We start from the raw sequence: 115,343 nt of genomic DNA, 5'->3' as shown, positions 1-115,343 counted from the left end.
CGGCCCGGGCGGCCAGTTCGGCGAGGGTGCCGGGGCGCATCGACCCGGTCAGGTGCAGGTGCAGGTTCGCCTTCGGCAAGGTGCTGAGATCGCGCACCCGTCGATCCTAAGAATTAGGGCACTCACCTCGCTGTCCCCGGTGATCGGCAGGACCGGCCCTAAGCCGGAATCAGGGCGTCCGCCACCTGATTGCGGCCGGCGCCCTTTGCCGCGTAGAGAGCCTGGTCGGCGGCCAGGACCAGCTCGTCGGTGTCGGCGCTGCCGGACACGTCGGCGCGGCCTGACGCGGCCAGGCCGACCGAGATCGTGACCTGGTGGAGACGGTCGTCACCGATGGCGATGGGGGCAATGGCGATGCCGCGGCGGACGCGTTCGGCGACTTCACGTGCGGCCGCCGGGGTGGCGCCCGGGAGGAGCACGGCGAATTCCTCGCCGCCGTAGCGGGCCACCAGGTCGCCGGGGCGGACCAGCCCGCCGAGGCGGTGGGCGATCTCCACGAGGACGCGGTCCCCGGCCTGGTGGCCGTAGGTGTCGTTGACCGACTTGAAATGGTCGATGTCCAGAAGCAGCATGCTCAGTTCGGTGCCGGCCCGGGCGGCACGCGCCGATTCGGCGTGCAGGGCCTGCTCGAAGAAGCGGCGGCTGCGCAGCCCGGTGAGGTCGTCGGTGATCGCGGCGTGCCGCTGGGCGCTGACGAGTCCGGCCATCCGGCCGAGGACGAGCAGGAAGAGCAGGTTGCAGACCAGGCCCGCGACCAGCACGTGCGGGTCGACGCCGCGCAGGTACTGCGCGACCATCACGGTCGGGGCGAGCACGGCGGCGATGGCCAGGACGGCCAGCCGGCTAGGCGAGGCGTCCGGGGTGGCCACCGGCGAGGGTGTGACCAGCTGCCGCGCGTCCGGGTGCAGCACCGCGGCCGCCATCACGAACGAAGCCGCCATCCAGACGCCGTCGACCAGGTTCCCGCCGGCGTACGAACCGTTGATCACGGTGATGCTGTAAAAGATGTCGGCGAACAGCTTGAGAGCGAGATGGACGCCGATCATGCGCAGCGGTGCGCTGCGGGCTCCGGCGCCGAGCATGAGCCGGGCGCCGACGACGGTCAGCATGATGTCGCCGACCGGGTACGACACGGACACGAGCCGGGCCAGGTTGCTGCCGTTCACCTGCATGGTCGGCGCGATCACGAAGGCGAAGATGATGTAGCTGGCGCTGACCGCCACGATCGCCGCGTCGATCGCGCTGGCCGCGTCCCAGCCCGGGGTGCGGCGTCGCACCATCAGCAGGAGAGCCGTCGCCGCCAGCGGATACACCGCGACATAGGCGATGTCGGCGATGCTGGGGTATGCCACCTCACCGTCGACCAGCGCCATGAAATAGAAGACGACGTCGGCGAACAGCAGCGAGGCGCCGGACGCGGCGAGCACGAGCATCATCGGCCGCAGCGAAGGGTGCCGCCGTGCCGTGACCAGGCAGGCCGCCACCATCGTGCCGCTCGCCGACCAGATCAGGACGGCACCGGCCGCGGGGCCGACCCGGACGACCCAGAAGTACGAGGCGACGATGACGGCGGCCGCGATCAGGACGACATGCCACGCTCGTATGCGACGGGTGGGTTCAGTGGTCACCCGGCAACGATCGCCCCTCGCGGGTGCGGGAACGGGCGGGCTCGGGTGCGATCCGGTTGCAGACCGGCCTGGTTAATCACCGCTTGCGGGGGAACGCCGCGCCCCGCTCGTCCGCGGTCAGCGCCCGCGCCCGGAACGTCGTCGTCCCGGACCCCTGCAGCTCACCGCTCGCGTCCCGCAGTGCCCCGTACGCGGCCCAGGCGAGCGCACCGCCGGTGGAGACCCGGCGCACGCCGAGCTTCGCCAGCTCCGGGACGGGCGGCGCGCCCGGCACGGCGAGCACGTTCACCGGGGCTCCCAAGGACACGACGCGCGCGATGTCGTCCGGCGCGGTCAGGCCGGGCGCGTACACCACCTCGGCGCCGGCCTCCCGGTAGGCGCGTAATCGCGCAACGGTGTCGTCCAGGTCGTCGTGGTCGTAGATGTGGTTCTCGGCGCGGGCCGTGAGCACGATCCCGTGCCGGGCGCAGGCCTCGGCCGCGGCGGCGACCCGCTCGGCGCCCACCGAGATCGGCTCGATCGCGCCGCTCGCCGGGTCGTAGTCCTCGATCGAGATGCCCGCCGCGCCCGCGTCGGCCAGCAGGTCCACCGTCTCGCCGATGCCGCCGGCGGTGTCCGCGAAGCAGCGCTCGGCGTCGACGTTCAGCGGGATCCCGACCGCCGCGGTGATCGCCGCGACGTGCGCCACGAGCTCGTCGCGGGTGACGTGCTGGTCGGCCTTGCCGATGCTCGCGGCGAAGCCGGACGACGTGGTGGCGAGGGCTGGGAACCCGAGCGTCTCGAGCACCCGTGCCGAGCCGACGTCCCAGGGGTTGGGCAACAGGAAAGTGCCATCTTCGTGTAGCGCGCGGAAGCTGTCGCGTAAGGCCGTAGACATAGACGAACGCTATCGGACTTCTCGCTTACGGAAGCACCACTCGTCCGGCGCGGGCCTCGTCGGCGGCCACCAGGGAGCCGCGCCGGACCGCCCGGTACAGCAGCACCATCCCGACGATCTGCGCCAGGTGATAGGCCGACGTGGGGTCAAGCCCGACATATCCGATGATGTCGGCCGGAAGCGCCTTCATGATCGCCGCGCCACCGCTGGCCAGCACGGCGATCAGCACGGCCCGGGCCAGCGGGTGGTCCTGCAGCAGCGCTCGCCCCCACAGGCCCAGGATGCAGAGCATGGTGATGCTCTCGCACAGCAGCAGCGAGGTCACGCCGGCGTGGCCGCTGACCGCCGCGCCCAGGTAGGCGACCAGCCCGATCGAGCGCAGCAGCCAGAACACCCGCCCCCGGCCCGGGCCCAGCACTTCCCGCACGGTCGCGGCGAGAAGGTACGACACGGCGACCACGACGAGCACGCTGATGATGGCCCAGCTGATCTCGGCCGGGCGAGGCCACCGCACGAACACGGCGTGATGGACGGCACCCGCGGCCGCCGCGATCCCGGCCCACCAGAACGGCGCCAGCCAGTAACGCGGGACCGCCGGCGAACGCCGCAACTGCCAGGCCAGGGTGAGCACCACGAGGCCCAGCGCGAGGTCGGTGAGTGATTGAGCCGGTTGCGCAAGCACCATCGCACCGTACGCCTCCGAACAGTCCCGCTCCCACCGACTAGCTGAGCCTGACCGGGGTGGGCAAGCGCTATCGGCGGCTGCGGCTGGCCCGTTACGAGGAGCCCTTGTGAGCCATCCCGCCGAACTCGTCGACCTCGTCGCTGTCCAGGTCGACGGCGCCGGGACGCCAGCGAGAGCAGGAAACCACGCCGGGTTCGAGCAGCTCCCAGCCGTCGAAGAACCGGATGATCTCGGCCGGCGGGCGCAGCGTGATCGTCGGCTTGCCGAACTGGTTGTAGTGCGCCACGGCCTCGTCGCTGGCGGCGCCGAGAACCGCGTTGGTGGCGTGGTTGATCACCAGATAACTGCCCGGCGCCAGGCGATCCTTCAACCGATCGACGATCTCGTACGCCGCCGCGGTGTCCGGCACGTGGTGCAGCACGCCCATCAGCACCAGCGCGACCGGCTGCCGGAAGTCCAGCGTGCGGGCGGCGTCGCGCAGGATGGTGTCCGGGTCGGCCAGGTCGGCGTGCAGGTAGTCGGTGACGCCGGCCGGGTCGCTGGTCAGTAGCGCCTGCGCCTGCTCGAGCACCAGCGGGTCGTTGTCGACGTAGACGATCCGCGACTCGGGAGCGACCCGCTGGGCGACCTGATGGGTGTTGTCCGCGGTCGGCAGGCCGGTGCCGACGTCGAGGAACTGGCGGACACCGAGGTCGCCGGCCAGGTGTGCGACAGCGCGGCCGAGAAAGGCCCGGTCGGCCCGCGCCTGGTCGACGATGTTCGGCAGCATGCGCATCACCTGGTCGCCGACCTGGCGATCGACGGCGAAGTTGTCGGTGCCGCCTAAGAAGTAGTTCCACACCCGGGCCGAGTGCGGGGTCGTCTCGTCCAGCTTGGACAAATGTGCTTCCATGCCGTCTAGTGTGGAGCAACTAGCGCCTCGGAGAGGTCCCACAGCCGGCGTGCGTTGCCGGGGTCGAGGGCGTAATCGGCGACGCCCCGGCGGACGCCCGGGGTGAACGGCTCGGCCTCCTGGCAGTCCTCGAAATACTTTCCGGTGACGCCCTCCATCAGCGGTGACGCGGCCAGCAGGATCGAGGTCGCGGAGCCCTGAGCGATGTTCTTCTCGGACACCCCGGTCACCCCGGACGGATCGAACGACTGCGGCGGCGCCTCGACGTACCGGCTCAAGTTGGTGCCCCAGATCCGGCCCGGGTTCAGCGCGTTCACCGCGATGCCGTCGGCCGCCCACCGCCGCGCGGCCTCCACGGCGAACAGGATGGTCGCGGTCTTCGACTGCGAATACGCCAGCCAGGGGTCGTACGGGTCGCGGGTGAAGTCGGGGTCGTCGAAGCGGACCGGACCGTTGACGTGCCCGACCGAGCTGAGCACCACGACACGGGCGTCCCCGGCGGCCTTCAGCGCGTCGTGCAGCCCGGTCGCGAGGGCGAAATGGCCCAGGTGGTTGGTGGCGAACTGCAGCTCGCGGCCCTCGGGTGTGCGCTGTTCCGGGGTGGCCATCACGCCGGCGTTGTTGACCAGGATGTGCAGCGGTCCCACCCAGTTCTTCACGAAGTCGGCGACCGAGCCTAAGTCGGCGAGATCGAGCCGGGCGGCGTGCACGCTGCTGCCGGCGATCTCCCTGGCTGTGGCGCGTGCCGCGTCCAGCCCGCGGGCCGCGACGGTGACGTCGGCCCCCGCCGAGGCCAGCACGCGTGCGGTCTCCCGCCCGAGCCCGGCCGCCCCGCCGGTGACGATCGCGCGCCGGCCGGTCAGGTCGACGCCCGCGATCACGTCGTCGCCGGTCGAGCGCGCGTCGAAGGGTGTGGTGATGCGCTTGGTCATGATCGTTCCTCTCGGCAGAATCGGAGCCGCGTCCGGTTACGCGTCAACGGTAACCGGAGTCGGGTCCGCTTGCCCAGAGTGTGGCGCGGCACACCGCGCCCGCCGCGCTCTCCCGCTCCTAGGTTGGTCACGTCGGCCTAAATCTCATTAAGGGGGGATCCGCTCATGCCGGACGTTCCGATTTCCATCCTCGATCTGGCGTGGCACCCGCCGGAGACCTCCGCCGAGGAGAGCTTGCGGGACACCGTCGAAATGGCGCGGGCCGCCGAGCGCAGCGGCTACCACCGGGTCTGGTACGCCGAGCACCACAACGTGGCGACCGTGGCGTCGTCGGCCACCAGCGTGGTGATCGGGCACGTCGCCGCGAACACGTCGACTATCCGGGTCGGGTCGGGCGGGATCCTGCTCCCGAACCACGCGCCCCTGGTGATCGCGGAGCAGTTCGGCACGCTGGCCGCGCTGTATCCCGGCCGCATCGACCTCGGCATCGGCCGCGCGGTAGGCGGCAACGACGCCACCCGGGCGGCGTTGCGGCGCACCGAGGCGGCCGGCGAGTCCTTTCCGCGTGACATCGAGGAACTCCGCGGCTACCTGACCGGCCACAGCCTGGTGCCCGGCGTCCAGGCGGTGCCGCGCGCCGCGCAGCCACCGTCGATCTACCTTCTCGGTTCCTCACTCTTCGGTGCTCAGCTCGCGGCTCGTCTCGGTTTGCCGTACGCCTTCGCGGCGCACTTCGCCCCGGCACCGATGCACGACGCCCTGACCACGTACCGGGAAGGCTTCCGTCCGTCCGATCAACTTGCCGAGCCGTACGCGATCGTGAGCGTCAACGTCTTCGCGGCCGACGACACCGGCGCCGCGCAGGGCCAGCGGACCGTCGGCTACCGCGCCCGTGCCCGCGACCTGCTGGCGCTGGACGGTCGCGGACCCTTCACCGACGCCGAGATCGACGCGCTGCTGACCGCACCGGAAGGCGCCGCGCTGGCCGGGATGAACCACTACACCGCCGTCGGCACCGCGGCCGAGGTGCGCGACTATCTGCGCGATTTCGCCGCCACCACCCGGGCCGACGAGCTCATGCTGCTGCACTCCGCGCTGGACGCCGCCGATCGGTTGCGCTCGGTGCGGCTGACCGGCGCGGAAATGGTCGTGCGTTCATCGCCGTGAATTAAATCTCTATATCTGAATCAATTGAATCGATCGGCGCCGTCCCCGTCGCTCCTCAGTAGACCGCGGCAGCCAGTGCCCGAGCTGCCGCCCGGTCCGAGAGAGGAACCAACCAGTATGGACAGCAACGTGCAGCGACGCAGCGTGCTCGCCGCCATGGCCGGCGGCGCGGCCGGCATCGTGGCCGGCGCGGCCCCCGCGACCGCGGCGCCCGCCGATACCGCCCCCACCACCAAGGAACGACTCAAGGGTTACACCGTGCCGCTCAGCCCGCGTGGCGTGGCCAACCTGGCCGGCAAGCCGCCGTGGAACTACGTCGGCGACGCGGTCGGTGCCGAGTTCTGGACCAGCGCCGACGCGGCCGCCGCGTCCCTGCCCACCGGGCTCGACCCGGACCCGACGAGCAACGGGCACGGCTACGCGGTCTTCATCGACTGGCAGTTCGCCGCGACCCCGGACGACTACCTGGACCCGCCGTTCAGCTTGTACTCCGAGTTCCTCATCCTGATGGACGCGCAGTGGCAGGGCACCCCGGTGGCGTGGTGCCCGTTCATCTGGGTGGACAACGACGCATCCCTGGCCCGCGGCTGGGTGCAGGGCTTCCCCAAGAAGATCGGCTCGATCCGCCAGACGCGTGCCTACAACATCGACAGCCTCGCCGCGCCGGTCCTCGGCAAGGGCGGCAAGTTCGCCGCGATGATGTCGGCGGGCGGCCGTCGTCTCGCCGAGACCTCGGTGACGCTGGACCACACGGCCGACCGGTTACCGGCGCTCACCCGGCCGATCGTCAACCTGCGCCACTTCCCGCAGCTGGCCGCCGACAAGCAGGACACGCCAGCGGTGCACGAGCTGACCATGTCGGTGCTGGACAACCTGAAGTTCGCCAACACCTGGGTCGGCACCGGTGACCTGCGGTTCCTGCCCGCGCCGCGGGAGGAGCTGGCGGACCTGCAGCCGCGCAAGGTCGGCGTCGGCTTCCGCGGCACCCTCTCCTACAGCGTGCACGACCTCCGGACTCTCTGACCCCCACGGTGCCGGGGCCCGCTTGCGGGCCCCGGTTTCCCCCTTTGAGGAGCCCAGCCTGTAGGGCATGCTGAGCCGATGGCGTTATCGCACGAGGTTACGGTCGCCCAGCGGCGTCCCGAACTCGACGCGATCCGGCTTTTTGTGGTGCTGGGACTGGTGTTCTTCCACGCCGCCCTGGTCTTCGACACGCGCGACGACTACTACGTCAAGAACCCGCACACCACCGAGGCGGTCACCTACCTCGCCGGGCTTGGCGTGGTGTGGGCGATGCCCGCGCTGTTCCTGATCGCCGGCCTCGGAACGTGGCATTCGACGCGCCGGCGCGGGGTCCGCGGCTTCCTCGGCGAACGCCTGCTGCGGCTCGGTGTCCCGCTGGTGTTCGCGACGCTGACCATCATCCCGGTGCCGCAGTGGTTGCAGTTGAAGGCGGCCGACCCGGCGTACGACGACTCGTATCCGCGTTTCCTGCTGCACTTCTTCGACGTGCACCTCAGCGTTTCCGACTTTCCGTTCATCGTGCAGGGGGATCTCTTCGAGACCGGGCACCTGTGGTTCGTGGTGCTGCTGCTGGCGTTTTCGGTGATGCTCGCGCCGCTGGTGGCCTGGTTACCCGGCGAGCGTGCGGCGCGGGTCCGCGACGCGGCCGCCCGGGCGGTGCGGCGGCGCGGTGTCCTCCTGGTCCTGCCGGCGGTCCCGCTCGCCGTGGTCGGCGCGCTCCTGGGCATGGAGGAGGATTACGCCGGTTGGAGCCGATGGGCGTACCTGCTGTTCTTCCTCTACGGGTTCGTGCTCGCCGCCGATGACCGCTTCCGCGCGGCGATGCGCCGGGATGCCAAGGTGGCGGCCGTCATCGGCGTCCTGCTGTTCGGCGCCGCCGGGATCGGGCTGGGCACCGCCGGCGGGGATCCGTTCACCGACATGACCGCGCACGCGGTGCTTACCCGCGCCATTTTCGGGGCGGCCGGCTGGTTCTGGTTGGTGGCGATCCTAGGACTGCTCGACCGTCCATCCGGGGAATCGGCATCGCGGGGCAACGGAGGTTATTTGGCCGCCGCCGCGCTCCCGATTTACATCCTGCACCAGCCGATCCTGGTCACGGTTGCCTATTTCGTGGTGCGGTGGCATCTGCCGATGCTGGTCGGATATCTCACCATCGTGGTCTTCTCGTTCGTGATCATCTTCGCCGTCTACGACCTTTGCGTCCGGCGTACCCGGGTGACGCGATTCCTCTTCGGCATGCGCCGACCGTAGTTCTCGCTGCTTATACCCCGTCCGACCGCCGCCGTCCGGTGGCGTTGTAGACACGTATGCGTACGCATGGACTCACTCGCTGTCGGGTAGCAAGCCTTTCCGCAAGAGGAAAAGTCCATAGCTTGGAGGTGTGTGGTGACGAGTGCAACAACGTCGTCGCACGGGAATGTGTTGGCCGTTCTGGATGCCCGGGCGCCGACGTCCTTTTACTGGTCGTTAACGCTGCTGGCCACCATCGGTGGTTTCCTTTTCGGTTTCGACACCTCCAATATCGGCTCCGCACTCGACTTCGTGCCCTATCACCTGAGTGGCTTCGCGCTCGGTTATCTGGTGGCGGGCGCATCGCTGGGAGCGGCCGCCGGAGCCCTGCTCGCCGGCCCGCTGACCGACCGGTTCGGGCGCAAGTCCCTGATGATCGCGGACGCCGCGATCTACGCCATCGGCGCGATCCTTTCGGCGGTCACGCCGGACGCCACCGTCCTGCTGATCTCCCGCACGCTGATCGGCCTGGCCATCGGCGCGGACTCGGCGATTGCGACCGCCTACATCGCCGAGTACGCACCTCGGCAGCGGCGCGGCGCACTGGCCATGCTGCAGCAGTGGATGATCACCGTCGGCATTCTGCTGGCGTACGTCATCGCCATCATCATTCTCAAGCTGATGCCGGGGCACACCGGTGAGCTGGACTGGCGGCTCATCCTCGGAATCGGCGCGCTGCCCGCCCTGATCGGCGTGGTGCTGCGGGCCCGGATGCCGGAATCGCCGCGCTGGCTGCTGCGCAAGAACCGCTACGAGGACGTCCGGACCGCGATGGGCAAGCTCGGCATCGAGGTCAGCATGGACGACGTCCAGCGCACCGCCCACGCACTGCACGAGGCCGACGCCAACGCGAGCCGCAGCGGACGACGGGTATGGACCGCCGGTGTCCGGCGGGCTTTGTTCGTGGTCTGCGTATTCTTCGCGTTCCAGCAGCTCACCGGCATCAACGTGCCGCTCTACTACGGACCGCACCTGCTCGGCCCGCTGTTCCAGGGCGGTGACACCTCACAGGTCGCCGCGACCACCGCGGGCGTCGAGGTGACCGCCATCATGACGGTGGTCAACGTCGCCGCGACGTACGTGGCCTTCCGCTACATCGACCGCATCGGCCGGCGCCCGCTGGCGATCGGCGGGTACCTCGGCATGATGGTGTTCGCGTTGGTGGCCGCCGCCGGGCTGACGTTCTTCACCGGCAACGCCCGCATCGTCGTCATCATGATCGGCCTGTGCGCGTTCATCGGCAGCTTCGCCATCGGTGTGGGTGGCACCGGCTGGCTCATCCAGGGCGAGGCGTTCCCGACCCAGGTCCGCGGGCAGGCGGCCTCCATCGGCGCCACCGTCGACTGGCTGGCGAACTTCCTGGTCATCGAGCTCTTCCCGGTGGCGCAGTCGGGGGTCGGCCTCGGCTGGGTCCTGGTCGGGTTCGCGGTACTGGCCGTGTTCGCGCTGGCCTTCGTGGTGAAGTTCCTGCCCGAGACCAAGGGCCATTCGGTCGAGGAGATCACCGAGATCTTCGAACGGCAAGCCCAGCGGATACCGGTGGGCGCCACCACCTGACCGTCCTTCTCAAACGCCCGACCTGCGCGAACGTGGGTCGGGCGTTTGCGTGTCCAAGCCGCTGACCAGCAACGCGATGCCGAAGTCGAACGCCCGCGGGCCGAGCGGGTCCTGCCGGTCCAGAGTGTGCTTGTCGGCGACGGCGCCGAGGGTGTCCGCCTGCAGGCGCTGCTGCCAGTGAAAGGCGTGGCCGACGATGAAATGCACCAGGGTCTCGGCGGCGAGGCCGGTGGTCTCCGGCTCGAACCCGCCGACCGCGATCGCGCCGGCCAGCCGATGCTGCAACTCTTCCGCGCCGAGGCCGAGCGCCAGCGTGCTGGAGACCACCTCGGCGCCGTCCTTGTAGGCCAGCAGCGCGTCGTGCAGCGCCGCCGCCTCGGCCCGCACCCGGTCGCGCCAATCCCCGGCCGTGGTGACCGGGCGCGCGCCCGCGATGATCCGGTCGGACACCGCCGCCAGCAATGACTGTTTGTTCGGGAAGTGCCAGTAGAGCGCACTGGGCTGAACGTCGAGTGTGGTGGCCAGGTGACGCATGGTGAGGTCGGGCAGGCCCTGCTGATCCAGGATCCGCAGGGCCGCGCTGACGACATCCTCGCGGCTGTTGCGTACGTAACCGGCGCTTTCCGATCTAGGCACGCCGTAACTATAGTGAACGCCGTTCAGGAGAACAGCGTTCAGGTGAACGCCGTTCAGGAGCCTCGAGGGGGCACTGGGTGGACCGACCTCGCAGTTTCGAGATGCGGGATGTCACGCGGATCGTGGTGTTCGCCGCGATCCTGGCCGTGCTCGGGATTCCGGGCGCGATATCGGTGTTCGGTGGTGCCGTGCCGATCACGGCGCAGACGCTCGGTGTGATGCTGGCCGGCGCGGTCCTGGGCGCCTGGCGCGGCGCGTCCGCCATCGTCATCTTTCTCATCCTCACGCTGGCCGGCCTGCCGTTACTCTCCGGCGGCCGGGGCGGCGCGGGCGTGTTCGCCGGCCCGTCCGCGGGCTTCCTGATCGGATGGATTTTCGGCGCCTTTGTGGTGGGTGCGATCGCCCGCTTCGGCAACCGGCCGCCGACCTGGTGGCGGACCGCAGTCGGCGGGGTGGTCGGCGGCATGCTCGTGGTCTACGCCATCGGCATCCCGGTGCAGGCGCTGGTCACCCACAACTCGCTCGGCAAGACCGCGCTCTCCAGCGCCGTGTTCCTGCCCGGCGACCTGGTCAAGGTGGTCATCACGGCGATCATCACGATGACCCTGTGGCGGGCCTACCCCCGAGCCTTCGGTACGCCGACCCGACTCACCCGCCGGCCGCCAGCCGAGGTGTCCCCGGACTCGGTTGCTTCGTGACCGCGCTCCTCATCTGCGGCGACACCGTGCTGGACCTGACCGACGGCGTCGCGGCCGACATCGACCTGCCCGGCCGGGTGGTCCCGATCCGCGAGCCGAACCGAGTGGACGCGCTTACCAAAGCCCTTTCGGTACGCCTGGCCGGCGGCGTTCCGGTGATCGGAGACGACCGCTGGGACGCCACCTACTGGGACGGCCTGCGCCGCCGCGTCGAGTCGGCAGACCCGGTGCCCGGGATGGCCTGGGGCACGTTCACCTCGGGCAGCACCGGCGCGCCCCGCATGATCGTGCGCACCGAGTCGTCGTGGTCCGCGTCGTTTCCCGCCGTCGCGAAGCTGACCGACCTCACCGCCGAGGACGTGCTCTACCTGCCGTCCCCGCTGGTCTCGTCGGTGACGATGTTCTCGATCGCGCACGCCCGCTCGATCGGCGCGACCGTCCTGCTGCCGCGCACGCACAGCGTCTCGGACGCCGACCTGGACCGCGCAACGGTGCTGCACGGCACCCCGTACGCCCTACGGGACTTCGTCGAGCGCGCCGAGGCGGGCGTGCCGCACCGGTTGCGGGTGGCACTCGTCGGCGGCGCCCGGCTCGACCCCGAGCTGCGGAGCCGGGCCGAGGCCGAAGGAATCCGGGTGATCGGCTACTACGGCGCCGCCGAGCTGTCGTTCGTCGCGGTGGACCCGGACGGGCAGGGCCTGCGCCCGTTCGAGGGTGTGGAGCTGCGCGTCGACGACGGTGTCCTCTGGGTCCGGTCGGAATACTTCGCCGGCGGATACCTCGGCGAGGGGCCGTTCGAGCGGGACGCCGACGGCTGGGGCACGGTCGGTGACCTGGTCGATGGCGACGGTCGCGGCCCGCTGCGACTGCGCGGCCGCCGCGACGGCGCCATCCTGACCGCCGCGGCCACCGTCGTCCCCGAGGATGTCGAGGCGGCGTTGCAGCGCATCGACGGGATCGCCGACGCCGTGGTGTTCGCGCTGCCGCATCCGCGTGCCGGGTCGCTGGTCGCCGCGGTCATCGAACCCGAGCCCGGCCACCGGCCGCCCGGCTCCCGCGAGCTGCGGGTGCGGGCGAACGCGCTGCTCACCGGCACGCACCGGCCGCGGCGCTGGTTCTGGACCGAACGCCTGCCGCGCACGACGACCGGTAAGCCGGCCCGGGAGCAGATCACCCGGGACGCGATCGAGGGCCGGGTGGCACGCATTGTCTGAGATACCCGTCGTGGTCGCGGCGCGGCGCACCCCGATCACGGTGAAAGGTGGCGCACTGGCCCGGCTCGGTGCCGCGGACCTCGCCGCCCCGGTCATCCAGGCCTGTGTGGACGACGCGGCGCGCGCGACCGGATCCACCGGCCCGGTGGGCGACGTCGTGCTCGGCAACTGCATGGGACCGGGTGGCAACATCGCCCGGGTGTCCGCGCTGGCCGCCGGGCTGGACGTCGCGGTGCCCGGCATGACGGTCGACCGGCAGTGCGGCAGTGGCTTGGCGGCCATCATGACGGCGGCCGAGGCGATCCGCGCGGGCGACGGCCGGCTGCGCGTGGCCGGGGGCGTGGAGAGCACGTCGACGGCGCCGACGCGTACGGCAAACGGGGTCTCCTATGCCCGGGCACCGTTCGCCCCGCCCGGACACCCCGACCCCGACATGGTTCGCGCCGCGCAGGACCTCGCCGTGCACGACCGCATCACCCGCGCACGTCAGGACGCGTATGCCGCGCGCAGCCATCGGCTCGCGGTGCGGACGCGGGCGATGGGCGGTTTCGCCGACGAGCTCGTACGCCTCGACGGCGCCCCGGCCGACGACGGCCCCCGCGAGCGCATCCCGAAGATGCTGAACCGCTTCCCGGCGCTGTTCCCGGACGCGGCCGACGGCGGCACCGTGACCGCGGGCAACTCCTGCCGCGACAGCGACGGCGCCGCGGCCGTGGCGATCGTCCCTGCCGGAGCGCGCGGCGACGCCCCCGGACTCGCCATCCTGGCCACCACGACCGTCGGCTGCGATCCGGCACTGCCCGGCCTCGGCGCGGTCGCCGCGGTGGAGAGCCTCGGCCTCGACCTCGCCGACGTCGCCGCCATCGAGATCGTGGAGGCCTTCGCCGCGCAGACCCTGGCCGGCCTCACCAGACTGGGCCTCGCCGGCGGCGCGGACGTCGACCCCCGGGTCTGCGCCGACGGCGGGGCCCTGGCCCTCGGTCACCCGTGGGCCGCGAGCGCCGCGGTCAGCGTGGTCCGGCTCTTCTCGCGGCTGGTGCGGTCCGGCGCTCCGGCCGGCACGCTCGGGCTGGCCACCGCGGCCGTCGGTGGCGGGCTGGGCGTGGCGGCGCTGTTCCAGGTCGTCCGATGAGCGAGCTGGTCTTCACCGACGTCACGGTCGAGTACCCCGGACGGGTAGCGCTACGGGACCTGTCGGTGCGTCTGGACGAGCGGCGCATCGCCGTCATCGGGTCCAACGGATCCGGCAAGTCGACCTTCGCCCGGACACTCAACGGCCTGGTCACGCCGACCACGGGCAGCATCCGGGTGCACGGCGTCGACCCGGTCCGGCAGGCCAAGGAGCTGCGGCGCCGCGTCGGGTTCGTGTTCAGCAACCCGGACGCGCAGATCATCATGCCGACGGTCGCCGAGGACGCCGCGTTCACGCTGCGCCGCCGCGGCCTGTCCCGCGACGAGATCCGGCAGCGGGTCACCGCGGTGCTCGACCGGATGGGCCTCGCCGACTACGCCGACTCGCCCGCGCACACGCTTTCCGGCGGGCAGAAGCAGCTGCTCGCGCTGTCCGCGGTGCTGATCGGGGAGCCCAGCCTGATCGTGGCCGACGAACCGACGGCGTACCTGGACGGGGTCAACAGCAGGCGGATCGCCGGCTTCCTCCTCGACCGGATGCCGCAGCAGCTGGTGCTGGTCACCCACGATCTGCGGCTCGCCGCCCGCTGCGATGTCGCGCTGCGTTTCGACGCGGGCCGCCTCGTCGACCAGGGCGAACCGAAAGCGGTGATCGACCGTTACGAGGCCGACGCATGATCTCCCTTTATCGGCCGGGGCGCAGCTGGCTGCACCGGCTGCCTGCGGGGCCGAAACTCCTCGTCGTCATGGTGCTCGCGCTCGCCATCTCACTGGCGCCGGCCAACCCGTGGGTGCTCGCCTCCGCCGTCGTGGTGGTCGCCGGGTGTTATTTGTCGGCCGGTATGGGCGTACGGGAAATCGGTCTTCAGGTTTATCGCCTGCGCTGGCTGATGCTCTTCATCCTGGCGGCGCAGATCTTCTTCCTGCCCGGGCTGACCGTGGCGGCCAACATCGTCCGGGTGGTCACCGTGATCCTGCTGGCCAACCTGGTCACCCTGACGACCCGCACCGAGGCGATCATCGACGCCATCGAGCGCACCCTGACACCGTTGCGGCGGATCGGCGTCAACCCGGGACGCGTCGCCCTGATGCTCTCCCTGACCATCACCACGATCCCGGTGATCGCCGGATTCGCCGCGCAGATCCGGGAGGCGCAACGGGCCCGAGGCGTACCGGTGGCGCCTCTGACCTTTGTGGTGCCGCTGCTCATCATGGCGCTCAAGCACGCCGACGACCTGGCCGACGCCCTGACGGCGCGCGGCATCGACTGACCCGAGAGAGCCATGCAGATCTACGGAAAGACCGTCGACGACCAGACCCGGTGCGTGCACTACGCGACGCCGGTGGACGTGATCGCCATCAAGTTCGCGTGCTGCGACCGCTATTACCCGTGCCACCTCTGCCACGCCGAGACGGCCGACCACCCGGCTTCACAGTGGCCGCTGGATCAGCGCGGCGAGAAGGCGATTCTGTGCGGCGTCTGCCAGAGCGAGCTGACCATCGACAATTACTTGGCGGTCGACAACTGCCCGCATTGCGGGGCGCTGTTCAACGAGCGCTGCCGCCTGCACAAGCACCTGTACTTCGAGGTTTGAACACGTGAGCGGTGACCGGCTTCTGCCGGCCACCGCTCGTTCGGTTCAGTCGATCAGGACGCCAGGCGCGCCGTTACCGGTCGCGAGCCCGCGCGCAGCAGGATCGTCGCCGCGGCGACGCCGAGCAGCAGGATCACTGCTCCGGTGATGATGTTGTTGAGGTTGATGCTGGTCGTGCTGCCGGACTGCTGAATGACCCATTGCGAGACGATCACCCAGGCGCCGACTACGGCGGTCGCCCAGCTGAGGCGGGCCATACGTAGTGGCATCAGGGTCAGGCCCAGTGCCACTACGGCGACCGCGATGCCCAGGATCAGGTTGCTGATCGTGACGTCCGGCGCGGACCCGTTGAAGTGGATCGTCCACGGAGAGATGGCAAGCCACAGCCCGGCCAGCAGGACGAGGCCGTCGGTGATGACGGCGGGACCGCTGGCGGAGGCACGCTCGTACCGTGCCTGCATCTCGACAAGGTCGGGATGGTCGGCCATGGTGGCGCCGTACCGTGACGTTTCGGCCATTACTCTCACCTCCAGTGAGAAGTGGTATGCGCTAAGTGTTTCTCCGTTCCTGGACGTTTCCTGCGTGTCAGGACATGTGACCCGTGTCCTATGCAAGCCGTCACACATCGGCCACGTTCAGCGAGGTCAGTCGTGGCAGGTAGAGGCGGGCGCCGGCCGTCGACGCCGCGGCGATAGCGGCGCGAATCACAGTTGGTGCGTCTGTGTCGTCACATGCCACGGCCAACTCGGCGGCCGCCCAGCGAGCCTCGTGACGGCCCAGTGCCGGGCCCGTCGACAGCGCATGTTCGACCAGTTCAGCGGCCTCGTCGAGGCGCTTCAGGCCGATGCAGGCGAGTGCCGCGCGGGCCGCCGCCCAGCAGGAGAAGAGATCGAGGTTGGCGCTGTGCTCGAGCGAGTGCCGGAACGCGGCCAGCGCGGCGGGCAGGTCGCCGCGGCATTGATGCGCGATGCCGACGGCCCGCCAGGCGGTGGCCGTCCAGCCCCGGTGGTTGATCCGCTGCGCGATCGCCAGGGCGCTGCGTCCGTCGGCCAGCGCCTCGTCCGAGCGGCCGAGCGCGGACCGGGCCTCCGAGCGATGCCACAGCGCGTACGTCTCGCCTTCCGGGTGGCCGAGCGTGCGGGCGACGTCCAGCGCGCGTTCGGTGTCGGCGAGCCCGGCGGCGGCCCGGCCGAGCAGGACGCGTCCGTGGCCGCAGGTCGATCGGGGGGTGACCGTGCGCATCAGGTCGCCCGAGCTCTCGAACAGATGCGCCGCACGATCGAGCTCGGCCACCCCGTCCTCGATGCTGCCGTGCAGGAACGCCGCCATCGCGCGCGCGTCCAGGATCCGGGCCGCGCCGCGGGAGTCGCCGGTTCGCGTGTAGATCGCCAGCGCCTCGGCGGCCCGGGCCTCGGCGCGAGCCGCGCGGTCCAGGTTCATGTCGATGACCGACGCGACCTCCAGTGCCGCGGCGCGCGCGTCGTCGTCCGCGCCCGCTTCGACCAGCGCAAGCTCGGCGATCTCGGCCGCCCGTCGCAGGTCGTCGGCGCCGGAGTCGAGGACCGCCAGCTCGGCCAGCACCCGGGCGCGGGCCGGCCCGGCCGGGAACCCGGTGAGTGCGGCCCGGAGATCGTCGCGGGCTGCCGGGATGTCGCCGCGCCGCCGACGGGCCTGCGCCCTCGTTTCAAACAGACCGGCCTGTACGCCTCCGGAAGCCCCGCCGGTGGCCAGCCCGGCCGCGGCCAGGTGCTCGGCTTCCGCGTCGGCCACCTGGTCGAGGGCGTGCGCCGCCGCTCGGGCGTACGCCTCGGCGGCCCGCACCGCTTCGCCCGCGCCGAGCCAGTGCCGAGCCTGCTCGGTGAGATCCCCGCGCTCTTCGCCGAGGACCGTTGCCAGCCGGGCATGCAGCCGCGCCCGCGTGCCGTCGCTCAGCTCGGCGACCACGACCTCGGCGACCATGTCGTGCACGGTTCGCCAGCCGCGGTCACCCAGGCGCACCAGGCCGGCCGCGGCGAGTTCGTCCAGCACCCCCAGCGTGTCCGGTAACGACAGATCCGCCGCCGCGGCCAGCGTCGGGACGGCGGCCTCGCGGCCCAGCAACGCCAACAGCCGCAGCACCGGACCGTCGTGCGTGGCCGCCCGGTTCGCGATGGCCCGGCGCTGCCCGGCCCGCCCGATCGCCCGCGCCCGCTCGGCAGCACGGTCCCCGGTCGCGTGCCAGCGCCCGCCGCGATCCGGCGACATGAGCCCCTCGGCGTGCAGCACGCGAAGAGCCTCGGCCACCGCCATCGGCGTACGGTCGGTCTCGCCGGCGACGGCCGCGACGGTGGCGGCGTCGTCGATGAGCTCGGCCAGCGCGGATTCGCCGAGCCCACCCAGCGTGATCGCGGGTTGCCCGGGCAGCCGCCGCAGCATCTCCGCGGTCACCGCCACCGACACCTCGTCGGGCCGGTAGGCGAGGATCACCCGCGGCCCGTCCACGCGGCAGGCGACCCCGCGCAACAACCGCACGCTGCTCGCATCGGCCCACTGCAGGTCGTCGACGATGACCACCCGTTTCGGCCCGGACGCCAGCAGCCGCCGGGCCGCCTCCAGAACCAGGGCGTTGCGCGTCTCCGGATCGAACGAATTGCTCGGCTGATCGAACTCGGGCAACAACTGGGCCACCGCGGCCCGCAGCCGTTCCGGAAGCGTCACCTGGTCCGCGTCGGCGAGCACCGCGCGCAACAGTGTCCGGCCCAGCGACCAGGGCTCGTCGCGATCCGCCCAATGCGCCGCCACGACGAGAGCCGGCACCGCCTCGGCGACCGCCTCGATCAGCCGCGACTTTCCGGTGCCGGACCGGCCCGCGATCTGCACCGCGCCGGCCGGCAGCCGGGCGATCACCTGCCGAACCACCTCGTCCCGCCCGACAAACCGGAGCATTTGGAACTCCGCCTCGACGGGCCTGCCGAGATTCCGCCGATCCGGAACGTCGGATCGCAACACGAATCGGTGCAGCTCCGCGGCCTGCGGCGACGGATCGATGCCCAGTTCCTCGGCGATCGCCCGGCGGTACCGGTCGAACTCGGCCAGCGCCGCCGCCCGATCACCCGCCGCGGCCAGCGCACGCACCAACGCCAGCGCCGCGGCCTCCCGCAGTGGTTCGGCGCCGGCCGCGGTGCTCGCGTATTCGACAGCCTCGACCAGATCACCGAGATCAACCGCCAGCGCCGCCGCCCGTTCCCAGGCGATCTGCCGGCTCTGCAAGACCCTTTCCCGGTACGCCCGTGCCCAGTCGGCATACGTGTCCTCGGCCAACGGCTCCGCCACCGTCGCCAGCGCGTCCCGATAGGCCGTGAACGCGGGCGCCCCTTGCGCTCGGCCGGCCCGGTCCACCGCGGCCAGGAACAGTTCCGTGTCGACCGTGCAGTCCGGCGGCCCGGCCAGGGCGTACCCGCCGGGTCCGGTGCGGATCAGCTCGGCCCGCCCCACCGCCCGGCGCGCCCGATTGACCAGGACCTGCAGGTTCGCGGACGGGTTCGCGGGCGGCCGCTCCGGCCACAACGCGGCGGCGAGCACGTCGTTGGGCACGAACTGGCATTGCCGCGTGGCGAGGACGCGGAGCAGTTGGCGCGCCTTGCGGCCGTGAAACGCCGATTCGTCGATCTCCACACCGTCGCGAAGGACCGCGAACCGGCCCATAAGCCGGATTTCGACGCGCGCCGCTAGATTCCCGCCAGATGCCTGCAAGGGCGCGCTCCTAGCGTCGGGTCCACGGAATCATCAACGACCGGGAGGGCATGATGTCCGAACAGACCACCCAGCATCTTACGTTCGAAAAGCCCGACGAGACCCGTACGTTCACCCACGGGAGACTCGAATTGGTGCGCGTCGGAACGTCGGACATCGGCCGGCTTGTCCTCGAGCCGGGGTGGCGTTGGTCCGACGACGTGAAGCCGATCGCCGGCACCGACCTCTGCGAGGCCCCGCACTTCCAGTACCACGTCTCCGGGGTCCTACGGATCTCGATGGCCGACGGGGACACGTTCGACGCCGGTCCGGGCGACGTGACGTCGCTGCCGTCCGGGCACGACGCGTGGGTCGTGGGCGACGAGCCGGTCGTGGTCGTGGACTGGTTCGGCGCGAGCGAATACGCCAAGGGCGCACCCCGATGACACCCCGGGAGCAGTACGCCAAGGCCGTCGCGATCTTCGACGCCGCCGTCCGCGCGATGCCGCCCGATCGCTACACCGCCGCGACGCCGTGCGCCGACTGGGACGCGCACGCGCTGGTCAACCATGTGGTCGGCGAGAACCGGTGGGCCGCCGAACTGACCGCCGGCCGGACCATCGCCGACGTCGGCGGCGCCCTCGACGGCGACCTGCTCGGCGCGGATCCGGTTGCCGCCTGGTCCGCCGCGCGCTCGGCCGCCGCCCGCGCGATCGACAACGCCCGTGACGACGACCTGGTGGCGTTGTCGGCCGGGCCCACGCCGCTCGACGAGTATCTGCGCCAGCTCGCCGCCGACCATCTCGTACACGCGTGGGATCTGGCCACCGCGGCGGGCACGAATCTGCGCCTGGATGACGACCTGGTGACGGCGGTCGCCACGTGGTTCGCCGGAATGGAGGAGATCTATCGGGCGTACGGGGTGGTGGGTCCGCGGCCGGTGATGAGTGACGCCGCCGAACCGCAGGCGCGGCTGCTGGCGATGTTCGGCCGATCCGAGACCCTGGCCGCGGTGGACCGGTTCGACACCGCGCTGGCCGGCAAGGATCCCGACGCGATCATGGCGAGCATGACCGCCGACTGCGTCTTCGAGTCGACCATGCCGCCGGACGGGGAACGGCACGTGGGCACCGACGCGGTCCGGGCGGCTTGGAATCTTTTCCTGGCCGCGCCCGGCGATCATCGCTTTACCACCGAGTCGCGCTTCGCGGCCGACGACCGGGTGATCGTGCAGTGGCGTTACGACTGGCCGGACGGTCACGTACGAGGTGTGGACCTGTTCCGCGTCCACGGTGGCCTGATCGCCGAGAAGCTTTCGTACGTCAAGGGGTAGCCGCGACGGGGTGGCCCGTCAGCGCAGGTGGCGGGGCACCTCGTGATGGGTCACCGTGGTCTCGCGGTCGTTTTCGGCGCCCGCTTCAGCGGCCGCGGGCGCTGTGGCGTGCCACCCGTGCCCGGTTGCCGCACGCCGGGCTGCACCACTGCTGGGTCTTGCGTAACGCCGAGAAGAAGAGCACGCAACTGGGCGCCGGGCAGCGCCGCAGCAGCTCGCGGCGCGGCGAGGTGAGTAAGCGGACCGCCGACGCGCAGACCTGGGACAGCACCTTGTCGATCGTGGGGGTGTCGTCGGGCCAGACGAGGTGCGGCCCGGCGGCCGGCCACGCGACCGTCGTGTCGTCGAGCCGGCCGGCCAGCTTGGTGACCAGGTCGAGCGAACCGGGCGGCGGTGACGTCTGGTCGACCAACGCGTCCAGCAGGTCGCGCACGGCCGCACGGACGCGCAGCGCGACGTCGACATCCTCATCGCCGATGCTGATCTGCTCGCCGGAGGACATGCCGAGCCGGAACCGGTACGCGTCGACCCAGTCCGCCAACCCCTCCTGCGTCTCGATCTCGTCGAGCAGGACGCCGGATTCGAAGTGCCATGAACTTGTGAATTCCACCGCCAACGGTTCATTGGGGCGTATTTCTAGAGTGTTCCGGTCGTGTGTGGTGATTTGCATTGCTGACTTCCCAGCCTGGCTGGTGCCGAACATCACCAGGAGTTTACGCGTTGGACACGCCGCGAGCGGTGTGCGCAAGCCCACCCGGCCCACCCGACCTGCGCAAAAGCGGTCTGCCGCGGTGCGAGCGGCCCGGCGCGACACGTCCTAATGGTAAAACCGTTAGCCATGACCCAAAGCGTGATCGGCCGCCACCGGTGGGCCACCCAGGCCCCGCCGCGGCCGAAGCCGTCGACCGTGCTGATCGCGACGGCGACCAGCGTCGCCGCCCTGGTGGTGCTGGTGGCGGTCGGCAAGGCCACCGGCGAGACGCTGCTGATCCCACCACTGGCGGCGAGCATGGCACTCGTCGTCGGCGCCAGTGGCCTGCCGCTGGGGCAGCCCCGCAACGTGATCGGCGGCCAGCTCGTCTCGGCCGCGACCGGCTTCGTGGTGCTGGCCGTGCTGGGGCAGAACGACTGGTCCGCGGCGATCGCCGGCGGGCTCGCGCTGGGCGCCATGTTGCTGCTGCGGGTGCCGCACTCGCCCGCCGCCGCGACCGCGGTGATCGTCGCCGCCACCTCGCCGAAGGTCGTGTCGTTCCTGCTCCTGCTCGCGGCGGCGACGGTGATCCTGGTGCTCGTCGGCCTGGTCGGCAACCGGATCAACAACCAGCGGTACCCGATCTACTGGTGGTGATCAAGGGCATTTTCTAGATTGTTTCCGGTCGACGGCAACCCGTGAGCCGTGGATCGCATGTACCCGGATGTCAGCGAGACACTCATCATCCGGGGGAACTTGAAATGTCCGCACGTCACCGCCGTCTGTTACCCGTCGTCGCCGTCCTGTTCGGACTCGCCGCCTGCACGTCCGCGCCGTCCGCCGCTCCGACCGCTTTGCCTGCCGTGTCCGCTTCGTCCGCCGCGTCCCCATCGCCGGCAACTGTTCCGCCCTCGTCGACTCCGACGGCGAGCGCCACGAAAGACCGCGCTCCGGCCACTAAGGACGTTGCGGCAACGACCTCGGCCGGAAAATGCCCCTCGGCCAAGGCTCTGGAGAAATTGTCGAACCTGCCGAAGGGCTGGCACTACGTCCCGTCGAGCGTGGAGTGCTGGAAGGGCTGGGCGACCGCCGACCCGGAGGGCCCGACCGTCGGCGACGGCTTCGATCTGTTCCGGTACCAGGCCGGCAAGGGCTGGCGCTACCACAGCCAGGGCAGCGGGTACCACTGCAAGGATCTCGGCATCGACGAGCCCGCACCCTTCTGCTCGTGATGGTCGATATCGATTACGGTGTGCGGCATAGTCGGCCAACGCGAGGAATTTCGGCGCACGGGGAGCGCGAGCGGGACATGCCGGACTCCATAGACGACCTTTTCTGCGAGTTTGTTCGAACCCGGTCGGCCGCGTTGCTGCGGACCGCGTTCCTGCTGACCGGCGACCGGTACCTCGCCGAGGACCTGGTGCAGGACGCGCTGGCCCGCACCCATCGAGGCCGGCATCGGCTGGACGATCCGGGACACTTCGAGGCGTACACCAGGACGGCCATGTATCACCAGCATGTGAGCTGGTGGCGCCGCCGCCGGGTGGTCGAGTCGATGCCGGGCGAACTGTCCGACGTGCCGCAGCCCGGCAGCGACCACGCCCGCCGTACCGAACTCAAGCTCGCCCTGCACGAGGCGTTGGCCAAGCTCACCCGCCGGCAACGCGCCGTGCTGGTGTTGCGGTTCTTCGAGGATCGCAGCGAGGCCGAGGCCGCCGAGCTGCTGCAATGCTCGGTCGGCACGATCAAGAGCCAGACCAGCAAGGCGCTGGCGCGCATGCGGGAGCTGGCGCCTGGCCTGCTCTCCGGCGTGATGGAGGAAGCCTGATGAACGACAACCTCGATCCGCTGCGTCAGGCCATGTCCGATCTGGCCGAGCACGGCGGCAGCACCGACATGTACGAGCGGTCCCTGAACAAGTCACGGCAGACGCAACGACGCGCCCGCCTGGCCACGGGCGCCGCGGCCGCGGCGGTGGTGTTCGCCATCGGCGGCGTGGCGGCCGTCGCCGGCGCCAACCGCCCGCACCCGTCAACCGCGGTGGCGACGCAACCGCCGGCACCGAGCGTCGCCGTGACGTCGCCGGCCCCCAGCGTCGCCCCGACCTCGCCGACACCGAGCACGAAACCGCCGTCGTCGGCGCCACCCTCGTCCACCAAGGCCACCGGCCGATATCCCGACTGCCCGTCGGCGAAGACCTTGGAAAAGCTCGCCGACCTGCCGGACGGCTGGAGTTTCCCCTCGTCAAGCATCGAGTGCTGGCGAACCTGGGCCACTGCCGCTCCGATGCGCCCAGGCGTCGGCGACGGCATCTACCTGTTCCACTACAAGGCCAGCACCGGCTGGCAATACCACAGCCAGGGCAGTGCCTACGACTGCAAAGACCTGGGCATCACCACCGGCAACCCACCGTTCTGCTCCATGGAAAAGTAACGGCGGAACAGCACCGCGGCCCGACGTCGGACACGCCGGGTCGCGGTGCTGAGGCGGAATGCTCTAGAAAACGTTGACGAACTTGACCGAGGATGTCGCCGCGGCGGTGGTCTTGTCACCGGCGAAACGCCAGCGCCAGCGCCCGTCCTTGTTCGCCGCTACGGTGGCCGAAAGCTTGCCACCCGCTGCCTTCACCGTGGTGACCGTGGTGAATGCGTTGGTGCCTTCCTTGCTGAACTGAAGCTGAGCCGACGCTCCGTCGTATCCCTTGAACAGGCTGGTGCCCAAATCGGCCCGCTTGCGCGTCCCGGTGAAGGTGACATTGTTGCCTTTGCGCACCTACGTCTTGGAAGCGTCGGCCGTCGTCCGCGCCGCGCGCAGCACATTCACCGTGGCAAACCGGTGATCCTCGGTGGGACGGGCACTGCCGCGTGTCACCGACCGGGGCGCGGCAAGCCGGCGCCCGCCGCCCTACGGGTGCCACAGTGTGGGATCTGTGTCCGTTGTACGGGACTGGCTCCCACATCGTGGCAGCGGGTCCGCAATGTGAGATTCGCGTCCACAGTAGAGTGAGTTTTCTCCGCTTTCGCACCCTTTTTTCGGCCGCCTTCCTCGAGGTTTCGTAGACCTTGGAGAGTTCGGGCTCGCATATGGGCGTAACTCTCCAAGGTCTCGAGAACGCCCAGTATGTGGCCGGGATCGCCGCATTGTGAGATGGACGGACGAGGCACGCGTTAACCTGGCCCCAGGCCGGCGAGTTGCCCGCCACCGGCGACTTCTTCAGCTTCGTAGGCATGTGCGGCTCGTTGGTCACCTCGAGGGGTAGGTCAGGCCGACCAAAGTGACCGATCCCCGCCGCCGCGATTCCGGTGCGCGGCTACCAGGTCCGTGCCCAGTCGGGCGGGGGCTGCACGATGAGGTCAGGCGCGCCAGCGATGGGCTCCAAGGCGTGGCGAACGGTCAGCCCGTCGGCGTCGGCATCGGTTTCGACACGGCCGTAGCTGCCGTCCTCAGCGACCAGGAACCAATAGTCCGGAGCCGGGCTTCCGTCGTCGACCAAGGCTCGGCATCCCGCGACGCGGCACAGGGATCGGGCGAGTTCCAGCTCGTTCTGCCCGGTCAACTCGGCGAGGCGGTCACCGGCGCTGAGCTCGTGTCCGAACTGCCCGCCCGCGGGGACGACGAGCGCGACCGGATCGGGGCCGGGGTGGCCGGCAAGGTTCTCGTACGGCCCTACGTAAACCAACGACGGCGCGATGCCGTAGACGGTCTGTAGCGCCTCGCGAACGGCGTCGGCCGAGGTGGCGCTGTCGAAGTAGATCCCGTAGTTCATGCCTCACCCCTGTACGTCCGATGGTGCGCGAAGACCGCGAGGGCCGCCGCCCAATGCGACTCGCTCACGCTCGGGTCTCGGAGCAGCGTTTCGCGCGCGGCGGCGACGTCGCCCGAAGAGCCGATCAACTGCTGCAGAACCTTGTATTCGGGCCGCGACATCTGCACGAAGCCGGGCCCGGAGATCGGGAAGACGGTGCCGTTTCCCTCCACCCCGTACGACCTGCCGTTGACCTCGTAAAAGTTGCGCTCCGGCTGCCACGTTGCCCGGCCGGCGGCGATATCGTCCAGATCCTTGGCCACATCCGTTCCGGGGAGCACGACGGTGTTCTTCTGCTTCGGCGGGTTGCTGGGCCGGATGCTGTTCAGATTGTGCCGCGTGTTGGGTGGCCGGAGCGGGATCTTCGCGGCCGGGCCCACCGGCTGCGGTGTGACCGAGGAGCGCGCGGCTTGGGACTGGCGTCCCCCGGACGCCGCGTCCGCGATTTTTTCCTGCCACTGAGCGATGGTCTCCGGGCCGCGGGAGTCATCACCGCCCGGTCTCGGATGCGGTGCGCTAGGCGGGGGCGGATCTTCGGGTGGCTTCCTTCGTCTGGGCATGCTGATACGCAGGGTATCGGCATCCGTCAATGGAAATGGCACGGTCGAGTTGGCGTGCCTCGCCGGGCGGGCGCACAATCGCCAGCGCGGCGCCGGCGGCGATGAACGCCCCGCGCATGACCAACGCCGCCACGATGCCGGCTGGCCTTCATCGTCCGCTGAACCCCGCATTGGTCGCGTAGGAGAAGTCGTCGGCCCTAACCGGGCGGTTGCTTTGGCCGTGCGGGATCTCTTCCGCCCGGCGGCTGCGTATGGCCTTGGCGGGACGCCTGGCCGGGGTGCGGCCGCCGGGGCGGTCTTGGTGTGGTTGGGGGCGGGGGCGCGGCGTACCTCTTATTCGGGCGCTCGATGAAGTCCTGGCTGGACCGCCCCGTTCAGCGGGGTTCGGGACTCCTCGTGCCGGCCGTGTTCCTCGAGCGCGGCATGGCGGCCCGTTTCCTCCGCCAAGGCGGCGATTGTCGCCTGTGACGGGACCTGGACCGGCTGAGGCGGGACCTCCGCCGGGGGAGTCGCCGCGGCTGCGTCGTCTGCTGCGCGGGCCGACAAGCCGGACTGCGTGCGCAGCGGGACCTGGGGCAGGAACAGGAAGATGATGAAGGCCAGGACCATCAGGGCGCCGGCGACCAGGAAGATCATGTCCATCGAGTCGGAGAAGCCGACCTTGAACGGGCGGGCCAGGACCGCGGTGACGTGGCTGAGGAACGACGTGTCGTTCAGGGCGCTGGAGTTCAAGCTGCCGCCGCCGCGGATCGCGTTGACGATGGGGGCGTTGGCGGGGTCGCGGGCGATCGTGGGGTCGGCCAAGGCGCGCTGGAAGCCCGGTCCGGCGTTCTCGAACGCGTCGCGGATCTTGCCGCCGACCGTGGAGAACAGCAGCGACAGGAATAACGCGGTGCCGGCGGTGGCGCCCATCTGGCGGAAGAAGGTGGCCGACGCGGTGGCGACGCCGATCTCGCGGGGCGACATCGCGTTCTGCACGGCCAGGGTGATCGGCTGCAGGACGAAACCGATGCCGAGGCCCACCACCGCCATGTAGATGCCGGTGACCCAGAACGCCGTGTCCACACCCACGTAGTGCAGCAGGAACAGGCCGACGGCCATGAGCAGTGCCCCGAGGACCGGATAGACCTTGTACCGGCCGGTGCGGCTGATCAGCTGGCCGGAGATCACCGAGCCGACCATCAGGCCGCCGGTCAGCGGCAGCAGCAGCAGGCCGGATTCGGTGGGCGAGGCGCCGCGCACGATCTGCAGGTAGAGCGGCAGCACCGCGAGCCCGCCGAACATGCCCATGCCGACGATGAAGCCGCCGATCGCGGTGAGGCTGAACGTGCCGTTGCGGAAGAACCGCAGCGGGATCAACGCGTCCTCACGCATCAGCCACTCGACCACGATGAACAGGATCAGGCCGACGACGCCGATCGCGATGCAGATCAGCGAGCGGGTGGAGGCCCAGCCCCAGACACGTCCCTGCTCGGCCACGGTCAGCAACGGCACCAGCGTGACGCAGACGGCGACGGCACCCCACCAGTCGATGCGGTGTTTGCGCGGCTTCTGGTCGATCCGCAGCACCTTCGCGACGACGATCAGTGCCACGATGCCGATCGGCACGTTGACCAGGAAGACCCAGCGCCAGCCGGTGATGCCGAGGATGCTGTCGGCGCCGGCGAAGAAGCCGCCGATCACCGGGCCCAGTACGCTCGCGGTGCCGAACACGGCGAGGAAGTAGCCCTGGTAGCGGGCTCGTTCGCGGGGCGGCACGATGTCCCCGATGATGGCGAGCGCCAGCGAGAACAGGCCGCCCGCGCCGAGGCCCTGGAAGGCGCGGAAGCCGGCCAGCTCGTACATCGAGGTCGCGAACGAGGACGCCGCCGACCCGATGACGAACAAAGTGATCGCGAGCAGGAAGAACTTCTTCCGGCCGTAGATGTCGGAAAGCTTGCCGTAGAGCGGCGTCGCGATCGTCGACGTGATCAGGTACGCGGTGGTGACCCACGCCTGGGCGCTGAGCCCGTGCAGGTCGTCACCGATGGTGCGGATGGCGGACGCGACGATCGTCTGGTCCAGCGCCGCGAGGAACAGGCCGAGCAGCAAAGCGCCGAGAACCTGAAGGATCTGGCGATGGCTGAGTTGGACGCCCGACCCGGACGCGGTGGTAGTGGTCATGCAAACCCCCTGATCCAGGACCGGCACTACTTATCCAGCATTGCCGCGCCCAAGCCGATCCGGGAGGCAGCCCACCTGCGAGAACAATCACTTCCCAACGGGAAAAAAGCGGCTGAGTGGTGTCGATCACTACCGGAGACGGAGGCCCCGTCCGACCGCTACAGTCTCACGGTCTAATTAGGTAAGGCTAAGCTGAGGTTGCGCGTGGGACGGCGATTCGTGCTGGTGGGTGGGGTCGCCCTGCTCTTGCTTCTCGTCCTGACCAGCCTCGCGGTCGGCAGCAACCCGATCAGCCCGCTCAAGGTCGGGCACGCTCTCCTATCACCGGACGGCGGCGAGACGGCCTCCATCGTCTGGGATCTCCGAGTTCCCCGTACGCTGCTGGGCCTCACCGTGGGTGCCGCATTGGCCACCGCGGGTGTTCTGCTGCAGGCACTCACCCGCAATCCGCTCGCCGAACCGCGGATCCTCGGCATCAGCGCCGGCGCGTCCCTGGGCGTGGTCATCGCGATCACCCTGTTCAGCATCGGCAGCCTGGCCGGCTACGTCTGGTTCGGCATCGCCGGCGCGCTCGTCGCGGGCCTGCTCGTCACCGGGATCGCGGCCCGCACCGCCCAGGGGTCATCGCCGGTGACGCTGGCGCTGGTCGGGGCGGCGCTGGACGCCAGCTTCGGCGCGATCACCGCCGGGATCCTCAGCACGAACACCCGCACGTTCGACGAGTTCCGCTTCTGGGTGGTCGGCGGCCTCAACGGACGGGACGCGAGCGTCGCCGCCCAGGTCCTTCCGTTCCTGGTGGGCGGCCTGTTGCTCGCCGCGGTGGTGGCCCGGGGCCTGGACGCGCTGGCGCTGGGCGACGACGTGGCCCGCGGCCTGGGCACCCGGGTCGGCCTGGTCCGCATCGGAGCGGGCGCCGCCGCGGTCCTGCTCACCGGCGCGGGGGTGGCCGCGGCCGGCCCGATCGCGTTCGTCGGCCTGGCCGTTCCGCACCTGGCCCGCGCCCTGGTCGGCACCGATCAACGCTGGATCCTCGCCGTCTCGGCCCTGCTCGGCCCGGTCCTGCTGCTCGCCGCCGACGTGATCGGCCGGGTGGTGGCGCTGCCCGGCGAGGTCTCGGCCGGCATCATCACCGCCCTGGTCGGGGCGCCGGTGCTGGCATTGCTGGTCACTCGAGCCAAGGTGGTCGCCGCATGACGGTTCTCGCGCTGGGCCGGGCCTCTTTCGTGGTACGCCGCCGGTCGCTCGCCGTCTCGGTGAGCATCCTGCTGGTCCTGGCCGTCGTGTTCGTCTTCGCGCTCTGCCTCGGCAAGCCCTATGTGGCCCCCGGCGACGTGCTCCGCTCGTTGCTGGGACAGAGCACGCCGTACGACGTGGTGGTCCAACGCCTGCGCCTGCCGCGCGTCGTGCTGGCCGTGGTGGTGGGTGCCTGCTTCGGCATCGCCGGCGCGCTGATCCAGAGCGTCGCCCGCAACCCGCTGGCCAGCCCGGACGTCGTCGGCATCACGCAGGGTGCCGGACTCGCCGCCACGATCGCGCTGACCAGCGGCGCGGCGGCCGTCGTGATCGCACCAGCGGCCCTGGCCGGCGGTCTGGCGGCGGCCGCCCTGGTGCTGCTCCTCGGAGCCCGGCACGGCCTCGCGGCGCAACGCTTCGTGCTCGCCGGCGTCGCGGTCGCGATCGCCCTGCGGTCCCTCACCGAGATCGTGCAGCTCACCGCCGAGGCGATCGACGCGCAGCGAGCACAGATCTGGCTGGTCGGCACGCTGGCCGGCCGGGGCTGGACCGAGACGATCTGGATCCTGGTCACGCTGGTGGTGCTGCTTCCCGTACTGGTGTGGGCGGGATGGGCGTTGCACACCAGTTCGTTCGACGACGACACCGCGCGGGGCCTCGGCGTACGGCCGGTGGCCCGTCGTGCCGGACTCGCTCTCGTCGGCGTGCTGCTGGCCGCGATGGTGACCGCCCAGGTCGGCGCCGTGGACTTCGTCGCCCTGGTCGCCCCGCAGGTGGCGCGTCGCCTGGTCCGCGCCGACCGCCCGCCGCTGGTGGCCGCCGCGCTCACCGGTTCGCTGCTGGTGGTGCTCGCCGACCTCGCCGGACGCCTGCTGTTCGCGCCGACCCAGCTGCCGGCCGGCGTGATCACCGCCGCGATCGGCGGTCCCTACCTGCTGTTCCTGCTGCTGGTCCGGAGGAAGTCGTGAAGCTGACCGCGCAAGACCTGGCCGCCGGCTACGGCACCCGGTCGGTCTTCGAATCCCTCGGTGTGGAACTGCCGTCCGGCGCGTTCACGGTCATCGTCGGCCCGAACGCCTGCGGAAAATCCACCCTCTTGCGTACGCTTGCGCGCCTGCTCCCGGCCCGCCACGGCACCGTGCTGCTGGACGGCACGGACATCCACGCACTGCCCACCCGGGAGGTGGCCCGCCGCCTCGGGGTGTTGCCGCAGAGCCCGCTCGTGCCCGAGGGCGTCACCGTGCGCGACCTGGTCGGGCGTGGCCGCCAGCCGCATCAGAGCTGGTGGCGGCAGTGGTCGCCGGAGGACGCGGTCGCGGTCGGCGAGGCGATGTCGCAGGCCGGCGTCGCGGACCTGGCCGACCGCGCGGTCGATCAGCTCTCCGGCGGCCAGCGGCAGCGGGTCTGGATCGCGATGACCCTGGCCCAGCAGACCGAGGCGCTGCTGCTCGACGAACCCACCACCTTCCTCGACCTGGCCCACCAGGTCGAGGTGCTCAATCTGCTGCACAAGATGCGCACCGACGGGCGGACCGTCGTCGCCGTGCTGCACGACCTGAACCAGGCCGCCCGCTACGCCGACCACCTGGTCGCCATGCGCGACGGCGAGGTGGTGGCCGCGGGAGCACCCCGCGAGATCGTCACCGCCGACCTGGTTCGTGACGTGTTCGGGCTCGACTGCGTCGTCGTGCCCTGTCCCGTCAGCGGTGCCCCGCTCGTGGTGCCCGCGTAATGGAAAGGATCCACCCCTTGCGCCGTGCCGCAGTTCTTCTCGCAAGTCTTCTGGCGGGGGCCACGCTGGCCGCCTGTTCCAGTGACCCGGTCGCCTCGACGTCCACCGGCGAGACCCAGCAGATCACCCACGCGATGGGCACCACGACGGTGCCGCTGCACCCCAAGCGCGTCGTCGTCCTGGACAGCGACAAGATCGACACCGCGGTGAGCCTCGGCATCACGCCGATCGGGGCGACGCAGCCGCCGGACATCACCGACTGGCCCTCCTACCTGGGCGCCGACCTGTCCGGCATGAAGAGCGTCGGCCAGATCGCCGAGCCGGACCTGGAGGCGATCGCCGCGCTCAAGCCGGACCTGATCCTGGGCAGCAAGTTCCGCCAGGAGAAGTTCTACGACGAGCTGTCGGCCATCGCGCCCACCGTCTTCACCGAGAAGGTCGGCATCACCTGGAAGGAGAACTTCCTCCTCGACGGCAAGGCGCTCGGCCAGGAGCAGAAGGCCAAGGACCTGCTGGCTTCGTACGAGACGCGGGCCAAGGACCTGGGCACCAAGATCCCGGACGCGGCGAACGTGAAGGTCTCGATCGTCCGGTTCATGCCGACCGGGGACATTCGCGTGTACGGGCCGGACGGCTTCTCCGGCATCGTCATCGGCGACGTCGGGCTGGGCCGTCCCGATCGGCAGAAGCTCGCGGACAAGTCGGACAAGCGGTTCGACAAGGTGAGCCCGGAACGGATCGCCGACCTGGACGGCGACATCATGTTCGTGACCGCGCTGGGGCCGACGTCGCTGAACCAGCAGAAGAAGGTCACCGACGGCGCACTGTGGAAGGACCTGTCCGCGGTGAAGGCCGGCAAGGCGTACGACGTGCCGGCCGAGGTGTGGATGACGGGCATCGGTGTGACCGCCGCCAACAAGATCCTGGACGACGTCCAGAAGTACCTGCTGACGGCCTGAGCCGGCGGGCCCCGCGGCGTCCCCCTCGGACCGCCGCGGGGCCCTGTCTTGTTTAGAGACCGAGCAGGTCTGCCAGAAGTTTCGCGAGGGCGTAGGCGGCGCCGATGACGGCCAGTACGACCAGCGTCTTGACGATGTAGGCGAACAGTTTGATCGCGATGCGGATGCCGACGATCAGGGCGAGCGCGCTGCCGAGCGAGTACACCATCAGCTGGATCTGCGAGCTGTTCTCCGGAAGGGCCATCTAGTGCCTCCTGCTGCAAACTTCAGGAAACTTCGATGAATGACTTCAGGTTAGCTACAGTCACAGTGAAGTTTTGATTCAGTCACGTTCACGTGCATCATCTGCCCTGTTGCGGAAACGCGCTGGCCCGCGCGGATGGCATGTCTTAAACTTCATCGGCACTCGCATGAAGTTCAGTGAAGGATGCCGCCATGCAGCCGTTCGACGATGTCCGCCTCGCGCGGCGTCTACGCGCGCTGCGTCTCCAACAGTGGCCGGGGGTGAAGGTCACCCAGCAGCAGATCGCCGAGGCGCTGGGCGGCGACAGCCCGCTGAGCCTGTCGCTGATCTCGTCGTGGGAGTCCACGCGCCGGCCGGTCCCGCCGCCCGCCAGCCGCCTCTCCGGCTATGCGACGTTCTTCGCCACCCCGCGATCGGTCGAGTCCACCCCGGCGCGACTGCTGGGCGAGCGCGAGCTCACCGAGGAGGAGCAGGGACTTCGCGAGGCCCTGTACGCCGAGCTGCTGAGTCTCCGCTTCCCCGACGAACCGCAGTATGTGGACGATCCGGTGGTCGCGCCCCGCCCGGTGACCATCGCCGGTCCGGTCGACACGATCGGCGGCGGCACGTGGTTCTTCGCCGACCAGCGCCCGATCATCATCGTGGCCGGTCTGCTGCCGAGGCGCCTGCGTCAGCAGATGCCGTTCACCGATCCGCGCGACCCCGACTACGTGAAGTCATACACGCTGGCCGACCTCGACGCGCTGCTCGAGCTGCACGGTCACATCCGCGCGGTGAACCCGGCGGCCGACGTCCGGATCAGTCAGCCCAACGAGATGGGCGAGGACGACTTCACCTCCCATCTCGTGCTGATCGGCGGCGTCGACTTCAATCCGGTCAACCAGGACATATCACGGCGTCTCAAGCTTCCCGTACGCCAACAGATGCGCCCGAGCGACGAAGATGCCGGATTCTTCTCGACTGAGGACGGCCAGCGCTTCGAGCCCGTGCGTGAGCTGGACGGCAGTCTCGTGGAGGACGTCGCGCACTTCTTTCGGGGGAGAAACCCCTACAATGCTCGGCGCACCGTGACACTCTGTAATGGGATGTACGGCCGCGGAACCTACGGCGCCGTTCGCGCGTTGACCGACGCAAAGTTTCGTGACCGCAACGAAGACTACGTCAAGCAGCGCTTCCGGGAGCGTCAGTCGTTCAGTCTCCTGATGCGCGTGCTGATCAACCCGAACGGAGCCGTGTTGACCCCCGACTGGACGCAGGCCGACCAGCGTCTGCACGAGTGGCCGGTAAACGGTGACTGAGGCGTGAGCCAGGCCTTGCACCGTTCCTCCCACCGACGTCTGATCGAGCCGTCAACCGCGGGTGCCGACCGCGCATCCGTGGACGCCATCATCGTGCCCAGCGCGCGCCGGGCCGCGTCGCTCAAGGAAGCCGGCCGACTGGCCGAAGAGCTGGATGCCGTGCTGCTCGTGTTGTGCAGCCGGCACTCGGACGCGGCGTCGGTCGTGCGGGCCCTGTCGGAACGCCCGAAACTGCGGTTCACCGCGGTGGACTTCCCGGCGGCCGGGGTGCCGCGGCTGCCGGTGCTGGACACGTCGACGGTGCTCGGCGAGTCCCGCCTGAAACGCCGCACCGACACCAGCGCCAAACGTAACCTCGGGCTGGTGCTGGCCCGGGTGGCCGGCTGGAAACGCGTGGTCTTCCTGGACGACGACATCACCGTGCCGGAGGCGACCGACCTGGAACGCGCGGCCGCGTTGCTCGGCACCCGCGACGGCGTCGGCCTGCACATCGGCGGCTTCCCGGACAACTCGGTGGTCTGCCACGCCAACCGGGAGACCGGCGCGAAGCAGGACACGTTCATCGGCGGCGGGGCGCTGGCGGTCCCGGCCGACCGGATCGACTCGTTCTTCCCGGAGATCTACAACGAGGACTGGTTCTTCCTGCTTGGCGAGACCATGCTGCGGCCGGTCGGCCAGGTGGGCGTGGCGCGCCAGCGCGAGTACGACCCGTTCGCCAGCCCCGACCGGGCCCGCAGCGAGGAGTTCGGCGACGTGCTGGCCGAGGGTTTGTTCGCCCTCTTCGACGACGGCGGCAAAATCGGCGACGCGGACTGGGCGTACTGGAAGAAGTTCTTGGAGGCGCGGCGCGCGTTCATCGACGAGATCCAGTCCCGCATCGAGAACCGCGAAGACTCGATCTCGTTGCGGGACAAGCACATCCTGGAGTCGCTGAACGCGTCGAAGGGCCGGTTGGGCTACATCCAGCCGGTCCACTGTGTCCGGTACATCGAGGCGTGGCAGCGCGATCGGGTGCGCTGGCGGGCCTTCATGAACGGCATCCGGCCGATGCGCCCGGGCGCCCCGGGGGAGACCCCGATCGACGTGGCGGCGCGGCGCTTCGGGCTGGTCCCGCTGGGGCGGCCACTCGAACTAGCGCCGGCCTGAGCGGAAATGCACCCCGCAAACACGGAACCCCGGACCTGCAGGATGCGGAATCTAAGGCTGCAAGATACGGAATCTAAGCCTGCAGAATACGGAAAATTTTACCTGCAGATGCGGAACACGATAGCCTGACGGTCGTGGACGGATCTCTTACCGGCATAGCTCCACGGCAGCTCACGGCGGTGTTGGAACGCCGACTGGCCGAGGAGCCGGCGGTCGTTCTCAACGGTCCTCGTACCGTGGGCAAAAGCACTCTTCTCCATGCCCTCGCCGACCGGCTCGGACGCCCCGTCATCGACTGCGACGATCCCGCCACCCGAGCCGCAGTTCGTGCGGATCCGGGGCGATTCGTCAGTGGATCCGGCCCGGTCCTGATCGACGAGTATCAGCATGTGCCGGATCTGCTCAGCGCGATCAAGGCCGAGCTGAACCGAGACCTCAGCCCAGGACGGTTCGTCCTGGCCGGATCGACGCAGTACCGGACTCTTCCCGAGGCAGGGCAGGCGTTGACCGGCCGGGTCGACATCCTGGACGTATTGCCTTTGACGCAGGCGGAGATCGACGGGGCAACCGGTGACTTCTTGGTCGGCAGGCTGCTCGACGGCGCCGATGTGTCACTCAGCACCGGGCCGTCCACGACGACGCGTGCGGAGTACGCCCGACGGATTACTTCCGGTGGGATGCCTGTCGTGCTGCGACGGCCTCCCGGGCGCTCTCGATCACGTTGGTTCGCAAACTACCTTGATCTTGTTATTGAGCGTGACGTGCTGGAGCTGAGCCGGGTGCGTCAGCGAGAGATGCTGCCGCGGCTCCTCCGCGTTCTCGCTGCTCGATCCGGCCAGATACTGAATATCGCAAGCACGGCCTCGGCTGTGGGGATGGAGAAGACCAGCACCGAGAACTACTTGAAGCTCCTCGAGGCGGTCTTCCTCGTTCTGCGAGTGCCCGCCTGGGGAACGACACTGGGCTCCCGGGTCGCCCGTCAGCCGAAGGTCCATGTAGTCGACTCAGGCGTGATGGCGTGGCTTCTCGGCCTCACGCCGGAGAAGATCGCGACGAATGATCCGGCAGCGTTGACAGAGTACGGCCATCTGGTGGAGACGTTCGCCGTCGGCGAGATTCTCCGGCAGGTGACATGGTCGGACGCGCCGATCGCGGTCGGCCACTTCCGCACGTCGGACGCCCAGGAGGTCGATCTGGTGCTGGAACGCGACGACGGGATGGTCCATGCCTTCGAGATCAAAGCCGGCACCCGCGTTGACCAGTCCGACCTCGCGGGCATCAGAGCGCTCCGTGCCCGCCTCGGTGACCGTCTCGCCACGGCAATTGTGTTCTACACCGGCACTTTGACGTTCCGATTCGACGACGGCACGTTGGTGCTTCCCTTGGACACGCTCTGGTCGGAGACGTGGTAGGCAGTGCGGTAGGAGGGATTCGAACCCCCTCAGCGCTTGCACCTGCTTTACAGGCAGGTCCGACTCTCCAAACGTCGGCGCTACCGCTTGGTACGTCTTGCGACGCGTGCCCGGCGAGGGATTCGAACCCCCAACCCTCCGACCCTGGATCGGATGCCTCTGCCAATTGGGCTAGCCGGGCTTGCGTACCCTCGGCGGGATTCGAACCCGCACCGGCGACGTCCTCAACGTCGTGCCTCTGCCGTTGGGCCACGAGGGTGCGAAGGCAACCCCGATGGCGGGCGGCGCGCTAAGCGCGATGACCGCCAAGCAGCGGAAGCTGGACCGTGCGTAGATAGGCATACATCTGGGGTTCAGCTCCTCTCGGCTGCCGACGTTGAAACACATGCTGCCCGATCAACGGGCGTGCTCGCGACCGAATTAACAACCGGGTCTGTCCACACCGGAGCGTGCGGGCCCGGCGAGGCCCCGGCGGGCGTGTGGAAAGCTGGGTGGGTGCAGATCAGCATGCTGGGGCCACTCGAGGTTCGCATCGACGACAGCCAGTCCGTCGACGTGCCGGGTGCCCGGCTGCGCGGGTTGCTGGTCGCGCTCGCGCTGGAAGCCGGCCGGGTCGTGCCGAAGTCGGTCCTGGTGGACTGGCTCTGGGGTGAGTCGCCGCCGGCCGACGCCGCGAACGCGCTGCAACGCCTGGTCTCCCGGCTGCGCAAGACCCTGCCGGAGGGATCGATCGACGGGCAGGCCGGCGGCTATCGATTAGCGATCGACCCGGACGCGGTCGACGCCGTGCGGTTCGAACGCCTCGTCGACCGGGCCCGCGGCGACGAAGGCCAGGTCAAGCCGCTGCGCGAGGCGCTGGCGCTGTGGCGCGGCGCCGCCATGCAGGACGTCGGGCTGCAGGAAGGCGCGGCCTTCGACGCCGCCGTCGCCCGGCTCGAGGGTCTGCGGCTCGCCGCGATGGAGGACCGGTTCGACGCCGAGGCCGGTGCCGAGCTGGTCGGCGAGCTGACCGACGCGGTCGCCGCGAATCCGGTGCGGGAACGCCTCGCCGGAGCCCTGATGCGTGCCCTCGTCGCGGCCGGCCGCGGCTCCGAGGCGCTGCTGGTCTATCAACGCACGCGCGAGGCGTTGGCCGACGAGCTGGGGGTGGACCCGTCGCCGGAGCTCGCCGCGTTGCACGTCGCGCTGCTGAAGGGCGAGCTGGCGCCGCCGCGCGAGGAGAACCGGAAGACCAACCTGCGGGCCGAGTTGACCAGCTTCATCGGCCGGGATGCCGACGTCGCCGCGGTCGGTGAGCTCGTCGGCGAGCACCGGCTTGTCACGCTGGTCGGGCCGGGCGGCTCGGGAAAGACCAGACTGGCCACCGAAACCGCCCGTACGCTGCTGGGCGACCTCCCGGACGGCGCCTGGCTGGTGGAGCTCGCCGCGATCGGGGCCGACGGTGACGTGGCGCAGTCGACGCTCGCCGGGCTGGGGCTGCGGGAGGCGTTGTTGGGCGGGGCACCGAACGCGGATCCGACCGACCGGCTCATCGCCGCGATCCGCGAGCGCGAGGCACTGCTGATCCTGGACAACTGTGAACACGTGATCGAGTCGGCGGCGGCGTTCGCGCAGCGGGTGCTCGGCGAGTGCCGGCGGCTGCGGATCCTGGCGACCAGCCGCGAACCGCTGGGCATCACCGGCGAGGCGTTGTGGCTGGTCGAGCCGCTGGCCTTGCCGGAGGCGCCGGCCGAGATCGAGTCCTCGCCGGCCGTGCAGCTGCTGCGCGATCGGGCGAGTGCCGTCCGCAAGGATCTCGGGGCCGACGCGCTGCCCACGATGGCGCGGGTCTGCCGGGTGCTGGACGGCATGCCGCTGGCGATCGAGCTGGCCGCGGCCCGGTTGCGCACCATGTCGCTGGAGCAGCTCGCCGATCGGCTCGACGACCGGTTCCGCCTGCTGACCAGCGGCAGCCGTACGGTGTTGCCGCGGCACCGGACGCTGCGCGCGGTCGTCGACTGGAGCTGGGAGCTGCTCACCGACGCCGAGCGGGCGGTGCTGCGCCGGCTCGCGGTGTTCGCCGGCGGCGTGAGCCTGGAAGCGGCCGAGCGGGTCTGCGCCGGCGACACGGTCCACCCGGAGGGTGGCACGGTCCCGGATGGCGACACGGTCCAGGATGGTGGCACGGTCCACCCGGATGAGGTGCTGGAGCTGCTCACCTCGCTGACCGAGAAGTCGCTGCTGCTCACCGGCGGCGACGGCGACCTGCGGTACCGGATGATCGGGACGATCAAGGAGTACGCCGCGTACCGGCTCGCCGAGGCCGGGGAAGCGGACGTGTGCCGCCGGGCGCATCTCGCCTGGTTCACCGAGCTCGCCGAGGCCGCGGAACAGCATCTTCGGCGCGCCGAGCAGCTGGACTGGCTCGCCCGGCTCGGGGTCGAGCACGACAACATCACCGCCGCGATGCGCGGCGCACTGGCGGCCGGTGCGGCGCAGGAGGCGATGCGGCTCGCCGCGGGTGCCGGCTGGTATTGGTGGCTCAGCGGGCATCGTGGCGAGGGCGTCGAGCTGCTGATGGCGGCGGCGGATCTTCCCGGTGACGTCACCGATGACATCAAGGCCGCGGTCTACACGCTGATCGTGCACTTCCTGACCTCCGGGCGCGGGGACGAGCGTACGGCCGCGGAATGGATTCATGAGGCCTATCGGGTGAGCCTGCGCAGCGAGAGCCGGCACCCGACGCTGGCCTTCGCGGCGCCGCTGGAACGGCTGCTGCAAGCCCCCGAGGAGGCCCTGACCGCGTTCGAGCCGCTGCTGGAGCACGAGGACCCGTGGGTTCGCGCCCTGGCCGGGCTGCAGACCGGCAAGATGCGGGTGGTGACCGGCCACGGCGGGCCGGAGGTGGACGCGTACCTGGAGAAGGCGCTGGCCGAGTTCCGGGTTCTCGGTGAGCGGTTCGGGATGTGGTTCGCGCTGATCGAGCTGGCCGACCGCTTGACCGTGCGCGGGGAGTTCGCCGCGGCCTGCGAGCATCTCGAACGGGCCGTCGTCGCCGTCATCGAACTGGGCACCGTCGAGGAAGTCATCAGCATCCGGGCCCGGCAGGCGCAGCTGTACCGGCTGCTCGGCGACAAAGAGGCCGGCGCCGCGGCCATCGCCGACGCGCAACGGTGGGCCGAGCGGGTCACGTGGCCGGGTGCGCTCGCCGAGCTGGCGCTGGCGAAGGCGGAGCTCGCGCGGTCCGGCGACGACCCCGCCGAGGCGCGCCGGCAGCTCGACGTCGCTCTCGGCCTGCTCGGCGAGGACGCGGAGCAGGCGAGCATTCGGGCAACGGCGCACGACCTGCTCGGATACCTTGCCGACGATCTCGGGGAGTCGCGTGCGCACCGCAAGGCGGCTTATCAGGCCGCGACCGAATCGGGATACCCGCTGATGATCGCGCGGATCCTCGTCGGGGTCGCCGACCTGGCCCTGCGCGGCGGTCAGGACGAGCAGGCCGTACGTCTGCTCGCCGCGGGCGACGCCCTGCGCGGGCTGCCGGACCTGGCGAACCCGGACGCGGCCCGGATCGAACGGACCGTCCGGCAGCACCTGGGCGACGCCCGGTATGCCGCTCTCGCGCAGGAGGGCGCCGGATCGGACTGGTCGGAGCTGGTGGCGTCAGTGGCGTGACAGGGGCGTGTCAGCCCCGTCGCCGATGCTGATCGGCATGAACGAGATCTTCGCGACGCCGCAGCCCATCGCCGCCACCGTGAGCGTCGCCGGCGCCCGGTTGCGCGTCATCGCCAGCGACCGCACCGACACCGCGGTGCTGGCCGAGCCCATCGAAAGCGCCGAGCCGATCGGAAGCGCCGAGCCGATCAAGGTCGCCTTCTCCCGGGGTCACCTGACGGTCAAGGCGACGCGCTCCGGCGAGAAGATCACGATCTACGTGCCCGCCGGTTCCAGTCTCGTCGCGTACGCCTCGCATTCGGACGTGCAGGCCGCCGGCCCGCTCGGCGACTGCGAACTGCACAGCGCCTCGAGCCGGGTGCGGCTCGATCGCGTCGACTCGCTGCAGGCGAACACCGCGGGCGGGGAGATCGAGGTCGGGCACGTCGCGGGGCGGGCCAGCGTCCGGGGCGGCGGCAGGATCGTGATTCTGGAAATTTAGTTAACTATTCCTTGTATTGGGATACATCAATGCCTCAGGATGGGGACCAGCGGCGCCGCCCCCCCAACACACCGCTCAACATCCCCGAGGTATGGCATGAGACTGCTCAGACGTGCCCTGGTCGCGGCCGCCGTCCTGCTCGCCGGCGTCACCGGGACGGCGATCCCGGCGCGGGCGGCGACCCCGTTCAAGGTGCTCGCGTTCTACAACGGAACGTGGGACGCCGCGCACATCGACTTCGACAAAGAGGCGCGGGACTGGTTCCCCAAGGCCGGCGCCCAATACGGCTTCACCTGGGAGGCGACCACGGACTGGAGCCGCCTCAGCGCCGCCGGCCTGGCCGGTTACCAGGTCATCATGTTCCTGGACGACGCGCCGCCGGCCGACCGCCGGGCCGCCTTCCAGCAGTACATGCAGAACGGCGGCGCCTGGATGGGCTTCCACGTCAGCGCCTTCACCACCGACGCCAACTCCTGGAGCTGGTACTACAACTCGTTCCTCGGCTCCGGGAACTTCGTCACCAACACGTGGGGGCCAACCGCCGAGACGCTGCGGATCGAGGACCGCACCCATCCCAGCGCGGCCGGGCTCCCCGCGACGATCCAGTCCTCGGTCAGCGAGTGGTACTCGTGGAGCCGGGACCTGCGCCAGAACCCGGACATCGACATCCTGGCCTCGATCGACGCGTCCAGCTTCCCGGTCGGCACCGATCCGAACCAGCAGTGGCGCAGCGGCTTCTACCCGCTGATGTGGACGAACAAGAACTACAAGATGCTGTACGCCAACTTTGGGCACAACGGCATGAACTACGACACGAACACGCGTACGTCGTCGACCTTCGCCAGCGCGCAGCAGAATCAGTGGCTGATCAACGGCCTGCTCTGGCTCGGCGGCGCGGGGACGTCAACGCCGCCGCAGACGCCGACGATCGACCCGGCCGCCTGGTATTCGATCGTCAACAAGAACAGCGGAAAGTGCGTGGACGCGAAGGCCGCCGGCACCACGAACGGCACCGCCATTCAGCAGTACACGTGCAACGGCAGTAACGCGCAGCAGTTCCAGTTCGCCACCACGACCGGCGACTTCCGGCGGGTCAACAACCGCGGCAACAGCGCGCAGGCGCTCGACGTCACCAATGTGTCCACAGCCGACAACGCGCCGATCCAAACGTGGAACTACAGCGGCGGCCTCAACCAGCAGTGGCAACCCGTCGCCGAGGCGGACGGCTCGTACCACTTCGTCAACCGCAACAGCGGCAAGTGCCTCGACGTGCCGGGGGCGTCCATCGTGGATGGTATTCAGCTGGTGCAGTACGCATGCAACGGCACCGCCGCACAAAGCTTCCAGCTGCGCTAGCTAGAGCTCAACTAGCTTTTCCGAGCTCGGCCCGCGGGTGTAAAGCCCGCGGGTCCAAGCCGCTCAACTCGGCCGCCGGGATCAGCTCCAGCGCCACCGCCGCCGCCTGCGTCGCCTGAATACGGCGCTGATAGTGCCGGCTGGCCACGGCCACCGTCCCGGGCCCGGCCTCGATCCGCCAGCTCCAGCTGGACGGACCCGTCCGGATCAACACCGCCGCCAACTCCGCGGCTCCGCGTTGCAACTCCCGCACGGCTTCCCAACAGGCCTGCTTGCTGGGGTACGCCTCGGAGCCGCGCCCCAGATCGCGATTGTTCGTTGCCAGCAACCGCCAGGTGACCGTGCCACCGGATAGCTGCAGGAGCCGAAAACGCGCTGTTGCCACCTTGTCCACCTTTTCCCGCGAAACCACACGATCGCGGACCGGCGTACACAGCGGACACACAGCGGGTTAACAAGGGTCGACGATGATGTTCAGCCTTTAGTCTACTTTTGGGTGACCGGTGGGATGGTTCTCGTGCGAGTTCGGACGATCTTGTGCGGACCAGGTGGGTGACGAGTCGGTCGCGGTGAGGGGCTGCGGCTGCGAGACGGTGACCTGACTCGGCTGCCGGGTCGCCGGGATGACCGCCTCGGCCGGGTCCGGCAGCGGCTGCGGTTCCATCGGGTCCATCGACACCCGCGGCAGCGTCACGATCGCCGGGTCCACCTCGACGGCCTGCACCACCGAGCCCCGCCCCTGGCCCTTGACGAGGATCATCGCGTACTCGGGAAGGTCTTGCAGAACGCGCGGCTCGACGGCGTACTCGTAGACCCGTGCGGCGGCCGACGCGTCGCTCCAGTTCGTGCCCTGGGCCACCGACTCGGTCTGGCTCCAGTTGCGGGTGCGGCTCCAGTTCGTGCCGCGCCGCCGGCTGATGTGCCGCCCGGTCCGGATCGTCTCGTTGGACCCGCCCCGCGTCTCCGACTCGCCGTACGTGTCCGCCAGCGTGTGCGTGTCCTCGCCGCCCAGCGTGCGGGTGATGCCGCTGAGCACGAACTTGTGCCCCCGCCCGATGAACTCCGCGGCCTGCGTCGCCTCCTGGTGGTTGCCCAGCCGCATCAGCGCGACCTCACCCCCGCCGATCGTGCGCAGCGACTCCTCCCGCAGGTGCTCGAAGAACAGCACCAGCCGGATGCCGCGCCGCTCGCACAGGTTGCTGAGCCGCTCGATCGCCCGGTGGTGCACGTCGTCGGCGCCCAGGACCAGCAGCGATCCGGCCGACGCCTCGGTGTGCCGAACCTGATGGGCGAGCCACTGCATGGTCAGGTCCTTGACCAGCTCGCGCTGCGCGACCCCGCCCTCGCCGCTGGCCACCAGGCAGGTGAGGTCGGCCGCGGCCGGCGCGACCGCGTCCGTGTCGGACAGGGGATGCAGGAACGCCTCGATACGCCGTACGCGCCGGGCCTCGTCCTGGTGCAGCCGGATCAGGCGCTCGCACTCCGCGTCGGAGAGCGCGGGCTGGTCGGTGTCGCCGGTGAGCACCCGCAGCGCCGCGATCAGGCGCGCGATCGACAGATCCGGCGCGATGACCGCGCTGATGTCGCGCAGCAGCATCGCGTCCTGGGAGCGTTCCGCGCGGGTCGCCTCCGGCGCGTCCCCGTGCATCGCCTCGACCAGCGCGTCCACCAGCTCGTCCGGTTCCAGGCCGGCGACCAGGTCGAACCGGCCGAGGTCCAGCTCGCTCACGCTGCGGCCGGTGGTGGACGCCAGCTCGATCAGCTCGTCGCCGAGGCCCTCGCCGGTGAAGTCGACAAGCGTCATCGGCCCGCGGCTGGCCAGCAACGATCCACCGAAGACGGTCAGCACCGCCTCCCAGCCGTACGAGGTGCCGCCGATGATGTCCACCCGGCGCGTCCCCGGCGACGGGCTGGCCGCCGCCCACTCGGCCATCGCGTCGACGGCTTGCTGTTGGGCCTGGTCGTGCCATTCGCGGCGGGCGTCCCAGGCGGCGTGGTCGCGCTCGTAGTCCTGCCGGGCCCGGGCCTGCGCCTCCGCGAGTGCCTTGCGCGCCTGACCGGGCAGCCAGGCCGCATAGACGGCGGAGCCGATCCCGGCCAGCAGCGCGACCACCGCGAGGAACGCGACCAGGCCGTACGGCGGGCCATCCGGGGCGTCACTAAGCCAAGCAGTGAGGATGCCCCCGCAACACCCGATCAACGCCGCCAGCCCGACCCCGATGCCGAGCGAGAGCGCGACGCGCCGCCCGCGCTGGCTCCGCGCCTTGTCCAGCCGTTCGACCAACTCCTTCGGAACCATGTCCGGCTGCGGCGGCGGATCCATGAACTTGCGCCGGTACAGGTTGCGGTCGTTGAAGATCCAGCCGAGCCGCTCGCCGGGCGTGGCCAGCCGCGGCAGCGGATTCGGGTCAGGCTGGCGGAGGATAGGACGCATGACGTGGATTGTGCTCGCTCTGCTGCTTCTGGTCGCGCTTGGCGCGTGCACAGTGGTGGTTCGCGTCCTGCGCGCGCGAGACTTCGGCGGCGGAAGCGGCGGAAGCGGCAGCACGCTGGTCCGCTGCCTGCGGTGCCGCGGCTCCGGCTGGCTGGGGGGCGAACCGGAGCGCACCCTCAACTTCACCCAGGGCGGATTCGAGAACAGGCACACCCCGGCGACGCAGTGCCCGGCGTGCGGCGGAACCGGATCCGTCACGCGCTGAGCGTGGTCCGTTTTGTCCCAGACGAACGTTGTGACCTCGGTAATCACAGTCACATGACGTAGGCAGCAACGCAGTGCGACGGATAGCTTTCGCCGCGTGGCATCGGACAGGGTTGCCGTGCCGTCGCGGACCGAGTCGCCGGGCTGGGTCGAGGTCGTGCTACGCGTCCTCGGCACCGGCCTGCTCGGGCTGTGGTGGAGCCGCCCGTCCGCGATGCGCTACCGGCGCCGCCGCCGCAGCGAGTGCGCGGGCTGCGCACACCGCTACCACCGGGTGATGCGGGTACTGATCGTCCTGGTCTGGCTGCAGATGGTGGGCATCGTCGCCCTTCTCGCCTACGGAGCGCGGCCGCCGACCTGCCAGCCGCCGAGCCTGTCGTCGTACAACGGCGCGACCCGGTACGTGACGCCGACACATGACTGGGTGATCCCGGTTCGCCAGGTGATCACCGCGGGGAACTCGGGGCTCGCGTTGGCGTACGGGAAGGCTCTGGGGGGTCAGTTCTGTGACTACGTGCCGAACGGCACACTGCTCGGCCGGATGAAGGACGGGTTCGCCCGGGGCGGCACCACGTACGGGCATACCTACCTCACCAGCCTGGAACCACAGCTCGTCTACTCGGACATGGCGCCGGTGATGCGGCACGAGTCCCGGCACACCGACCAGTGGGCGCTGTTCACGCTGCTCGGCGGCCCGGTGGCGTTCCCACTCGCCTACGGGGTGGACGACGTGTTCGCGCCCGGGCCGTACAACAATTTCGAGCGGGACGCGGGTCTCGCCGACGGCGGCTATGTGTTGCCGGACACACCGTCACCGACCACCACGCGTCTCATCGTGGCCGGCGCCCTCTTCGCGATCTTCTTCTTCGAACGCCATCGCGTACGCCGTCAGGTCCGTCTCGCAAAGCTGCTGGTCCATCGCCTGCGGATTGCCGAGCCGCCGTGGTGGTACGCGCACACCGAGCCGGTCACCCCGGGGCCGGCGATCGGTGTGGTCCGCCGCGTGTCCCCGGCCGTGGCCGACGCCATGACCGAGCATCGACGCCTGCAACAGCTCGGCTGCCCGGATTGCGGCGCCATCGGTTACTAGGCTTTGTCTCGACGACATTTCAGGAGGCAAGCACATGCGCATCGCCGTCACCGGCGGCACCGGCAAACTCGGCCGGGCCGTGGTCGCCGATCTCAGGAAAACCGACGAGGTCATCAACCTGGACATGGCGGCCACCCGGCCGGACCTGCGGGTCGACCTCACCGACTACGGGCAGACGCTGGAAGCCCTCACCTCGATCGACGACCGGTACTCCTCGATCGACGCGGTGGTGCACCTGGCGGCCATCCCGGCCCCGGGCATCCTGCCGAACGCGGCCACCTTCGAGAACAACATCCTGACCACCTACAACGTGTTCGCGGCGGCGAAGGCGGCCGGCATCGAGAACGTGGTCTGGGCGTCCAGCGAGACCGTGCTCGGCCTCCCGTTCGACACCCCGCCGCCGTACATTCCGGTCGACGAGGAATACCCGGCCCGCCCCGAGTCGCGGTACTCGCTGGTCAAGCACCTCGAGGAGACCATGGCGGCGCAGTTCTGCCGGTGGAACCCGCGGCTCAAGATGATCGGCCTGCGTTTCTCCAACGTGATGGACCCCGAGGACTACGCCGAGTTCCCGTCCTTCGACGCGGACCCGATGAGGCGCAAGTGGAACCTCTGGAGCTACATCGACGGGCGCGACGGCGCGCAGGCGGTCCGCAAGGCGCTCGACCACCAGGCGACCGGCATGGACATCTTCATCATCGCGAACGCCGACACGGTGATGAGCCGCTCCTCGGCGAGCCTGGCCGCCGAGGTCTTCCCGGACGTCAAGGTCACCAAGGAACTGGGCGAGCACGAGACCCTGCTGTCGATCGACAAGGCCCGGCGGGTGCTCGGCTACGAGCCCCGGTTCAGCTGGCGAGGTTAAGAAAGCCAGACCACGATTCCGGTGACGTTGCTCAGCACGGCCGCGACTCCCGCACGGGTCGCGGCCGCACACCTTTCCGCGGTGAACGACGCCGGGTCGTACGGCGAGGACATGTCCACCCCGTCGCCGCGGAACGACGCCCCGGACCAGTCGACCGCCGTGACGTTGTGGGTGGGTTCGGCCAGTTCCGCGCCGACCACCAGGAACTGCTGCTGCAGGTTGCTCGCGGTGACCACGGTGAGCGGGTCGATCAGAGCGTTGCCGGCGCTGACGATCAGGTCCGGCTTCATGTCGATTGCCTTGGTGATGCTGGGAATCGCGTCCTTGTCGTCCTTCGGCACGATCGTCCGCAGGTCCACGTCGTCGGCCTTCGCCCAGCTTTTGACGGCGGCGACCAGGGTCTTGGCCGGCGCGTCGTCGCCCCCGATCAGCAGCACCACGCGATAGCCGGCGGGCGCGTGCACGGCGTCCCACGAGCCGGGCTTCGGGGTGATGGTCGCGCCGGGGCTGGGCGTCGAGGTCGGATCGACGAAGCCGGGCGCGATCGACCCGTGCGGCGTGGGAGTGGGGTGCGGCGATGCCCAGGCATCGGTGGATTCGCATCCGGCCAGGGCGAGCAACAAGGCGGCCGCGCCGGCGGCGGCCCGTAACGAGCGGTGCACGGTGACCTTCCTATCCTCCGCGCACCCGGCCTGTCATCGCCGGTAACAGTTTGTCGCCAGTGATTCGCCGCCGGTCCTGATCTTGTTAACCCGTGGCGTGCACCGTGCTCGCTCATGTCACGTCGCACCATCGCTGTCGTCGTCGCCGGCTTCGCGGCCGCGGTGATCAGCCTTCTCTTAGCCCAACCGGCACAGGCGCACGGTTTCTCGTCGACCGTCTACGTCAAGGTGACCGGCGATCCGGACGGGCGGGTGCACACCGCGCTGGAGCTCGAGTACGACCTCTACGTCGTGTCCGCCGCGGACGCCGAGAAGAACGACGCGCTCTTCCAGGAGGGGCAGGCCGCGTTCGACGACCGGGACACCGCGGCCCAGGCGGCCGCCCTCAATAAATATGCAGATTCGACGATAAAGTACGTCACCGACCGGTTTACCGTCACCCCTTGTACGGCTCACCAGGCCGGCGACTTCACGATGGGCGAGCGCGAGGGCGTCCCGTACGCGGACATCACGCTCGATTGGGACTGCCGCGGCGGTGTGGATGCCCACGAGGTGCGCACCGCCCTGTTCGGCGACGACGAGGGTTACGTCAAGGGCGTCAAGACGATCGTCACGTACCAGATCGACGGGCACTCGGGCAGCGCCGCGCTCGACTCGCAACAGCCGTCCTTCTCCACCGCGCAGACCTGGTACCAGCGGTTCTGGGAGTTCTTCCGGCTCGGCACCGAGCACCTGCTCACCGGCATCGACCACATCCTGTTCCTGCTCGCGCTGATCGCCGGGTCGCGCCGGCTACGCGAGATCGTGCTCGCCGCGACCAGCTTCACGCTCGCCCACTCGATCACCTTCCTGCTCGCCGCGCTGGGCCTGGTCGACGTCCCGGCCCGCGTCGTCGAGCCGACCATCGCGCTGTCCATCGCCGTGGTCGCCGCCTGGCACCTGTTCCGGCTCTGGCGGCGCGGCGACCACGCCACCGACCTGGAGACACCCGGCGAAGGTCACTTCGCGCTGGACCGGGCCGGCTGGACGCGCCTGGCGGTCGTGTTCTGCTTCGGGCTCGTGCACGGCCTCGGCTTCGCCGGCGCGCTCGGCATCAACGAGGCGTGGTCGTGGACGCTGCTGTGGTCGCTGCTCGTGTTCAATGTGGGCATCGAAGTGGTGCAGCTATCGATTATCGCGATCGTCTTCCCGCTGCTGATCGTGTTGCGCCGGCGCTCGCCGCGAGTGGGACGGTGGACCACCGGGTTGGTCGCGGGGGGCGTAACTGTGATGGGTCTCATCTGGTTTTTCCAGCGAATATTTGTGGCGTGAGCCAAGTTCTCGTTTTCCGAGAAGATCCATCAATCCGCTTGGTCTTATTCATAACCGGTTCATCGGCTCCGGAGAGCTTGATCACGCTTCAACAGCACCTCACTCTCATCCGGAGCAAAGGATCGGAACACACCGATGAGATCAAACACGCCGCGGGCCCTCGGGCCGGTGCGGCACCGCGTGGTCGCCGGGGCCACGGCTGCATTCCTCGGAATGGCCGTGGCCTTCGGCAGCGGTCTGGGCAGTCCCGCCAGCGCCGCTGACCCGGCCACGCTCTCGGCCATCATCCTCGGTGTCGGCGCCAACGAGTCCCAGCGCATCGTGACCTGGTACTCGTCCGCCGACGCCGCCCAGCAGGTCCAGCTCGCCCCGACGGCGCAGATCGCCAACGGGGAGTTCCCGGCCGACGCGGTCACCTTCGCCGCGACCGGCTCGGCGAACATCGCCACCAGCGGCGGGTTCAACCGGCACGCCACGCTGACCGGCCTCCAGGAGAACACCGCGTACTCCTACCGGGTCGGCACCGCGGGCAACTGGTCCCCGACGTACGCGTTCAAGACGCAGGACTTCGAAGGCGACTACGACTTCCTGTTCTACGGTGACCCGCAGATCGGCGCGTCCGGCGACCTCACCGAGGACGGCGTCGGCTGGGCGGACACGCTGAACGTCTCGCTGGCCGCCAACCCGAACGCCGAGCTTCTGGTGTCCGGTGGCGACCAGGTCGACTCCGCCAACAACGAGGCGCAGTGGAACTCGTTCCTCGGATCGGGCTCGGACAAGCTGCGTCAGTACCCGTGGGCCGCCACCATCGGTAACCACGACGTCGGTGGCAAGGCGTACGAGCAGCACCTGTTCACGCCGAACACGGACCGCTCGGCGCTGTACTACCAGAACGGGACGCAGACCGCGACCACGTCCGGTGGCGACTACTACTACATCTACAAGGACGTGCTGTTCATCGACCTGAACAGCAACAGCTACGTCGCCGCCAACGGCAGCGGTGGCGACGAGGCGCACCTCGGCTTCGTCTCGGACGTCATCAAGAACCACGGCTCCGAGGCCAAGTACACCGTGCTGGTCTACCACCACGCGATCTACTCGCCGGCCGACCACGCGAAGGACGGCGACAACAAGGTCCGCCGCGTGGACTTCCCGACCGCGTTCTCGAACCTGGGCGTGGACCTGGTCCTGCAGGGTCACGACCACAGCTACTCGCGTAGCTACCTGATCAAGAACGGCGCGAAGGCGGACCCGTCGGAGCAGCCCGGCCAGCCGGACGTCTACCCGGGCCCGGGTGGCGTGCTGTACGTGACCGCGAACTCGGCCTCGGGTTCGAAGTACTACGACATCACGAAGCCGGACAGCAGCGGCACCAGCGGCGCCGGTAACGGTGCCGACCCGCTGAACCCGAGCAACTACTGGTACAACTCGGTCGAGAACCAGGAGCACGTCCGCTCCTACGTCAAGGTCGAGGTTCGTAGCGACAAGCTGGTGGTCGAGGACGTCCGGAGTGGCACGTGCGCCGCGCCGAACGCGGCCGTGGAGCGGGGCAACTCGCCGTGCGCCAACACCCCCGAGGGCCAGCCGGTCGGCTCCATCGTCGACCACGTGGCCGTGCACCCGTACGTGGCGGACGGCCAGCAGATCCAGGTCAACGTTCCGACGGCGGCTCCCGGCGAGTTCGGCTGGACCATCGACGGCTACAACGGCCTGGTCGACCTGGGCACCGCCGCGGAGCAGCAGGGCGGCGACTACTTCGAGGCGACCGGAAAGATCAACCCGATCGCGGTCTCGGACACCCGTCGCACCCTCGCCCCGTGGTCGATCTCGGCCAGCGTCGGTGACTTCAAGGACGCCGACAAGACGTTCTCCGGAAAGTACCTCGGCTGGACGCCGAAGGTGATGACGGCGGGCGCCGGCGCGGACGCGGGCGACACCGTGGTCTCGGGTTACGACAAGGGCGACGGTCTGTCGGTCTCTCGCGGTCTCGCCGCGGGCGCCCAGGGCCACGCTCGTGGTACCGCCAAGCTCGGCGCCGACCTGGATCTGAAGATCCCGACCGACGTCGCGAAGGGCAGCTACCGCGGCACCCTCACGATCACTGCGCTCAGCAGCTGACGTCTCTATCCGGCGGGGCGGGCTTTTGCCTGCCCCGCCGGGCTCCTTTTCCCGGTACCCCTTTCCGGGTACGCCTTTTTCGGTACGCCTTGAGGATCCTCGCGATGCGCTTTTCCACCCGTACGGCCGCCGCCGCTCTGCTCGCCGCCTCGTTGGCCGCGGGGGCCGGCGCCGCACCCGCCCTGGCCGCCGACGGCGACGTCACCTGGACGGTCCGGACAGCCGCCAACAGCTTCGGCTCCGACCGATCCAGCTACACCTACGCGGTGAACCCCGGCGGCCAGACCAAGGACGCCATGGTCGTGACCAACCGTGGCAAGACCGCCCTCAACCTGGGCGTCTACACCGCGGACGGCTTCACCACCGACACCGGCCAGCTCGACCTGGGCGCGAAAGACGCCAAGCCGCGCGGCATCGGCGCCTGGGTGCACGCCACGCCGGGCACCGTCGCGGTGGCCCCCGGCAAGTCGGTCGAGGTGCCGTTCACCGTGTCCGTCCCGAAGAACGCGACGCCCGGCGACTACGTGGGTGGCATCGTCACCTCGCTGACCCAGCCCGACCAGCAACAGGGCATCAACGTGGAACGCCGCCTCGGCATCCGGATCAAGCTGCGGGTCGGCGGCGCCCTGACCCCGCGGGTCGCGGTCGAGGACTTCCACATCGGCTACCACGGCACGCTCAACCCGTTCGCCAAGGGCGACGCCACCGTCTCGTACACGATCCACAACACCGGCAACACGATCCAGACCGCGCAGCAGGCGGTGTCCGTGGCCGGGCCGTTCGGGCTGCTGCGGGTCAAGGCTGCCGAGCCGGCCACGCCGCCGGAGCTGCTGCCCGGCGAGTCGTGGAAGGTGAGCGTCCCGGTCTCCGGGGTGGCTCCCGCGTTCTGGGTGACCGCCACCGCGACCCTGACCCCGCTGCTGGTCGACGCGTCCGGATCGACGACGTCGCTCAAGCCGGTCGAGGCGACCGCGCATAGCTTCGCGATGCCGTGGACTCTGCTGGTCGTGGTGCTCCTGCTGGCCGCGGTCGTGGCCGGCGCGATTGTCGGCAGCCGGCGTAACCGGATCAAGCGCAAGGCGCGCGAGGACGCCCGGGTGCGCGACGCGGTGGCCGAGGCCCTCGACAAGGAGAAAGCCGCCACGAGCTGACTTGCTTGGCGGTTCCGGCACGTAGCCTTATCGAGAACCTTCCATATCTTCGCAGGGAGGAACTCTTGGCTCGCATCGGAACCGCGTTCGTGGCACTCGCCGTTCTCGTGGCGCCCACCCCGGTACAAGCTCACGACCACGTCAAACGGGAGGCGCACGTCTGGCTGACGACGCCGGACCGCGCCTTCCTCATGGCCGACCGCGGCACTGTCGCGTTCGGTGCCGACACCGGCGATGTGCCCACCATCGTCGTCGACCCGAACCGTCGCTTCCAGACCATGACCGGTTACGGCGCGTCGATCACCGACTCGTCCGCGGCCGTCCTGTACCGCCTCCCGCCGCGGGCCCGCACCGACGTGATGGTGTCGCTCTTCCGCGACGACGGGCTCAACTTCCTGCGCCAGCCGATCGGCGCCAGCGACTTCACCGACGAGCCCGCCTACACCTACGACGACGTGCCGGGTGACTTCTCGTTACGGCATTTCAGCGTCGCGCACGATCGGGCGCAGATCCTCCCGCTGCTGCGCCAGGCCGCCGCACTCAACCCGAGCCTCAAGATCATGGGTACGCCGTGGAGCCCGCCCGCGTGGATGAAGACCACCAACAGCCTGATCGGCGGCCGGTTGATCGACAGTCCGGCGGTGTATCAGGCGTACGCGGGATATCTGGTGAAATTTGTGCAGGCGTACCGGGCGGAAGGTGTGCGCGTCGACTACCTGAGCGTGCAGAACGAGCCGCAGAACCGGAACCCGTCCGGCTACCCCGGCATGGACCTGCCGTCCTGGCAGGCCGCGAAGGTGATCTCGCTACTCGGCCCGATGCTGCGCGACGCCGGCCTGCCCACGAAGATCCTCGGCTACGACCACAACTGGAACGAGCATCCGAACGATGCCGCGAACACTCCGCCGGACGAGGTCGCGGACATCGACCACTACCCCCAGGAGTTGCTCTCGGCGGCGGCGTCACGCTGGGTTTCCGGTACGGCGTACCACTGCTATTTCGGTGACCCCAGCGCGATGACGGCCCTGCACAACGAGTTCCCGCGCAAGGACATCTACTTCACCGAGTGCTCCGGCAGCCAGTCGAGCGACCCGGCCAACACGTTCTCCGACACGCTCAAGTGGCACGCCCGGAACCTGATCATCGGCAACACCCGGAACTGGGCGAAGTCGGTGGTGAACTGGAACCTGGCACTGGACGAGACGAACGGCCCGCACACCGGCGGCTGCGGCACGTGCACCGGCGTGGTGACGGTGGCCGCGGACGGGACCGTGACGCGGAACGCCGAGTTCTACACGCTCGGTCATCTGGCCCGTTTCGTACGCCCCGGCGCGGTGCGGGTGGCCAGCACGTCGTTCGGCACGACCGGGTGGAACGGGCAGGTCATGGACGTGGCGTTCGTGAACCCGGACGGCAGCACGGTGCTGGTCGCGCACAACGAGAACGACAATCCGCAGGCGGTTGGGGTGCGCTTCGGGGATTCGTCGTTCCGGTATACGTTGCCGGGTGGGGCGTTGGCGACGTTCGTCTGGAAAGGACGCTCGGATGATCGGCCGGTGACGCCGGTCGGGTGGACGGCGACCGGGTCCGGGGAGGGGCCGGCGTATGCGGTGGACGATGACGCTACGACCCGTTTCAGTACCGGTGTCGCCCAGTCGCCCGGGCAGTTCCTGCAGGTCGATTTCGGTTCGGTCGTTCGGGCTGATCGGGTCGTCTTCGATGCGGGGGCGTCGGTGGGTGACTATCCGCGCGGTTTCGTCGCCACCGTGTCGGCCGACGGCAAGCATTGGTCCCCGGCCAAGACGATCGAGACGGGCCAGTTGACGACGCTCCGGCTAAGACACGAAAAATCCCGATTTGTCCGGCTGGAGTTGACGGCGGCGGCAGATAGTTGGTGGTCCGTGGCCGACGTGCGCGCCTACCAGAACTGAACGCGCCGCGGGCCCGGCCCGCCGCGTCAGCCGGCGTCGCGTCGTTTCGGGTGCGGGCGGCCGGCAGCACTGGACGGCAAGGCCGCCGGGCGTGGCGGTCGGGCTCGCCGGTCGGGCTTGCAGGCCGGGCTTGCAGGCCGGGCTTGCCGGGCTGGGCTTGCCGGGCTGGGCTTGCCGGGCTGGGCTTGCCGGGCTGGGCTTGCCGGGCTGGGCTTGCCGGCCGGGCTTGCGGGCTGAGCGTGGCAGCGGGCTCGCGGCCGGGCTTGCGGGCCGGGCGTGGCGTGCCTGGTGGTCGGCCGGTGGGGCTGCGAGCGTGCGGCCGGCCTGTGGCGGCCGTTCTTTCGGCGGGGGTTTGGCGGCTGGGCCGGGAGGAGCCTCGACCCACCCCCACCCGTTCTGGGTGGGGCACAGTTGAACAGCAGGGTCTGACAGTTTCTGAGCGTTGTCCACAATGTGGCGGCGACGTTGTGGACGGCCAGACGAACTCGACCGGGCCGTTCGCTGCCGTGCGAGCCGATGCTGGGTGACCGGCGCTAAAACGCCGGTTCGTTCGCGGCAGGCCGGACTTGACTCGCGCCAGGCGCCGCGAGTTTGGGACTCGTCTCACTATTCGGACAGGAATCCCAACATCCTGGATCCTCGTCCGAATAGGACGGTGGTTTTGTCCCGCATGGCAGCTTTTGTGAGTGCCGTTTCGTGTCCTATTTCGAGACCTTGGAGAGTTACGCCCACATACCAGCCACAACTCTCCAAGGTCTCGAGAATTCGGCTGCGGACGTCCACCGGCGGTAGTCTAAAAACGGATATAAGCTGATAATTCGCCGCTGCCGCTGCCGCTGCCGCTGCCGCTGCCGCTGCCGCTGCCGCTGCCGCTGCCGCTGCCGCTGCCGCTGCCGCTGCCGCTGCCGCTGCCGGGGCCGCTGGCCGGGCCCGCTGGCCGAGCCCGACACGGTTGTGCTGCTGGCCGAGGATGGCGGGACCGGGCCGACCCGGATGACGGCCAGCGCGCGGCGACGAAACTCGGCGCCCATCCGACCGGCCGCCACCTACGGCTTCAGGCGCGCGATCGCTGTCGAAACGTCGGAAACACGGTCGGCCAGCAGGCCCACGGCGCCCACCGCCCGCGCGACCGGGTCCTCGGCCGAGCCGCCGAGCGCGCGCGACCGTACGTAAGCCTCCTTCACCGAGGCCCACCGCGCCTCCTGCGCCGGGGTCAGCTGGCCGCGCAGTGACGCGAGCTTCAGCAAGTTCGCCTCGGCGCCCGACGCGAGCGTCTGCGCCTCGCCCGCGTAATGGTCGTCGATCAGGTTCTCCAGCTCCTCGTCGTTCATCGCGGGCACGATGCGTTCGGCCAGCTTGTTCATGTTGCGGTAGGAGCCCTGCAGCTGGAACGGCGGCTCGGTCCGGGAGTCGTCCGACTGTGCGGCCGAGGCGATGTACGCGCGGTTGGTCCGCAGCACGACTTCCTGGACGCGCCGCATCTTCCGAAGGACGGACAGGATCTGCGAAAGCTCGGCCGCCGAATACGCGTAGGAAAGCTTGTCCGGCGTCCCGGTGCCCGCGGCCAGCCGGACCAGCAACGGCAGGTCGGCCCGGTCCCGGGCGGCCAGGGGTGCCAGCACCGCGTTCGAGGTGAGCGCGTTCTCCAGATAGGACAATTCGAAGACGTCGGTACGGCCGGACAGTACGTCGCCGAGGTTCCATACGTCGGCCCGGTTGGCGAGCATGTCGGGGATGCGGAAGCGCTGCCCGCTCTCGGTGTACGGGTTGCCGGCCATGCACACCGCGAAGCGCTTGCCCCGCAGGTCGTAGGTGCGGGTGCCGCCGTCCCAGACGCCCTCCATCCGGCGTTGGGCGTCGCACAGCGAGATGAACTTCTGCAGCAGCTCGGGCGACGTGTGCTGAATGTCGTCGAGGTAGAGCAGCACGTTGTTGCCCATCTCCAGCGCAAAGTTGATCTTCTCGACTTCCTGGCGGGCGGTCGCGTTCGGGGCGAAAGCCGGGTCGAGTGAGGTCACGCCGTGCCCGAGTGCCGGGCCGTTCACCTTGACGAAGATCAGGCCGAGGCGGTCGGCGACGTACTCCATGAGCGTCGTCTTGCCGTAGCCGGGCGGCGAGATCAGCAGCAGCAGGCCGGACTGGTCGGTGCGTTTCGCGTCGCCGGCCGCGCCGAGCTGCCGGGCCAGGTTGTCGCCGATCAGCGGCAGATACACCTGGTCGAGCAGCTGGTTGCGGACGAACGCGGTCATCACCGCCGGCCGGTATTCGGAAAGGCGCAGGCGGGTGCGTTCGGCGTCGGCCAGGGCGGTCCGTTTTTTCTGGTACGCCCGGAAGGCCGGCACCCGGACATCTCGGAAATGACGGGTTCGTGCCAGAAAGCGGTCCAGCCGCAGTGGCAGCGCACCTCCGGTGATTTTCGGATGTACGCCTAGAAGGCCGTCAACAGTGGCGTCGAGTGCAGCCGCCGAGTCGTAGCGGTTCAACGAACTGCCGGTCAGCTCGATCGCGACCGCTTCGACCAGGTCGTCCTCGGTCCCGCTGTCGGGCTGCGCGGCCCGGAAGGCGGACAACCACGCGGTGATCAGCTGCCGCCGCGCCGCGACCGAGGGCAGCCCGCGCAGGTCGTCGGCGTACCCGCGGCCGGTGCGGTGGAACCGGTCCAGGAAGGTGCGCGCCGACGCGGTGGTGACGAACCCGGGCGTGCCGGCCGCGAGCTCCTCGATCAGGTAGGCGCCGACCTCCAGCTGGCAGCTCGCGCCCGCGATCGCCGCCGAGCTCGATGCCGCCGCCGAGCTCGATGCCGCCGCCAAGCTCGATGCCATCGCCGCCTGGGCGGCGTCGTCGAGCTCCGCCGCCAAATCCGCCAGACCCGGCGCCACCCCGAACGCCGCCCGCGCCCGGACCAGCGACGACGCCCGCACAGTCCACGCCGTACGCTGCTCAGGCGAAGTCTCAAACGCCCAGAACAACTGCGCCGCAACCCGCGTACCCGGCGTAAACCGTAGCAATCCGGCCGCCGAATACAGCCGGATCACCGCGGACAGGATCACGGTGGCGTCGGCGTCGTGCACACCCCGCTCGTACCCCTCCTCCAGGCGGGCATCGGCCTCCCGGCGTACGAGAGCGCGGAGCGACCCATCGGCCAGCGCGGCCGCCGCACCCGCCGGATCCGCGGCGAAGATCGCGCCGGCCAGATGCTCGGCCCGGTACGTCGTGGGGTCCTCGGAGATCAGCGGCTGCTCCCAGAAGGGCCGGGTCGCCTCGACGAACGCGGTGTCCCGGATCGGCGCCCGATAATCGGTGCCGGTGATCGCGAACGTCCCGTCCGGCACCACGGTCAGCTCGATCGCCTGGGTGTTCACCGCGAACGTGTGCCGGCCCAGCCGGATCGTCGTGCCGTCCGCGCCGTAGAGGTCCAGCCGGTCCCGCAGCGCCCGCCCGGCCTCCTGCCGCGCGGCCTTGACCCGGCCGTCCAGTTCCTCGGCGCGTACGGTCTCGCCGAGCTCGCGCAGATCGTCGGCCACCGACCGCACCTTGGCGACCATCGGATCGGTCGCGAAGTACGTATTGACCTCGTCCAGCGTGGACAGTGTCGCAATCCGCCGCTGGATCGTGTCGAGCGTGCGTGACGCGGACGCCGTGAGCCGTGCGGCCCGCCGGGTCCGTTCGTCGAGCAAGCTCTGCCGGCGACCCGCGAACGCCTCATAAACCTCGGCGCGCTTGGCCGCGAGCCGCGAAGCGAAGTCGTCGAACTCGCCGAACCGCGACTCCAGCGCCTCGACCTGCAGCATCAGCTTGCCGAGCTGCTCGTCGCAGCTTTCCGGGGTCCCGGCGGCCGCGAGCGCGGTGGTGACCGACTGCCCGAGCAGCGCGAACTCGGCGGCGAACTCGGCGCGCCCCTCGACGAACGCCAGCTCCCGCCGCCGGCCGTCCAGCGTGGCGCGGGCCCGGTTCACGCCGCCCAGCACCTCGCCGATGCGTTCCAGGATGGCGACCCGCACGGTGGCGTCGGCGATCTCCAGCCCGCCGACCACCTCGGTGACGACGCGGAGGCCGTCGGCCTGCTCGGTGAGGCGCTCGGCAACCGGGTCACCCGACGCCACCGTCGGGATCGCCGCCGCGTCGGTGACCAGCTGCTCGACGGACTGCTGGTAGCCCTCGAACGCGTCGGACCGGCTCAGGAACTCGACCGCGCGCCGGGCGGTGGCGTCGATCGCGGCGGACAGCGCGGCCTCGATCTCGTCCAGCGCGTCCAGGTCCGCGTACCGCATGTCGCGCAGCGTCACCGCGTGCCCCTGCGCCTGGCGGAGCGCGGCGAGCTGCCGGATCCAGCCGTCGGTCGTGGTCGGCGCCTCGGCCTGGCCGCGCCGGATCAACGCGTCCGCGTCGGTGCGGCATTTCTCGACCGCGGTGGCGGCCTCGAGAGTCAGCGCCTGCACCGACTCGAACTCGTCGAGCACCTGCTCGGCGGTCGCCCGGACGTCGGTGATCGGGGCGCCGAGATTCTCCAGGTCGGCCTCGGCGAGCCAGTGATAGTGGTCGAACAGCCGGGTGCAGGCCGCGATGATCGCCTCGAAGACCGGCCCGGACGGGGTCATTTCGTCGACCATCCGGGTCACCGAGAGCGCGTCGGCGATGCCGCGGACCAGATCCGCGTTGCCGATCCGGTCGAGCGGCCCGGTGCCGACCGGTTGTGCGGCCGCGAACGTGTCGGAGACGTACGGGGTCTGCCAGATCTGCATGGGGTGGACGCGGCTCGGTTCGTCGGTGTCGTGCCGGAACGCGATCAGCGTGCCGTCGTCGAACAGCGAGTACCCGTTGCAGGGGATCGGGGTGGCGACCTCTTTGCGGATCACGTTGTACGGCAGCAGCAGGTAGCGGCCGTCCGCGCGGGCGTGGAAGACGTAGAGCACGTCCTCGCCGTTGACCGAGCGCACCACCCGCTCGTACTCGAGGTCGCTGGTGTCCGCGTCGAACGTCTTCGCGACGCCGGTGGCCAGGTAGTACCCGCCGGGGAAGATGATCCCCTGGTCCTCGGGCAGCCGCCGGCAGGCCTGACCGATCCCGTCGAGCCGCCGCACGTCCCGGGTGCGGGTGTTGTAGACCAGATACCGGTGTGTGGTCTCGCGATACGGCAGGATCCGGATCAAGAGCAACGGCCCGACCCTTGCGTACGCGATGTCGGCGTCGGCCAAACTCTGCAGCGGCTCGTCGACGGGCTCGTGATAGATGCCCTGCCCGTCCTCGGTGTTGTTCTCCACCTTGACGGTGAGGTCGCCGCCGACCGTCTCGACGAAGACCTCGTCCTCGATCGACACGTGCGGATGGCGGCCCAGGATGTGCTGCTCGCGGGTGGTCGGCGTCCACTCGAAGTCGTGCGCGGGCGGGAAGACGTGGTCGCGCTCGCCTCGGTTATCCAAATAGGATATTTCCGAATTTGTTACTCGCCAGCGCAACACCTTCAAGTCGTCCGGCCGCGCCCCGGTCTGGAACACGGCCAGCAACAGGCCCTCCAGGCGGCGTAGCTGCAGCAGCCGGGTGTCGCGGTAATACCGGTACAGCTCGGCGAAATCGCGCTGAAACCCCGGGTCGTCGAGGAGCCCGGGCTTGTCCACCCGGGTGAAGGCGCTCGAATGCACGGAGAACACATCGGTCACCGCGGTCTCGGCCTTGAGCCCGATGAAGACGTTGTAGCCGAACAGCATCGCGCCGCCGACCTCGGCGATGTCGCGCGGCACGCAGTTGTTCTCGGTGCGGATCCGCTCGGTGCCGAGCAGCCGCGTCTGCCGCCCGCCGAACGTCTCGATCCGGCGGGCGTTCAGCGCGTCGGCCCGCGATGCCAGCTCCTTGGCCTGCGCGCCCAGCCGGGCGCGCAGGATCTCGTAGGTGCCGGCGTCGAGGGCCGTCACCGCGCCGCCGGGGCGTCCGCGATGCCCATCCGCTCGGCCGCGGCCAGCAGCTCACGCAGTTTCTCGCTGTCCTTGCCACCCGCCTTGATCTGCTGGCTGAGGAACGCCGCGACGCTGAGGTTGGCGACGTCCGCGCTGGACACCGAGCTGAGCACCCGGCCCAGGTCCTGCACGAAGTCGGCCGAGCCGTTCAGGTAGCGGGCGCCCATGCTCTGCGCGACCGTCGAGTGCTCGACGAACCCGTCCACGGTCTTGCCGAGGGTGATCGAGCCGAGCAGCTTGTCGAAGAAGACGGTGTCGCCGCCGACGATGTCGATGTCGGCCTTCTCCAGGCCGGTGGCCAGCACCTTGGCCTGCGACTCGGCGACCTGCCGCTGCACGTCGAGGCCGGCCAGGCGTACGTCCTTCTCCATCTCCAGCCGCAGGCGGAATTCCTCGTGCGCGCGGGTGACCTCGTCCAGCGACGCCATCGCGCCGGCCTTCTGTTCGAGGCCCACCGCCTCGCCCAGCAGCTTCTCCTTGATGGCTTCGGCGGCGACCAGCGCCTTCTCCCGCTCGACCGCGGCCTCGGCCCGGCCGGTCTTCTCGATCACCTCGGCGTTGCGCTCGGCCACCTGCACGTCGGCCAGCCCGAACGCGGCCGCGTCCGCCTGCTTGCTCTCGGCCAGCCGGATCTTGGCGCGGGCGTCCAGCTCGGCCGCCTGCTGCCGGGACTCGGCGAGCAGCAACTCCTCGCGGGCCTTGAACTTGGCCGCCGCCTCCGACGCCTCGGCCGCCTTGATGCCCTTGACCAGGGCCTCCTGCGCCTCCGCCTCGGCCGCGATGATGACCGCCTGCCGGGTGCGCTCGGCCTCCTCGAGCACCCGCAGCTTCTTGATGCTCTCCTCCTGCTCGGCGACCGTCCGCTCGACCGCGATCCGCTCCCGGATCACCTCGGCGATCGAGCGCCTCTCGCCCTCGACCTCCTTGTTCTTGGAGATGGTGGAGAGCTCGGTCTCGCGCTGCCGGCCGATGACCTCGAGCATGCGGTCCTTCTCGATGCGCTCGCTCTCGATCGCGATGACCCGCTCGCGGTTCTTCTCGGCCACCGCGATCTCGCGCGCCTTGTTCTCGCTTTGCACGCCGAGCTGCTGCTCGGTCTTGAGCACGGCGGTCTCCGCCCGCAGGTGTTCCTCGGCCTGCGCCAGGGCGATGTCCGCCTCCTCGCGGGCGCGCATGGTCTCGATCTCGCGGCGCTGCTTGATCTCCGCCTCGGCCTGCCGGCGCTCCAGCTCGAGGATCGCCTCGCGGGCGTCCACGTTCTGCCGGGTGATCTCCTTGGCCTCGTTCTGGCGGTAGTCGTTGGTGCGCACCGACTCCACCGCGGTCAGCTCGGTGATCTTCCGGATGCCCTGGGCGTCCAGGATGTTCTTCGGGTCGAGCGAGTGCATCGGCGTCTGCTCGAGGAAGTCGATCGCCGCGTCCTCCAGGCTGTAGCCGTTGAGGTCGGTGCCGATCACCTCGATGATCTGGTCCCGGAACTGGTGCCGCTTGGTGTAGAGGTCCACGAAGTCGAGCTGCTTGCCGACCGTCTTGAGCGCCTCGGAGAACTTCGCGCTGAACAACTCCTGCAACGTCGTCTCGTTGCTGGCCCGCGCGGTGCCGATCGCCTGCGCCACCTTGATGACGTCCTCGGTGGTCTTGTTCACGCGGACGAAGAAGGTGATCCGGATGTCGGCCCGGATGTTGTCGCGGCAGATGAGGCCCTCCCGGCCGGTCCGCGCGATCTCGATCGTCTTCACCGAAATGTCCATCACCTCGGACCGGTGCAGCACCGGCAGCACGACCGCGCCGGTAAAGGTGACGTCGACGCGACGCACCTTGGACACGATGAGCGCTTTACCCTGTTCGACCTTGCGGAACATGCGGCTGAAGAAGAACAGCACACCGATGGCGATGAGCAGGACGACGGCGAGCACTATGCCGAAGCCGGTGGAGACAATGTCCATTCATTGACCCTTCGTAGCGATGTCGGCGGGGATGACCCAGAAGAAATCCCCGTCCGGGTCGACGTCGTAGATGAGGGCGGTGGTGCCCGCGCCCATTTCGTCCGGTCCGGTCTGGCGGACTTGGACAATCGCGGACGAGCCGTCGCGGGCATGCACCTCGGCCTGCCCGAAGGTGTCGGTGACCCGGCTGGTGCGGATCACGCAGGGCAGCCCGACGAAGTCTGCGCGGGACGGTTCCGCGCCCTTCGGCAGCAGCCGTCTGATCAGGACGGTCAGGGAAACGGTCAGCAGTAGGGCGAGCAGGACAGCGCCCGGCAACACCCACCAGCCCGGGACGAACTCGTTGCCGGCCAGGCAGCCGAACCAGGCGAACAGGACGAACAAGGATGCGGGGACGAGGATGGGTAAGCCGAAAGGGTCGGTTTCCGCGCCACCGAACGCGACGACGCACCAGTATCCGATGACGACAATGAGCAGCGGGGTGAAGAGAACGGTGGGAAAGTTCAGGATCGCGTCGACGAATCCACCCAAAACTCAGCCCCCCTTTATTGTTCTGTGACCCGCGCTTGATAGTGACAGCCCTCGTCAATGGGTGGCCGGATTCTTATCACAGTTCTCCGTCCCGCACCGCCCCTTCGGAGAAACTCCACTGAACGCGTGCTTTCGGGTCGAATCCGCACTTCGTCCGGTTTAGAGGCATTAACGTGATCTTCGATGACGGAGACGAAATCAGATATCCGCCCGGCGGCCGAGACCCACCCGGCCGCCGGGCAGACGACGAGATTCCGTCCGGACATCGAAGGCCTGCGCGCGATCGCCGTCCTGCTGATCGTTCTCGCGCACGCGGGCGTGCCCGGCATCGCCGGTGGAGCGCTCGGCGTCGACGTCCTGTTCGTACTCTCCGGCTTCCTGATCACCGCGTCGGTGCTGCGCGAGGTCGACCGGACCGGCCGGCTCGCGCTGCCCGCCTTCCTCGGCCGGCGCACGCGCCGGATCTTGCCCGCCGCGTCGCTCGTCGTGATCGTCGTCGTCATCGCCGGATACCACTGGCTGGGGCCGCAAGGTGGGGACGAAATCGCGCAGGCTTTGCTGGGCCTTCACTTCTCCGCACCCCTGCAGCACTTCGCGGCGCTCGCCGTCGTGGTGCAGTTCTCGCTTGCCGGGCCGGTCGCGCTGCTCGTGCTGATCTGGCTCGGCTTCCGGTGGGCGCTGCCCTACTGGGTTGGTGCGGTTGTCGGCGGTGCTTTCGCGTACGCGGTCTGGCAGTTCTCGTGGTCGGCGACCTGCGTGTGGGAGCTCGGCGCCGGGTGCCTGCTGGCGCTGGTCGCCGGTCGCCTCGAACGCGTCCCGTATCGGCTCGGTGCGGTGCTGTCCGCGGTCGGGCTGGCGTTGATCGTGATCGCGGCGCTGACCTTCACAATCCTTCCCCCGTACGCCACCGCCCTGCCCGTCGTCGCGACCATGCTCGTGCTGGCGGGTCGCGGCGATTCGCTCCTGGGCGTGCGTCCGCTCCAGTGGCTGAGCCGTCTCGCCTACCCGTTCTACCTGTGGCACTGGCCGGTCCTGGTGATCGCCGCGGCGGCGTACGGTGCGCCACTGCCGGCTCTCGTGCGGGCCCTGCTCGTTCTCGGCAGCCTGGGACTGGCCGCGGTCACGTACGTCTGCGTGGAGAACCCGATCCGCCGGATGAGCGGTCCGCTCTCGCTCACCGTGACCGTGGCGTTCGTGCTGGTCGCCGCGCCGGTGGCGGTGTCGCTGGTGCGGTTATCGACCCCTTGAACCGGGCGTTACCGGCGGTCGTGCTGGCGTTGCTCGCGGGCTGTGCGGAGGGCCCGCCGCACGTGGTGCCGGTCGAGACGCCGTTGTCGTCCGCGCAGGTGGTTGCCGCGGTGCGCCGGGCGTCGGCGATTCGGGTGCTGCCGCCGGGCCTGACGCCGCCGTTGTCGACCGCGGCTTCGGATGTCGGATTCGACAGCGACCGGTGCGAGGCCGGGCCCGCCGACTCGCGGATCGAGCCGTGCGTCTTCGGGGATCGGGCGAGCGCGGTGCAGGTGGTGCTCTACGGCGACTCGTACGCGGGGATGTGGCTGCCCGCGATGCGCGCGATCGCCGAGCGGCGGCACTGGCGGTTGCGCTTCTACGGCAAGCCGGGCTGTCCCGCCGTCGGGCTGCCCGTGCGGCCCTCCCGTGCGTGTGACGCGTTCCGGGCGTACGTGATCGGCCAGATCCGGGCCTCGCGCCCTCGGTTGGTGGTGATCGCGAACGGCACGCCCGTTCGTCGGCTCGCGGACACGCTGTCCAGGGTCGTGGTGCTCGGCGGCGTTCCCGTACTCCGCGAGAGCGCCCCGGAGTGCCTGGCCCGGCACGCGGACAACGTGCCGGCGTGCGCGACGAGCCCACGTGCGGCGACCGATCATTCCGGCCCCGGCTACATCTCGGCGCTACCGTGGCTGTGCGACACGGTCTGCCCGCCGGTGATCGACAACGTGACCGTCTATCGCAACCGGTTCTCTCTCACCGCGACCTACGCCCGCCGGCTCAGCGGAGCACTCGACGCCGCACTATCCGCCGACTTCGCTGACCTGGGCTAACGGACGGTCGTCCCACCACGTCGCGTGAATGATGAAGCTGTGGTTGGTCTGGTTGAAGTAGACCGCCAGGTTGCCGGGGGAGTCCTGCACCTTCTGCACCGCATAGCCGTCCGCCGGGGTCGCGGTGACCAGCGAGACCACGCCGCGCGACGTCATCTTGATGACCGCCTGACCCCCGTCAACCCGGAAATAGCGCACGTACGTCCGTACGCCGTCACCCGCCGTCGTGACCGTCCAGCCGTCCTCGGTGGTCGTCGCACCTCCCGTGGTCCCATTGCCGGGGGTTCTCGTGGTCCCGCCGCTCCGAGATGGACCTCCTGCTCCGGCGGGACCGGTCGTGCCGGCGCGATCTTCCGTGGTCCCGTCGAAACCGCCGTCCGATGCCCCAGCGGAGCGATCACCTGCGGACGGCGAGCCAACGCCGCCGCCATCCGCCGGATTTTTCGTGTTTTCATCGTCTTTTTCGCTCGGCGTGGGCAGTGGCGCGGGAAAGCTTCCACTCCCGACCGCCGGCAACGCCTGATCCTCGGGCGACGCCGTCCGCAGCACCGGCATCAACGCGACCGAACCGAGCACGATGCTGGTCGCCGTGGCCGCGCACCAGCCCGCGACGGGCGCCCACCGCAGAGATCGCACGAGACCGATAATCTCATGTCCTTCTATGGTGTACGCCATGGCGCTGATCCTGCTGGTCGAGGACGACCGCAACATCACGGCCGCTCTCACCCGCGCGTTGTCCGAGGCCGGCCACACCGTACGGCCGGTCGACCGGGCCGCCACCGCCGTCCGGATCGTCACCGACCAGCGCCCCGATCTGGTCATCCTCGACCTCGGACTGCCCGACATCGACGGCACCGACGCGCTGAAGATGATGCGATCCGTCTCCGACGTGCCGGTGATCGTGGCGACCGCCCGGCGCTCCGAAGCGGACATCATCGAACTGCTCAGCGCCGGCGCCGACGACTACGTGACCAAGCCGTTCTCCGGCGGGCACATCCTGGCCCGGATCAACGCGGTGCTCCGCCGGGTCCGCGCGACAACCGAGCAGCAGCTCAGAGACATCACGGTGGGCGAACTGGTGATCCATCCGCGGCAGCGTCGAGCGTCGCTGGCGGGACAGCCACTTCAGCTGACGCGGCGCGAGTTCGACGTCCTGGCGTACCTGGCGCAACGCGTCGGCCAGGTGATCAGCCGGCGGGAACTGATGAGCGAGGTGTGGAACCAGGCCCACATCGGCGAGGAGCAGACCATCGACGTGCACATCTCCTGGCTGCGGCGCAAGCTCGGCGAGACCGCCCGGCAGCCGCGGTTCCTGCACACCGTACGCGGCGTGGGTGTGATGATGGTCGATCCGCGGTGAGGTGGGCGCTCAACCGCTTGGCGCTTGCGATCACGTCGATGGTGGCGCTGGCCTTCCTCGTGCCGCTCGCGGTGGCGACCCGGCAGATCGCCCACGACCGCGCGGTCAGCGAGGCCCGGCAGCAAGCGACTTCGCTGGTGACGGTGCTTGGCGTGGACGCCGATCCGACCTCGTTGACGAATGCGGTCGCGAGCACCACGGCCGGTGCCGAAGGCCGCCTCGCCGTACACCTGCCGTCGCTCGCCCCGATCGGCGCCTCGCACCTCACCGACGCGCAGGTGTTCGCTTTCGCCCGCGACCGTCGGCCGGTTCTCGCGAGCGTGGCGGGCGGGGTGGCGTACGTGCAACCGACCGTCCTTACCGACGGCCGTACGGTGATCGTCGAGGTCTTTGTGCCGTCGGCCGCCCTGCGCGAGGGCGTGTGGCCGGCCTGGCTGGCGCTCGGCGGCCTGGCGGTCGTGCTGGTCGCGGGCTCGACGCTGATGGCCGACCGGCTCGGGGCGCGGCTGGTGCGCGCGACCCGATCGCTGGCCGCCTCGGCGCGTCGGCTGGGCGGCGGCTCGCTTTCCGAGCGCGTCGCCCCGGACGGCCCCCGCGAGCTGCGCGAGGCGGCGCAGGCCTTCAACACCATGGCCGACGACCTGCGCCGGCTGATGGACCGCGAACGCGAGCTTTCCGCAGATCTCTCCCACCGATTGCGTACGCCCTTGACGGCGCTGCGCCTGGACGCCGAGGCGATGCCACCCGGACCGATCGGGGAGCGGATGCGCCAGGCGTGCGACCTGCTCGATTCGGAGTTGGACGCGATCATCCGAGGGTCGCAGGGCGGTTCCTCGCGCGGTGATTTCTCGCGTTCGCGCCGGGGCGCTGAGGGCGCCGACCTGGTCGACGTGCTCGCCGACCGCCTGGCCTTCTGGTCGGTGCTGGCCGAGGACCAGGAGCGGCCGTGGGAAGTGGTCGGCGGTGACGAGCCGGTGCTGGTGTCGCTGTCACGTGGCGAGCTGATCCTGGTGGTGGACGCGATGCTGGGCAACGTCTTCGCGCATACGCCGGAGGGGGTGGCGTTCCGGGTGACCGTGTCGGCGTCCGAGCTGCTGGTCGACGACGCCGGACCGGGCATTCCGGATCCGGCCGCAGCGGTGCGGCGCGGGGTCAGCGGCGCCGGGTCGACCGGCTTGGGCCTGGACATCGTGCGCAAAGCCGCGGACGCCGTCGACGGCCGGTTGGTCATCGCCCGGGGCCCGCTGGGCGGCGCCCGAGTGGGGATCTTCTTCTGATCCGGCGACCTCGCAGCTCCCAAGATGTTTACCTTATGTCATGAAAAAGGCTGTCTTGGCGGTTGTCGCACTGCTCGCGGTGTTCGTGGGCGTGCCCGCATCGGCTGCCACGCCGGGCTGGGACCATCCGGGCTACGACGCCGAGGACAGCTACTACAACCCGCACGAGTCTTCGATCAACGCCGCCACCGTGGGTTCGCTGACCAGGCGGTGGTCGGTGCCGCTGCGGCGCTTCGACGAGACGTGCGGCGGGCCGGGTGCGCTGCTCCTCGCCGCCGGCCGGGTGGTTGCCAGCGACGGCCGGGGGATCTCGGCGTACGGGATGATCGATGGAAAGCCTGCCTGGCACTTCGACTGGGATGACCCGATGGACGCGCCGACGCCGGTGTTGGGGGTTTCCGGCGGCACTTTGATCGCCGGCCACGGCGAGTGCAACTCGCAGAGCGACCCCAATGGGCACCTGGTGGCCCTGGACCTGGCCACGGGGAAGGTGCGCTGGCGGGTCGACAACGGGGTTCCGGTGGTCTCGTTCACCGTCGACAAGGGCATGGTCGTGATGTCGGGCGAGTCGCCGTCGGACGAGTTGGGCACGTTCGCGTATCGGGTGTCCGATGGGCGCCTGGCCTGGCAAAAGCCGGGTTACGCCGCGTCCTCCCCGTCGGCAGACGGCCGCATCCTGATGACGAAGGCCCACACGGTCTCCGCGGTCGACGTGGTGACCGGCGCGGTGGCCTGGACAAAACGGACCGTTTGGGTTGCCGAGGCCGCGACCCCGTCGGCGGACCGTTTCGTGGTGTCCGACGGCACCGCCTTGTCCGTAATTAGCGCGAAAAATGGTGCTCTGTTGTGGACAGCCAAAGGCAAGCAGACCACTTTCGTGGCAACCGACGGCCGGCGCGTGTACCGGAGCGCGGGTTTCGTAGTGGAGGCGCTGAACATCCGCAACGGCAAGCACTTGTGGCAGCGCCGCCTGGGGACGGAGTCCATCCAGCCGATCCGGGCGGGCGGCCTGGTCTACACCGGCGGCCCCATCCTGAACGCCGCCAACGGCGACATCGTCTCGCTGGGCGCGGCCATCGCCGACGCCAAAATCCTGGTCGCAGCTGGGCGTGTGTTCATGGTAAACGACCGAATGCTGTCGATCGTTGCATCGTAGGGCACGTTGCCGCTAATCGGCGCAGCCGTTTGTGGCAGTTCCGCCTGGGCACGGTTTCCGGCCGCTGAGCGGTAATGGCTCCTCCTATCATTATCTGAGCCTTGGTCAGTCTTCGCTGGGGCGCCCATTACCATTTACCTCAACGAATCAGACAGTCCAGGCGAATATGAGCCACGCGGCTTCGAGCATCACGGCACTGGGTAACCGTTGAGTCAACTATGGCGAGTGCGATGGTGGCCAACGTCCTTCAGCCGAGCAAGCCGCGAAGCTGTAGGCATCGTTTTGGCTCCCGTAGCTTGTTCATGGCTTTGCTCTCGATCTGACGGATGCGCTCGCGCGTCACCCCGTACTTCTCGCCGATCCGATCTAGCGTCCATTCGTCGCCGTCGACCAAGCCGTGGCGGAGACGGATCACGTCTGCTTCGCGGGCACTGAGGGTCAGCAGAACGGCGTGTACCGCCTCGCGAAGAAAGTTGGAGTCCACCGCGTCGAGCCCACCGTCGTTATGGGGTTGGTAGGCCTTGAAGTCACGCAACGTCGTGCCGTCACCGACGGGCAGGTCGAGGGAGATGACGCCACGTAGGTACTCGAAATGCCGGCCGATCTCGTCCTCGGAGAATCCCGTCTCGGCAGCCAACCGGGCTCGTGTCGGTCGTATTCCCCGTGCCTCCAACTTCGCGTGCGCGTTCTTGGTGCGTTGCACCCTCTCGTGCAGATGGACAGGAAGGCGTATCAAGCGGCTGTCATCGGCGATCGCACGGGTGATGCTCTGTCGGATCCACCATGTCGCGTAGGTGGAGAACTTGTTGCCTTTGCTAGCGTCGAACTTCCGCACTGCACGGATCAAACCGAGGACCCCGTAGTGAACGACGTCCTGTTCGGTGAAGGCGGGCGGACCGAAGTAGCTCTTGGCGATGGACCACACTAGACGGAGGTTGTGCACGAGGAGTGCGTCGAAGGCTTGCCCGGCCTCGGAGTCCTCAGACAGCGTCGTCCGATAGGTTTCGGGTAGATCCGTCGACACTGGTATCCCGGGTCGCATGAGCAAAGCGAGACCCACCTCGAGCTCAGCCGTTAGCAGGGTGGATGACGGATGGCGAAGTGTTCTGCGGTCGAGGAGGAAGCGACGCGCCGCGACACAGGCCTGCTGCGGATCGACGGTCGCTGCATCGGCGGCCGTCAGTACGCCGTCCGCGTCGTCGCCACCAATGAGCTTCGGGCCGCTTTCGGCGGTTCGTGCGACATCGGGCCCAGGAGGCTCGATCTCGCGGCGGTGGCTGAGTTGCGCTCCGGTGCGCTCGATAGGCTCGCCCGCGTGGGCCCTCGGATCTGCCGACGTGGGGAGGACACCGGTCGAAGGATCCGCGCCGGCCGAATCGTCGACCAGCACTATGCCAGCTGGCCGCAGCGCGGACACCAACCGCGCCTCGAGCGTTGCCCGTAGCTGCATGTCCTGGGTGATTCTAGCCAGCACACGGTCGAGTCGGGTCCGCGCCAGGCGGTTCTTCTTGACGTACGGGTGGATGCGCCCGATGAGTCGGGTCAGCAGTTCATTGTCGGCGGCGTCTGTCGTAATCATGTCACCTAACCGCGGTCGGGGAGTCCGCTAGGATCTTCGTCCTGGGCCCGCCCAACATAAGCGGAGGGTACGACAAATTTGCGAATGATCCCGCGTGAGCTGCCGTCGGATCTAGGGACCACCGCCGAGTTGAGGGTCCATGCTGCGCTCGCTGCGCTGGACGTCCCTGGCGTGGGTCTGCACTCACTGCTGCTGCCGGAGCACGACTACAAGCTGACGGCTGAGATCGACTTTTTGTTGATCTTAGAGGCGGTCGTCCTCGTCGTCGAAGTCAAAGGCGCTCGTGTCGCACGCCGGTACGGGGTTTGGACGTACTCCGACCGCGGCGGCCACTACCGCGAGTCCCGCGAGGGGCCCTTCGGGCAGGCGAGCAGTGCGATGTACGCACTGCGTGGCAGGCTCGAGGATCGCCTGCCGCCGCACCTCTTGGCGGACGTGCCGTTCGGATTCGTCGTCATCACGCCTGACGTCGACCTTCCGGTCAGTGCCGAGTGGGCGGACGAGACGTATATCGGGCGGGGCCCGTTCTCCCGTGTCAACGGGCTGCGTGATGCCTTGCGACGGGCGGCGCGGTACTGGACTGGAAAGCACCACGGAGCCGCCCCGATCCGCAAGGACGTCAGAGAACAGCTGCTGAGCGTGCTTCGTCCTGATTTCGACCGTAGTCCAGGCCTGGCCGTACGCGCCTCACTGCTCGACGCGTCCTTTGACCGGCTCACGGCCGAGCAGTTCGCCCGTCTCGACCTGATCATCGACAACCCGCGGGTCTTGTGCGCCGGCGGCGCCGGAACCGGTAAGACCTTTCTTGCCGCCGAGGTCACACGACGGTACCGCCGCGTCGGCGAGGACGTCATGATCATCTGTCGCAGTCCGGTTTTGGCTGCGTACCTGCACGGTCGTCTGGCCGGCAGCGGTGTGCAGGTCGTCTGCTACGACGACCTGCCAGGCTTCCGCGGCAAGGTCGACTACCTCGTCGTCGACGAGGCGCAGGATCTGATGTCGTTCGAACAACTCGACGCGCTCGACCGCGTGGTCGACGGTGGGCTCGAACACGGCCGTTGGGTGATGTTCCTGGACCCGAACGGTCAGGCACACGTGTACGACGAGTACGACGACGACGCTTTGGCGATGTTGCGCGGCACCGGCGCCGTGCTCGCGACACTTCGTCACAATTGTCGCAATACTCCCCAGATCGCCTTCCAGACCCGGGCACTGACAGGCGCGGATATCGGGGTGTCGGTGGCGGGTTCAGGCCCCGAGGTCGAGTTCTGCAGGTGCGCCGACCCGGCTGAAGAGACCGCCCTCCTGGAGAAGCATTTGCGCCTACTCTACGAACAGGAGGTTCCGGGGCAGGACATCACGTTGTTGTCGCTGCGCGGTGACTGGGAGACCAGCAGCGCCCGCGGACTGCGGGATGCTCGTCGTGGCAGGATTCGCGTGCTGGACGCCGACTGGGCTGCTGGCTGGCCAGGCAATGACCTGACCTGGGCCTCCGTAAAAGACATCAAGGGGCTGGAGAACCGCTTCATCTGCGTCATCGATGCGGACGGTCTCACCGGCGAACACCTCGACGACCTGTACGTCGCGCTGAGCCGGGCCCGCGCCGGACTCTGGGTCGCCGTCGACCAGGCTGCTTCCGGCCGGGTCCGTGACCTGTTCGCCGAGCACTCACTCGCCGCCGTGGAAGCTTTCGGAAAGGCTGCTCGATGACCGAGACATATACCAAGGCCCGCGACCAGTTCCTGCAATACGTGCGTGATCAGCTCGTTGGGCCGTTCGGCGACGGCGATGAGCTGATCACCGACCCGCCGAACCGGCGCTATCTCATGGGGGTCCTGTTCCCGAGAAGCGTCGCCGCGGAGACCTACATCGAGGAGGAGGGCGAACAGCGGGAGCTGTCCACCGGCGTCTCCAGCGGTGAGGAGAGCTTGTTCAGCGACAGTTCGGTGGTCGCCGCCAACGACTTCCTACCGGCGAGCCAGGGCCTGTCGTTCTTCAGCTCCGCCCGCCGGCTGCGGGTCCGCGTCGACGCCGCCCGGTACGAGACCCTGCAAGGCGCGGCGGCCGATGCGGCCGAGGAGGCATCGGGCGCAGCACTGCCCGACCCGACCGAGCGGCCCGAACAAGATCCTCGACGCCCGAAGCGCAGGGTGTGGCGGCGTCATCCGCTGCCCACCGCCGATGAGGTGATTACCGGAAGCGTGGAGGGTGCCGAGATCCTCGACGGGCGGGCCCAGCTGCACGTCCGTTGGCGGCCAGTCGCCAACGGCGCACTGATTACGGCCACGGTGGTAAACGCCGAGACGGCACCCGACGACAGCCGGATCGACCGGCTCTGGGACCAGATGCTGCTGCAGGTCGCCATCCAGGTAGAGGTCGACGGTGACGGCGAGATCCTCGAATACCCCTCGGTGTCCATGCTCAGCCACGACCTCGAGGAGGACGAGCTTCGGCTGCAGCATCGCGATGCCCGGACCTACGCCATCGGGCACGGGTGCGCCCCGACCTGGCCCGACCAGACCCCGCTCAGACACATCAGCTCCGAGGTCATGCCGGCTCACGAGGTCGCAAAGGTCAGCGCCAAGCCAAAGGCCGAACCGGACGGGACCATTCGGCCGCGCAGAGCCCTGGACATCGCCTGGCTCGCCGACCGCAGTGTCACGAAACAGGACCTCCACACCGAGCTGAACTCCTTCATCAACGAATACCGGCATTGGGCCGGGGAAGGGAATTCCGCGGCGGAGAAGCTGTCCCACCCACGCCAGCGCAGCGCAGCCCAACGCATCATGGAACGCATCGACACCGCGATCCAGCGAATGACCCGCGGCGCCGACTTGCTGGTCCGCGACGACCACGCCTTGCTCGCCTTCCGGCTCGCCAACGAGGCGATGCTGCGACAGATGCGCCACTCCAACCGCGACCTGGCTGGATCGCGCCGCAGCCGCGCGGCCGCGACCGAGCTGCCTGACTCCTATGCACCCGGTGCACAATGGCGGCCCTTCCAGCTCGGGTTCGCCCTGCTGACGCTGACAGGGTTGGCCGACGAGCAGGACCCGGACAACGAACGCGACATCGTCGACCTGATCTGGTTCCCCACCGGCGGCGGCAAGACCGAGGCCTACTTGCTGATGGCCGCGTTCGAAATCTTCCAACGTCGGTTACGACACGGCCGCCGTGGAGTAGGCACCACCGTCATCAGCCGCTACACCCTGACCCTGCTCAGCACTCAGCAGTTCCAACGAGCCGCCACCACGATCTGCGCATGTGAGCGGATCCGCGCGGAAAACCCTGATCTGCTCGGCGACACCCCTGTCTCGATCGGCCTGTGGGTCGGCGGAGACATGACGCCCAACCACTACCAGCATGCCCGCGAGGCCGTCGAGGAACTCAAGGAACTCGAACGGCCCGACGACCGGCTCGTGCTGGAACGGTGCCCGTGGTGTGGTACCGAGATCCTGCCCCGGAGTAGAAGCGAGGACCTCGGCGACTATGGCGTTGAGGCCACCGACACCAGCTTCCGGTTCTGGTGCACCAACGCGGCCTGCGACTTCCGCATTGGGCTGCCGGTGCACGTCGTCGACGACGACCTGTACGAGCATCCACCCACCTTCGTGCTCGGTACGGTGGACAAATTCGCTGCGCTCGCCTGGGAGCCGCGATCCGGCGCGCTGTTCGGCCGATCCAACGGCACCCTGCCACCGAGCCTGATCATCCAGGACGAGCTCCACCTGCTAACCGGCCCGCTGGGCACCACGGTCGGGTTGTACGAGTCGGCGATCGAGCTGCTCTGCGAACGCGACGGCCGGCTACCGAAGGTCATCTCGAGCACAGCGACCATCCGACGGGCGTCCGACCAGGTCAAGGGCCTGTTCAGCAGACACGTCGAGTTGTTTCCGCCTTCCGGGCTGTCGGCCGACGACTCGCACTTCGCGCGGGCCGACACCACCGAGCCCGGCCGGCTGTACGTCGGTCTCATGGCACAGGGACACACGTCCGACACCGCCACCGTGCATACGGTCGCGGCACTGATGCAGGCGCCCGTGGACCTGGACCTGCCCGAGCAGGTTCGAGACGCCTACTGGACGCTGATCGCCTACCACAGCTCGCTACGGGAACTCGGCCGAACCGTGACGATGGCACGCGACGACGTCCCCTCACGTCTGACCGCGCTGGTCAAAGGCCGCCCGGTACGCCAGTTCGGGGTAGAGGAGATCACCTCCAACGTCGACGCCACACAGCGGCCAGATCTGCTGGAGCGGCTCAACCGCAGCTTCCATGAACGCAATCACCTGGAATTCGTGGCCAGCACCAACATGCTCAGTGTCGGTGTAGACGTACCCCGCCTGGGACTGATGATGGTCAACGGCCAGCCGAAGGCTACGGCCGAATACATCCAGGCCACCAGCCGGGTCGGGCGCGACAAGCACCCCGGTCTCGTGTTCAGCCTGTTCCGCTCGACCCGTCCCAGGGACCGATCACACTACGAGAACTTCGTGCCATACCACTCCGCCCTGTACCGGTTCGTGGAACCAACCAGCGTTACCCCCTGGTCCCCGCCGTCGCGGGAACGGGCGCTGCATGCCCTGCTGGTCATCCTCGTGCGCCACCACCTCGGGCTGGCCGGCGACGGCAAGGCCGGCGAGATCGTCGATCACCGCGACGCCGTCGACAACTACATCGAACAGATCGTCGCCGTGGCACAGCGAGTCGAACCCCGGGAGGCCGCCAAGGCCCGGACCGAGCTGCAACGCTTCCGCGACGACTGGCTCAGGCGCGCCGCGGAGGCAGCCCGCGAGAATAAGCTGCTCTACTACTCCGACAACGGCAAGGGACAATTCAACCTGATCTGCGACTTCCACCAGAACAGCGGCTGGAAGACCCCACGCTCGATGCGCAACGTCGACCGGGAGTCCTCGATCGACGTCCTCAAGGCTGGCACCAGCACCACCAAGCCGAGGAGGCCCTGATGCGCAAGATCCGTCAGTCGCAGACGCTGGTTCCTTTCGGTGTCGGCGCCATCTTCGACTTCCGCGGTGAGTCCTTCGTCGCCTGCGACACGTGGCGGTGGCAAAACCGCGGCTACGCCATCAGGTCACCTCGCCTCAGCGCCGCCCTGAACGTGGACTCGCTGCGGGCCGCGCCGATCACCGAATCGCGCAGATGGGCGCCACCCTCGGCAGGAGTCCCCTACCTTCGCTTCCCGACATGGATGTTCTGCCAGAAATGCCGCAACATGGTCCGGTGGAAGAGGGCCCAGGAACAAGAAGGCAAGGTTCCGCTCTGTCCGTCGTGCGACGGCAAGAAACAACTGGTCCCCATGCGCTGGATCCTCATTTGCGAGGACGGCCACCTCGGCGACGTGGACTGGAAACGGTGGGCCCACTCCAGCGCTCCGACCGACCCGACCAAGGGGCGCTGCGAGCAGGACCGCCTCGTCTTCAAGACCCTGTCCGGAAAGGGCGCTGGCGGCCTCGAGACGCTGCGCGTCGAATGCCGCACCTGCACGCGCGGACGGGATCTAATGGGAATCGGCTCGCCAGAAGCCGCCAAGGCCCTCGGCCCCTGCCCAGGTCGCCAGCCTTGGCAACGGCTGGAGGACGCACATGACTGCGAGCGTGTCCCGATCGCGGTCCAACGAGGAGCCAGTAACGTCTACTTTCCGACCGTTCACAGCAGTATCGAGGTGCCCGACACCTCGCTCGCCGCGGCGGGTGAAGAGAAGGCCCTTGAGATCAAGAACAGCATCTGGTATTTGCCCTTGCTCAGCGTCAACGAGGATTCGGAGCAGTTCTCGTTCATCGTGCAGACAATGGCGACTGGTCACGGAGTCACCGCCGAGTTCATACGAGCCCTCGTCCGCGACGAAAAGGCACAGGAGGCTGGCCGCGGCACGGCCGTCTCCGCGCAACCCGGCGACCTGCTTGGTGAGGAATGGGCGGCCTTCGTCACCCCCTTCGCCTCTGAGGAGGACCAGGACGAGGACTTCAGGACCCGTCACTTAGGGCTCGGCGCTGGCGATACCGGGCCGGTGTTCGACTCCCTCGCCGACCGAATCGACAAGGTCGTCGTTGCCGATCGCCTTCGCGAAGTTCGCGCCCTGCAAGGGTTCCACAGGGTCAAGCCCGACCCGAAGAAATTAGTGCGCGTGGACCTTGGCAAGGGTCTCAGGTGGCTGCCCGCCGTCGAGGCACGCGGCGAGGGGATCTTCGTCAGTTTGGAAGAGCAGCGCCTCGCCGTCTGGGAGGAGCACCCCGAGGTCGGAAAACGCGTGGAGGAACTGGATCGTCGCATTGCACGGTCTTTCATGGCGGCGCGCTTCAGGGACAAGACAGGCCCCCGACTTACACCCCGCTATTTGCTCCTGCACTCGCTGGCGCACCAGCTCATCCGCAGGCTCGCCTTCGAGTCAGGATACGCGGCCGCGTCGCTGCGGGAACGCATCTACGCCCGCCCGGCGGCGGAGGACGGAGCCCCGCCGCAGGCCGGAATCCTCATCTACACCGCAGCCGGCGACTCCGAAGGGACACTCGGCGGCCTCGTCCGGCAAGGAGAACCACCACGCCTCGCCCGGACCATGCTCGAGGCACTGCAGGATGCCACCTGGTGTTCCGCCGACCCGCTGTGCGGCGAAAGCATCGCGACCTCGTTCAACAGCTTGAACTACGCTGCCTGCCACGCCTGCTCACTCATCTCCGAGACGAGCTGCGAGTGTGGCAACTTCCTGCTCGACCGGATCGTCTTGATCGGCTCCGACGACTTCCCCGGCTTTTTCAAACCCGTTGTCGATGCAGCTTTCGAAGCAGCGAGCAGTGACGCCAGCGAGCAACCGTGACGGACGCGAACGACGAGCTGCCCAGCTATGAAGATCTCACCGAAGAACAAGACGAGATCTACAACTTGCCGCTCGACGGCAACTTCCTGGTCAGCGGCCCACCGGGCAGCGGCAAGTCGGTGATGGCCCTCTATCGGGCGGAGGCGTTGACCATCGACGACCGCACCCCGTCAATCCTGATGTTCAACAACGTGCTGAAGCAGTACACGCAAAGGCACGCCACAAAACTGGGGATTGAGGACAACGTCGAGACCTTCCACCGCTGGCTGAGCGAGTTCTGGCGACAGCACTACTACGTTCGGCCGCCAAAACTGGGTGGTGGCGAATGGGGCTACGACTGGGCGGCACTGCTATCGCAGTTCTTCAACGCTCCGCCGCAGCCGGGGGCACTCAACGATTTGCTCATCGACGAGGGCCAGGACATGCCCCTGGACTTCTATCGGCTCACACCGTGGATCTGCTCCAACGTCACCGTATTCGCCGACGAGAATCAACAACTGCGCGACGAGAACACGACGCTCAAGGAGATCGAGGCTGCTATCAGGGCGACCAGACATCTCACCCTGCGTCGCAATTACCGCAACAGCATCGAGATCGCGAAGCTGGCCCGACACTTCTATGCCGGAGCGCCGACCGGTGTGCCCGACCTGCCTACGCGGAGCTGGCGCCCTGGCCCCATGTTGACCCACTACAACTCCGACCATGGTTTCGTCGAAGACGTCACAACCTACGCCAAGACGTACGGCAACCGACGCATTGGAATCGCGGTGCCGACCAAGCGCCTGCAGATCCGGCTGCTCAACCAGCTGACGCATCGCAAAGTATCCGCCGAAACCTACGTCTCCGGCGATGCCCGGCACAGCCGGCTGGACTTCTCCACTCCGAGCGTGAAGATCATCAGCTTTGCGAGCCTTAAAGGCCTGCAATTCGACACCTTGTTCGTGCCGGAGCTGCAACTTGCGCCGCCCGACGTCACCAGCGCAGGCGTCCGTATGCGGTATTACGTGGTGACATCGCGGGCTCGTAACGAGCTATACCTGTCCTACACCGGTGACATCGAGCCACCTCTCGTCCGTGACATCCCCGCCGCGATTTTGACCCGAAGATGAGAATGCAGTTTCGTGAATCGAACAGACTCCGAGACCGGCGGCCACACAAGCGCACGGTTCATACTGACCAACCGTATGAACCTACACGCCATGCTCAGCAGCCGCATAATCGGACCGCGAACCTTTTTCACCAAGTACTACCAGGACTTGCTGGATCTCGGCTCGGGTTCTGTCCCTGTGCTGAGCGAACCACCTGCCTCCGATCTGGTTGACGTCGCATCTGCGAGCGTTCAAACGGGGCCGGCCCTGCTGGAAATCATGACTCCGGTTACGAACGTGCCCCAGGCACCCGTCGATTTTGTGGAGTCCGTACCGATGGCAGCCGTTACCGCCATCCACCTCCCCAGCGACGCGAGCCTCCGGGAGTATCGTGCTCGCAAATATCGCAACATTCACCCCCACGACAACATCCTCAACGTTACGCCAGCTCTGTTCACCGGCACGGTGAACAGAAATGACGTAGTCCAGGCATTCGATAGTCAAAAGCGACCTGCACCCCGCGACGCCGAGACGTGGCGACGCATCGATCGGGTACGCGGAGCTCTCTCGGCCTGCATAGCGGCCGCCGACGACGAGGCGACTCTGCGCCGCGCGGCCAGCGTCATCGACAAGAATGTGCTCGTTTCTTCCAGCCGATTCCTGTCGCTGCTCAACTCCTCTCGGCCGCGCGAACTGAACGCTGCCGATCGAGCACTCACTGCAGCGGCCCTGGAGATAGTCATTAACAACGATGTTAAGGATGCCTGGAATCCGGTGGCAATCATCGATCGGATACGCAGCACCGTCTCCTCCGACGACGTCACCGCGAGAATCATCGCTGCCAACCTCAACCGAGTAAGTGAGATCGTCACTGCTCGGGTCCCATTCACACCCTTCCGGCAAGGAGGGCGAGGGCTGACGAGCGCCAAAGCGCTTCTCCTGGTCCTGCTGCGCGAGGATCTCGCGGAACTCCTCGCGTGGCCACCGACGGAAACAGGCGCAGACCCAAACACCAGACAGCTCGCCGCGATCTTCGCAGGCGCACTGCGGGGGCTATCCCGCGAAACCACCTCCGTCCGAAGCCTCACGCTAGACGATCTCACCGCGCGATGGGCATGCAGCAACAATGAATCCGAATTTTCAGCGGTGAACATTGCAGTAGTGGCCAAGGACGACAAGATGCACCTGACAGTTGACGGACGCGGCGTCCGCAGCGTGCGGTCCACCGATACTTCGACACTTTGAGGAACATCAAATCTCTCGCGGACACCGAAATGGATTTGACAGGGCATACCACCGCCTCAAACCAACCACCGAACCAGCCAGCATCTGCCATCGTCTGCCGCTATCCATTCCTTCCGCCATCGCGAGATCTACCGTAGCTACGTGGCGTTTGGTGGGTTCGGCAATCTTATCCTTGACCATTTCCGGTTCTTGTTTCCTCGACGGCGCCGGAGTTCCAGGCGGTGGTCAGGCCGGCGGCGACCCGCCGCGGCGCGAGTCTATGGAGGGTCAGTCCGTCACTAGTTGGCGACGCGCTGGGGATGGCGACGTTGGCCCTGCAAGGCACGGTCATCTTGGGCGACGACTTGTCGCCCCCACGACCTGCAGGTCCTAGGCTTTTCAGGTGAAGTGGCATCGGCGCTTCATCTGCGGCATCCGCCAGCAAGGTGGAGTGATCCACCCAGATTCCGGCGTCATTGTCACGCCCTCCGGCCCCGACGATTGAGACGATGTCCACATGACTGACGATCTGGACGACCAGTACGAGGCTTTCCAAGCGATGGCGGACCGCATCACGCCGGAGAAGGCCGTCCAGAAGCTCCGTCTCCTCAGGGTGCCTGACGAGATCATCGAATTGATCCGCCAACGGCATGAGGCAGAGGTCATCAAGATCCGCGAGATGCGAGAACCGAAAGTCGTCTACATGGCGGGCCGCCTGACCTGGTATACCGGCCCGCGCGCGGATGACCGCTACTGGCCCTCGCTCGAGAGGAAACTGCTCGCCGGGCCGCGGCCGTGGTCGGACAAAGCGATCACCTCTCTTGACGAAGAATCGACGAAGGTTGTAGGCCTTCTCGACGACCCGAGCACCGACGAGTTCCGCAGCATGGGCCTGGTTCTCGGCTACGTTCAGTCTGGTAAGACCGCAAATTTCACCGCGGTCATGGCGAAGGCGGCCGATCGGGGATATCGGCTCTTCATCGTTCTCTCCGGCATCCACAACGGCCTGCGTCGGCAGACACAAGCTCGGCTGGCACGAGAGTTGGTTCAGCTCAACCCAGGTCAGTGGCACGAGGTGACGACCGTCGACTCTGACTTCCAGCCGCAGGGAAACGCTGCGGCGTATTTCGCCGCGCAGAACCAGCGGGTCCTGCTGGTGGTCAAGAAGAACGCGAAGGTGCTGGCGAAACTCAACCGTTGGCTGGCGTCGGCCAAGGAATACCTGCGCGACTGCCCGACGCTGGTCATCGACGATGAGGCTGACCAGGCCACGGTCGGCGGTAAGGTGATCAACCCGCTGATGAGCAAGCTGCTGAAGTCGTTCCGAAAGGTCGACTATGTCGGATACACCGCGACGCCCTTCGCCAACCTCTTGATCGATCCGGCTGAGGACGAGGACTTCTATCCGCGGGACTTCGTGATCAGTCTCAAGGCGCCGAAGGGATACCAGGGGCCTGAGGTTCTTTTCGGTCGTGATCCGCTGGACGGCGAGGACCCGAACGACGTGCCCGCCGGTGAGGACATGATCCGGGAGATTCCGGAAGATGACGTCGAGCTCGTCCGGCCGGTCAACAAGGCCGCCGCGGTCGACTTCATGCCGGAGATGACACCCTCCCTGCGTCGCTCGGTGTTGTACTTCTGGCTGGCCACGGCGGCGCGCAGAGTGCGGAAGTCCGGCGTTCCGCACTCCACGATGCTGATCCACACCACCCTTCAAACCGACATCCATGAGGACTTTCGCGTCCCTCTCGATGACCTGCGTGTCGGCGTGCTGCGTGGCCTTCGAAGAGACGACTTCGACCTCTATCACGAGATCGAGCAGCAGTGGGCCGACGAGAGCGCAAGTGTGCCCGCAGCCGACTTCGGTGAGCAGCCGGTGCCGTTCGACGAGTTGCTGACCCAACTCCCGGCTGTCGTCGAGGAAAGTCGCGTGGTTGTGGACAACTATCGCAGCCGCGATCGGCTCGACTACGAATCCGGACCGGTCGTCGCGATCGCGGTCGGGGGAAACACGCTCAGTCGCGGGCTGACACTCGAAGGCCTTGTGACGAGTTACTTCGTCCGGGCGTCGTCCGCCTACGACACGTTGCTCCAGATGGGTCGCTGGTTCGGTCACCGGGCCGGATATGCCGATCTTCCCAGAATCTGGATGACCGCCGAACTTGCAACCTGGTTCCGCCATCTGGCTGTAGTCGAGGCAGAGATCCGTAAGGACATCGACCGTTATTTGGTGGAGGACAAGAACCCGCGCACGTTCGCTGTCCGTATTCGCACCCATCCCAAGATGCTGGTCACTGCCCCCGCGCGGATGAAGGACGCGGTCACGGCACACGCCAGATACGGTGGTGACCTGGTCGAGAGCCGCTATTTCCGCACCGACGCCGATGCCGGCGAATGGCTGAAGCGCAACGCAGACGCAGGCATCGCACTCATCCAGGCCGCCCAGCGGCACGGTCGAGCCGATTCTCAACAGCCCGCCGGCCGGTGGCTTTGGCGTGACGTGTCCTACCGAGATGTGCTTCGGTTCATCAGTACGTACAAGTTCGACAAACGGACCGAGGAGGCGCGTCCTGAACTCCTCAAGAGTTACATCCAGAAGCGGGTTGACAGTGATGCCCTGCGGGCCTGGGACATCGCCGTCATTGGCAACTCGGGTGCCGACGCCACGGTGTGGAAGCTTCCCGACGGGACACAGGTCGGACTGAACCGGCGCAGCCGGATCAACGGAGCCGAGGATCCGCTCGCCGACATCAAGACCCTTTCCGGTTCCCGAGACCCGGCAGTCAATCTCCAAATACCAGAGGGCTTTGACGTGACGTCGAGGTCCCACGTGGATGCGCTTCGGCTCAAGCAGCGCCCCGACCACGGCTTGCTGCTGCTGTATCCCATCGATCCGGTTTCGACGAGCAGCCGGGATCGGCGCTCGCCACTCAACGCTCCGTACGAAGTCGTCATGGGTGCCGCAATAGTGTTCCCGAAGCCCACGACGGCCGACAGCGAGGTCGAATACGTGTCGGCCGACATCTCCCGGGTCGCGGGCCAGTACTGGGAAGAGGAGGACCCGCAGGCGTTGGAGCAGGAACCCGAGGAAGACGCCGGATGAGCGACTTGAGGACCGTCATCACGGACCATTGGACGGCGCTGAGCGAACGCCCGCACGGGACTTCTTGGCTGACCTCCGAACTACCTGTGGAGGTCGCCGGCGCCCGTGTACTGTGTGCTCTCGGTCCGGACGGCAAGCGGCATTTGTTGGTCCCGATCCCCCGGGGCGAGACGGTGCAACCTGACACCCGAGCGGCCGCCGTGCACCTGGTGCCCCTCGCGCTCGAATCCGGAAGCGGAGTCGGGAAGTATGCGAACCTTGTGCTTCTTCGCGACGACCTCGCCGAGATCTTTACCGGACTGTGTGCCGACGTGGTAGCCGCGTTGGCGGCGGACCTCGCTGCACCTCTGGTCGTCGTAGCCCAGGTTCTCGACGGATGGCATGAACTGTTCCGCAGCGGCCGACAGCTCGGCATCGAACAGCTCGCCGGGCTCTTCGGGGAACTGGTCTTCCTCAACCAGTTGCTCGACCTCGACGGCAACCTGGTCCGCGCGTGGCAGGGTCCGCTCCGAAATCCGCACGACTTCACTGCGAACGGCCAGTCTGTCGAGGTCAAGGCCACGGCATCGTCGGAGGGTCGGTCGGTGCGGATCCACGGGGTTGACCAGCTTGCGGCGCCGCTTGGCGGTGATCTCGTGCTGCGGTGGATGCGACTGGACACCGCGGACGCCGCCGGGACCTCTCTGCCCGAGCTGGTCGAGTCGACCGTCGCACGAGTTGCCCGACCCCGCGAGCTGTGGGACCTGCTGGCACGGTCGGGGTACCTGCTTGCAGACCGGGAACGTTACGACGGCATTCGCTTCACCGCCGTCGATGAGGCCAGTTACCGAGTCACCGATGACTTTCCGCGGATTGTCCCTTCGTCGTTCCTTAACGGGGTGCCGGCCGGACTCTCGGACCTCCGATACACGCTCGATCTCGATCTCGCTCCACCGCCCATGCAGAAGGACGAGATCGCCGACTTCATGAAGGCCATGGCGAACAGATGACCCACCCGCGTTGGTACTCGCAGCCGTTCCCCCCAGCTGGCTCGATCAGCGCCGAAGGAATCAAGCGGACCCTGGGCAAGCCTCCCATTCCATGGCCCGCGATCCTGGTCCGTGAGGCTGCTCAGAACAGCTGGGACGCCAGGCTCGGCGGTCGGTCCGTCGAGTTCACGCTCAACCTGGCTGTAGTGCCACCGCAGCACGCGAACGCTTGGCGCAGCTTGCTGCTCGAGGGAGCCCCGCACAGCGATCGGTTTCCTCTTCGGCAGACACTCCGCAGCCGTGAGAACGAGTCCTTGATGGTGCGAACGCTCACCGTCGGCGACCGTGGGACCAAAGGCCTGGGCGGGCCTACGCGCGCGGATGTCGCGCGTGGCGACGAACCACGCGACTGGGTCTCGTTCGTCCTCAACGTCGGTGACCCGCCGGACACCAAGCGCGGAGGTGGGACGTACGGCTATGGCAAAGGAATTCTTTACCAGACCTCCCGCGCTGGAACGATTCTCGTGCACACCCGCACGATGGTCGGCGCCGAGCTACAGACCCGCCTGATCGGTATCTGTCTCGGCGAATCCATGGAGCTGAGTGACGAGCTGAGTCGAACCCGTCCCTACACCGGCCGCCACTGGTGGGGCGAGGTCGAGTCGGAGCACGTGGAGCCCTTGATCGGAGTGCAGGCGGTCGCTGCGGCGGAGGCTTTGGGACTTCGCCCCTTCGCTCCGGACGAGACGGGGACGGACGTCGTGATCGTCGACCCCGACTTCGGTGAGGATACTGATGAAGAGATCGCTCGGTACCTGGCGGACGCACTCGCGTGGAATCTTTGGCCGATCATGTTGGAACAGCGCGGCACCGAAAGACTGATAGCGCAGGTCTGGCACAACGGCTTGAACGTGCCCGTGCCGGTACCGGAGAAGACGCGCGGACTGCGGACTTTCGTGGCCGCGTATCGGCGGCTCGTGACCGGCGACGAGGTCTCCACCCTGATGTGCGGCAACCCCAAGCAGGCCCTCGGCCAACTGGCCTTGGAACGGCAGTTGATCCCGCCCTACGAGCCACCGGCCGCCGCCCAAGATCTCGGCATTACCACCGCGCCGCATCACGTGTGTTTGCTTCGTGCGCCGGAACTAGTTGTCAAATACCACGCGGGGCCGGAACCGATCAGTGCGAACCTCGCGTACGCCGGCGTGTTCCGAGCTTTCGACGACATGGACCGTACTTACGCGGCCGCTGAGCCGCCCACCCATGACGACTGGGTGTTTGCGCAGTTGGACGGTCGGGGACGCACCTTTGTCAGGACCACCTTCGTCCGCATCAAAGAGCGCTTGGCCGAGTTCGCCAGACCCGCGGAGATCAAGTCCACAGGGACACGTGCGCCGCTCGGCGCCGTCAGCAACTTCCTCGGCTCCCTCGTGGCTGCAGCGGCAGGATTTGGAGCCGCTTCCCCTATCGTGCCCCCCGCGACGTCGGCCGAACGGCGTGCCGGAGCCGACGACGTGGCCGGCGTGGGCGGGGCGTGGACGCACGAAGGCTCGGCAACCTCGTCGTATCCGTCGGTGGAGGACGGCGATGCGCTCGGTCGTGCGGCGAGCCCACCAACTGCTTCGAGACGAGGTCGAGTCTCGATTCGCCCCGACGGTGAGCCCTACTTCGAGGACTCGGAGATCGGGCTCTTGTTGGTGCAGGAAACGGTCGTGGTTGGCAGCGGCCATCTCATCGCTCGCGCCACCGCCGGGATCACCGTAGCGGACGGGAGCCGGGAGCAGGACCCGCCTGCGGGCTCCGACGAGCCGTACGTCATAGGCTGGCGGACTGGGGCACACGAGGAACGAGGCGACACGGTGAACCTCATCGACGCCGTGGCCGGTCAGCGGCTCAGCGTCGTCGTCCGGCCGGTACCGGACACGATCACGCAGATCGATGTTGCTGTGGTGCGCGACGAAGAGGTGGTCACGAGTGGCCGGTAGAGGCAATCGCGCCTGGCCGTACCGCCGCGTGCGAGGTGACCTGGTCAAAGCGTCGCCCTGGACGATCGATCCGGACACCGACGGCGAGCGAGAGGTGCCCGACAGCCTCCCGGACTGGGACTACCAGACCGATCTTCGGCTTCGGCGTCGCATTTCTTTGGACTCGGCCGCCTGTCGTGAGGTCGCGGGGCTTCCACCCGACGCATCGCTCGCGATCAGCGTTCGGTGGAATGCCCTCCCCTCGCTGCTTCGAGGCTCGGCGGCTTGGCTCCCGCTCCGAGACGACTCGCAGGAGTACCTGGTCGACGTGGAGATCGAGGGTGAGCGGTTGGGCGGCATCGTGAACCTGGAGACGATGCTCGTACTCGCGGCGCCAGACAAACCCCGACCGGCCGTCGCGCATCTCGTCGGCAGCAACCTGTGGAACGACCAGATCGAGATTAGGCTGCAGGGCAACGCGCCACTGTTCCCGATCGCGCAAGTGCCGTTCTCAGAGTCGAGCCTCCCCTACAAGGCTGCGTGGTTCCTCGAGTTGGGCGCCGACCTGAATGCGACCGCTCTCGGGGCGATACAGCTCCTCGTCAATCAAGAACATCCGACGATCGTCGCGGCTGTCGGTCGAGCGAGCTCCCCGAACGACGTCGACCGCGCGGTGCTGTCGGCGCTCCGATCGGACGTCGTGCGGACAATGCTCGAGCGAGCGTTGGAAGATGAGGCGTTCGACATGACGGAAGTCTTCGAGAAGGACACGTTGGGCGCGGTTCTGCAGGGCCTGATGAGGACTTACATGTCGAGCTATATGGACGACGGCCTGTTGGAGATCCGCCGCATCCGGGCCAGTGATCCTCCGATGTTCGCCACCATCGTCCAGGCCGCTACTGACCTTCTGGCGGACGAGCGATGAGCACTCTGTATCCGAGACTTCCGATGCGCGCCGCCCGTGAGCGCTTCAAAGATCTGCGGGAACGCAGTGCCACGGACATGTCCCGCTGGTACGACACCACACACCTGGCGCAATACTTCGCGCCGACCGGAGGTACCAGGGCCACCCAGGAACGCCTCTCGGTTCTGCGATTTCAGGTCGTGGAGACCGCCAAGGCCCACGGTTTCCCCAGCCCGTTAGGCCGGTCGGTCCACGACTTCGATACCGCTTTGGCCCGCGAGCTGCACACGAACATGGACCTCGTCCCGGTCGAGGCCGCGGAACGCCCGATGTGGGCGTTCGTGGCCTTGGTGCTGCTTCCGGACGTGGCAGTCTGGCGGTTTCCGGATCCGCCCGACGACCGCGTGCTCGCCACGGACATCACGCGCCACGTGTTCGGCCGTCTCTGGTGGCGTGCCGAACTGACCCGGGACATGGCTCGCCTGGACGACCCTTATCACCTGCTAGGAGTCTTTCCGGAACGAAACTTTGACCAGATCCTCGCGCGGCGCAGGTCGATCGGCGGATCACCCGAGCTGATCCGGGCACTTGCCAAGGAGTGGCCGAAAGACTGGACCGGGATCGACGAGACGGACGCGCTGCGGGATGTATTGAAACACTTAATGCGCAGAGGCGCCTTTCAGGATCTTTACGGGCTGCCCGAGGCCCCGTTGCGGCTCGAGGTGGCAAGAACGATCTCGGACGTCCGACACGGCGGGGCACACTCGCGCCGGGCCGGCGACCTGGACGATGGTCCCGTGGGCCGGCATGCGCGACGCTGAGTGCTGGTCCGACAGGTAGCGTGGTTCTCATGCAGGCGTCCGTAGCTCCGACCCCGAGTTCGGCAGGCATCTCCGGGCGCATGAGTCGTCAACGTCGGCGGGACACACAGCCGGAGATCGCGATTCGGCGGATCCTGCACGCTATGGGCCTTCGGTTCCGTGTCACGCTGCCAATTCCCGGCATGCCGAGGCGGACGATAGACATCGCCTTCACACGCGCCCGGGTGGCCGTATTCGTCGACGGCTGCTTTTGGCACGTCTGTCCCGAGCACCGGACCAGCCCGGCGGCTAACGCTGAATGGTGGGCGACAAAACTGGCGAAGAACCAAGCGCGAGATACTGCCACGAACGAACATCTGAGCGGGCTGGGATGGACGGTTATCAGGATCTGGGAACACGAGGACCCGGAAACGGCGGCCAAATTTATATTGACCGCCGTCAAACCGAATTCCATTTAAAGCTGTTTGTCGAGGCTGTTCGCGATGTGGCGGGCAAGCGACTCAGCGAGCTCGACGGGGACGGCATTGCCGATCTGCCGTGCAATCTGTACCTTGGAACCACACCATTTGAAACTATGACTGAAGCCCTGCAAACGTGCTGCCTCAAGATGGGTGATAGCGCGATTTTGGCGAGGGTGGATGTAACGTCCCTTCTCCGGTTTGAAGAACTCGGTCCGGATCGTGACGGACGGTCGATCCCAATGCAGCCGGCCCATGACGTCGCTCGAGCCCGATGTGTGTTTGATCCAGCATGGGCTCTTTAGCTCATCCGGCAGATTGAAGCGGTTGCCTCCAGGGGGGATGCTGCGGAACCGTGCCCGTGAGATGTCTCGGTACTCACGGGTGATGTGCAGGTCCAACCCACGGAAAGCGCCGGGCACGGCTGGGCCGTGAGGGGCGACCGTCATCTCCGGAAGGAGTTGATTCGTCTCTGGAACGAACTCCGGCAGGTTCTCCAACGCTTGCTCGACCGTTCTCCACTTCTCTCGTGGGACGTGTCCGGGCGGAATCTCTATGGGATCCAGGCCTCGCCGCGTGCCGATCACGATCGCCCGCCGCCGGACCTGTGCCGCACCGAAGTCGGCGGCGTTCACTACCGCGAACCGCAGCTCGTAGTCCTTCAACAATCCGCTGGGGACGGCCTCATCCTGTAAGGCGCGGAACTCCTCGGTACGAAGGAACCGATCGACGTTCTCAAGCATAAATACCTTGGGCTTGATCGCGTTCAGCACGCGTACGTACTCGCGCCAGAGCTGGTTGCGAGGATCGTCAAGCCTCTTCTTCCCGAGGTTCGAGAAGCCCTGACAGGGCGGGCCACCAACGACCACATCGGCTTGCGCAGCCTCCGGGTCGACGTCCCACCCAATGATGCTGTCGGCGACGACAACATCCTTGCCGAAGTTTTCGGCGTAAGTGGTGGCTGCAGCGAGATCGATCTCTACGGCACGGACGGTTTGGTATCGACCAGCTTGGTGGAAACCTGAGGTAATTCCGCCACACCCTGCGAAGAGGTCGACCACTTGGAACGGTTGTGCCATGGACAGTACCTTAGCGCCGCTCGATCACTCGTTCGGGCGTCTGTGCCGCGTGTCCTGCTCCCGTGCACGAAGGCTGGCGCCCTCGGGCGCTTCCAACCTGGTCGGATAACGTGGCGGGTGCGCCAGTGGAGAGGAAATCACGTGGAGTTGCTGCACTCGGGGAAGGTTCGGGACGTCTACGCGGACGGCCCCGACATCCTGCTCGTTGCGTCTGATCGGGTGTCGATCTATGACGTCGTCCTTCCCACGCCGATCCCGGACAAAGGGAAGATCCTCACGCAGCTCTCCCTCTGGTGGTTTGAGCAGCTCGCCGACGTCGTGCCCAACCACATCATCTCCAGCACCGACGTCCCCGAGGAGTGGGCCGGCCGTGCGGTCCGCTGCGAGCGCCTCGACATGGTCATGGTGGAGTGCATCGCGCGGGGCTATCTCGCCGGCTCGGGTCTCAAGGAGTATGAGCGTGACCAGGCCATCTCGGGCGTGCCGCTCCCCGCGGGGCTGATCGAGGGGTCCGACCTGCCGGAGCCGATCTTCACGCCCACCACCAAAGAGTTGCCGGGTGAGGGCCATGACGAATTCATGACCTACGGAGACGTCGAGGCCAAGGTCGGTGCCGGCACCGCGGACGAGCTGCGGCGGATCACGCTCGAGGTGTACCGGCGCGGGCAGCAGGTCGCGGCCGCCAAGGGGATCATCATCGCGGACACGAAGCTTGAGTTTGGGTTTGGGCAGGACGGCAGTCTCAAGCTTGGCGACGAACTGCTCACGCCTGACTCGAGCCGCTTCTGGGCGGCCGACGAGTGGAAGCCGGGCGGCACCCAGCGCTACCTGGACAAGCAGTTCCTCCGGAACTGGTCCTCGTCGCTGACCGACTGGAACCGCACCGCGCCTGGGCCGGAAATCCCGGACGAAGTGGTGGAGGCCACCCGCAACCGCTACATAGAGGTGTACGAGCGGCTGACCGGCGACACCTGGCGCTAGGACGACGGCCAGAGCTTCAGGCCCGGCGTCTCCCGCGTGCGATACAGGTAAACCCCGTACAGGACGGCCAGCACGGCCATCAGCGCCCCGGTCCAGCCGCCGACGGCCAGACTCACCGGCGCGAAGACCCACAGCACCACGGCGAGGGTCACCCGCCAGACGCGGCGGCGCTGGGTGAGCTTCGCCATGCGTTGCGCAAAATCGGGGTCCTCGCTATCCAGCTGACTCACCAGCCGGTCGAAGACGCTCTTTTCCTTGGGGTCGAGCACGGGTAACCACCTCCACCTGCGGACATCCGCGGCGTTGGCTACCCGTGCCCGGCACGCCAAAACCTCCGGGTGCCCATCCACACACCCAGAGCAAAGAGCCTGCCTTCGTACGCGACGCCGGCTCCCACAACCGCATCAGACCCAGTCCCGGACCCCGGATGAGCCCCGCCCCGCACCCCGGCGCGGCCACCCACAGTGGACATCCCGCACCGCGACCACGCCTCCTACCAGTGTGTTAGCCGTCGCGCCCGTAGGAGTTACGTCAGGGCGTACCCGCAATCGGGCCTTTTCATTCTTTTGTGTTCGTCGATCTGTGGCGGCCGCGACGGGCTGGCGCTCGCCGGTGTCGATGTGTCGAAGGACTCACCCGAAAAAGGGTTGGCCGCGGACGTCGAAGGGTGGTGATCTCGTGCCTACGCTCGGGACGTGGACTATGGCTTACCGCTGGAATTCGGCACCTTCATCACACCCGTCAACAACCCGCCCCAGGCGGCGGTGGCCCGCGCCCGGCTCAGCGAACAGCTCGGCTTCGATCTGGTCACGTTCCAGGACCACCCGTACATTTCCGGCTTCCACGACACGTGGACCCTGCTCAGTTGGGTGGCAGCGCAAACCACCACAATCCGGGTCGCCGGCAACGTCCTCAACATCCCGCTGCGCCCGGCGCCGGTCCTGGCCCGCGCGGTCGCCTCGCTCGACCTGCTCTCCGACGGACGGGTGACGCTGGGCCTGGGCGCGGGCGGCCAGTGGGACGCGATCGCGGCGATGAGCGGCACCCGGCGCACCCCGGCCGAGTCGGTCGACCAGCTCAGCGAGGCCATCGACGTGATGCACGAGATCTGGCAGGCGGACGAGCGGGGCCGGCTGCGGTATGACGGCGACTACTACCAGCTCGACGGCACCAAGCGGGGACCGTCGCCGGCGCACCGGGTGCCGATCTGGGTGGGCGCGCGCAAGCCCCGGATGCTGCGGCTGATCGGGGCGAAGGCGGACGGCTGGCTCCCGTCCTACTCGTACCTGGAGCCGGGTGAGCTGACCCGCAGCAACCAGATCATCGACGAGGCGGCGGTCGCGGCCGGTCGCGCCCCTACGGAGATCCGCCGGGTGCTGAACTTCTTCACCCGCCCGGGCGCGAAGGACCCGTCGCGCTGGATCGACGAGCTGGTCCGGCTGGTCCTGGAGGACGGCATCGCCACGATCATCCTGGGCACCGACGATCCCGGGGAGCTCGAGCGCTTCGCGACGCAGGTGATCCCGCCCGTCCGCGACCAGGTGGCAAAGTCCCGCGCCCAAGGCCCGGGCGATCCGGGTCGGTGACCCAGGCCGCAGCCCGCCCGTTTCGCGCCCGCCAGCGAACCTCGCAGTAACGGCGATAGGCACAACTCCGTCCAGATTGGACGTCAGCGAAGACGGATCGACGAACCCCTTAGATTGATTCAGCGCCGTCGATCGTCACGCACGGCGAACCCGGACGCCTCCGGCCAGCCCCGAAGCATCGAAGAATGTTCACGAGTTGCCCGATATTTCCCATCACGACTATCGATTTCACCGCTCCGCGCGGAACACAGCCGCACCACAAACGGCCGGAATGTGGCTGCGTTCGGCTCGGAAGGAGGGTCCGTTCGGTCGGAAAGGGCGGGGGTGCGTCAGCTGCCCACGCGGTTGCGCAGCCCGAGAGGCCTGGTTCGGGCAGGTATGGGTTGCCGCTTTGGCGAGAAGCCGACCGCGTTCAGCGCCAGCCGGGCACGTCGGTGACTGGGCTGCAGCGGCGCACAGCCGCCTCCCGGGGGAATGTCGCCCGGGGGAATGTCCAAGCCCGCCGAACCGGCGGCCTACGTGGCTCAGGGATGGGTCGGGGACGCGGTCTCCGGCTCGACCCGCCACCCCGCGCTGGCGCCGCACGCCTCGCACGCCAGCTGGTCCCCACAGGACGGGCACCAGTTGTTCGCGCGCCTCAGGTACCACCCCAGGGCCACGCCGCTTAACAGGCTCATCAGGCCGACGATCGCGGCGACCGTGACGGCGCCGGTCATGCCGCGGTGTTTCGCAGCGGCAAACCGGCGGCGGTCATTGGAAAGCCGTACCTGCGGTCGCGGCGATCCAGCGCCGGGTCCTCGTCGGAGCGTCGGCTCACGTACGGGGCGGTGAACGTGTCGACGCCGGTGCCGATGTTGGGGCCCGGCCGGTACCGCACCGTCACAGCACGCGGGGAAGCTGCCTCGATCACGCCGGCGTGCCAGCCATCGCGAAACACCCACACGCGGTCGGACGGGTGGTAGCTGTCGGCGGGCGCAACGTCCGCCGGGTCTCGCTGTGGCGGGGCGATGGACGGGGTGGACGTCGGTGCCGTGGACATCAGAGATGACCCTCCCAGATCTCGGAGACTCGGCTTGGCTTGTGTGACCCCCGTGCCGCATACAACGCCGTACGGACACTCGCGTCGGCCGAGAAGCCGAACTTTCGACACGCTCTGTCAGCGGGCGGTGCGTGTCTGTCAGTTATCATGCTCGCTGAAAAGTGCGTTCGCAAGGCCGGATGCACGTGCATCCGTCACGGGCGAATGCTTCGGGCATGGGGATGGACCTGTTTCCCACCGGGCGATCTCCCCTCTAGGATGCTTGAGGACTGCGGCCGGGCAGCCCAGATAACGATGAGGAGTCAGGTGAGCACGGGTTCGCAGCAGGAGGAGGCGCCGGGCAGCGGCCCCACCGTGCTGCGCATCCTTTTGGGCGCGCAGCTGCGCCGTTTGCGGGAAAGCAAGGGCATCACCCGTGAGGACGCCGGGTATGAGATCCGCGCTTCCGGCTCGAAGATCAGCCGCATGGAGCTCGGCCGGGTCAGCTTCAAGGAGCGCGACGTCGCCGATCTGCTCACTTTGTACGGTGTCGCCGACGCCCAGGAGCGCGAGCAGCTTCTCGTCCTGGCCCGCCAGGCGAACAACCCGGGCTGGTGGCAGCAGTTCAGCGACGTGATGCCGGGCTGGTTCCAGTCCTATCTGGGGCTTGAGGCCGCGTCCACGCTCATCCGCACGTACGAGATTCAGTTCGTCCCCGGTCTGCTGCAGACACCGGACTACGCCCGTGCCGTGATCATGCTCGGCCACGCCGGCGTGACCCCGGAGGAGATGAACAAGCGGGTCGAGCTTCGCCGCCAGCGCCAGCAGATCCTCGACCGGCCGGACGCCCCGCAGTTGTGGGCGGTCATCGACGAGGCCGTGCTCCGCCGCCCGATCGGCGGCGTCGACGTGATGCGGGCGCAGATCGAGTTCCTGATCGAGGCGTCGAAGAAGCCGAACGTCCGCCTCCAGATCATCCCGTTCCACGCCGGCGGCCACGCGGCCGCGGGCGGTCCGTTCGCGATCCTGCGTTTTCCCGAGCCGGAGCTGCCCGACGTCGTCTACGTCGAACAGTTGACCAGCGCGATCTACTTGGACAAGCGCGAGGACGTGGACCACTACGCGATGGCCATGGAGCGGGTCTGCATCGACGCCGAGGCGCCGAACAACACCCCGGAGATCCTCGGCAAGCTGCTGCACGAGGTCGGCCGACCGGCCTAGGCCCTCGACCGGTTGCTGAGCGTAAAGCTCGAACTTCAAGAATTCACACGAAAGGCGTACGGGTTCGGGTCCCGTACGCCTTCAAATCGTGAGTGTCTATCGCCCCCGTTCGTGACCCGGCTTCAGCCGAGGAGGTTGTCGAAGTCGCCGTCGCGAACGCCGCCGAGGAATGCCTCGATCTCGGCGTGGGTGTAGATCAGGGCCGGGCCCTCAGGGTCCCGAGAGTTGCGCACAGCCACCTCACCGGTGGGCAGCAGGGCAGCCTCGACGCAGTTGCCGCTGGGGTTGCTGCGCCGGCTCTTCTGCCAGGTGACACCGTCCAACTGCCCGGCGGGGATGCCGTTAACCGCGTGGGTCATGTGAAACTCCCTAGGTTTGCTCCGGCCGGGGATCGTCCGGAGGCAGATACTCTCCCGTGTGCAACTAGATCTCCACACCCTGTGCAAATGCACGTGCATTTGGCCTTGCTAACTCACGGGATTGTGAGCATGATAACGCACGTACGTTCCCTTCGGGGGTCACTTACGGTGACATCTTTTAGTGACGGACCGGTCGCGGAAACAGCGTCTGCGGCCTCGGCGCAAGGCTCCTTGGCGGGGGCGTCCAAGCGAGAGGTGACGACATGACGGTTCCCAACATCGGTCCTGAGCACGCCGATCAAGGTTCCCGCGACACGGTCGACAGCCCGCGCCGTGGCAACCCCGCACCCGTCCTCAAAGGCGGGTCGCTGACCGACGACGTGACGGCCGCCTCGGCCCGTGCGAGCACCGTCACGCATCGATTTGGCGGGGTCAGGTATGCCCTGGCCCGCCCCGAGGTGGCGGTGGCCGATCCCGAGCCGCCGGCGGAGGAGGGTGGTTCCCACGCGCGCTAGTGAGCTCGTTCGTTGCGCACGGGGTAGACATGCCGGTCATCTACCCGGCCTGCGGGTCCCCGTGCCGACCGCGCTGATGTTCCGTGGCGGGCGCTTGTTGGAGCGCTGTCCACGATGGTCCGCGCACGAGTTCGCCGAGGGGGACTACCGCTGGGGTAGAGGCACGCTTCGGTTACGCCTCGTACACGTCGAGTGGTCTCGCGTTGTCGCCTGTGGTGGCGACAAATGGCTCGAGACCGAAGGCGTGGTGGTGGACTCCGCCGGTCGTGAGGGCGACCGACGACAATATTTGATTCGCGCAGATTCAATACCCGCGCCACTGGCACGGAAACGACCGCGATGGCGGGTGGAACGGCCGATCACCCGATCGAGCGCCTGACCGGCGCTCCCCCGACCCCGGTCGGGCGGTCTGGTTCCCCCGTGCCACGCCGCTCGACCGGCCTCCATTACGGCTTCCGGGCCACGCCCGACCAGTAGTACGCCGCCTCCGGCTCGGCGACCGGCTCGTCCGGCCGCCACGCCGACACCGGCACCAGCCCCGGGTCGAGCAGCTCCCAATCCCCGAAGAAGCGCTGCACCTCCTCCTTGGAGCGGACCACCAGCGTCATCCCGGCGCCGGTGGCCGCGTCGACCGCCGCGCCCACCTCGGCCGGGTTGAAATCGGCGGTCGGATGGGTGATGGCCAGGCAGCTCCCGGACGGCATCCGGTCCCGCAGCGTCGCCACCTTGTCCCACGGATCGTCCTCATCCGCCAGCAGCATGAGGATCGCGATCAGGGTCAGCCCGATCGGCTGGGTGAAGTCGAGCGTGTCCTTCAGAACCGGATCGTTCAGGATCGACGCCGGATCACGGATGTCCGCCGAGATGTACTCACTGCGGCCGTCCTCCGAGCTGATCATCAGGGCGCGCGCGTGGACCAGCACGATCGGGTCGTTGTCCACGTACACCACGCGGGCCGTCGGTTCGATCTTCTGGGCGACCTCGTGCAGGTTGGGCCGGGTCGGGATGCCCGTTCCGATGTCGAGGAACTGGCCGATCCGTTCCTTATCAACCAGAAAATTCGCCGCCCGGTGGACGAACTTGCGGTTCTCGCCGGCCATATACCGCATGCCGGGGATGGCCTTCATCATCGCCTCGCCGACGGCCCGGTCGACGGCGAAGTTGTCCTTACCGCCCAGCCAGTAGTCGTAGATGCGAGCGGAGTGCGGCACATTGATGTTGACGCCCGGTGGTGCGACCTCGCTGTCGTCCGGCACGACCGCCTCCTCACTCGACCCGCACCCCCGGGCCGATGTCCGTCAGTGCGGTACAGAGTAACGGTCGAAATCGATCAAAGCAGCCCCGCCGACTACGGAGTGGAGTGTGCGGGTCAGGCCGCGGAGGCGCTGTCGCGGTACTGCCGGCCGTGCCCGCCGGACCCGCTCCCGCAGACCACGCGGTCGCGTCCGCCGTGCTTGGCGGCGTACAGATTGCGGTCCGCAGTGGACAGCAGAGCCGCCTGGGTCGCCTCCGCAGCGTTACCGCCGCCGGCGACGCCAATGCTCACGGTAACCGGAAGCTGCCGGGTGAGGGCGACCCAGTCATGGCGGCCGACGACCCGGCGGATGCGGTCCAGCAGCCGCACCGCCCGCTCCTCCGGGGTGTCCGGCAGGACGAGAAGGAACTCCTCGCCGCCGAGCCGGGCCGCGAACCCGTCCGGCGACACCGCCGCCAGCTCGGACTCGAGCAGCTTCGCCACCCGGACCAGGACCTGGTCGCCGACGTCGTGCGACAGGTGGTCGTTGATCTGCTTGAAGTGGTCGATGTCGAGAATGGCCACGGTGACCAGCGAGTCCGCGGCGATCAGGTCGGGCAGCTGCTCGTCCACATAGCGGCGGTTGTGCAGGCCGGTCAGCGGGTCGCGGCGGGCCTGCTCCCGGAAGAGCTCGGCCTCCTCACGCGCCTCGGTGGTCTCCAGCATCACCTGACGCGTCCGGGCCTGCGCCTCGCGCCGCATCGAATGCATCCGGTTGTACGCCGCGAAGAACTCCTTGTGGGCCGCGAACGCCTCGGCGAACTCGCCCCGGGCCGCGTGCAGCTCGGCCTGCTCCTGGTGCACCTTGACCAGCACCTGGCCCAGTTCCCGCTCGGCGCACAAGCGGCGCGAGGCGTCCAGGCTGCGCTGGGCACGGGCGTACGCGTGCAAGCCTCGTTGGGCCCGGGCCAGGGTGAGCAGGTATTCCGGCAGGGCGTCGGCGTCGTCCTGCGCCCCGCCGTCGTGGTAACTGTCGATGCACGCGATCATCGTGCGCTCGGCCTCGGCGTACTGCTGATTCTCGATCTGGATGACGCCGACCGTGTCCTGGATCGAGGCGTCGAGCTTGAAGCCCTCCTGCTTGGCGAGGGTCCGCAGCCGGTCGGCGACGTGCCGGGCGTGCTCGCTGTTGCCAGCCGCGTACTCCGCGTACGCGTAGTTGTTCAGCACGGCCAGCAGTAAATCCGGCCGGTCCAGCTCGGTGGCGAGATCGGCGGCCTGCTCGTAGCGCGTCCGGGCGGCGTCGGCCGACCCGCTCAAGGCCAGCGCGTCACCCAGCTTGTTGCGGTGCCAGATGTGCATGAAGTCGGTGGCGGTCTCGTCGAGCAGCTCGACGCAGAGCACGGCATGCTCCAGGCTCTGCGCGGCGTCGCCCAGGTGCCGGTGGATGTTGGACCAGACCAGGTGGGTACGCGCCGCGAGCTGTTTCGCGTCGTTGTCGAGCGCCCACTTGTGCACTTTCCAGATGCGCTTGGCGGCCAGCGTGACGTCCCCGTTACGCATGTGCAGGTTGGCCTGGCTCAGCTCGGCGCGCGCGATCAGCAGCTCGTCGCCCAGGTCACGGGCGTACTGCTCGAGTTCGACGGCACGATTGAGCATGGGGCCGGCATCCCAGTTGATCTCGTCCTCGAGCCGGAGCAGGGCAGCGGAAAGCCGCTCACTGTCCACGTCGCCGCCCCTTCCCGCGCTCGTCACCGCGACCATCGTCACCGACCGGAGGTGAGGAACATCCCGGAAAATCTCCGAGCGTCCGCGAATGATCAGCGCTCCGCTTTCGAAGGTTAGCTCTCCGTGAGAAGTTCCTCCCACAGGGGAGCGAGTGACCAATGTCGCCCCGCGGTTCATCTGCCCGCGCGACAATCAGAGCCGCAAACACTCACATCCGGCGCCGATATCCTCGACAGATGAGTACGACGGCGGAACCGGGACTCCGCGAGCGTAAGAAGGCCGCCACCCGGCAGGCGTTGCATGACGCGGCGCTCCGGCTCGCTATCGAGCACGGCGCCGACCGCGTCACGGTCGAGGCGATCGCGGACGAGGCCGGCGTCTCCCGGCGTACGTTCTCGAACTACTTCGGCAGCAAAGAGGAAGCGCTGATGTACGGCGACTTCCAGCGCATCCACTCGCTCATCGAGAAGGTGCGGGCCCGTCCGGCGGACGAGACGCCGTGGCAGGCGCTCACCGCCGCGGCCGCCGAGTTCTACCGCACGCTCGGCGACCTCGACCCGCAGATGATCGCCCAGGGACGCCTGGTGCGCAGCCATCCGACCCTGGTGGCGGCCCAGGCGCAGACGTTCGCGGCGCTGGAGCGTGAGCTGGCGGCCGAGGTCACGGCCCGGTCCGGCCAGGCCGACCCGATGGCCATCCGGGCGCGGCTGACCTCGGCGGTGTTCCTGGCGTCGCTGCGGGTGGCGTGGCACGTCTGGCTGGAGGCCCCGCCCGGGACCAACCTGTGGTCGATCGTGCAGGCGTCGCTGGCCGAGGCGGGCAGCGGCTTCGCGTAACGGCGCCGCCTAGCGGCGCAGGCCGTCGAGCAGCAGGTCCAGGTGCCGTCGCCAGGCATTGGGGAGATCCACGCGGTGCACCACGGCGGCGTTGGCGCGCAGCAGAAGGCTCAAGTCCTGCCGGGTGAAATCGGGACGAAGCACGCCCGCGTGCTGGGCCCGCTCGATCACGTCGGTGGCGCCTCGCTGGGCCGCCGCGCGCAGACCGGCGAGCCGGTCGTCGTCGTCGAACCGCGAGTTCACCAGCAGCTCGGACAGGCCGCGATCGGTGGCCTGCATCTCGAACAGCCGGGTCAGATATGCCACGAACGCGGGCCACGGGTCGGGCTCGACCATGGCGAACTCGGCCAGCGCGACGTACTCGGCCATCTGCCCCGCGAACACCTCGGCGATCAGGTCGCGACGGGTCGGGAAGCGGCGGTACAGCGTGGCGTTGCCCACCCCCGCACGCCGGGCGATCTCATCGAGCGATGCGTCCAGACCGTGCTCGCCGAACACCTCGCGGGCCGCGGAGAGCAGCGCCGTTCGGTTGCGCTCGGCGTCCGCGCGCAAACGGTGTGCCATGGGTGACAGCCTACGACGGGACCGGGGGACCCTCCCCGGTTGGTGTTACGGTTCGCGGCATGCACACCACGACCACGGCGGTGGATATTCCGACGGCGGATGGCATCGCCGACGCGTACCTGGTCAAGCCCGATGGTGCCGGGCCGTTTCCGGGTGTCCTGATGTTCATGGATGCCTACGGCCTGCGTCCGCGCCTGATCGCGATGGCCGAGCGGATCGCCGAGCGCGGCTACGCGGTGCTGATGCCGAACCTGTTCTACCGCAGTTCGCGGTCGCCGATCCTGACGCCGGAGGAGATGGCGGACGGGTCCGTCTTCGGTCAGAAGCTGATGCCGATGATCAGGACACTCACGCCGGCGAAGGTCGTCGAGGACGCGGGGGCCTACCTCGGCTTCCTCGCCGCCCAGGATGACGTCGCCACCGGGCCGCGGGTGATCACCGGTTACTGCATGGGCGGGCGGAACGCGTTGCGGGTCATCGAGGCGTACCCGGGAAGCTTTGCCGCGCTGGGCAGCTTCCACGCCGGCACCGTCGTCACCGACCAGCCGGACAGCCCGCACCTGGGCGTCGGCTCGATCACCGGCGAGGTCTACTTCGCGCACGCGGATCATGACCGGTCGATGACGCCGGAGGAGATCGCGACGCTGGAGGGCGCCCTGGCCGCGGCCGGCGTGCGATACACGTCCGAGGTCTACCCGGACGCCCCGCACGGGTTCACCATGAGCGACACGGCCGCGTACCAGGAGGCCGGCGAGCAGCGCCACTGGACGAACCTGTTCGCGCTGCTCGACCGCGCCCTGCCGGTGCCGGTCAGCTGATACAGAACTCGTTACCCTCGATGTCGGCCATGGTGTGCCAGGAGAACGGACCCTGGCGGCCGGAGTGCAGGAACGTGGCACCCCGGGCGACCAGGGCGTCCCGTACCTCGTCGATCCGGTCGCTGCCGACGAACACGTCGAGATGAACCCGGTTCTTCACGGTCTTCGGCTCGGGCACGACCTGGAAGAGCACGCGGCGCGGCTTTCCACTCGAGTACGCCTCGGGGTGCCGGATGGCCGCGCCGACGCGCCACACCAGCCGCCCGTCGTGGGTGGTGGTGTCCGACTCGTCGGCCTGGCCGCCGGCGACCAGGCCGCGGATGAGATCCTCGTCCGGTTTCTCCACCTCCCAGTCGAGGGTCTCAGCCCACCAGTCGGCGAGCGGGTGCGGATCGGCGGAATCGACGACTACCTGAAAGTCAAAGGGCATGACCGGACGCTAGCCGGGAAACCTGTCAGATCCTGACCGTTATTGCTGGTAGAGACCGGGAAAATATCGATCGGTCGCCACCACGTCGTACACCTGGCGCACCTCGGTGATCCGGCCGCCGGTGATCGTCAGGAACTCGATCATGCGAGCCGTCCCGAACGGCGCCACCATGTCGTAGCTGATCGCGACTCCGTCGTCGGCCGGTGTCTGACCGACCACGGTGACGTCGTCGGCGAAGACCGCGATCCGATGCAGGGTTTGCACCAGCTCCTCCTCGTCGACCACGGCGTCGAGGTTCCACTCGATCTCCGCGTCCGGCGACAGCAGGTGCCGGACCGCCACCCGGTCGTCGCTGGTCCACGAGTGGGTCCAGAAACCGGCCACGTCCATCGGTGCTCCTAGCGGGTCGCGCCGGCCACCGGCCGGGCGGGCATCGGGTCGGGGAACTGCCCATGGCCGAGCAGGGCGGCGGTCGCCTGGGCCACCCGCTGCGCGGCCAGGCCGTCGCCGTACGGGTTGCCGCCGGCCACCATCGTGTCGCGGTGCACCCGGCCGGCCAGCAGGCCCGCCATCTTCACCGCCACGGTCGCCGGATCCGGTCCGACCAGCCGCGCGCTCCCGGCGTGAATCGCCTCGGCGTAGGCGCCGGCATTCCCCAGGACGAAAACCGGGGCACCGGCCGCGAGGGCCTCCTCGGTCAGATCCTCGTCCGCGGTGATCACCACGTACGCCTCGGCGAGCAGAGCGGCGCGCAACGCGGACGGGAGCTCCCCGCCCAGCGCGAGCACCTCGAGATCGCCGAACCGGACCGTGAGCGGACGCAGCGCCGCGACCACCGGCGCCGCGTCCGCTCCCACCACGACGAGTCGCCGGGAACGGACCGGCGCCTCCTCGCGGCGGCCGGCGAGCGCCCGGGCCGCGTCGGCAGCCGTGCCGCCCGTCAGCAGCACGTCCCCGGCGACCACGCGCTCATCCAGCAGGTTCATGGCGGCCAGCGGTGTCGCGGCCAGGTGCAGGGTGGTGACCTGGGCGAGCAGCCGCCGGTCGGCGTCGGTTGCCACCGGGGTCACGTCGCTCGATCGGCGGCCCGCGTCGATCTGCATGATCGGAATCCGGCGCCAGTGCGCGGCCAGCCCGGCGGCCAGGAAATCGCGCACCACGACGGCGGCCGGTGTGCGACCCGCCCAGAGCGCGTCGAAGCGGCGCAACGCCTCGGCCGGGTCGTCCCCGGTCGGCATCGTGATCTTGGGAGTCAGCCCGAAGGCGGCGTACGTGGCGTCGACCGCGGCCGGATCCGGGCCGGCCGCCAGCAGCACCGCCGAAAGGGTTCCCTGCTCGCGCATGGCCAGCGCGATCGGGGCGAGCCGGAGAGCCTCGGCCCGCGAAGCGCCGACGAGGTGCACTTCGGGCAGCGTCATGGTTTCCTCTCCGACCGGTGGACGGCTAGGACACTATGCAGTCACGCTGCGTGATACAAGGTTCCGAGCCGGGACGCCGGATCAAAGTGGCCGAACGGTCGAACCCAGACATCCCAGGCTGGGCATTTACGGCCGAAACCCCACTTGTCGGAGAGAAGGCAGAATATTACGCTCTGTAATCACGTCAGTCGGGCGGGCGGTTGAGCAGCGACGGGTCGTCGCGCAGCAGCGCGGCCAGCCGGCGGGCCGCCAACTCGGTTTCCTCCGGGCGTTCCACCTGCAGCGGGACCGGATGCGCCAGCGGGGCCGGCATGCCGTTGGGCTGCGGCTGCTGCGGGATCCGCTCGGCGGCCGGCGGCTCGGCCGGTGCACGATACTGCTCGGGCTGGATGTGCTGGGCAGGGCCGGGCTGCGGCGGGACCGACGGGCGGGGCTGCGGCGGCATCGGGTAGCCGTTCGGGTCCTCGTACGCCGGTGGTGGTGGTGCGGCCGGGGCGTCGAACGTCCCGTACCGGCGCTCCTCGGTCTCCGACTCGGCGTAGAAGCGCTGCGGCGGATATGACTCCTCGACCGTCGCATCGACCGCCACCACGAAGTCGGCGTGCCGCCCCGCGGCCGCGGCCGGGTCGGTGGTGGGCGTGCCGACCGCGTTCTCGGCGTTGACCTGCACCTGACCGTCGGAGAAATAGAAGTGCAGCAGGAGCGGGTCGCCCGCCCCCTCGACACCGACCGTCACGCCCAGTTGTGGATTGTGCGCTATGACCCCCGCGATGGCCTCGACGAGCTCCGTCACCGCCGGCGGGGTACCCGTCGCCTCCCCGGCGGCGCGGCGGCGCAACTCATCACGGCGCGCGAGCTTGTCGAGCGCGTCGTCCAATCCGCCTCGCACGTAACCGTTCCTTCCGTAGCGGGTCGCTCCGTCAACTCTGCCCGCTCGGAGGCCGATTTGGGAACCTCGATCCGAGCGACCCGCCGCACACCCTACGTCGACTTTTGCCGAATGGCTTTGTCGAGGGCTTGATCCAGCACGACCAGTAACGCGTCGCGCACCGATCCGCGAAAACGTGCGTCGTAGGCGAGCACCGGGACGTCCTCGCGGATCGCGAGCGCCCAGCGCACTTCGTCCAAGCTGTAGTTCATCTGCCCGTTGAACGTGTTGACGCCGACCACGAACGGAAGCCCGGCCCGCTCGAAATAGTCGACAGCGGGATAGCAGTCGTCGATGCGGGCCGTGTCCACGACCACGAGGGCACCGAGCGCGCCCTTGATCAGGTCGTCCCACATGAAGGCGAACCGGGACTGGCCGGGCGTACCGAAGATGTAGAGCTTCAGCGTCTGGTCGATGGTCTGCACGCCGAAGTCCATCGCGATGGTCGTCGTCGTCTTGAGCGACGCCTCGCCGGGATCGTCGATGCCCATCGAGGCCGACGTCATCTCGGCCTCGGTGGTGAGCGGCGAAATCTCGGAGATCGCACCGACGGTCGTCGTCTTACCGACGCCGAAGCCACCGGCCACGATGATCTTGACGGGGACCGGTGCTTTCTTCGGCCTGCCGTCCTCGCTACCCACGCGGGCGGTGCCCACGTGGCGGTCAGGTGATTGCTCGTAGTCCACGGATCACTCGCATGATGGTCTCAGGGTCGGGGGTGTCGTTGTCCAGCACGTGGACGTCCAGCTGGCCGGCGGCTCGGAGGTCGCCGACCAGGATGCGCGCGACGCCGAGGTGCAGGTGCAGCCGAGCGGAGATCTCCGCCACCGAGACCGGCTCGCTGCACATCCCGACGATCGCGCGCATCTCCGGCGAGAGACGAACCGGCGCGGCCATCGGGTTTAAGGTCACCTGGGTCTCCATCCCGATACCAGGATCCGCACCATCCGTACGCCCAGACGTGATGACGAATGGGCGCAGGCTCACGGACTGGTCGGTGACGGTTTCCTCGACGCGGTGCGCGGGTCGGTACCCACCGGACGAGCTGGGCTGCAGAAAGGGCCGGACGCTCGGCCGAGCCGGGCTAGCCGGGTCGTCGGGGTCCGGATAGGTCATTGCTGGACGGCGTTCTTCAGCTCGGCTATCAGGCGCGGGCTCAGCGCGCCACCGGCACGCGTCGCGAACAGCGTCATCTCGTACGCCAGCGTCCCCAGGTTCGCCGAGCGGTCCGCGATGACGCCGAGCACCGACCCCGCGCTGATCGCGGTGACCAGCAGGTAGCCCTCGGCCATGTCGATGATGACCCGGTTGAGCGCGCCCAGCCGATACCAGCTGGCCGCTCCACCGGCCAGGCTGGTAAGGCCGGACACCACGGCCGCGAGTCGCTCCGCGTTGGGCCGGTCCTTGATCGCCGACATCGCCATCAGCAGGCCGTCGGACGAGACGGCGATGGCCTCGATCACTCCCGCGGTGCCGGAGGTGAACGAGTCCAGCAGCCAGTTGAAGGTCTTCGCCTCGGCGCTCAGGTTGTTACTGGTATCGGTCGAGTAGGGGGAAGTCATCGCGGTTGTCCCTCTGGTTGCGGCTGAGTTTCGTTCAGTGCGAGTGCGACGCCGTACTCGAACTGTTCCATCAAGGCACGTGCGGCATCCGGGTCCAGCGGAGGCGCCATCGTCGGCGGGGGCGGGCTGTTCGGCTCGTCCATCGGCAGCGTCGCACCCGGTACCCGGCGCGCCAGCGGCGCGTGCCCGGCCGCCGGGGGCGACGACATGTCAGTCTCCACCGCGTCCCACTGAGCCCGGCTGACACCGGCCTCGAAGGCCTCGAACGCGGCCCGTGCGGCCACGGCGTCGTCTTGCGACGGCGGCGCGGCCGGCAGCTTGGTACCGGCTTCCATCGGCAGTTGGTTGCCCGGCACCCGCCGGCGCAGCGGGTTGGCGCCGGACGGCTGGTCCAGCGACCGGTCCGGCTGCGTCGCGTAGCGGTGGTCCTCGTCGACCCGCTGACGCGGGATCCGCGGCTGCGCCGGAGCAACGGGCGACGGCTCGGTCGTCGGGGTGGTCCACGTCGCCTGCGGTGTAGCCGGCGGCGCCGTCCAGGCCCCCGGACCGGCCGCGGGTAGCTCGGGCAGGGCGGCCGGCACGCGACCGGCCACCGGGGCCCCGAGGTCGATGGCCGGCTGCGCGGTGTCGTTGCGGTAGACCGGCTCGGGCTGGCGAGGCTCTTGGTACGGCTCCTGATAGGGCGCCTGGTAAGGCTCTTGGTACGGCTGCTGGTACGGCTCCTGGTACGGCTTTTGGAAGCCGGTCGGCTGCCCGTACGTGGCGGGCTCCTGGTAGGCGGGCCCCGGCGAGTAGACCGGCTCGGCGTCGTAGACGGGCGCCTCGATCACCGGAGCACTCGCGCGCACCGGAGCGAAGGCGTTCCACGAATGTCCGTTCTCGAGGGTCCGGGTGGCGCGTTCCAGCACCACCGGGTCGAACGGCTGCTGGCTGCCGGGCACCGAGGACCGGGCCGCGGAACCTGCGATGACCTGCGCGAACTCAGACGTGTGGTAGCCCTGCACCGGAGTCGGTGGAACCACCGAGGGGAACGGCGGCACCGCCGCGACGGTGTTGCTCTCCACCCGCGTGACCAGGTGCTGCGGGTTCAGGTCGACCCACGCCGTGATGCCGCCGCCCTGCGTCTCGCTCAGGTGCACGTCGATGCTGTGCCGGCGGGCGAGCCGGCCGACCACGAACAGGCCGAGGACCTCACTGGGCGCCAGGTCGAGGCGCTCACGGCGGGTGAGCCGTGCGTTCTCCTCGACCAGCCGCTCCGGCGGCATGCCCAGGCCCTGGTCCACGATGGCCAGCCGGACGCCGCCGCGCAGCTCGTTCGCGGTGACCGAGACGCGGGTGTGCGGCGGGGAGTACGCCGTGGCGTTCTCCATCAGCTCGGCGAGCAGCAGGATCAGGTCGGCGGGCAGCGACGGGACGACCATGATGTCGTCCGGGACGTCGACGTCCACCCGGGTGTAGTCCTCGATCTCACCGAGGGCGAGGCGGACCACGTCGGACAGCGGCAGCGGCGCCATGTGCTCGTTCGCGCCGGCCCCACCGGAGAGCACGACCAGGCTGGACGCGTTCCGGCGCAGACGGCTGGACATGTGGTCCAGCCGGTACAGCTCGCCGAGACGCTCGCTGTCGGTCTCCCGGCGTTCCAGGTTGTCGATCAGGGCGAGCTGGCGGCCGACCAGGTTCTGGGTACGGCGACCGACGTGCGCGAACATCTGCGCGACGTTGCGCCGGCCCAGCACCTGGCGTTCCACCAGCCGGACGGCGGTGGTCTGCACCCGGTCGAACGCCCGGGCCAGGTCGCCGATCTCGTCCTGGCCGGCGACGTCGACCGGGTCGAGGCGGATCGGGCGGACCGAGTCCTCCTCGTCGTCGGCCACCCTTTCGAGCTCGGCCTCGGCTTCCCGGGCGACCCGGTCGGCGGAGGCGGTCAGGCGGCGCAGCGGCCGGGCGACCGCGCGGGCCATGAACAGGCTCAGCAGGACGACGAGCAGCAGGAGCAGGATCGAGCCGCCACCGATGAGCACGGCGTCCCGGATGGCGTTGTCGCGGTTCCCCGTCACCAGGGTGTTCACGTCGGACGCGACCCGCTTCTCGACGAAACCGCTCAGCACGAGCACGGACTGCAACGACGGGAACAGCGTCTTGAGGTTCAGCTGCTGCACCGCCGCGACCGGGTTGATCGCCGCCTGGGTCAGGAAGTCCGCTCCGACACGGGACGAGAACGCGTCCTGCGCGGCCAGGTACAGGCGGTACTGCGCATCGGTGAAGTAGAGCTGTGCGTCGGTGGTCGTGTTCTGGATCTGGATCAGCGTCGACGAGAACAAACCGATCAGGGCCTGATTTTTGGAGACCGCCGCCGCGGTGAGGTAGCTGGCCGCCTGGCTGATCTGGTCGTCGGTGCGCAGCGCGCGTTCCAGCGCGAAGAGCTGACGGCCGACGCTGGTCCGCAGGTCGGCGCTCGCGGCCAGCCCGACGGCCGTGATGAGCGGCGTGGCGGCGTTGGTGAACTCGGTGACGATCTCGTCCGGGTTGATCGCCCTGTTCAGCACGTTCTGCCGGGTGTTGTCCAGCTTCGTGGCGCCACGCAGCGCGCGGCGCATGGCGTCGGACAGCTGCGAGCCGTCGTCGATCCGTTGCACCGCGTCGATCGCCTTGGCCGTCTGCAGCGTGAGGTCCGACTCGGACACCAACGGCAACCCCATGGCGAAGCCGACGGACAAGATTCGTTCGGTCTGCAGCGCCTGCAGGGCGGTGCTGACCCGGATCGCCTGGGCGACCTCGTTCGCTTCCTTCTGCGCGTCCTGCGCTGCCGAGATGCGGTCGAGGACGATCGGGACACTCAGCGCCACGACACCGAGCAGCGGGACGAGCACCAACAGGGCGAGCTTGCCCAGGATGCGGAATTTACCGAATAGCACCGGACCGCTCCCGCTGAGTCGGGTCGACCGGGCCGCCGTACTGCGGACCTTGGTCGTACGGGTTGTTGCCGTAGACAGGCCCGCCGGTCGGCATGGTCATGGCGACGTCCCGGCCGGGCTCGCCGGTGGGCCGCAGCGGCGCGACCGGCGCCGGCTCACGCCGACGGCCGAGAGTCGGCCAGATCAGGGCGAGGAGGACCAGGCCGATGGCCACCAGACCCAGCACGATCGCTTCGGTACGCCGGTAGGTGACGTTGCTCGCGCGATCGGAGAGCAGCCCGTCCATCTCCTTGAGCGTGACCCCGGAGAGGCTGTTCAACGCGGTCTGCAGGCTGCTCTGCGCGGTCGACATGGTCGCGACGTTCGGGTTACCGCCCGGGTTCGCGCCACGGATCATCGACTCGACGCCGCGCCGGAAGGCGTCCAGCGTGCTGACGAGGTTGCCGCTGAGGGTCGGGCTCTTGGTGTCGTCGACCGCGGCCTGCAGATTGTCGGTCAGGCTGTTGACCTGCGCCTGCACGGCGAGCACACTCTCGCCGAACTGCACCCCGACGTTCGCGCGGGCGCTGGCACCGCTGGTGTTCTGCAGGATGTTCGCGAGGTCGCCCATGCGGCTGACCAGCACGATCGTCGTCGGCATGTCGATCGCCGACGCCTCCTGCAGGTTCGACACGTCGTTGTCCGGGTCGCGGTTGAGGTGCGCGTTGCGGCGGATCGTGCCGTAGAGCGCGAGCATCAGGTCGGTGACCTCGCTGTGCTGCTCGTAGATGTTCAGCGCGCCGCCGTCGGCCGGCTTCGCCAACTTGTTGATCTTGTCTTGCAGCCCCGCCCAGCGGTCCTTTGTATTCAGCGAGTCACCGAGGCGGCTATCCACTTCCGACACCCGGGCGATCGCGGGTTTCAACGTGTCGGGCTGTTCCGGCACCCCCTGCAGTGCGGACGACTGGTACTCAGCGAGCGAGCTGAGCAGCGGATTCAACGCGCCCAGATACTCCACCCCCTGGCGCTCTAGCTGAGTGCTGTCGTGACGGTCCGAATTGTCCTGCCAGACGCGGGCGAAAAAGACTCCGGTCGGCACAAGCACCAAAACCGTCAGGATCACGCCAAAGGCGGAGCCTAGACGGGTTCGCCGGCTGTTCATTGCTTTCGTTCCTCCGCCATGCACGCGCGATGAGCCTTATTGGCGACTACTGTGTGTAGCCGGGTGGGCGCACGGATCCGGGCCAATCTATCCGAGAAATCCTCAAGTAGACGCTTTCCAGGGGACCGTTTTCTCTCGGCTGATCGGGGGATACAAGGTCCGACCTCTGTAGTTGTAACGGTGGTTCGCGCTCCCTTTTGGCTGCTACGAAGCCCCAGCGCAAAGCCGATCCAGGAACGAGAAGACGTTACCGCGGCGATGGTAACGGCATAGCCGCGGAACGAAAAGAGACAAGATCAGTAAAGCGCTCTGCAAATTATCGGTATCGATATCCACAGTGGGTAGTTGGGCGATCGCTCTATGGTCAAATCGCTGCGGAACGTAAGGGAGCGCATACGACAGAACGGGCTTTTCCCCGATCATGAACCGGGGAAAAGCCCAAAACGGTCAGAGCCGGGCCAGCGCCCGCCGCAGCGGATCGAGGCCCAGCGAGCCCAGGTTCAGCGCGTCGCGGTGGAAGGTTTTGAGATCGAACTCATCGCCCTTGCGCTGCCGCGTCTCCTCCCGGGCCTGCAGCCAGATGCGCTCGCCGACCTTGTAGGACGGAGCCTGACCGGGCCAGCCCAGGTAACGCTTCCATTCAAATCTCAGCACCTCGTCCGCCATCCGCGTGTGCGCCCTTAAGAACTCCCAGCCCAGCTCGGGTGTCCAGCGCTCGCCGGGGTGGAAACCGAACGGGTTGTCGCGGGGAATATCCAGCTCCAGATGCATGCCTATGTCGACAATCACACGGCATGCCCGCAATGCCTGACCGTCCAACATGCCCAGCCGGTTACCCGGATCCTCCAGGTAGCCCAGCTCGTCCATCAGGCGCTCGGCGTACAGGGCCCATCCCTCGCCGTGCCCGGAGCACCAGGACAGCAGCCGCTGCCAGCGGTTGAGCGTGTCGGCCCGCAGCATGGTCTGGCTGATCTGCAGGTGGTGGCCCGGAACGCCCTCGTGGTAGACGGTCGTGGTCTCGCGCCAGGTGGAGAACTCGGTGATCCCCTCCGGCACGGCCCACCACATCCGGCCCGGCCGGGAGAAGTCCTCGCTCGGACCGGTGTAGTAGATGCTGCCGTCGCTGGTCGGCGTGAGACACGCCTCGATCTTGCGAGCCGGCGGCTCGATGTCGAAGTGGGTGCCGTTGAGCTCCGAGATGGCCTTGTCGGCCAGCGCCTGCATCCAGTCGCGGAACGCCTCCTTACCCGGCACCTTGCGGTCCGGGTCGGCGTCGAGCACGGCGACGGCCTCGTCGACCGAGGCGCTGCCGGACCCGACGATCACGCCGGCCACCGACCGCATCTCCCGCTCCAGGCGGTCCAGCTCGGCGAAACCCCAGAGGTACGTCTCGTGCAGGTCGACCTTCGCACCGAGGAAATACTGCGAGGCCAGCGCGTACCGCTCCGGGCCCGCAGCCTCCTTCGCCCGGCCCAGCGGGGCGATCTCGGTGCGCAGGAACTCGGCGAACTCGGTGGTGGCGGCGGTCGCGGCGGCCGCACCCCGGCTCAGCTCGGCGGCGAGCGCACCGGACGCGTCGAGCCGGCCGGCCAGCCCGTGGAAGAAGTCGTCGCGGTCCGGGTCGGTCCACGCGTCACATTGCTCGGCCACGGCCAGCATCTGGGCCCGCGCGCTCACCCGGCCGGCGGCCGCCTCGTCGCGCAGCGTGCCCTTGTACTGCTCCAGGGCGGTGGGAAAGGCGTTGAGCCGGGCCGCGACGGCGGCGACCGCGTCCTCGCCGTCGGTGTTCATGATGTCGAAGACGCCCCGCAGCGAATGCAGACCGCTCGAAATGACGTTGATCTCGCTCTTGGCGAAGCCGGCATCGTACTGCTCCAGCTCCAGACCGAGACGCTCCATCATCGCGTCCTTGGCGACCTTTTCCGACTCGTGCTCCGGCTCGATCGTGTCGAGCTCGTTGAGCGTGCGCCGAGTCAGCTCGGCCTGGGCCGCGAAGCCCTCGGGTGAGAAATCATCGGTTTTGTCGTCGTGCCCCGTGATGCCGACATAGGTGGCACCGAGGGGGCTGAGCTCGGCCCAATCCTCGACATAGCGATTGGCAAGGTCGTCAATTCGTCCCACAAAGCGACCCTACGGTAAGTGTCGGGTGGCCGCTCCCCCGTTTCACTCGTGAGCTGTGGCCCATTCCAGCAGGCGGTCCGTCTCCCAGGTGTTGACCACCCGGTCGGCCGGTACGCCGCAGAGCGCGGCCCGTTCGCAGCCGTTGCGCAGCCAGTCGAGCTGGCCCGGGGCGTGCGCGTCGGTGTCGATGCTGAACAGGCAACCCGCCTCGACCGCGACGGTGAGCATCCGCTTCGGCGGGTCGAGCCGGTCCGGCCGCGAGTTGATCTCGATGGCCTTACCGTTCTCGACCACGGCGGCGATGACCTTGTCGAGGTCGAACGTGCTCGGCGGCCGGGCCCGGCCGCCACGATGCCCCCGGTCGCCCTCGCCGGCCGCGGACACCTTGCGTCCGGTCATGTGACCGAGGATGTCCAGGTGCGGGTTGGCGATCGCGGCCAGCATCCGCTTCGTCATCCGCGGCGACTCGTCGCGCAGCTTGCTGTGCACCGAACCGACCACCACGTCCAGCCGTTCGAGCAGCGCGTCCTCCTGATCCAGCGCGCCGTCCTCGAGAATGTCGACCTCGATGCCGGTGAGGATCCGGAAGCCGTCGGGCAGCCCGTCGTTGAGCTTCGCCACGTGGTCGAGCTGGCGGCGCAGCCGGTCGGCGGTCAGCCCGTGCGCCACGGTGAGCCGCGGCGAGTGGTCGGTGAGCACCAGGTATTCGTGGCCGAGCTCGACCGCGGCCAGCGCCATCTCCTCGATCGGTGAGCCGCCGTCGGACCAGTCGGAGTGGCTGTGGCAGTCGCCGCGCAGCGCCTGGCGCAGCTCGCGGGCCGCCTCGCTCAGGTCGGTGCCCTCGGTGATCTCGATCCGGCGCAGGTAGACCGGCTCCTCGCCGGCCAGCGACTCGGCGATGCACCGCGCGGTGACCTCACCGACCCCGCTCAGCTCGCTCAGCGTCCCGGCCGCGGCTCGTTGTGCCACCTCCTCGGCGGGCAGCGCGGCGATGGTGGTGGCGGCCGAGCGGAACGCGCGGACCCGGTAGGTGGCCTCGTTCGCCCGCTCCAGCATGAAGGCGATGCGACGCAGGTCGGCGACCGGATCACGAGATGCCATGGGGGCCAGCCTATTGCCGCGCCGACTAAATTTGCGGACATGCGGACGATCGACTGGGTGGACGGCGCCGTCGAGATCATCGATCAGACCGCGCTTCCCGCCGAACTGCGCGTGGTGCGGTTGGCGACGGTGCCGGAGCTGGTGGCGGCGATCCGGTCGCTCGCGGTCCGGGGCGCGCCGGCGCTCGGCGTGGCCGGTGCCTTCGGCGTGGCGCTGGCGGCCCGGTCCTTTGCCGGCGACCCGGACGCGCTGGCCGCCGCCGTTCGCGAGGTCTCGACGGCCCGGCCCACCGCGGTCAACCTGGCCCGTGGCGCGCGCCGGGCGGCCGGGAAGCTGGCCGAGGGTGCGGACGCGGTGCTGGCCGAGGCGTACGCGGTCCGGGACGAGGAGATCGCGGCCTCCCGGGCGATGGCGACGCGCGGGGCGGATCTGATGGCTTCGCTGTGCGGCTCCCGGGTGCGGCTTCTGACGCACTGCAACACCGGCGGGCTTGCCGCCGTCGTCCTGGGCACCGCCCTCGGAGTCGTCCGCGAGATGCACGAACGCGGCGCGCTTGCGTCGGTCGTCGCGAGCGAGACCCGGCCGCTCCTGCAGGGTGCGCGGCTGACCTCGTGGGAGCTGTCCCGGTGGGGCATCGAGCATCGGGTCGCGGTCGACTCGGCCGGTCCGTTCCTGATGGCCCGCGGCGAGGTGGACGCGGTCATCCTGGGCGCCGACCGGATCTGCGCCAACGGCGACGTCATCAACAAGATCGGCACGTACGCCCATGCGCTGGGCGCGCGGCGGGCCGGGCTGCCGTTCGTGGTCGTGGCGCCCGAGTCCACGGTGGATGAGCAGACCCCGGACGGCGCCTCGGTGCCGATCGAGGACCGGGGCGCGGCCGAGGTCACGGCGTGGGCCCAAGCGGCGAACCCGGCGTTCGACGTGACCCCGTACGACCTGGTCACGGCGATCGTGACGGACCGGCGGGTGATCCGCCTCGACCGCGGGGAGAAACCCTAGGCCGCGGTTTCCGGCCGGATCGCGACGACGCTGGCACGGTTTTCCGCGACCGCGGTGACCCACCCGCCGTCCCGGCCCAGGGCGAGCAGCTCGGCCACGCCGGCCGGGATCTCGTGGGGCTTGCCGGCGGCGGGCGGCCAGGCGCGGCGCGCGTCGCCGGTACGGCGCAGGTAGTCGATCAGGTCGCCGGACTCGAGGCGGTCGCGCACGGCGGCCAGCTCCTCGATCACCCGGTCCAGCGCGTTGCCGACCTCGACCCGGTTGCCCTCGACCATCGCCAGGATCAGCTCGGCGCGGGTCGCCGCGACCCGGGTGCCGTCCCGGAACGAGCCGGCCGCGAGCGTGGCGGCCAGCGGGCTGTCCGTGATCGACGCGGCCAGCACCGCGGCGAACAGGTGCGACATATGGCTTACCTCGGCGACCGCCCGGTCGTGCTCGGTGGCGGTCGCCGGGACGACCCGGGCGCCCATCGCGGTGACCAGCGCCGCGAGGGTCAGCCAGTCGTCGAGGGCGGTCTGCGGTTCGAGGCAGAGCACCCAGGCGCAGCCGTCGAACAGGCCGGGCTCGGACGCGGCGAACCCGGAGGTCTCCTTGCCGGCCATCGGGTGCCCGCCCACGTAGCGCGGCAACGAATGCTTGCGTGCCAGCTCCAGGACCGGGCCCTTGACCGAGGCGACGTCGGTGATCAGACCGTCGAACCCGGTCAGCTCGACCAGCACCTCGCCGAGCACCGGCAGCGGCACGGCTAAGGCGACCAGGTCGGCGCCCGCGACGGCGGTGCCGATCGTGTCCGCCACGGTGAAGCCGGCCCCGGCCGCACGCGAGCGCGTCGCCACGTCGGCGTCGAATCCGGTGACCCGATGCCCGCCCGCGGCGAGCGCGCGCAGTAACGAGCCGCCGATGAGCCCAAGTCCGATGACCGCGACGTTCACGGAGGAACTCTTACACACCGGTCAGGCCTTGCAGGCGTGCGCCTTCTCCCAGGAAGTGACCTCGGCCACCGGACTCTTCTGGCCGCCCTTGCGCCAGGAGTCCAGGTACGGGTACGGCCAGACCACCCCGCGCCGGACCTTCCAGTCGCCGACCTTGGCGCACGGCGGCGAGATGCCGTAATGCAGGTGGCAGACGCCGCTCGCGTTGCCGGTGTGCCCGACCTTGCCCAGCGGCTGCCCGGCGGTAACCCGGACACCGGCCTTGATGCCGTCCTGGACCTTGCTCAGGTGCGAGCCGTAATAACGCACGCCGTCGTCACCCAGCAGCGACACCGACAGGCCACCGTTGTTCGGCCCGTCCGGCGCACCCTCCTGGTAGATGTCCTTGAGGCTGATCTCCAGCACCACGCCGCTGGTCGTCGCGACCACCGGCTGGCCGCAGTCGGCGAAGATGTCGGTCGCCTTGTACCCCGAGTGGGTGGTGTGCCAGTCGGCGTTCGACGTTTTCACCGGGAAGACGTACGCCACCTTCTTCGCGGTGGGTGCGCTCGGGCTCACCGCGGTGCTCTCCGGCTTGGCGGCGCCGCTGCGCACCGGGTCGGGCGGGAACGAGGGCACCGGAGCCGGGCTCTCGGCCGCGGCGGCGAATCTCGGGGTGGGCGTGGCCGTCGGCGTGCCGGTGCCGCCGCAGCCGGCCAGCAGGGCGGCCGCCACGGTCAGGCCGGTGAATACTCCGAGCACTCGCACCGGGACATCCTGGCAGAACCGTCCGCCCCTTGACGACCGGCCGTGGATAGGCTGGGCACCGGCGAGTGACAAAGGAGGCAGGCAGCATGACCGAGCCGCAACACAAGTGGCGGTTGCCGGCCGATCCGTGGCAGTCGCCGCTGCCGGGGCAGCCTTCGCGGCCCGTCTACCGGGAGCCACATCCGATCCGGGCCGGCGCGGTCCTGGCCGGGGCCGGCGCCGCGGCGGTGTGGTTCGCGCTCTTCGGTGCCCTGGCGCGCGCCCTCGCGGCGTACGTGTGGTGGACGATCGTGGCGGCCGTCGTGGCCTGGATCGTGGCGGCGGTGCTCAGCTTTCTGGGCGATCGTGGCGTCGCGGTCGGGGTCGCTCTCGCGAGTGGTTTCGGGCTCGCGATCGCGATGACCTTCCTGGGTGTGCGGTGGATCTCCACTCAAGACTGGCCGTTGTGGTAACTGTCCCGGTTTGATCCGATTCACCGCGACGGCTTGTGCCGTCCTCGTCGCGTTCCGCACTGGGTCTTGACGAACGTCGTGACGGTAGCGAGGCTCACAAACATGCCCCCCACACCCCCACGGCTCGACCCCGATCGTCGCCGTCGCCGCCTGGAAGTCCTGGCGGCGGTCGCGCAGGCCAAGTCCCGGAGGGCCGCGCAGCCGACGCGGTCGCACGGGGCACGCCTGCGGGAGCTCATCGCCATGCGTCGTCGCCTGGTGAACTGACTTACAGTCGAATAGGGGCGTGGCGCGCGGCACCCGCCCGTCTTCCCGCTACCGTCACTCGCTGAAGATAAAAGTCGCGTGGGGGGAAATCTTGTCGACTTTCGCTGCCGCCGTTGCGCGGGGCAAGAACGGGTGGACGGCGTCCGAGCTGGACCTGTCCGGCCTCGCCGACATCGACGAGGTGGTGGACGCCATGCGCGACGCCGAACCGGACGCTGAGCTGGCACTGCTGTTCGTCGAGAGCGACGACCAGTACCTGGCGATACTGCGTCTCGACGAAGGCGAGGACCTGCGGGTCTTCGGCTCCGACTCGGCGTTCGCGGAGGAATCGCGGATCGGATCGGTGCTGCTCGGTGAGATCGAGGCGCCGGCCCTGGAGCTGGACGACCTGACCGCCGGTACCGAGGATGACGAGACCGACCGGCCCGTCGCCGATCCGGACGCCGACCCGGTCGGGGACGCCGAGCTGCTCACCGACCTCGGCATCACCGCACACCGGCTGCTGAGCCTCTGCGGCCGCGAGGGGATGCTGCCCTCCGACGTCACCGCGGAGATCTGCCAGCAGATCGGGGCCGGTGACGAGGTGGAGGAGTTACGAGAGGCGTGACCGGGTGAGCCTGCGCGCCACACCCGCGCACGAGGCGTGGATGCGGCGGGCCATCGAGGTGGCCACGTTATCGCCCGAGGACGTACCGGTGGGTGCGGTGATCCTCGGGCCGGACGGTACCGAGCTGGCCGCGGCCGGGAACGAACGGGAAGCCACCGGTGATCCGACGGCGCATGCCGAGGTGCTGGCGTTGCGCCGGGCGGCGGCACGGCTCGGCACGTGGCGGCTCGACGGGTGCACGCTGGTAGTCACGCTGGAACCGTGCACGATGTGCGCCGGGGCCTTGGTGCTGGCGCGCGTCGCGACCCTGGTGTTCGGCGCTTGGGAGCCGAAGACGGGCGCGGTGGGGTCGCTGTGGGACGTGGTGCGGGACCGGCGGCTCAATCACCGGCCCGAAGTGTATTCGTCAGTGCTCGAAGCCGAATGCGCGGCTCTGGTGCGCGGCTTCTTTCGCCGACCGGCCACCCCGGGATCCGACTGAACGCCGCGACGTCGCACTGCGCGGCGTCGCGGCGTAGAGCTCAGGAACCGCTCGCGATCGCGGTTTCCAGACCGATCCGGACCATGTCGCCGAAGCCCTGCTCACGCTGGGCCGAATCCATCTTCTCGCCGGTCTTGATGTGGTCGCTGACAGTGAGAATCGTCAATGCCTTAGCGCCGTAACGCGCGGCGATCGTGTAGATGGCGGCGGATTCCATCTCGACCGCGAGAACGCCGTATTCGGCGAGCGCGTCATAGAGGTCGGGACGGTCGGTGTAGAAAGCGTCGGCGGCCAGGATCGGGCCCACCCGCAACGGCGTGCCGTGACGCTCCGCGACGTCGGCGGCGGTGCGCAGCAGACCGAAATCGGCGACCGGGGCGTAGTCGATCAGGCCGTCGAACCGCGCACGGTTCATGTTGGAGTCGGTGGCCGAGCCGATCGCCGCGATCACGTCGCCCAGGTGGAGATCGGGGGCGAGCGCGCCGCACGAGCCGATCCGGATGACCGACTTCACGTCGTACTCGTTGATCAGCTCGTGGGTGTAGATCGAGGCGGACGGCATGCCCATGCCGGAACCCTGCACCGAGACGCGAACGCCCTGGTAGGTGCCGGTGAAGCCGAGCATGCCGCGGACCTGCGTGTAGCACTTCGCGTCCTGCAGAAAGGTCTCGGCGATCCACTTCGCCCGCATCGGGTCGCCGGGGAGGAGGACGCTCTCGGCGATGTCGCCCGGCTGCCCGCCGATATGCACGCTCATGATTCGTGCCCTTCTCGCTCGCTCATGCGCCCGATCCTGCCAGGTCAGCGCGGCGGGTCGGCGCGGGAGTCCGGTGCGGTGGGCCGGCCCCGACCGACGGACGGGTAACCCGGCGGCGGCCGCCCTCCGGCGTCTAGTAACCTACTTCGCGGTGGTGTGTCCGAGCGGCCTAAGGAGCACGCCTCGAAAGCGTGTGAGGGTTTACGCCCTCCAAGGGTTCAAATCCCTTCACCACCGCGAGTGGCAGGGGCCTGTGTCCGCAGAAAGCGCGGACCGGGCCCCTCGCCATATCTGCCGGGGGGCCGAGCCCCCCGAAACCCCGCGGTGCGGTGGTTGCGCTTCCCCCCGGAACGTTGCGCTTTCTGCGGCACGTTGTACCCCGTGGCACG

The 115,343-nt window shown here is 68.7% G+C and carries 104 protein-coding genes and 4 tRNA genes (1 of these 108 running past the window's edge); 61 read left to right on the top strand and 47 right to left on the bottom strand.

The window, feature by feature from the left end; all coding sequences use genetic code 11:
• The 6 genes from add to HH310_RS22320 all read right to left on the bottom strand — a co-directional run.
• A protein-coding gene (add, locus tag HH310_RS22345) for an adenosine deaminase (protein ID WP_312034258.1) crosses the window boundary here: on the bottom strand, positions 1-97 show its 5' end (the start). The gene continues 860 nt to the left of window position 1, outside the view; 97 of the gene's 957 nt are visible here — the first part of the coding sequence; its start codon is at positions 95-97; the stop codon falls past the left edge of the window.
• 61 nt (positions 98-158) lie between these two features.
• Complete coding sequence (locus tag HH310_RS45450) at positions 159-1,628, bottom strand: diguanylate cyclase (RefSeq protein WP_169177554.1); 1,470 nt, start codon at positions 1,626-1,628, stop codon at positions 159-161.
• Between the two features lie 76 nt (positions 1,629-1,704).
• On the bottom strand, positions 1,705-2,505 hold the full coding sequence (locus HH310_RS22335) for an isocitrate lyase/phosphoenolpyruvate mutase family protein (RefSeq protein WP_169177553.1): 801 nt from the start codon (positions 2,503-2,505) through the stop codon (positions 1,705-1,707).
• Positions 2,506-2,530: 25 nt separating this feature from the next.
• Positions 2,531-3,190 carry a DUF6962 family protein gene (locus tag HH310_RS22330; protein ID WP_169177552.1) on the bottom strand — a complete coding sequence of 220 codons (660 nt, stop codon included), beginning with the start codon at positions 3,188-3,190 and terminating at the stop codon, positions 2,531-2,533.
• 91 nt (positions 3,191-3,281) lie between these two features.
• Positions 3,282-4,082 carry an SAM-dependent methyltransferase gene (locus HH310_RS22325; RefSeq protein WP_169177551.1) on the bottom strand — a complete coding sequence of 267 codons (801 nt, stop codon included), beginning with the start codon at positions 4,080-4,082 and terminating at the stop codon, positions 3,282-3,284.
• Between the two features lie 5 nt (positions 4,083-4,087).
• Positions 4,088-5,014, bottom strand: coding sequence for an SDR family NAD(P)-dependent oxidoreductase (locus tag HH310_RS22320; protein WP_169177550.1), 927 nt, complete (start codon positions 5,012-5,014; stop codon positions 4,088-4,090).
• A gap of 165 nt (positions 5,015-5,179) precedes the next feature.
• Here HH310_RS22320 and HH310_RS22315 point away from each other — a divergent pair, with 165 nt between their 5' ends.
• From HH310_RS22315 to HH310_RS22300, 4 genes are all read left to right on the top strand, one after another.
• Complete coding sequence (locus HH310_RS22315; protein WP_169177549.1) at positions 5,180-6,181, top strand: LLM class flavin-dependent oxidoreductase; 1,002 nt, start codon at positions 5,180-5,182, stop codon at positions 6,179-6,181.
• 117 nt (positions 6,182-6,298) lie between these two features.
• Positions 6,299-7,204 carry an acetoacetate decarboxylase family protein gene (locus HH310_RS22310; RefSeq protein WP_211192471.1) on the top strand — a complete coding sequence of 302 codons (906 nt, stop codon included), beginning with the start codon at positions 6,299-6,301 and terminating at the stop codon, positions 7,202-7,204.
• A gap of 78 nt (positions 7,205-7,282) precedes the next feature.
• Positions 7,283-8,458: an acyltransferase family protein gene (locus HH310_RS22305; protein WP_169177548.1), complete on the top strand. Its 1,176-nt coding sequence runs from the start codon at positions 7,283-7,285 to the stop codon at positions 8,456-8,458.
• A 135-nt stretch (positions 8,459-8,593) separates the two neighbouring features.
• Positions 8,594-10,054, top strand: a complete 1,461-nt coding sequence (locus HH310_RS22300) for a sugar porter family MFS transporter (protein WP_169177547.1) — start codon at positions 8,594-8,596, stop codon at positions 10,052-10,054.
• Between the two features lie 9 nt (positions 10,055-10,063).
• Here HH310_RS22300 and HH310_RS22295 read toward each other — a convergent pair whose 3' ends face one another.
• Positions 10,064-10,690: a TetR family transcriptional regulator gene (locus HH310_RS22295; protein ID WP_169177546.1), complete on the bottom strand. Its 627-nt coding sequence runs from the start codon at positions 10,688-10,690 to the stop codon at positions 10,064-10,066.
• A 101-nt stretch (positions 10,691-10,791) separates the two neighbouring features.
• Between HH310_RS22295 and HH310_RS22290 the strand changes: the two genes are divergently transcribed.
• The 6 genes from HH310_RS22290 to HH310_RS22270 are packed head-to-tail and all read left to right on the top strand — an operon-like array spanning position 10,792 to position 15,328.
• Positions 10,792-11,388: a biotin transporter BioY gene (locus HH310_RS22290; protein WP_169177545.1), complete on the top strand. Its 597-nt coding sequence runs from the start codon at positions 10,792-10,794 to the stop codon at positions 11,386-11,388.
• Positions 11,385-12,602: an AMP-binding protein gene (locus HH310_RS43255; protein WP_211192470.1), complete on the top strand. Its 1,218-nt coding sequence runs from the start codon at positions 11,385-11,387 to the stop codon at positions 12,600-12,602. Before HH310_RS22290 ends, HH310_RS43255 begins: the two co-directional genes overlap by 4 nt.
• Positions 12,595-13,734, top strand: a complete 1,140-nt coding sequence (locus HH310_RS22285; protein ID WP_211192469.1) for a thiolase family protein — start codon at positions 12,595-12,597, stop codon at positions 13,732-13,734. The genes HH310_RS43255 and HH310_RS22285 overlap by 8 nt, the downstream gene beginning before the upstream one ends.
• The gene (locus HH310_RS22280) at positions 13,731-14,411 is read left to right on the top strand and encodes an energy-coupling factor ABC transporter ATP-binding protein (protein WP_169177543.1); all 681 of its coding nucleotides are present in this window, start codon (positions 13,731-13,733) and stop codon (positions 14,409-14,411) included. The genes HH310_RS22285 and HH310_RS22280 overlap by 4 nt, the downstream gene beginning before the upstream one ends.
• Positions 14,408-15,004 carry an energy-coupling factor transporter transmembrane protein EcfT gene (locus HH310_RS22275; RefSeq protein WP_169177542.1) on the top strand — a complete coding sequence of 199 codons (597 nt, stop codon included), beginning with the start codon at positions 14,408-14,410 and terminating at the stop codon, positions 15,002-15,004. Before HH310_RS22280 ends, HH310_RS22275 begins: the two co-directional genes overlap by 4 nt.
• A gap of 12 nt (positions 15,005-15,016) precedes the next feature.
• Entirely contained in the window at positions 15,017-15,328 is a 312-nt protein-coding gene (locus HH310_RS22270) for a CHY zinc finger protein (RefSeq protein ID WP_169177541.1), read from the top strand.
• Positions 15,329-15,381: 53 nt separating this feature from the next.
• Here HH310_RS22270 and HH310_RS22265 read toward each other — a convergent pair whose 3' ends face one another.
• Positions 15,382-15,846, bottom strand: a complete 465-nt coding sequence (locus HH310_RS22265; protein WP_211192468.1) for an SPW repeat protein — start codon at positions 15,844-15,846, stop codon at positions 15,382-15,384.
• 100 nt (positions 15,847-15,946) lie between these two features.
• The gene (locus HH310_RS22260) at positions 15,947-19,012 is read right to left on the bottom strand and encodes a BTAD domain-containing putative transcriptional regulator (protein ID WP_169177540.1); all 3,066 of its coding nucleotides are present in this window, start codon (positions 19,010-19,012) and stop codon (positions 15,947-15,949) included.
• A gap of 101 nt (positions 19,013-19,113) precedes the next feature.
• On the opposite strand from HH310_RS22260, the gene HH310_RS22255 reads away from it, so the two are divergent.
• Both HH310_RS22255 and HH310_RS22250 read left to right on the top strand, forming a co-directional pair.
• Complete coding sequence (locus HH310_RS22255; protein ID WP_211192467.1) at positions 19,114-19,485, top strand: cupin domain-containing protein; 372 nt, start codon at positions 19,114-19,116, stop codon at positions 19,483-19,485.
• Entirely contained in the window at positions 19,482-20,372 is an 891-nt protein-coding gene (locus HH310_RS22250; RefSeq protein WP_169177538.1) for a TIGR03086 family metal-binding protein, read from the top strand. The genes HH310_RS22255 and HH310_RS22250 overlap by 4 nt, the downstream gene beginning before the upstream one ends.
• Positions 20,373-20,457: 85 nt before the next feature.
• On the opposite strand, the gene HH310_RS22245 is transcribed toward HH310_RS22250, so the two are convergent.
• Positions 20,458-20,982, bottom strand: coding sequence for an ABATE domain-containing protein (locus tag HH310_RS22245; RefSeq protein WP_211192466.1), 525 nt, complete (start codon positions 20,980-20,982; stop codon positions 20,458-20,460).
• Between the two features lie 228 nt (positions 20,983-21,210).
• On the opposite strand from HH310_RS22245, the gene HH310_RS22240 reads away from it, so the two are divergent.
• The 4 genes from HH310_RS22240 to HH310_RS22225 all read left to right on the top strand — a co-directional run bounded on the left by HH310_RS22240 (position 21,211) and on the right by HH310_RS22225 (position 23,496).
• Entirely contained in the window at positions 21,211-21,720 is a 510-nt protein-coding gene (locus tag HH310_RS22240; protein WP_211192465.1) for an HPP family protein, read from the top strand.
• A gap of 362 nt (positions 21,721-22,082) precedes the next feature.
• Complete coding sequence (locus tag HH310_RS22235) at positions 22,083-22,295, top strand: hypothetical protein (protein ID WP_169177536.1); 213 nt, start codon at positions 22,083-22,085, stop codon at positions 22,293-22,295.
• Positions 22,296-22,372: 77 nt separating this feature from the next.
• Positions 22,373-22,891 carry a SigE family RNA polymerase sigma factor gene (locus HH310_RS22230; protein WP_169177535.1) on the top strand — a complete coding sequence of 173 codons (519 nt, stop codon included), beginning with the start codon at positions 22,373-22,375 and terminating at the stop codon, positions 22,889-22,891.
• A complete protein-coding gene (locus HH310_RS22225) occupies positions 22,891-23,496 on the top strand; it encodes a hypothetical protein (protein WP_169177534.1) in 606 nt (201 codons plus the stop codon). The genes HH310_RS22230 and HH310_RS22225 overlap by 1 nt, the downstream gene beginning before the upstream one ends.
• A 63-nt stretch (positions 23,497-23,559) precedes the next feature.
• Here HH310_RS22225 and HH310_RS22220 read toward each other — a convergent pair whose 3' ends face one another.
• The 4 genes from HH310_RS22220 to HH310_RS22205 form a co-directional block, all read right to left on the bottom strand.
• Complete coding sequence (locus HH310_RS22220) at positions 23,560-23,835, bottom strand: hypothetical protein (RefSeq protein ID WP_169177533.1); 276 nt, start codon at positions 23,833-23,835, stop codon at positions 23,560-23,562.
• Between the two features lie 538 nt (positions 23,836-24,373).
• Positions 24,374-24,829 (bottom strand): hypothetical protein, encoded by a 456-nt coding sequence (locus HH310_RS22215; protein WP_169177532.1) that lies wholly within the window; start codon positions 24,827-24,829, stop codon positions 24,374-24,376.
• Positions 24,826-25,248 (bottom strand): hypothetical protein, encoded by a 423-nt coding sequence (locus HH310_RS22210; protein WP_169177531.1) that lies wholly within the window; start codon positions 25,246-25,248, stop codon positions 24,826-24,828. The genes HH310_RS22215 and HH310_RS22210 overlap by 4 nt, the downstream gene beginning before the upstream one ends.
• Positions 25,249-25,761: 513 nt before the next feature.
• Positions 25,762-27,591 carry an MDR family MFS transporter gene (locus HH310_RS22205; RefSeq protein WP_169177530.1) on the bottom strand — a complete coding sequence of 610 codons (1,830 nt, stop codon included), beginning with the start codon at positions 27,589-27,591 and terminating at the stop codon, positions 25,762-25,764.
• A 204-nt stretch (positions 27,592-27,795) separates the two neighbouring features.
• Between HH310_RS22205 and HH310_RS22200 the strand changes: the two genes are divergently transcribed.
• Genes HH310_RS22200 through HH310_RS22190 form a run of 4 tightly spaced genes read left to right on the top strand, consistent with a single transcriptional unit; the run spans position 27,796 to position 31,515 of the window.
• Positions 27,796-28,785: an iron ABC transporter permease gene (locus tag HH310_RS22200; protein WP_312034257.1), complete on the top strand. Its 990-nt coding sequence runs from the start codon at positions 27,796-27,798 to the stop codon at positions 28,783-28,785.
• Positions 28,782-29,792 (top strand): iron chelate uptake ABC transporter family permease subunit, encoded by a 1,011-nt coding sequence (locus tag HH310_RS44010; protein WP_248294271.1) that lies wholly within the window; start codon positions 28,782-28,784, stop codon positions 29,790-29,792. The genes HH310_RS22200 and HH310_RS44010 overlap by 4 nt, the downstream gene beginning before the upstream one ends.
• Positions 29,789-30,556: an ABC transporter ATP-binding protein gene (locus HH310_RS22195; RefSeq protein WP_312034256.1), complete on the top strand. Its 768-nt coding sequence runs from the start codon at positions 29,789-29,791 to the stop codon at positions 30,554-30,556. The genes HH310_RS44010 and HH310_RS22195 overlap by 4 nt, the downstream gene beginning before the upstream one ends.
• A 17-nt stretch (positions 30,557-30,573) precedes the next feature.
• Positions 30,574-31,515 (top strand): ABC transporter substrate-binding protein, encoded by a 942-nt coding sequence (locus HH310_RS22190; RefSeq protein WP_169177528.1) that lies wholly within the window; start codon positions 30,574-30,576, stop codon positions 31,513-31,515.
• Positions 31,516-31,567: 52 nt separating this feature from the next.
• Here the strand turns inward: HH310_RS22190 and HH310_RS22185 are convergent, their stop codons facing one another.
• Positions 31,568-31,759, bottom strand: coding sequence for a hypothetical protein (locus tag HH310_RS22185; RefSeq protein ID WP_169177527.1), 192 nt, complete (start codon positions 31,757-31,759; stop codon positions 31,568-31,570).
• A gap of 191 nt (positions 31,760-31,950) precedes the next feature.
• Here HH310_RS22185 and HH310_RS22180 point away from each other — a divergent pair, with 191 nt between their 5' ends.
• The 3 genes from HH310_RS22180 to HH310_RS22170 all read left to right on the top strand — a co-directional run bounded on the left by HH310_RS22180 (position 31,951) and on the right by HH310_RS22170 (position 35,615).
• Entirely contained in the window at positions 31,951-33,057 is a 1,107-nt protein-coding gene (locus HH310_RS22180; RefSeq protein WP_169177526.1) for a helix-turn-helix domain-containing protein, read from the top strand.
• A gap of 78 nt (positions 33,058-33,135) precedes the next feature.
• Complete coding sequence (locus HH310_RS22175; RefSeq protein WP_169177525.1) at positions 33,136-34,203, top strand: hypothetical protein; 1,068 nt, start codon at positions 33,136-33,138, stop codon at positions 34,201-34,203.
• A 134-nt stretch (positions 34,204-34,337) separates the two neighbouring features.
• Entirely contained in the window at positions 34,338-35,615 is a 1,278-nt protein-coding gene (locus tag HH310_RS22170; protein WP_169177524.1) for an ATP-binding protein, read from the top strand.
• A 4-nt stretch (positions 35,616-35,619) separates the two neighbouring features.
• On the opposite strand, the gene HH310_RS22165 is transcribed toward HH310_RS22170, so the two are convergent.
• The 3 genes from HH310_RS22165 to HH310_RS22155 form a co-directional block, all read right to left on the bottom strand.
• Positions 35,620-35,702: transfer RNA gene (locus HH310_RS22165), tRNA-Tyr, on the bottom strand.
• Between the two features lie 20 nt (positions 35,703-35,722).
• Positions 35,723-35,796: transfer RNA gene (locus HH310_RS22160), tRNA-Leu, on the bottom strand.
• Between the two features lie 5 nt (positions 35,797-35,801).
• Positions 35,802-35,874, bottom strand: a tRNA-Leu gene (locus tag HH310_RS22155).
• A gap of 236 nt (positions 35,875-36,110) precedes the next feature.
• On the opposite strand from HH310_RS22155, the gene HH310_RS22150 reads away from it, so the two are divergent.
• The 3 genes from HH310_RS22150 to HH310_RS22140 all read left to right on the top strand — a co-directional run bounded on the left by HH310_RS22150 (position 36,111) and on the right by HH310_RS22140 (position 41,106).
• Positions 36,111-39,269 carry a BTAD domain-containing putative transcriptional regulator gene (locus tag HH310_RS22150; RefSeq protein WP_169177523.1) on the top strand — a complete coding sequence of 1,053 codons (3,159 nt, stop codon included), beginning with the start codon at positions 36,111-36,113 and terminating at the stop codon, positions 39,267-39,269.
• Between the two features lie 37 nt (positions 39,270-39,306).
• On the top strand, positions 39,307-39,750 hold the full coding sequence (locus HH310_RS22145) for a hypothetical protein (RefSeq protein WP_169177522.1): 444 nt from the start codon (positions 39,307-39,309) through the stop codon (positions 39,748-39,750).
• 96 nt (positions 39,751-39,846) lie between these two features.
• On the top strand, positions 39,847-41,106 hold the full coding sequence (locus HH310_RS22140) for an RICIN domain-containing protein (protein WP_169177521.1): 1,260 nt from the start codon (positions 39,847-39,849) through the stop codon (positions 41,104-41,106).
• A gap of 7 nt (positions 41,107-41,113) precedes the next feature.
• Here the strand turns inward: HH310_RS22140 and HH310_RS22135 are convergent, their stop codons facing one another.
• Together HH310_RS22135 and HH310_RS22130 are read right to left on the bottom strand one after the other, a co-directional pair.
• Complete coding sequence (locus HH310_RS22135) at positions 41,114-41,491, bottom strand: DUF1508 domain-containing protein (protein ID WP_169177520.1); 378 nt, start codon at positions 41,489-41,491, stop codon at positions 41,114-41,116.
• A gap of 96 nt (positions 41,492-41,587) precedes the next feature.
• On the bottom strand, positions 41,588-43,540 hold the full coding sequence (locus HH310_RS22130) for a hypothetical protein (protein ID WP_169177519.1): 1,953 nt from the start codon (positions 43,538-43,540) through the stop codon (positions 41,588-41,590).
• Here HH310_RS22130 and HH310_RS22125 point away from each other — a divergent pair.
• The 3 genes from HH310_RS22125 to HH310_RS22115 all read left to right on the top strand — a co-directional run bounded on the left by HH310_RS22125 (position 43,539) and on the right by HH310_RS22115 (position 45,759).
• Positions 43,539-43,805, top strand: coding sequence for a hypothetical protein (locus tag HH310_RS22125; RefSeq protein ID WP_169177518.1), 267 nt, complete (start codon positions 43,539-43,541; stop codon positions 43,803-43,805). The genes HH310_RS22130 and HH310_RS22125 overlap by 2 nt on opposite strands.
• A gap of 96 nt (positions 43,806-43,901) precedes the next feature.
• Positions 43,902-44,894 (top strand): hypothetical protein, encoded by a 993-nt coding sequence (locus HH310_RS22120; RefSeq protein ID WP_169177517.1) that lies wholly within the window; start codon positions 43,902-43,904, stop codon positions 44,892-44,894.
• Between the two features lie 34 nt (positions 44,895-44,928).
• On the top strand, positions 44,929-45,759 hold the full coding sequence (locus HH310_RS22115) for an NAD(P)-dependent oxidoreductase (RefSeq protein ID WP_169177516.1): 831 nt from the start codon (positions 44,929-44,931) through the stop codon (positions 45,757-45,759).
• On the opposite strand, the gene HH310_RS22110 is transcribed toward HH310_RS22115, so the two are convergent.
• On the bottom strand, positions 45,756-46,421 hold the full coding sequence (locus tag HH310_RS22110) for a hypothetical protein (protein ID WP_169177515.1): 666 nt from the start codon (positions 46,419-46,421) through the stop codon (positions 45,756-45,758). The genes HH310_RS22115 and HH310_RS22110 overlap by 4 nt on opposite strands.
• A gap of 114 nt (positions 46,422-46,535) precedes the next feature.
• On the opposite strand from HH310_RS22110, the gene HH310_RS22105 reads away from it, so the two are divergent.
• From HH310_RS22105 to HH310_RS22090, 4 genes are all read left to right on the top strand, one after another.
• Positions 46,536-47,732 (top strand): HupE/UreJ family protein, encoded by a 1,197-nt coding sequence (locus HH310_RS22105; protein ID WP_169177514.1) that lies wholly within the window; start codon positions 46,536-46,538, stop codon positions 47,730-47,732.
• A gap of 135 nt (positions 47,733-47,867) precedes the next feature.
• Positions 47,868-49,850, top strand: coding sequence for a metallophosphoesterase family protein (locus HH310_RS22100; RefSeq protein WP_169177513.1), 1,983 nt, complete (start codon positions 47,868-47,870; stop codon positions 49,848-49,850).
• Positions 49,851-49,954: 104 nt separating this feature from the next.
• Entirely contained in the window at positions 49,955-51,001 is a 1,047-nt protein-coding gene (locus HH310_RS22095) for a WxL protein peptidoglycan domain-containing protein (protein ID WP_169177512.1), read from the top strand.
• A gap of 65 nt (positions 51,002-51,066) precedes the next feature.
• A complete protein-coding gene (locus HH310_RS22090; RefSeq protein ID WP_169177511.1) occupies positions 51,067-52,932 on the top strand; it encodes a glycoside hydrolase family 30 beta sandwich domain-containing protein in 1,866 nt (621 codons plus the stop codon).
• A 1,046-nt stretch (positions 52,933-53,978) separates the two neighbouring features.
• Here HH310_RS22090 and HH310_RS22080 read toward each other — a convergent pair.
• From HH310_RS22080 to HH310_RS22070, 3 genes are read right to left on the bottom strand one after another with little or no spacing between them, the layout of a single operon-like run.
• Complete coding sequence (locus HH310_RS22080) at positions 53,979-58,841, bottom strand: DNA repair ATPase (protein ID WP_169177510.1); 4,863 nt, start codon at positions 58,839-58,841, stop codon at positions 53,979-53,981.
• Positions 58,838-60,829 carry an SPFH domain-containing protein gene (locus HH310_RS22075; protein ID WP_169177509.1) on the bottom strand — a complete coding sequence of 664 codons (1,992 nt, stop codon included), beginning with the start codon at positions 60,827-60,829 and terminating at the stop codon, positions 58,838-58,840. Before HH310_RS22075 ends, HH310_RS22080 begins: the two co-directional genes overlap by 4 nt.
• The gene (locus HH310_RS22070; RefSeq protein WP_169177508.1) at positions 60,830-61,360 is read right to left on the bottom strand and encodes a hypothetical protein; all 531 of its coding nucleotides are present in this window, start codon (positions 61,358-61,360) and stop codon (positions 60,830-60,832) included.
• Positions 61,361-61,543: 183 nt separating this feature from the next.
• On the opposite strand from HH310_RS22070, the gene HH310_RS22065 reads away from it, so the two are divergent.
• A complete protein-coding gene (locus tag HH310_RS22065; protein WP_169177507.1) occupies positions 61,544-62,608 on the top strand; it encodes an acyltransferase in 1,065 nt (354 codons plus the stop codon).
• Positions 62,605-63,420, top strand: coding sequence for an SGNH hydrolase domain-containing protein (locus HH310_RS22060; RefSeq protein ID WP_169177506.1), 816 nt, complete (start codon positions 62,605-62,607; stop codon positions 63,418-63,420). The genes HH310_RS22065 and HH310_RS22060 overlap by 4 nt, the downstream gene beginning before the upstream one ends.
• On the opposite strand, the gene HH310_RS22055 is transcribed toward HH310_RS22060, so the two are convergent.
• Positions 63,391-64,056, bottom strand: coding sequence for a DNA mismatch repair protein MutL (locus tag HH310_RS22055; RefSeq protein WP_169177505.1), 666 nt, complete (start codon positions 64,054-64,056; stop codon positions 63,391-63,393). The two genes, HH310_RS22060 and HH310_RS22055, sit on opposite strands and share 30 nt — an antisense overlap.
• A gap of 37 nt (positions 64,057-64,093) precedes the next feature.
• On the opposite strand from HH310_RS22055, the gene HH310_RS22050 reads away from it, so the two are divergent.
• Genes HH310_RS22050 through HH310_RS22040 form a run of 3 tightly spaced genes read left to right on the top strand, consistent with a single transcriptional unit; the run spans position 64,094 to position 67,213 of the window.
• A complete protein-coding gene (locus HH310_RS22050) occupies positions 64,094-64,780 on the top strand; it encodes a response regulator transcription factor (protein WP_169177504.1) in 687 nt (228 codons plus the stop codon).
• Positions 64,777-66,057, top strand: coding sequence for a HAMP domain-containing sensor histidine kinase (locus HH310_RS22045; RefSeq protein ID WP_169177503.1), 1,281 nt, complete (start codon positions 64,777-64,779; stop codon positions 66,055-66,057). The genes HH310_RS22050 and HH310_RS22045 overlap by 4 nt, the downstream gene beginning before the upstream one ends.
• A gap of 40 nt (positions 66,058-66,097) precedes the next feature.
• Positions 66,098-67,213, top strand: coding sequence for a PQQ-binding-like beta-propeller repeat protein (locus tag HH310_RS22040; RefSeq protein ID WP_169177502.1), 1,116 nt, complete (start codon positions 66,098-66,100; stop codon positions 67,211-67,213).
• A 247-nt stretch (positions 67,214-67,460) separates the two neighbouring features.
• On the opposite strand, the gene HH310_RS22035 is transcribed toward HH310_RS22040, so the two are convergent.
• Complete coding sequence (locus tag HH310_RS22035) at positions 67,461-68,792, bottom strand: RNA polymerase sigma factor RpoD/SigA (RefSeq protein ID WP_169177501.1); 1,332 nt, start codon at positions 68,790-68,792, stop codon at positions 67,461-67,463.
• Positions 68,793-68,876: 84 nt separating this feature from the next.
• On the opposite strand from HH310_RS22035, the gene HH310_RS22030 reads away from it, so the two are divergent.
• From HH310_RS22030 to HH310_RS21980, 11 genes are all read left to right on the top strand, one after another.
• Positions 68,877-70,502: an NERD domain-containing protein gene (locus HH310_RS22030; protein ID WP_169177500.1), complete on the top strand. Its 1,626-nt coding sequence runs from the start codon at positions 68,877-68,879 to the stop codon at positions 70,500-70,502.
• Positions 70,499-73,759, top strand: a complete 3,261-nt coding sequence (locus HH310_RS22025) for a helicase-related protein (RefSeq protein ID WP_169177499.1) — start codon at positions 70,499-70,501, stop codon at positions 73,757-73,759. Before HH310_RS22030 ends, HH310_RS22025 begins: the two co-directional genes overlap by 4 nt.
• Positions 73,759-75,624: a DUF1998 domain-containing protein gene (drmB, locus tag HH310_RS22020; protein WP_169177498.1), complete on the top strand. Its 1,866-nt coding sequence runs from the start codon at positions 73,759-73,761 to the stop codon at positions 75,622-75,624. The genes HH310_RS22025 and drmB overlap by 1 nt, the downstream gene beginning before the upstream one ends.
• On the top strand, positions 75,621-76,733 hold the full coding sequence (locus tag HH310_RS22015; RefSeq protein ID WP_169177497.1) for a DNA helicase: 1,113 nt from the start codon (positions 75,621-75,623) through the stop codon (positions 76,731-76,733). Before drmB ends, HH310_RS22015 begins: the two co-directional genes overlap by 4 nt.
• Before the next feature lie 12 nt (positions 76,734-76,745).
• Entirely contained in the window at positions 76,746-77,957 is a 1,212-nt protein-coding gene (locus HH310_RS22010) for a hypothetical protein (protein ID WP_169177496.1), read from the top strand.
• A gap of 496 nt (positions 77,958-78,453) precedes the next feature.
• Entirely contained in the window at positions 78,454-81,039 is a 2,586-nt protein-coding gene (locus HH310_RS22005) for a Z1 domain-containing protein (RefSeq protein ID WP_169177495.1), read from the top strand.
• The gene (locus HH310_RS22000; RefSeq protein WP_169177494.1) at positions 81,036-82,028 is read left to right on the top strand and encodes a PD-(D/E)XK motif protein; all 993 of its coding nucleotides are present in this window, start codon (positions 81,036-81,038) and stop codon (positions 82,026-82,028) included. Before HH310_RS22005 ends, HH310_RS22000 begins: the two co-directional genes overlap by 4 nt.
• 296 nt (positions 82,029-82,324) lie before the next feature.
• Entirely contained in the window at positions 82,325-83,992 is a 1,668-nt protein-coding gene (locus HH310_RS21995) for a hypothetical protein (RefSeq protein WP_169177493.1), read from the top strand.
• Positions 83,982-84,896, top strand: coding sequence for a hypothetical protein (locus tag HH310_RS21990; protein ID WP_169177492.1), 915 nt, complete (start codon positions 83,982-83,984; stop codon positions 84,894-84,896). Before HH310_RS21995 ends, HH310_RS21990 begins: the two co-directional genes overlap by 11 nt.
• Positions 84,893-85,696, top strand: a complete 804-nt coding sequence (locus tag HH310_RS21985) for a DUF6339 family protein (protein WP_169177491.1) — start codon at positions 84,893-84,895, stop codon at positions 85,694-85,696. The genes HH310_RS21990 and HH310_RS21985 overlap by 4 nt, the downstream gene beginning before the upstream one ends.
• A 29-nt stretch (positions 85,697-85,725) precedes the next feature.
• A complete protein-coding gene (locus HH310_RS21980) occupies positions 85,726-86,154 on the top strand; it encodes a very short patch repair endonuclease (protein ID WP_312034255.1) in 429 nt (142 codons plus the stop codon).
• Here HH310_RS21980 and HH310_RS21975 read toward each other — a convergent pair.
• Positions 86,151-87,233 carry a DNA cytosine methyltransferase gene (locus HH310_RS21975; RefSeq protein WP_169177490.1) on the bottom strand — a complete coding sequence of 361 codons (1,083 nt, stop codon included), beginning with the start codon at positions 87,231-87,233 and terminating at the stop codon, positions 86,151-86,153. The genes HH310_RS21980 and HH310_RS21975 overlap by 4 nt on opposite strands.
• Before the next feature lie 141 nt (positions 87,234-87,374).
• Here HH310_RS21975 and HH310_RS21970 point away from each other — a divergent pair, with 141 nt between their 5' ends.
• Positions 87,375-88,214, top strand: a complete 840-nt coding sequence (locus HH310_RS21970) for a phosphoribosylaminoimidazolesuccinocarboxamide synthase (protein ID WP_169177489.1) — start codon at positions 87,375-87,377, stop codon at positions 88,212-88,214.
• On the opposite strand, the gene HH310_RS21965 is transcribed toward HH310_RS21970, so the two are convergent.
• Positions 88,211-88,483: a DUF3040 domain-containing protein gene (locus tag HH310_RS21965; protein WP_169177488.1), complete on the bottom strand. Its 273-nt coding sequence runs from the start codon at positions 88,481-88,483 to the stop codon at positions 88,211-88,213. The two genes, HH310_RS21970 and HH310_RS21965, sit on opposite strands and share 4 nt — an antisense overlap.
• Positions 88,484-88,909: 426 nt before the next feature.
• On the opposite strand from HH310_RS21965, the gene HH310_RS21960 reads away from it, so the two are divergent.
• A complete protein-coding gene (locus HH310_RS21960) occupies positions 88,910-89,800 on the top strand; it encodes an LLM class flavin-dependent oxidoreductase (protein ID WP_312034254.1) in 891 nt (296 codons plus the stop codon).
• Between the two features lie 712 nt (positions 89,801-90,512).
• Here the strand turns inward: HH310_RS21960 and HH310_RS21955 are convergent.
• Positions 90,513-90,839 (bottom strand): hypothetical protein, encoded by a 327-nt coding sequence (locus tag HH310_RS21955; protein WP_248294270.1) that lies wholly within the window; start codon positions 90,837-90,839, stop codon positions 90,513-90,515.
• Positions 90,840-91,145: 306 nt separating this feature from the next.
• Here HH310_RS21955 and HH310_RS21950 point away from each other — a divergent pair, with 306 nt between their 5' ends.
• The gene (locus HH310_RS21950) at positions 91,146-92,039 is read left to right on the top strand and encodes a helix-turn-helix transcriptional regulator (protein ID WP_169177487.1); all 894 of its coding nucleotides are present in this window, start codon (positions 91,146-91,148) and stop codon (positions 92,037-92,039) included.
• A 122-nt stretch (positions 92,040-92,161) separates the two neighbouring features.
• On the opposite strand, the gene HH310_RS21945 is transcribed toward HH310_RS21950, so the two are convergent.
• Complete coding sequence (locus HH310_RS21945; protein ID WP_169177486.1) at positions 92,162-92,398, bottom strand: DUF397 domain-containing protein; 237 nt, start codon at positions 92,396-92,398, stop codon at positions 92,162-92,164.
• A gap of 263 nt (positions 92,399-92,661) precedes the next feature.
• Between HH310_RS21945 and HH310_RS21940 the strand changes: the two genes are divergently transcribed.
• A complete protein-coding gene (locus HH310_RS21940) occupies positions 92,662-92,913 on the top strand; it encodes a hypothetical protein (protein WP_169177485.1) in 252 nt (83 codons plus the stop codon).
• Between the two features lie 446 nt (positions 92,914-93,359).
• Here HH310_RS21940 and HH310_RS21935 read toward each other — a convergent pair whose 3' ends face one another.
• Positions 93,360-94,169, bottom strand: coding sequence for an SAM-dependent methyltransferase (locus HH310_RS21935; RefSeq protein ID WP_169177484.1), 810 nt, complete (start codon positions 94,167-94,169; stop codon positions 93,360-93,362).
• Positions 94,170-94,282: 113 nt separating this feature from the next.
• Positions 94,283-95,911, bottom strand: coding sequence for a diguanylate cyclase (locus HH310_RS21930; protein WP_211192478.1), 1,629 nt, complete (start codon positions 95,909-95,911; stop codon positions 94,283-94,285).
• Positions 95,912-96,111: 200 nt separating this feature from the next.
• Here HH310_RS21930 and HH310_RS21925 point away from each other — a divergent pair, with 200 nt between their 5' ends.
• Positions 96,112-96,711: a TetR/AcrR family transcriptional regulator gene (locus tag HH310_RS21925; protein ID WP_169177483.1), complete on the top strand. Its 600-nt coding sequence runs from the start codon at positions 96,112-96,114 to the stop codon at positions 96,709-96,711.
• A gap of 9 nt (positions 96,712-96,720) precedes the next feature.
• Here HH310_RS21925 and HH310_RS21920 read toward each other — a convergent pair whose 3' ends face one another.
• Positions 96,721-97,275, bottom strand: coding sequence for a TetR/AcrR family transcriptional regulator (locus tag HH310_RS21920; RefSeq protein ID WP_169177482.1), 555 nt, complete (start codon positions 97,273-97,275; stop codon positions 96,721-96,723).
• A gap of 59 nt (positions 97,276-97,334) precedes the next feature.
• Here HH310_RS21920 and HH310_RS21915 point away from each other — a divergent pair, with 59 nt between their 5' ends.
• The gene (locus tag HH310_RS21915; RefSeq protein ID WP_169177481.1) at positions 97,335-98,093 is read left to right on the top strand and encodes a dienelactone hydrolase family protein; all 759 of its coding nucleotides are present in this window, start codon (positions 97,335-97,337) and stop codon (positions 98,091-98,093) included.
• On the opposite strand, the gene HH310_RS21910 is transcribed toward HH310_RS21915, so the two are convergent.
• The 11 genes from HH310_RS21910 to HH310_RS21860 all read right to left on the bottom strand — a co-directional run bounded on the left by HH310_RS21910 (position 98,086) and on the right by HH310_RS21860 (position 109,709).
• Positions 98,086-98,523 carry a VOC family protein gene (locus HH310_RS21910; RefSeq protein WP_169177480.1) on the bottom strand — a complete coding sequence of 146 codons (438 nt, stop codon included), beginning with the start codon at positions 98,521-98,523 and terminating at the stop codon, positions 98,086-98,088. The genes HH310_RS21915 and HH310_RS21910 overlap by 8 nt on opposite strands.
• Before the next feature lie 39 nt (positions 98,524-98,562).
• Positions 98,563-98,913, bottom strand: a complete 351-nt coding sequence (locus tag HH310_RS21905) for a hypothetical protein (protein WP_169177479.1) — start codon at positions 98,911-98,913, stop codon at positions 98,563-98,565.
• Between the two features lie 8 nt (positions 98,914-98,921).
• Positions 98,922-99,941: a UDP-N-acetylglucosamine 2-epimerase gene (locus HH310_RS44885; protein ID WP_169177478.1), complete on the bottom strand. Its 1,020-nt coding sequence runs from the start codon at positions 99,939-99,941 to the stop codon at positions 98,922-98,924.
• A 184-nt stretch (positions 99,942-100,125) separates the two neighbouring features.
• Positions 100,126-100,830 carry a hypothetical protein gene (locus tag HH310_RS21895; RefSeq protein ID WP_169177477.1) on the bottom strand — a complete coding sequence of 235 codons (705 nt, stop codon included), beginning with the start codon at positions 100,828-100,830 and terminating at the stop codon, positions 100,126-100,128.
• A 92-nt stretch (positions 100,831-100,922) separates the two neighbouring features.
• Positions 100,923-101,459 (bottom strand): GTP-binding protein, encoded by a 537-nt coding sequence (locus HH310_RS21890; RefSeq protein WP_396027535.1) that lies wholly within the window; start codon positions 101,457-101,459, stop codon positions 100,923-100,925.
• A gap of 73 nt (positions 101,460-101,532) precedes the next feature.
• Positions 101,533-101,793 carry a DUF742 domain-containing protein gene (locus HH310_RS45840; protein WP_396027534.1) on the bottom strand — a complete coding sequence of 87 codons (261 nt, stop codon included), beginning with the start codon at positions 101,791-101,793 and terminating at the stop codon, positions 101,533-101,535.
• A gap of 188 nt (positions 101,794-101,981) precedes the next feature.
• Positions 101,982-102,431, bottom strand: a complete 450-nt coding sequence (locus HH310_RS21880; RefSeq protein WP_169177475.1) for a roadblock/LC7 domain-containing protein — start codon at positions 102,429-102,431, stop codon at positions 101,982-101,984.
• Positions 102,428-105,346, bottom strand: coding sequence for an ATP-binding protein (locus HH310_RS21875; RefSeq protein WP_169177474.1), 2,919 nt, complete (start codon positions 105,344-105,346; stop codon positions 102,428-102,430). The genes HH310_RS21880 and HH310_RS21875 overlap by 4 nt, the downstream gene beginning before the upstream one ends.
• Positions 105,333-106,448, bottom strand: a complete 1,116-nt coding sequence (locus HH310_RS21870) for a hypothetical protein (RefSeq protein ID WP_312034252.1) — start codon at positions 106,446-106,448, stop codon at positions 105,333-105,335. Before HH310_RS21870 ends, HH310_RS21875 begins: the two co-directional genes overlap by 14 nt.
• A 486-nt stretch (positions 106,449-106,934) precedes the next feature.
• Positions 106,935-108,608: a DUF885 domain-containing protein gene (locus tag HH310_RS21865; protein WP_169177472.1), complete on the bottom strand. Its 1,674-nt coding sequence runs from the start codon at positions 108,606-108,608 to the stop codon at positions 106,935-106,937.
• A 42-nt stretch (positions 108,609-108,650) separates the two neighbouring features.
• Positions 108,651-109,709 carry a PHP domain-containing protein gene (locus tag HH310_RS21860; protein ID WP_169177471.1) on the bottom strand — a complete coding sequence of 353 codons (1,059 nt, stop codon included), beginning with the start codon at positions 109,707-109,709 and terminating at the stop codon, positions 108,651-108,653.
• Positions 109,710-109,748: 39 nt separating this feature from the next.
• Between HH310_RS21860 and mtnA the strand changes: the two genes are divergently transcribed.
• Positions 109,749-110,711, top strand: coding sequence for an S-methyl-5-thioribose-1-phosphate isomerase (gene mtnA / locus HH310_RS21855; RefSeq protein WP_169177470.1), 963 nt, complete (start codon positions 109,749-109,751; stop codon positions 110,709-110,711).
• Here the strand turns inward: mtnA and HH310_RS21850 are convergent.
• Positions 110,708-111,643, bottom strand: a complete 936-nt coding sequence (locus tag HH310_RS21850; RefSeq protein ID WP_169177469.1) for a prephenate dehydrogenase — start codon at positions 111,641-111,643, stop codon at positions 110,708-110,710. The genes mtnA and HH310_RS21850 overlap by 4 nt on opposite strands.
• A gap of 21 nt (positions 111,644-111,664) precedes the next feature.
• Positions 111,665-112,390, bottom strand: a complete 726-nt coding sequence (locus HH310_RS21845) for a peptidoglycan DD-metalloendopeptidase family protein (protein WP_169177468.1) — start codon at positions 112,388-112,390, stop codon at positions 111,665-111,667.
• 86 nt (positions 112,391-112,476) lie between these two features.
• On the opposite strand from HH310_RS21845, the gene HH310_RS21840 reads away from it, so the two are divergent.
• From HH310_RS21840 to HH310_RS21825, 4 genes are all read left to right on the top strand, one after another.
• Positions 112,477-112,842: a hypothetical protein gene (locus tag HH310_RS21840; RefSeq protein WP_169177467.1), complete on the top strand. Its 366-nt coding sequence runs from the start codon at positions 112,477-112,479 to the stop codon at positions 112,840-112,842.
• Between the two features lie 102 nt (positions 112,843-112,944).
• Positions 112,945-113,109 carry a hypothetical protein gene (locus HH310_RS21835; RefSeq protein WP_169177466.1) on the top strand — a complete coding sequence of 55 codons (165 nt, stop codon included), beginning with the start codon at positions 112,945-112,947 and terminating at the stop codon, positions 113,107-113,109.
• A gap of 91 nt (positions 113,110-113,200) precedes the next feature.
• Positions 113,201-113,716, top strand: coding sequence for a tRNA adenosine deaminase-associated protein (locus HH310_RS21830; protein ID WP_169177465.1), 516 nt, complete (start codon positions 113,201-113,203; stop codon positions 113,714-113,716).
• A gap of 40 nt (positions 113,717-113,756) precedes the next feature.
• Positions 113,757-114,197: a nucleoside deaminase gene (locus HH310_RS21825; RefSeq protein ID WP_169177597.1), complete on the top strand. Its 441-nt coding sequence runs from the start codon at positions 113,757-113,759 to the stop codon at positions 114,195-114,197.
• 40 nt (positions 114,198-114,237) lie between these two features.
• Here HH310_RS21825 and deoD read toward each other — a convergent pair whose 3' ends face one another.
• Positions 114,238-114,954, bottom strand: coding sequence for a purine-nucleoside phosphorylase (gene deoD, locus HH310_RS21820; protein WP_169177464.1), 717 nt, complete (start codon positions 114,952-114,954; stop codon positions 114,238-114,240).
• A gap of 150 nt (positions 114,955-115,104) precedes the next feature.
• Between deoD and HH310_RS21815 the strand changes: the two genes are divergently transcribed.
• A tRNA-Ser gene (locus tag HH310_RS21815) sits at positions 115,105-115,191 on the top strand.
• Positions 115,192-115,343 lie beyond the last annotated feature (152 nt).

The organism is Actinoplanes sp. TBRC 11911 (assembly GCF_012933445.1).
Lineage (GTDB): Bacteria > Actinomycetota > Actinomycetes > Mycobacteriales > Micromonosporaceae > Actinoplanes.
Note: the sequence above shows the minus strand (reverse complement) of the source record. Positions and strands in the feature narration are given on the sequence as shown.

Excerpts from the sequence above, each read along its gene's own strand:
- HH310_RS22145 (WP_169177522.1), top strand. The coding sequence starts at position 39,307 with ATGAACGAGATCTTCGCGACGCCGCAGCCCATCGCCGCCACCGTGAGC.
- HH310_RS22040 (WP_169177502.1), top strand. The coding sequence starts at position 66,098 with ATGAAAAAGGCTGTCTTGGCGGTTGTCGCACTGCTCGCGGTGTTCGTG.
- HH310_RS22280 (WP_169177543.1), top strand. The coding sequence starts at position 13,731 with ATGAGCGAGCTGGTCTTCACCGACGTCACGGTCGAGTACCCCGGACGG.
- HH310_RS22050 (WP_169177504.1), top strand. The coding sequence starts at position 64,094 with ATGGCGCTGATCCTGCTGGTCGAGGACGACCGCAACATCACGGCCGCT.
- HH310_RS22310 (WP_211192471.1), top strand. The coding sequence starts at position 6,299 with ATGGACAGCAACGTGCAGCGACGCAGCGTGCTCGCCGCCATGGCCGGC.
- HH310_RS22230 (WP_169177535.1), top strand. The coding sequence starts at position 22,373 with ATGCCGGACTCCATAGACGACCTTTTCTGCGAGTTTGTTCGAACCCGG.
- HH310_RS22335 (WP_169177553.1), bottom strand. The coding sequence starts at position 2,505 with ATGTCTACGGCCTTACGCGACAGCTTCCGCGCGCTACACGAAGATGGC.
- HH310_RS22140 (WP_169177521.1), top strand. The coding sequence starts at position 39,847 with ATGAGACTGCTCAGACGTGCCCTGGTCGCGGCCGCCGTCCTGCTCGCC.
- HH310_RS22125 (WP_169177518.1), top strand. The coding sequence starts at position 43,539 with ATGACGTGGATTGTGCTCGCTCTGCTGCTTCTGGTCGCGCTTGGCGCG.
- HH310_RS22330 (WP_169177552.1), bottom strand. The coding sequence starts at position 3,190 with ATGGTGCTTGCGCAACCGGCTCAATCACTCACCGACCTCGCGCTGGGC.
- HH310_RS21840 (WP_169177467.1), top strand. The coding sequence starts at position 112,477 with ATGACCGAGCCGCAACACAAGTGGCGGTTGCCGGCCGATCCGTGGCAG.
- HH310_RS22325 (WP_169177551.1), bottom strand. The coding sequence starts at position 4,082 with ATGGAAGCACATTTGTCCAAGCTGGACGAGACGACCCCGCACTCGGCC.
- HH310_RS21980 (WP_312034255.1), top strand. The coding sequence starts at position 85,726 with ATGCAGGCGTCCGTAGCTCCGACCCCGAGTTCGGCAGGCATCTCCGGG.
- HH310_RS22265 (WP_211192468.1), bottom strand. The coding sequence starts at position 15,846 with ATGGCCGAAACGTCACGGTACGGCGCCACCATGGCCGACCATCCCGAC.
- HH310_RS21945 (WP_169177486.1), bottom strand. The coding sequence starts at position 92,398 with ATGACCCACGCGGTTAACGGCATCCCCGCCGGGCAGTTGGACGGTGTC.
- HH310_RS22260 (WP_169177540.1), bottom strand. The coding sequence starts at position 19,012 with ATGGGCCGGTTCGCGGTCCTTCGCGACGGTGTGGAGATCGACGAATCG.
- HH310_RS21940 (WP_169177485.1), top strand. The coding sequence starts at position 92,662 with ATGACGGTTCCCAACATCGGTCCTGAGCACGCCGATCAAGGTTCCCGC.
- HH310_RS22105 (WP_169177514.1), top strand. The coding sequence starts at position 46,536 with ATGTCACGTCGCACCATCGCTGTCGTCGTCGCCGGCTTCGCGGCCGCG.
- HH310_RS22270 (WP_169177541.1), top strand. The coding sequence starts at position 15,017 with ATGCAGATCTACGGAAAGACCGTCGACGACCAGACCCGGTGCGTGCAC.
- HH310_RS21915 (WP_169177481.1), top strand. The coding sequence starts at position 97,335 with ATGCACACCACGACCACGGCGGTGGATATTCCGACGGCGGATGGCATC.
- HH310_RS22000 (WP_169177494.1), top strand. The coding sequence starts at position 81,036 with ATGAGCGACTTGAGGACCGTCATCACGGACCATTGGACGGCGCTGAGC.
- HH310_RS21825 (WP_169177597.1), top strand. The coding sequence starts at position 113,757 with ATGCGGCGGGCCATCGAGGTGGCCACGTTATCGCCCGAGGACGTACCG.
- HH310_RS44010 (WP_248294271.1), top strand. The coding sequence starts at position 28,782 with ATGACGGTTCTCGCGCTGGGCCGGGCCTCTTTCGTGGTACGCCGCCGG.
- HH310_RS22315 (WP_169177549.1), top strand. The coding sequence starts at position 5,180 with ATGCCGGACGTTCCGATTTCCATCCTCGATCTGGCGTGGCACCCGCCG.
- HH310_RS22025 (WP_169177499.1), top strand. The coding sequence starts at position 70,499 with ATGACCGAGACATATACCAAGGCCCGCGACCAGTTCCTGCAATACGTG.
- HH310_RS22320 (WP_169177550.1), bottom strand. The coding sequence starts at position 5,014 with ATGACCAAGCGCATCACCACACCCTTCGACGCGCGCTCGACCGGCGAC.
- HH310_RS22035 (WP_169177501.1), bottom strand. The coding sequence starts at position 68,792 with ATGATTACGACAGACGCCGCCGACAATGAACTGCTGACCCGACTCATC.
- mtnA (WP_169177470.1), top strand. The coding sequence starts at position 109,749 with ATGCGGACGATCGACTGGGTGGACGGCGCCGTCGAGATCATCGATCAG.
- HH310_RS21910 (WP_169177480.1), bottom strand. The coding sequence starts at position 98,523 with ATGCCCTTTGACTTTCAGGTAGTCGTCGATTCCGCCGATCCGCACCCG.
- HH310_RS22225 (WP_169177534.1), top strand. The coding sequence starts at position 22,891 with ATGAACGACAACCTCGATCCGCTGCGTCAGGCCATGTCCGATCTGGCC.
- HH310_RS21955 (WP_248294270.1), bottom strand. The coding sequence starts at position 90,839 with ATGTCCACGGCACCGACGTCCACCCCGTCCATCGCCCCGCCACAGCGA.
- HH310_RS21925 (WP_169177483.1), top strand. The coding sequence starts at position 96,112 with ATGAGTACGACGGCGGAACCGGGACTCCGCGAGCGTAAGAAGGCCGCC.
- HH310_RS21860 (WP_169177471.1), bottom strand. The coding sequence starts at position 109,709 with ATGGCATCTCGTGATCCGGTCGCCGACCTGCGTCGCATCGCCTTCATG.
- HH310_RS22115 (WP_169177516.1), top strand. The coding sequence starts at position 44,929 with ATGCGCATCGCCGTCACCGGCGGCACCGGCAAACTCGGCCGGGCCGTG.
- HH310_RS22275 (WP_169177542.1), top strand. The coding sequence starts at position 14,408 with ATGATCTCCCTTTATCGGCCGGGGCGCAGCTGGCTGCACCGGCTGCCT.
- HH310_RS22100 (WP_169177513.1), top strand. The coding sequence starts at position 47,868 with ATGAGATCAAACACGCCGCGGGCCCTCGGGCCGGTGCGGCACCGCGTG.
- HH310_RS22095 (WP_169177512.1), top strand. The coding sequence starts at position 49,955 with ATGCGCTTTTCCACCCGTACGGCCGCCGCCGCTCTGCTCGCCGCCTCG.
- drmB (WP_169177498.1), top strand. The coding sequence starts at position 73,759 with ATGCGCAAGATCCGTCAGTCGCAGACGCTGGTTCCTTTCGGTGTCGGC.
- HH310_RS44885 (WP_169177478.1), bottom strand. The coding sequence starts at position 99,941 with ATGACGCTGCCCGAAGTGCACCTCGTCGGCGCTTCGCGGGCCGAGGCT.
- HH310_RS22250 (WP_169177538.1), top strand. The coding sequence starts at position 19,482 with ATGACACCCCGGGAGCAGTACGCCAAGGCCGTCGCGATCTTCGACGCC.
- HH310_RS22290 (WP_169177545.1), top strand. The coding sequence starts at position 10,792 with ATGCGGGATGTCACGCGGATCGTGGTGTTCGCCGCGATCCTGGCCGTG.
- HH310_RS22240 (WP_211192465.1), top strand. The coding sequence starts at position 21,211 with ATGACCCAAAGCGTGATCGGCCGCCACCGGTGGGCCACCCAGGCCCCG.
- HH310_RS22305 (WP_169177548.1), top strand. The coding sequence starts at position 7,283 with ATGGCGTTATCGCACGAGGTTACGGTCGCCCAGCGGCGTCCCGAACTC.
- HH310_RS22255 (WP_211192467.1), top strand. The coding sequence starts at position 19,114 with ATGTCCGAACAGACCACCCAGCATCTTACGTTCGAAAAGCCCGACGAG.
- HH310_RS22005 (WP_169177495.1), top strand. The coding sequence starts at position 78,454 with ATGACTGACGATCTGGACGACCAGTACGAGGCTTTCCAAGCGATGGCG.
- HH310_RS22205 (WP_169177530.1), bottom strand. The coding sequence starts at position 27,591 with ATGACCACTACCACCGCGTCCGGGTCGGGCGTCCAACTCAGCCATCGC.
- HH310_RS22030 (WP_169177500.1), top strand. The coding sequence starts at position 68,877 with ATGATCCCGCGTGAGCTGCCGTCGGATCTAGGGACCACCGCCGAGTTG.
- HH310_RS21930 (WP_211192478.1), bottom strand. The coding sequence starts at position 95,911 with ATGGTCGCGGTGACGAGCGCGGGAAGGGGCGGCGACGTGGACAGTGAG.
- HH310_RS21880 (WP_169177475.1), bottom strand. The coding sequence starts at position 102,431 with ATGACTTCCCCCTACTCGACCGATACCAGTAACAACCTGAGCGCCGAG.
- HH310_RS22075 (WP_169177509.1), bottom strand. The coding sequence starts at position 60,829 with ATGGACATTGTCTCCACCGGCTTCGGCATAGTGCTCGCCGTCGTCCTG.
- HH310_RS22215 (WP_169177532.1), bottom strand. The coding sequence starts at position 24,829 with ATGAACTACGGGATCTACTTCGACAGCGCCACCTCGGCCGACGCCGTT.
- HH310_RS22185 (WP_169177527.1), bottom strand. The coding sequence starts at position 31,759 with ATGGCCCTTCCGGAGAACAGCTCGCAGATCCAGCTGATGGTGTACTCG.
- HH310_RS21975 (WP_169177490.1), bottom strand. The coding sequence starts at position 87,233 with ATGGCACAACCGTTCCAAGTGGTCGACCTCTTCGCAGGGTGTGGCGGA.
- HH310_RS21985 (WP_169177491.1), top strand. The coding sequence starts at position 84,893 with ATGAGCACTCTGTATCCGAGACTTCCGATGCGCGCCGCCCGTGAGCGC.
- HH310_RS21905 (WP_169177479.1), bottom strand. The coding sequence starts at position 98,913 with ATGGACGTGGCCGGTTTCTGGACCCACTCGTGGACCAGCGACGACCGG.
- HH310_RS21995 (WP_169177493.1), top strand. The coding sequence starts at position 82,325 with ATGGTGCGAACGCTCACCGTCGGCGACCGTGGGACCAAAGGCCTGGGC.
- HH310_RS21835 (WP_169177466.1), top strand. The coding sequence starts at position 112,945 with ATGCCCCCCACACCCCCACGGCTCGACCCCGATCGTCGCCGTCGCCGC.
- HH310_RS45840 (WP_396027534.1), bottom strand. The coding sequence starts at position 101,793 with ATGGAGACCCAGGTGACCTTAAACCCGATGGCCGCGCCGGTTCGTCTC.
- HH310_RS22180 (WP_169177526.1), top strand. The coding sequence starts at position 31,951 with ATGCAGCCGTTCGACGATGTCCGCCTCGCGCGGCGTCTACGCGCGCTG.
- HH310_RS22065 (WP_169177507.1), top strand. The coding sequence starts at position 61,544 with ATGACGGAGACGAAATCAGATATCCGCCCGGCGGCCGAGACCCACCCG.
- deoD (WP_169177464.1), bottom strand. The coding sequence starts at position 114,954 with ATGAGCGTGCATATCGGCGGGCAGCCGGGCGACATCGCCGAGAGCGTC.
- HH310_RS21920 (WP_169177482.1), bottom strand. The coding sequence starts at position 97,275 with ATGGCACACCGTTTGCGCGCGGACGCCGAGCGCAACCGAACGGCGCTG.
- HH310_RS22130 (WP_169177519.1), bottom strand. The coding sequence starts at position 43,540 with ATGCGTCCTATCCTCCGCCAGCCTGACCCGAATCCGCTGCCGCGGCTG.